The organism is Limnobaculum parvum (assembly GCF_003096015.2).
Lineage (GTDB): Bacteria > Pseudomonadota > Gammaproteobacteria > Enterobacterales > Enterobacteriaceae > Limnobaculum > Limnobaculum parvum.
Map to the genome: position 1 here is coordinate 1726712 of NZ_CP029185.2, position 115343 is coordinate 1842054.

Annotated in this window: 91 protein-coding genes, 4 pseudogenes and 1 riboswitch (1 of these 96 cut by a window edge); of the genes and pseudogenes, 50 read left to right on the forward strand and 45 right to left on the reverse strand. The window is 42.7% G+C overall.

The features are described from left to right. The first annotated feature begins 50 nt into the window (after nucleotides 1–50). Nucleotides 51–326 (forward strand): IS1-like element transposase, encoded by a 276-nt coding sequence (locus HYN51_RS16800; RefSeq protein WP_108899363.1) that lies wholly within the window; start codon nucleotides 51–53, stop codon nucleotides 324–326. 161 nt (nucleotides 327–487) lie between these two features. Here HYN51_RS16800 and nifJ read toward each other — a convergent pair whose 3' ends face one another. Further along, complete coding sequence (gene nifJ / locus HYN51_RS06995; protein WP_108899364.1) at nucleotides 488–4030, reverse strand: pyruvate:ferredoxin (flavodoxin) oxidoreductase; 3543 nt, start codon at nucleotides 4028–4030, stop codon at nucleotides 488–490. Between the two features lie 701 nt (nucleotides 4031–4731). Between nifJ and HYN51_RS16595 the strand changes: the two genes are divergently transcribed. Then, complete coding sequence (locus tag HYN51_RS16595) at nucleotides 4732–4881, forward strand: DUF333 domain-containing protein (protein WP_230514033.1); 150 nt, start codon at nucleotides 4732–4734, stop codon at nucleotides 4879–4881. A 119-nt stretch (nucleotides 4882–5000) separates the two neighbouring features. Here the strand turns inward: HYN51_RS16595 and hslJ are convergent, their stop codons facing one another. Beyond that, a complete protein-coding gene (hslJ, locus tag HYN51_RS07005) occupies nucleotides 5001–5432 on the reverse strand; it encodes a heat shock protein HslJ (protein WP_108899366.1) in 432 nt (143 codons plus the stop codon). Between the two features lie 478 nt (nucleotides 5433–5910). On the opposite strand from hslJ, the pseudogene HYN51_RS07010 reads away from it, so the two are divergent. From HYN51_RS07010 to HYN51_RS07020, 3 genes and pseudogenes are all read left to right on the forward strand, one after another. Beyond that, nucleotides 5911–8576 (forward strand): annotated as a pseudogene (locus tag HYN51_RS07010) (YdbH family protein). 26 nt (nucleotides 8577–8602) lie between these two features. After that, nucleotides 8603–8764: a YnbE family lipoprotein gene (locus HYN51_RS07015; RefSeq protein ID WP_108901986.1), complete on the forward strand. Its 162-nt coding sequence runs from the start codon at nucleotides 8603–8605 to the stop codon at nucleotides 8762–8764. A gap of 9 nt (nucleotides 8765–8773) precedes the next feature. Beyond that, complete coding sequence (locus HYN51_RS07020; RefSeq protein WP_108899367.1) at nucleotides 8774–9103, forward strand: YdbL family protein; 330 nt, start codon at nucleotides 8774–8776, stop codon at nucleotides 9101–9103. 72 nt (nucleotides 9104–9175) lie between these two features. On the opposite strand, the gene HYN51_RS07025 is transcribed toward HYN51_RS07020, so the two are convergent. After that, nucleotides 9176–9781, reverse strand: a complete 606-nt coding sequence (locus HYN51_RS07025) for an FMN-dependent NADH-azoreductase (protein WP_108899368.1) — start codon at nucleotides 9779–9781, stop codon at nucleotides 9176–9178. Between the two features lie 228 nt (nucleotides 9782–10009). Here HYN51_RS07025 and hrpA point away from each other — a divergent pair, with 228 nt between their 5' ends. After that, the gene (gene hrpA, locus HYN51_RS07030) at nucleotides 10010–13897 is read left to right on the forward strand and encodes an ATP-dependent RNA helicase HrpA (RefSeq protein WP_108899369.1); all 3888 of its coding nucleotides are present in this window, start codon (nucleotides 10010–10012) and stop codon (nucleotides 13895–13897) included. Between the two features lie 148 nt (nucleotides 13898–14045). Here the strand turns inward: hrpA and HYN51_RS07035 are convergent, their stop codons facing one another. Both HYN51_RS07035 and ydgH read right to left on the reverse strand, forming a co-directional pair. Further along, the gene (locus HYN51_RS07035; RefSeq protein ID WP_108899370.1) at nucleotides 14046–15452 is read right to left on the reverse strand and encodes an amino acid permease; all 1407 of its coding nucleotides are present in this window, start codon (nucleotides 15450–15452) and stop codon (nucleotides 14046–14048) included. Nucleotides 15453–15674: 222 nt separating this feature from the next. Continuing rightward, complete coding sequence (ydgH, locus tag HYN51_RS07040; protein WP_108899371.1) at nucleotides 15675–16628, reverse strand: DUF1471 family protein YdgH; 954 nt, start codon at nucleotides 16626–16628, stop codon at nucleotides 15675–15677. A 376-nt stretch (nucleotides 16629–17004) separates the two neighbouring features. On the opposite strand from ydgH, the gene pntA reads away from it, so the two are divergent. Further along, nucleotides 17005–18537: a Re/Si-specific NAD(P)(+) transhydrogenase subunit alpha gene (gene pntA, locus HYN51_RS07045; RefSeq protein ID WP_108899372.1), complete on the forward strand. Its 1533-nt coding sequence runs from the start codon at nucleotides 17005–17007 to the stop codon at nucleotides 18535–18537. Nucleotides 18538–18549: 12 nt separating this feature from the next. Then, nucleotides 18550–19962, forward strand: a complete 1413-nt coding sequence (gene pntB, locus HYN51_RS07050; RefSeq protein ID WP_108899373.1) for a Re/Si-specific NAD(P)(+) transhydrogenase subunit beta — start codon at nucleotides 18550–18552, stop codon at nucleotides 19960–19962. An 88-nt stretch (nucleotides 19963–20050) separates the two neighbouring features. Here the strand turns inward: pntB and uspE are convergent, their stop codons facing one another. The 4 genes from uspE to HYN51_RS07070 all read right to left on the reverse strand — a co-directional run bounded on the left by uspE (nucleotide 20051) and on the right by HYN51_RS07070 (nucleotide 23613). Then, nucleotides 20051–20995 (reverse strand): universal stress protein UspE, encoded by a 945-nt coding sequence (gene uspE, locus HYN51_RS07055; RefSeq protein ID WP_108899374.1) that lies wholly within the window; start codon nucleotides 20993–20995, stop codon nucleotides 20051–20053. A 117-nt stretch (nucleotides 20996–21112) separates the two neighbouring features. Further along, entirely contained in the window at nucleotides 21113–21862 is a 750-nt protein-coding gene (locus HYN51_RS07060; RefSeq protein WP_108899375.1) for an FNR family transcription factor, read from the reverse strand. Nucleotides 21863–22374: 512 nt separating this feature from the next. Then, the gene (yjbD, locus tag HYN51_RS07065; protein ID WP_108899376.1) at nucleotides 22375–22638 is read right to left on the reverse strand and encodes a DUF3811 domain-containing protein; all 264 of its coding nucleotides are present in this window, start codon (nucleotides 22636–22638) and stop codon (nucleotides 22375–22377) included. A gap of 75 nt (nucleotides 22639–22713) precedes the next feature. Continuing rightward, nucleotides 22714–23613: a manganese-dependent inorganic pyrophosphatase gene (locus tag HYN51_RS07070; RefSeq protein ID WP_108899377.1), complete on the reverse strand. Its 900-nt coding sequence runs from the start codon at nucleotides 23611–23613 to the stop codon at nucleotides 22714–22716. A gap of 165 nt (nucleotides 23614–23778) precedes the next feature. On the opposite strand from HYN51_RS07070, the gene HYN51_RS07075 reads away from it, so the two are divergent. Both HYN51_RS07075 and HYN51_RS07080 read left to right on the forward strand, forming a co-directional pair. Next, nucleotides 23779–24765, forward strand: a complete 987-nt coding sequence (locus tag HYN51_RS07075) for a helix-turn-helix domain-containing protein (RefSeq protein ID WP_108899378.1) — start codon at nucleotides 23779–23781, stop codon at nucleotides 24763–24765. Nucleotides 24766–25169: 404 nt separating this feature from the next. Further along, on the forward strand, nucleotides 25170–25832 hold the full coding sequence (locus HYN51_RS07080; protein ID WP_108899379.1) for a DUF3313 domain-containing protein: 663 nt from the start codon (nucleotides 25170–25172) through the stop codon (nucleotides 25830–25832). 1283 nt (nucleotides 25833–27115) lie between these two features. Here HYN51_RS07080 and HYN51_RS07085 read toward each other — a convergent pair. The 5 genes from HYN51_RS07085 to HYN51_RS07105 form a co-directional block, all read right to left on the reverse strand. Further along, entirely contained in the window at nucleotides 27116–27727 is a 612-nt protein-coding gene (locus HYN51_RS07085; protein WP_192878457.1) for a response regulator transcription factor, read from the reverse strand. 383 nt (nucleotides 27728–28110) lie between these two features. Continuing rightward, nucleotides 28111–29955, reverse strand: a complete 1845-nt coding sequence (locus tag HYN51_RS07090; protein ID WP_108899381.1) for a TolC family protein — start codon at nucleotides 29953–29955, stop codon at nucleotides 28111–28113. Further along, nucleotides 29956–31161, reverse strand: coding sequence for an HlyD family type I secretion periplasmic adaptor subunit (locus tag HYN51_RS07095; protein WP_108901987.1), 1206 nt, complete (start codon nucleotides 31159–31161; stop codon nucleotides 29956–29958). It lies immediately after the preceding gene. Between the two features lie 50 nt (nucleotides 31162–31211). Further along, complete coding sequence (locus HYN51_RS07100) at nucleotides 31212–33302, reverse strand: type I secretion system permease/ATPase (RefSeq protein WP_108899382.1); 2091 nt, start codon at nucleotides 33300–33302, stop codon at nucleotides 31212–31214. 111 nt (nucleotides 33303–33413) lie between these two features. Further along, the gene (locus HYN51_RS07105) at nucleotides 33414–37091 is read right to left on the reverse strand and encodes an Ig-like domain-containing protein (RefSeq protein ID WP_192878459.1); all 3678 of its coding nucleotides are present in this window, start codon (nucleotides 37089–37091) and stop codon (nucleotides 33414–33416) included. Nucleotides 37092–38271: 1180 nt separating this feature from the next. Between HYN51_RS07105 and HYN51_RS07110 the strand changes: the two genes are divergently transcribed. Both HYN51_RS07110 and HYN51_RS07115 read left to right on the forward strand, forming a co-directional pair. Further along, complete coding sequence (locus HYN51_RS07110) at nucleotides 38272–39294, forward strand: HlyD family secretion protein (RefSeq protein WP_157953003.1); 1023 nt, start codon at nucleotides 38272–38274, stop codon at nucleotides 39292–39294. A gap of 28 nt (nucleotides 39295–39322) precedes the next feature. Beyond that, a complete protein-coding gene (locus HYN51_RS07115) occupies nucleotides 39323–41494 on the forward strand; it encodes a peptidase domain-containing ABC transporter (protein ID WP_108899385.1) in 2172 nt (723 codons plus the stop codon). A gap of 30 nt (nucleotides 41495–41524) precedes the next feature. Here HYN51_RS07115 and HYN51_RS16460 read toward each other — a convergent pair whose 3' ends face one another. Then, entirely contained in the window at nucleotides 41525–41824 is a 300-nt protein-coding gene (locus HYN51_RS16460; protein ID WP_192878461.1) for a hypothetical protein, read from the reverse strand. On the opposite strand from HYN51_RS16460, the gene HYN51_RS07120 reads away from it, so the two are divergent. The 4 genes from HYN51_RS07120 to HYN51_RS07135 all read left to right on the forward strand — a co-directional run bounded on the left by HYN51_RS07120 (nucleotide 41823) and on the right by HYN51_RS07135 (nucleotide 48382). Beyond that, on the forward strand, nucleotides 41823–43331 hold the full coding sequence (locus HYN51_RS07120; RefSeq protein WP_192878463.1) for a TolC family protein: 1509 nt from the start codon (nucleotides 41823–41825) through the stop codon (nucleotides 43329–43331). The genes HYN51_RS16460 and HYN51_RS07120 overlap by 2 nt on opposite strands. Nucleotides 43332–43363: 32 nt before the next feature. Next, nucleotides 43364–43648, forward strand: a complete 285-nt coding sequence (locus HYN51_RS07125) for an IS1/IS1595 family N-terminal zinc-binding domain-containing protein (RefSeq protein WP_108899387.1) — start codon at nucleotides 43364–43366, stop codon at nucleotides 43646–43648. A 219-nt stretch (nucleotides 43649–43867) separates the two neighbouring features. Continuing rightward, a complete protein-coding gene (locus HYN51_RS07130; protein ID WP_108899388.1) occupies nucleotides 43868–45829 on the forward strand; it encodes a peptidase U32 family protein in 1962 nt (653 codons plus the stop codon). 51 nt (nucleotides 45830–45880) lie between these two features. After that, complete coding sequence (locus HYN51_RS07135) at nucleotides 45881–48382, forward strand: DUF3772 domain-containing protein (RefSeq protein WP_108899389.1); 2502 nt, start codon at nucleotides 45881–45883, stop codon at nucleotides 48380–48382. Between the two features lie 138 nt (nucleotides 48383–48520). On the opposite strand, the gene HYN51_RS07140 is transcribed toward HYN51_RS07135, so the two are convergent. Then, nucleotides 48521–49135, reverse strand: a complete 615-nt coding sequence (locus HYN51_RS07140) for a LysE family translocator (RefSeq protein ID WP_108899390.1) — start codon at nucleotides 49133–49135, stop codon at nucleotides 48521–48523. 218 nt (nucleotides 49136–49353) lie between these two features. Continuing rightward, entirely contained in the window at nucleotides 49354–49764 is a 411-nt protein-coding gene (locus HYN51_RS07145; protein WP_108899391.1) for a YgiW/YdeI family stress tolerance OB fold protein, read from the reverse strand. A gap of 177 nt (nucleotides 49765–49941) precedes the next feature. Here HYN51_RS07145 and qseB point away from each other — a divergent pair, with 177 nt between their 5' ends. The 4 genes from qseB to qseC (HYN51_RS07165) are packed head-to-tail and all read left to right on the forward strand — an operon-like array spanning nucleotide 49942 to nucleotide 54015. Further along, a complete protein-coding gene (gene qseB, locus HYN51_RS07150) occupies nucleotides 49942–50604 on the forward strand; it encodes a quorum sensing response regulator transcription factor QseB (protein ID WP_108899392.1) in 663 nt (220 codons plus the stop codon). Further along, the gene (gene qseC, locus HYN51_RS07155; protein WP_108899393.1) at nucleotides 50601–51953 is read left to right on the forward strand and encodes a quorum sensing histidine kinase QseC; all 1353 of its coding nucleotides are present in this window, start codon (nucleotides 50601–50603) and stop codon (nucleotides 51951–51953) included. Before qseB ends, qseC (HYN51_RS07155) begins: the two co-directional genes overlap by 4 nt. 56 nt (nucleotides 51954–52009) lie before the next feature. After that, nucleotides 52010–52672: a response regulator gene (locus HYN51_RS07160; RefSeq protein ID WP_108899394.1), complete on the forward strand. Its 663-nt coding sequence runs from the start codon at nucleotides 52010–52012 to the stop codon at nucleotides 52670–52672. After that, complete coding sequence (gene qseC, locus HYN51_RS07165; RefSeq protein ID WP_108899395.1) at nucleotides 52669–54015, forward strand: quorum sensing histidine kinase QseC; 1347 nt, start codon at nucleotides 52669–52671, stop codon at nucleotides 54013–54015. The genes HYN51_RS07160 and qseC (HYN51_RS07165) overlap by 4 nt, the downstream gene beginning before the upstream one ends. Nucleotides 54016–54177: 162 nt before the next feature. On the opposite strand, the gene HYN51_RS07170 is transcribed toward qseC (HYN51_RS07165), so the two are convergent. Both HYN51_RS07170 and eptA read right to left on the reverse strand, forming a co-directional pair. Beyond that, nucleotides 54178–54552 (reverse strand): diacylglycerol kinase, encoded by a 375-nt coding sequence (locus HYN51_RS07170; protein WP_108899396.1) that lies wholly within the window; start codon nucleotides 54550–54552, stop codon nucleotides 54178–54180. A 32-nt stretch (nucleotides 54553–54584) separates the two neighbouring features. Continuing rightward, nucleotides 54585–56222 carry a phosphoethanolamine transferase EptA gene (gene eptA, locus HYN51_RS07175; RefSeq protein WP_108899397.1) on the reverse strand — a complete coding sequence of 546 codons (1638 nt, stop codon included), beginning with the start codon at nucleotides 56220–56222 and terminating at the stop codon, nucleotides 54585–54587. Between the two features lie 248 nt (nucleotides 56223–56470). On the opposite strand from eptA, the gene HYN51_RS07180 reads away from it, so the two are divergent. Further along, a complete protein-coding gene (locus HYN51_RS07180; protein WP_108899398.1) occupies nucleotides 56471–57145 on the forward strand; it encodes a helix-turn-helix domain-containing protein in 675 nt (224 codons plus the stop codon). A 97-nt stretch (nucleotides 57146–57242) separates the two neighbouring features. Here HYN51_RS07180 and mntP read toward each other — a convergent pair whose 3' ends face one another. Continuing rightward, nucleotides 57243–57812: a manganese efflux pump MntP gene (mntP, locus tag HYN51_RS07185; RefSeq protein ID WP_108899399.1), complete on the reverse strand. Its 570-nt coding sequence runs from the start codon at nucleotides 57810–57812 to the stop codon at nucleotides 57243–57245. Between the two features lie 8 nt (nucleotides 57813–57820). Continuing rightward, a riboswitch (yybP-ykoY riboswitch) is annotated at nucleotides 57821–58007 on the reverse strand. A gap of 230 nt (nucleotides 58008–58237) precedes the next feature. Between mntP and HYN51_RS07190 the strand changes: the two genes are divergently transcribed. After that, a complete protein-coding gene (locus HYN51_RS07190) occupies nucleotides 58238–58981 on the forward strand; it encodes an SDR family oxidoreductase (protein WP_108899400.1) in 744 nt (247 codons plus the stop codon). Between the two features lie 84 nt (nucleotides 58982–59065). Here the strand turns inward: HYN51_RS07190 and HYN51_RS07195 are convergent, their stop codons facing one another. Together HYN51_RS07195 and dcuC are read right to left on the reverse strand one after the other, a co-directional pair. Then, the gene (locus HYN51_RS07195; protein WP_108899401.1) at nucleotides 59066–60244 is read right to left on the reverse strand and encodes a sugar efflux transporter; all 1179 of its coding nucleotides are present in this window, start codon (nucleotides 60242–60244) and stop codon (nucleotides 59066–59068) included. Nucleotides 60245–60503: 259 nt separating this feature from the next. Next, nucleotides 60504–61925, reverse strand: coding sequence for an anaerobic C4-dicarboxylate transporter DcuC (gene dcuC, locus HYN51_RS07200; RefSeq protein ID WP_108899402.1), 1422 nt, complete (start codon nucleotides 61923–61925; stop codon nucleotides 60504–60506). Nucleotides 61926–62570: 645 nt separating this feature from the next. On the opposite strand from dcuC, the gene HYN51_RS07205 reads away from it, so the two are divergent. After that, nucleotides 62571–63182: a response regulator transcription factor gene (locus HYN51_RS07205; protein WP_108899403.1), complete on the forward strand. Its 612-nt coding sequence runs from the start codon at nucleotides 62571–62573 to the stop codon at nucleotides 63180–63182. 76 nt (nucleotides 63183–63258) lie between these two features. On the opposite strand, the gene ilvN is transcribed toward HYN51_RS07205, so the two are convergent. From ilvN to ivbL, 3 genes are all read right to left on the reverse strand, one after another. Beyond that, nucleotides 63259–63552, reverse strand: coding sequence for an acetolactate synthase small subunit (ilvN, locus tag HYN51_RS07210; RefSeq protein ID WP_108899404.1), 294 nt, complete (start codon nucleotides 63550–63552; stop codon nucleotides 63259–63261). 2 nt (nucleotides 63553–63554) lie between these two features. Continuing rightward, a complete protein-coding gene (gene ilvB, locus HYN51_RS07215; RefSeq protein WP_108899405.1) occupies nucleotides 63555–65249 on the reverse strand; it encodes an acetolactate synthase large subunit in 1695 nt (564 codons plus the stop codon). Nucleotides 65250–65361: 112 nt separating this feature from the next. Continuing rightward, nucleotides 65362–65457: an ilvB operon leader peptide IvbL gene (gene ivbL, locus HYN51_RS07220; protein ID WP_108899406.1), complete on the reverse strand. Its 96-nt coding sequence runs from the start codon at nucleotides 65455–65457 to the stop codon at nucleotides 65362–65364. Nucleotides 65458–65801: 344 nt separating this feature from the next. Between ivbL and HYN51_RS07225 the strand changes: the two genes are divergently transcribed. From HYN51_RS07225 to HYN51_RS07250, 6 genes are all read left to right on the forward strand, one after another. Further along, entirely contained in the window at nucleotides 65802–66230 is a 429-nt protein-coding gene (locus HYN51_RS07225; protein WP_108899407.1) for a universal stress protein, read from the forward strand. Nucleotides 66231–66524: 294 nt separating this feature from the next. Further along, a complete protein-coding gene (locus tag HYN51_RS07230) occupies nucleotides 66525–67787 on the forward strand; it encodes a putative DNA modification/repair radical SAM protein (RefSeq protein WP_108899408.1) in 1263 nt (420 codons plus the stop codon). 5 nt (nucleotides 67788–67792) lie between these two features. Continuing rightward, on the forward strand, nucleotides 67793–68560 hold the full coding sequence (locus HYN51_RS07235) for a TIGR03915 family putative DNA repair protein (protein ID WP_230514035.1): 768 nt from the start codon (nucleotides 67793–67795) through the stop codon (nucleotides 68558–68560). Between the two features lie 198 nt (nucleotides 68561–68758). Continuing rightward, nucleotides 68759–69877 (forward strand): S-(hydroxymethyl)glutathione dehydrogenase/class III alcohol dehydrogenase, encoded by a 1119-nt coding sequence (locus tag HYN51_RS07240; protein WP_108899410.1) that lies wholly within the window; start codon nucleotides 68759–68761, stop codon nucleotides 69875–69877. 76 nt (nucleotides 69878–69953) lie between these two features. Continuing rightward, nucleotides 69954–70802: an S-formylglutathione hydrolase gene (gene fghA, locus HYN51_RS07245; RefSeq protein WP_108899411.1), complete on the forward strand. Its 849-nt coding sequence runs from the start codon at nucleotides 69954–69956 to the stop codon at nucleotides 70800–70802. Between the two features lie 223 nt (nucleotides 70803–71025). Further along, the gene (locus HYN51_RS07250) at nucleotides 71026–71943 is read left to right on the forward strand and encodes an NUDIX hydrolase N-terminal domain-containing protein (RefSeq protein ID WP_230514036.1); all 918 of its coding nucleotides are present in this window, start codon (nucleotides 71026–71028) and stop codon (nucleotides 71941–71943) included. Nucleotides 71944–71993: 50 nt separating this feature from the next. Here the strand turns inward: HYN51_RS07250 and yidA are convergent, their stop codons facing one another. Next, complete coding sequence (yidA, locus tag HYN51_RS07255; RefSeq protein ID WP_108899413.1) at nucleotides 71994–72803, reverse strand: sugar-phosphatase; 810 nt, start codon at nucleotides 72801–72803, stop codon at nucleotides 71994–71996. 63 nt (nucleotides 72804–72866) lie between these two features. Further along, the gene (arsC, locus tag HYN51_RS07260) at nucleotides 72867–73295 is read right to left on the reverse strand and encodes an arsenate reductase (glutaredoxin) (RefSeq protein ID WP_108899414.1); all 429 of its coding nucleotides are present in this window, start codon (nucleotides 73293–73295) and stop codon (nucleotides 72867–72869) included. Nucleotides 73296–73623: 328 nt separating this feature from the next. On the opposite strand from arsC, the gene HYN51_RS07265 reads away from it, so the two are divergent. The 6 genes from HYN51_RS07265 to HYN51_RS07290 all read left to right on the forward strand — a co-directional run bounded on the left by HYN51_RS07265 (nucleotide 73624) and on the right by HYN51_RS07290 (nucleotide 80233). After that, on the forward strand, nucleotides 73624–74298 hold the full coding sequence (locus HYN51_RS07265) for an FMN-dependent NADH-azoreductase (protein WP_108899415.1): 675 nt from the start codon (nucleotides 73624–73626) through the stop codon (nucleotides 74296–74298). A 71-nt stretch (nucleotides 74299–74369) separates the two neighbouring features. Then, complete coding sequence (locus HYN51_RS07270; protein WP_108899416.1) at nucleotides 74370–74891, forward strand: RrF2 family transcriptional regulator; 522 nt, start codon at nucleotides 74370–74372, stop codon at nucleotides 74889–74891. Between the two features lie 162 nt (nucleotides 74892–75053). Beyond that, nucleotides 75054–76514, forward strand: coding sequence for an AMP nucleosidase (locus tag HYN51_RS07275; protein ID WP_108899417.1), 1461 nt, complete (start codon nucleotides 75054–75056; stop codon nucleotides 76512–76514). Between the two features lie 84 nt (nucleotides 76515–76598). Then, the gene (locus HYN51_RS07280; protein WP_108899418.1) at nucleotides 76599–78035 is read left to right on the forward strand and encodes a 6-phospho-beta-glucosidase; all 1437 of its coding nucleotides are present in this window, start codon (nucleotides 76599–76601) and stop codon (nucleotides 78033–78035) included. Between the two features lie 201 nt (nucleotides 78036–78236). Further along, entirely contained in the window at nucleotides 78237–78509 is a 273-nt protein-coding gene (locus tag HYN51_RS07285) for a hypothetical protein (RefSeq protein ID WP_108899419.1), read from the forward strand. A 215-nt stretch (nucleotides 78510–78724) separates the two neighbouring features. Continuing rightward, nucleotides 78725–80233, forward strand: a complete 1509-nt coding sequence (locus tag HYN51_RS07290) for a recombinase family protein (protein WP_230514037.1) — start codon at nucleotides 78725–78727, stop codon at nucleotides 80231–80233. Nucleotides 80234–80308: 75 nt separating this feature from the next. Here the strand turns inward: HYN51_RS07290 and HYN51_RS07295 are convergent, their stop codons facing one another. The 3 genes from HYN51_RS07295 to HYN51_RS07305 are packed head-to-tail and all read right to left on the reverse strand — an operon-like array spanning nucleotide 80309 to nucleotide 83680. Then, a complete protein-coding gene (locus HYN51_RS07295; protein ID WP_108899421.1) occupies nucleotides 80309–82582 on the reverse strand; it encodes a UvrD-helicase domain-containing protein in 2274 nt (757 codons plus the stop codon). A 1-nt stretch (nucleotide 82583) separates the two neighbouring features. Continuing rightward, a complete protein-coding gene (locus HYN51_RS07300; RefSeq protein WP_108899422.1) occupies nucleotides 82584–83375 on the reverse strand; it encodes a hypothetical protein in 792 nt (263 codons plus the stop codon). Nucleotides 83376–83416: 41 nt separating this feature from the next. Next, complete coding sequence (locus tag HYN51_RS07305) at nucleotides 83417–83680, reverse strand: hypothetical protein (RefSeq protein WP_108899423.1); 264 nt, start codon at nucleotides 83678–83680, stop codon at nucleotides 83417–83419. A 225-nt stretch (nucleotides 83681–83905) separates the two neighbouring features. Here HYN51_RS07305 and HYN51_RS07310 point away from each other — a divergent pair, with 225 nt between their 5' ends. Further along, nucleotides 83906–84463, forward strand: coding sequence for a recombinase family protein (locus tag HYN51_RS07310; protein ID WP_108901988.1), 558 nt, complete (start codon nucleotides 83906–83908; stop codon nucleotides 84461–84463). Nucleotides 84464–84568: 105 nt separating this feature from the next. Then, nucleotides 84569–85135, forward strand: coding sequence for a tetratricopeptide repeat protein (locus HYN51_RS07315; protein WP_108899424.1), 567 nt, complete (start codon nucleotides 84569–84571; stop codon nucleotides 85133–85135). Nucleotides 85136–85151: 16 nt separating this feature from the next. Here HYN51_RS07315 and HYN51_RS07320 read toward each other — a convergent pair whose 3' ends face one another. Continuing rightward, entirely contained in the window at nucleotides 85152–85994 is an 843-nt protein-coding gene (locus tag HYN51_RS07320; RefSeq protein ID WP_230514038.1) for an IS3 family transposase, read from the reverse strand. A 93-nt stretch (nucleotides 85995–86087) separates the two neighbouring features. After that, nucleotides 86088–87199 (reverse strand): annotated as a pseudogene (locus HYN51_RS07325) (IS3 family transposase). A 346-nt stretch (nucleotides 87200–87545) separates the two neighbouring features. On the opposite strand from HYN51_RS07325, the gene HYN51_RS07330 reads away from it, so the two are divergent. Beyond that, on the forward strand, nucleotides 87546–87851 hold the full coding sequence (locus HYN51_RS07330; RefSeq protein WP_108899426.1) for a hypothetical protein: 306 nt from the start codon (nucleotides 87546–87548) through the stop codon (nucleotides 87849–87851). Between the two features lie 140 nt (nucleotides 87852–87991). Here HYN51_RS07330 and nemA read toward each other — a convergent pair whose 3' ends face one another. The 3 genes from nemA to HYN51_RS07345 are packed head-to-tail and all read right to left on the reverse strand — an operon-like array spanning nucleotide 87992 to nucleotide 90376. Continuing rightward, complete coding sequence (gene nemA / locus HYN51_RS07335) at nucleotides 87992–89089, reverse strand: alkene reductase (RefSeq protein WP_108899427.1); 1098 nt, start codon at nucleotides 89087–89089, stop codon at nucleotides 87992–87994. Nucleotides 89090–89143: 54 nt separating this feature from the next. Then, nucleotides 89144–89743: a TetR/AcrR family transcriptional regulator gene (locus HYN51_RS07340; protein WP_108899428.1), complete on the reverse strand. Its 600-nt coding sequence runs from the start codon at nucleotides 89741–89743 to the stop codon at nucleotides 89144–89146. A gap of 51 nt (nucleotides 89744–89794) precedes the next feature. Beyond that, complete coding sequence (locus HYN51_RS07345) at nucleotides 89795–90376, reverse strand: flavin reductase family protein (RefSeq protein WP_108899429.1); 582 nt, start codon at nucleotides 90374–90376, stop codon at nucleotides 89795–89797. Nucleotides 90377–90579: 203 nt separating this feature from the next. Here HYN51_RS07345 and HYN51_RS07350 point away from each other — a divergent pair, with 203 nt between their 5' ends. The 3 genes from HYN51_RS07350 to HYN51_RS07360 all read left to right on the forward strand — a co-directional run bounded on the left by HYN51_RS07350 (nucleotide 90580) and on the right by HYN51_RS07360 (nucleotide 94866). Beyond that, nucleotides 90580–91011, forward strand: a complete 432-nt coding sequence (locus HYN51_RS07350; protein ID WP_108899430.1) for a carboxymuconolactone decarboxylase family protein — start codon at nucleotides 90580–90582, stop codon at nucleotides 91009–91011. A 1021-nt stretch (nucleotides 91012–92032) separates the two neighbouring features. Then, the gene (locus tag HYN51_RS07355) at nucleotides 92033–92926 is read left to right on the forward strand and encodes an ATP-grasp fold amidoligase family protein (RefSeq protein ID WP_108899431.1); all 894 of its coding nucleotides are present in this window, start codon (nucleotides 92033–92035) and stop codon (nucleotides 92924–92926) included. A 503-nt stretch (nucleotides 92927–93429) separates the two neighbouring features. Further along, nucleotides 93430–94866 carry a DKNYY domain-containing protein gene (locus tag HYN51_RS07360; protein ID WP_108899432.1) on the forward strand — a complete coding sequence of 479 codons (1437 nt, stop codon included), beginning with the start codon at nucleotides 93430–93432 and terminating at the stop codon, nucleotides 94864–94866. A 355-nt stretch (nucleotides 94867–95221) separates the two neighbouring features. On the opposite strand, the gene HYN51_RS07370 is transcribed toward HYN51_RS07360, so the two are convergent. The 5 genes from HYN51_RS07370 to HYN51_RS07390 form a co-directional block, all read right to left on the reverse strand. Further along, complete coding sequence (locus tag HYN51_RS07370; protein WP_108899434.1) at nucleotides 95222–96034, reverse strand: MetQ/NlpA family ABC transporter substrate-binding protein; 813 nt, start codon at nucleotides 96032–96034, stop codon at nucleotides 95222–95224. Between the two features lie 27 nt (nucleotides 96035–96061). After that, nucleotides 96062–96904, reverse strand: a complete 843-nt coding sequence (locus tag HYN51_RS07375) for a DUF169 domain-containing protein (RefSeq protein WP_157953005.1) — start codon at nucleotides 96902–96904, stop codon at nucleotides 96062–96064. Nucleotides 96905–96928: 24 nt separating this feature from the next. Further along, nucleotides 96929–97585, reverse strand: coding sequence for a methionine ABC transporter permease (locus HYN51_RS07380; protein WP_108901989.1), 657 nt, complete (start codon nucleotides 97583–97585; stop codon nucleotides 96929–96931). 38 nt (nucleotides 97586–97623) lie between these two features. Next, nucleotides 97624–98568: a methionine ABC transporter ATP-binding protein gene (locus HYN51_RS07385; protein WP_230514039.1), complete on the reverse strand. Its 945-nt coding sequence runs from the start codon at nucleotides 98566–98568 to the stop codon at nucleotides 97624–97626. A gap of 185 nt (nucleotides 98569–98753) precedes the next feature. Beyond that, a complete protein-coding gene (locus HYN51_RS07390; RefSeq protein ID WP_108899437.1) occupies nucleotides 98754–99365 on the reverse strand; it encodes a class I SAM-dependent DNA methyltransferase in 612 nt (203 codons plus the stop codon). Between the two features lie 272 nt (nucleotides 99366–99637). On the opposite strand from HYN51_RS07390, the gene HYN51_RS07395 reads away from it, so the two are divergent. The 3 genes from HYN51_RS07395 (at nucleotide 99638) to HYN51_RS07405 (ending at nucleotide 102404) form a co-directional block, all read left to right on the forward strand. Further along, nucleotides 99638–101029: an L-cystine transporter gene (locus tag HYN51_RS07395; protein WP_108899438.1), complete on the forward strand. Its 1392-nt coding sequence runs from the start codon at nucleotides 99638–99640 to the stop codon at nucleotides 101027–101029. 176 nt (nucleotides 101030–101205) lie between these two features. Beyond that, a complete protein-coding gene (locus tag HYN51_RS07400; protein ID WP_108899439.1) occupies nucleotides 101206–101538 on the forward strand; it encodes a DUF1161 domain-containing protein in 333 nt (110 codons plus the stop codon). A gap of 356 nt (nucleotides 101539–101894) precedes the next feature. Next, nucleotides 101895–102404: a hypothetical protein gene (locus HYN51_RS07405; RefSeq protein ID WP_108899440.1), complete on the forward strand. Its 510-nt coding sequence runs from the start codon at nucleotides 101895–101897 to the stop codon at nucleotides 102402–102404. A 271-nt stretch (nucleotides 102405–102675) separates the two neighbouring features. Here HYN51_RS07405 and HYN51_RS07410 read toward each other — a convergent pair whose 3' ends face one another. The 3 genes from HYN51_RS07410 to mlc form a co-directional block, all read right to left on the reverse strand. After that, nucleotides 102676–103422 (reverse strand): SDR family oxidoreductase, encoded by a 747-nt coding sequence (locus HYN51_RS07410; protein WP_108899441.1) that lies wholly within the window; start codon nucleotides 103420–103422, stop codon nucleotides 102676–102678. A 127-nt stretch (nucleotides 103423–103549) separates the two neighbouring features. Beyond that, on the reverse strand, nucleotides 103550–104221 hold the full coding sequence (gene bioD, locus HYN51_RS07415) for a dethiobiotin synthase (protein ID WP_108899442.1): 672 nt from the start codon (nucleotides 104219–104221) through the stop codon (nucleotides 103550–103552). A gap of 260 nt (nucleotides 104222–104481) precedes the next feature. Continuing rightward, nucleotides 104482–105699, reverse strand: coding sequence for a sugar metabolism global transcriptional regulator Mlc (gene mlc, locus HYN51_RS07420; RefSeq protein ID WP_108899443.1), 1218 nt, complete (start codon nucleotides 105697–105699; stop codon nucleotides 104482–104484). Between the two features lie 456 nt (nucleotides 105700–106155). On the opposite strand from mlc, the gene HYN51_RS07425 reads away from it, so the two are divergent. Next, the gene (locus tag HYN51_RS07425; protein ID WP_230514055.1) at nucleotides 106156–107376 is read left to right on the forward strand and encodes an MFS transporter; all 1221 of its coding nucleotides are present in this window, start codon (nucleotides 106156–106158) and stop codon (nucleotides 107374–107376) included. A gap of 10 nt (nucleotides 107377–107386) precedes the next feature. After that, nucleotides 107387–107524: a DUF2770 family protein gene (locus HYN51_RS07430; protein WP_230514040.1), complete on the forward strand. Its 138-nt coding sequence runs from the start codon at nucleotides 107387–107389 to the stop codon at nucleotides 107522–107524. A gap of 127 nt (nucleotides 107525–107651) precedes the next feature. Here HYN51_RS07430 and fumC read toward each other — a convergent pair whose 3' ends face one another. Next, on the reverse strand, nucleotides 107652–109049 hold the full coding sequence (fumC, locus tag HYN51_RS07435; protein WP_108899444.1) for a class II fumarate hydratase: 1398 nt from the start codon (nucleotides 109047–109049) through the stop codon (nucleotides 107652–107654). A 259-nt stretch (nucleotides 109050–109308) separates the two neighbouring features. Between fumC and HYN51_RS07440 the strand changes: the two genes are divergently transcribed. The 3 genes and pseudogenes from HYN51_RS07440 to HYN51_RS07445 all read left to right on the forward strand — a co-directional run bounded on the left by HYN51_RS07440 (nucleotide 109309) and on the right by HYN51_RS07445 (nucleotide 113166). Next, nucleotides 109309–110850 (forward strand): YdgA family protein, encoded by a 1542-nt coding sequence (locus tag HYN51_RS07440; RefSeq protein ID WP_108899445.1) that lies wholly within the window; start codon nucleotides 109309–109311, stop codon nucleotides 110848–110850. Between the two features lie 382 nt (nucleotides 110851–111232). Further along, a pseudogene (locus HYN51_RS16600) lies at nucleotides 111233–111544 on the forward strand (4Fe-4S binding protein); the annotation flags it as partial. Nucleotides 111545–111724: 180 nt separating this feature from the next. Continuing rightward, nucleotides 111725–113166: pseudogene (locus HYN51_RS07445) on the forward strand (FAD-dependent oxidoreductase). A 73-nt stretch (nucleotides 113167–113239) separates the two neighbouring features. Here HYN51_RS07445 and HYN51_RS07450 read toward each other — a convergent pair. After that, on the reverse strand, nucleotides 113240–113848 hold the full coding sequence (locus tag HYN51_RS07450; RefSeq protein WP_108899446.1) for a riboflavin synthase subunit alpha: 609 nt from the start codon (nucleotides 113846–113848) through the stop codon (nucleotides 113240–113242). Nucleotides 113849–114104: 256 nt separating this feature from the next. On the opposite strand from HYN51_RS07450, the gene HYN51_RS07455 reads away from it, so the two are divergent. Next, nucleotides 114105–115343 carry the 5' portion of an MATE family efflux transporter gene (locus HYN51_RS07455; protein ID WP_108899447.1) on the forward strand. The gene runs 135 nt beyond the window's last position, so the window shows 1239 of its 1374 coding nt (coding positions 1–1239); it begins with the start codon at nucleotides 114105–114107; the stop codon falls past the right edge of the window.

Below are 115343 nucleotides of genomic sequence, written 5' to 3' on the forward strand. Positions count from 1 at the left end.
CATTGTCATGACTACTTACTTGATGTTTTGGGTCCAAAAGGAGATGGAAAATGGTCACTATTGAAGTCGCATGCCGCCATTGTAATGAGACACAACCAGTTAGAAAGCATGGTAAAGGGCGGGGTGGTTATCCGCGTTATTATTGTAATAGCTGTAGAAGAACATTTCAGTTGTCCTATTTGTATCGCGCTCATCAGCCAGGAATGAAAGAAAAAATTATTGAAATGGCTTCTCAAGGCGCGGGAATTCGACATACCAGCCGAACGCTGAAAGTAGGATTAAACACGGTAATGCGCTATTTGAAAACGGCTGAAGGAATAAGTTAGCGTTTATCATTATTATTAATAGGTGATGCATTTAGAATATTAAGACGGTGTTATCTTTTTCATTAAAAATAAGACGGCATTCTCAAATAAGCCTTTAGTTAATAAATAAAGCACCTTCATCAGGTGCTTTATTTTTTATATTATCGTCTATTACGCTTTATTTATGATGTCTCAGGTCCCACCTGTTCTCCGGTTTTTCCTGCCAACAGGCTAAGTAAGTTATAGCGGCTCTGAACATCTTTTTCAGCTTGAGCATGTAAGGCTGAGGCAACATCCGGCTCCAATGTATTCAGACGGCGGAAACGCTGCTCTTTTAATAACGCAGATGCCAGACCATCAGACGGTGGACGAGAATCGAGGGTTAAGCCCGGTTTGCCTTCTTCGATACGACGAGGATCGAAACGATATAACGGCCAGAAACCTGCCGTGGTTAACTGCTTCATTTGGTCGTGGCTAAATGCCAAATCGTAACCATGTTCCTCACACGGACTGTAGGCAATGATTAATGACGGGCCGGGGTAAGCCTCAGCTTCTTGAATGGCTTTGACCGTTTGGTTTAACTGTGCGCCTAAAGAGATTTGGGCTACATACACGTGACCATACATCATGATACTTACACCAAGGTCTTTACGACCTTTACGTTTGCCACGTTCAGCAAATTTGGTGACAGCACCGATAGGGGTCGCTTTGGATTGCTGACCGCCAGTATTGGAGTAACATTGAGTATCCAGTACCAGAATATTGACATTTTCCGTCAGGCTCATCACATGGTCGAGGCCGCCAAACCCAATATCATAGGCCCAACCATCGCCACCAATCAGCCAGATGGATTTATCCACTAGGTAATCTGCACTTTCGGCCAATTCTTTAGCTTCTGGTGAATCGATATCTGCCAGCAGCGTTCGTAACTGGACGATCTGTTCACGGCGCTGTTCTACGCTGATATCACTCGATTGCAGTTGGGCAATTAATTCGCCGGGTAACTGTGGTGTTAGTTGATTTATCAGGCGTAATGCGCGATCGCGATGTTGATCGACAGTCAGGCGGAAACCTAGACCAAACTCTGCGTTATCTTCAAACAGGGAGTTAGCCCATGCCGGGCCGCGACCGTCAGCATTGGTTGTATAAGGCGTACTTGGCAGATTACCGCCATAAATGGATGAACAGCCGGTAGCATTGGCAATCAGCAGTCGATCGCCGTATAGCTGAGTTAATAATTTGATATAGGGAGTTTCACCACATCCGGAACAGGCCCCGGAATATTCGAAGAGTGGAGTAATTAATTGAGAGGTTCGAATATCGATACGCTCAATCTTGCTCTTATCAATTTCCGGTAGTTGCAGGAAGAAATCGTAGTGGCGTTTTTCGACGTCAAGATTATCCAAGCGAGACTTCATATTAATCGCTTTAATCTCCGGATTTTGGCGATCTTTAGCCGGGCACACCTCTACACACAGGTTACAACCGGTGCAATCTTCCGGAGCAACTTGCAGCACATATTTCTGTCCGCGCATGTCTTTGGACTTAACGTCTAACGATTGCAGATCGTCCGGTGCATCGGCAAAAGCCTCTGGTGAAACCACTTTAGCCCGAATCGCCGAGTGGGGGCAGGCGGCCACACAGTGGTTGCATTGGGTGCACAGCGGCGCTTCCCAAATAGGGATCTCTTCTGCAATATTGCGTTTTTCCCAGCGGGTAGTGCCAGAAGGCCATGTTCCATCCGGGGGGAAGGCCGATACCGGTAGCGCATCTCCCAAACCGGCTAACATAGCCGCCGTTACCGTTTTCACAAAGTCGGGTGCGCTGTCGGAAACCACCGGTGGGCGCATGGGGCTCTGTGGGTTAATGGGTTGCAGAGGAACTTCCTCTAGTGCGCTAATGGTTGCGTCCAGAGCTTGCCAGTTATTCTCAACAATATCCTGACCTTTGGCGCGATAGCTTTTAGCAATAGCTTCTCGTAGTTGTTGCAGCGCAACATCGCCGGGAATAATTTGGGTCAGATGGAAAAAAGCCATCTGCATCACCGTATTGATTCGACTACCCAGATGGCATTCTCTGGCAATTTTTGCCGCATTGATAATAAACAAACGTGCGTTACGTTGATGCAGTAAGGCCTGAACATCCTGTGGCAAACGCGACCATATCTCATCTTTGCTATACGGTGTATTTAGCAGGAAGGTGCCGTTGGGTTTCAGTTTTTCTACCATTTGGTATTTATCGATAAACTGATTTTGATGGCAGCCAATAAAGTCAGCTTGAGAAATCAGGTAGGCAGAATGTATTGGGTAATCGCTAACTCTCAGGTGGGAAACGGTCAGACCCCCGGCTTTTTTGGAGTCATAGACAAAATAACCTTGGGCGTGAAGTGGCGTACCGTTACCAATAATTTTGATGTTGTTTTTGGTAGCAGATACGGAACCATCGCTGCCAAGCCCAAAAAATAGTGCTTCCAAGGAGGCTTTTTGTGGAATGGCGTCATCACTCAGTGGTAATGAGAGACCCGTAATGTCATCAAAAATACCAACGGTAAACCGCGGGCGCGGTTTCTCCAGCGTTAGCTCTTTGAAAATAGCCAGTACACATTCAGGTGCAAACTCTTTAGACGATAGACCATAGCGACCGCCAATAACCAGCGGTAGGGTATCTCGTTCGCTTCGGGAAAACGCTTCTGCCAGCGCCGTCATAACATCAAGATAGAGTGGTTCAGCCAGTGCACCAGGCTCTTTGGTTCGATCGAGAACGGCAATACGGGTTACGCTTTGAGGCAGTTGTTCGAGCAAGTGTTCAGCCGAAAACGGCCGATAAAGTCGAACTTTCAACATACCGACTTTTTCACCGCGGGTCAGTAAGGTATCAATCGTTTCTTCGGCAGTGCCACAGGCGGAGCCCATAAGGATAATCACGCGATCCGCCTGTGGATGACCATAATACTCAAACGGCTGATAGTGGCGACCGGTTTGTTGCTCAAAGGCTTGCATTGCATCGGCAACATGCTGGTACGTTTGGTTATACCAAGGGTTGGCGGCTTCGCGGCACTGGAAGTAAGTATCCGGATTGGCTGATGTCCCTCTTATCACCGGGTTATCCGGCGTTAATGCACGCTTACGATGGGCGCTCATCATCTCCATTGGCAACAACTGACGGATGGTGTCGTCGCTGAGAGGCACAATTTTATTAATTTCATGGGAGGTGCGGAATCCATCAAAGAAATGAATAAACGGAATCCGGCTATTTAGCGTCGCCATTTGTGAGATAAGAGCAAAATCTTGGGCTTCCTGTACCGAGCTGGCACACAACATCGCACAGCCGGTTTGGCGAACTGCCATTACATCTGAGTGATCGCCAAAAATAGACAGGGCATGGGTCGCGATGGTTCTGGCGGCGACATGCAATACAAAAGGGGTCAGCTCACCGGCCAGTTTATACAGGGTTGGGATCATGAGTAACAATCCCTGCGATGAGGTGAACGAAGTGGCTAATGCACCCGTTTGTAATGAACCGTGAACGGTAGCGATAGCTCCGGCTTCGGATTGCATTTCCATGACGCGGGGAACGTCACCCCAAACATTCTTAGTACCATATTCAGACCAGTCGTTAGCCTGTTCTGCCATGGTTGAGCTGGGTGTGATGGGATAAATAGCGATAACTTCGTTGGAACGATACGCCACGGAGGCAACCGCACTGTTACCATCGGTAGTAATCATAGACTCAATACCTTTATTGACATTCGCTCACCCAGACCAAGGGCCTGAGTAACAATAAATACATTGGATATGTTATTAAGGGGGTTTTTATCTTCCGAATTTGCAACTCATCATATCAGATAAGATAGTATCGGCTGCTGTTGTTTTGTGTGTTATTACATTCTGTGACAGAAAATAATGATAGTCATTACCACTAAGATATTGAGGAGAGCCGAATTCACTTTTTACTCTTGGGGTTAAACATCCAGAATATGGCCTCAGCACTGGACTATTGGCACTATATACGCTAAATATAATGACCAAAATGGTGCGTCAGTGCTATTGAACACGGAGTCTTTGTTATTTGATATACCTTGTTCAAAAAATAGATAAAAAAAACCAGCGCAAATGGCGCTGGTAAATGACTCAGTCAGATTAACTGAAAAGCAGTAGATCGCTAATAAATTAGCGTCATCATAATAGCTTGATTAACCGCGTAAGTTATTACAAAAAATGCGGAATAAAGTAATCAGAATATTAATTTCAGGTTAATTCTTGACCAAAATTAAGTAGACCATCGCAGAGGATGGTTTTTCTTAGCTCAAAATACAATAACAGAGGTAAACATGAAGGGAAAAATCTGCCTAGCTGCACTTGGTGTACTTTTATTAGCAGGGTGCAGTAGTCAGCCTGATCAAGTGAGGTTGTTACCACGTAAATCAATGATTACAGAAGAAGCCGCCAGAGCCGCACCAATGGATGAAATGGCATTATCTAATTGCAACAGTATGGGAGGAATGCCAACCACTTCCCATAATCTGGATGGTAGTGTAGTCAGTAAATGTCAGCTATCAAACGGTAAGCGCTATTAAGCAAATTAATGTGATGTAGTTGATCGGGATCGGGTCAACTCATGCGGTAAAAAACCGGAAAGGTGCGATAGGCTCTTTTCCGGTTTTTTATTCTTTAATGCAGGTAGCGATGGGTAATATTACCTAACCCAGTCACTTAATTTATAAGTCAACGTGTGCTGTGCAGCGCTTAAGGTTAATACGCCTTGGTCCAAGGTTACTCTGGCTCCGCTGTTTAACGTAGCGGCGATGACTTGATCCAACCGGTTAATCTGTTCATCTATGCAGGCCATCCGAGTCGAAGCCAGTTGCTTAGCGGTTAATACGCCATCCTTTAGTGTAGCCTGACCCATAAAGCGATTACACATAGCGCCGCTGACATGCATATTCTCTTCAAATTCAATATGTAATGGTTTTTTCTCTTTAGTGGTATCGGCCATACGATTGCCGTCAACACCGATTAAAATAAAATTATGATGCAGTAAATCACTCTCTTTTACGGCATTGCCATCTGTCAAAGTACAACCACTCAAAAGAATGGCTGAAATAATAAGAGGTAACGCTATTTTCATTATCATCCCTATAATCGCTGGAAAGTCTTTACGTAAAAATTGATTGGACAATCAATGCGTTGCTGTTTCATCAGTTTAAAATTTTAGGTGTTTTACCATATTGAACTGGGGATTGAAGAGCGATTTACAATGATTTACTGGTAGTTCACATAAAATGATGGCTACTGGTCATGAAATAGACTTTTATTCAAGTAAATTAGGGTAAGGTGGGCTATGTGCTTATTGCTGAATATTTTGAAGGGTGGTTTCAGGAAGGTGCCATAGTGCCTCTTCAGTGAAAAATGACTGATGGAGACTAAAACGTGTATTAGCCACGCAAGCTACTTTCGGCCGTATGATTTTGTGTTGTAAATAGCCAGTCTCATCACATATCGCCACCAGAATTATCAAATTAATTTATCAGCGATAGGGAGTTGGAATAATTTAGCGCTATGGTTGGCAACCGGCGCTAGAATCAGTTTTAGCCCATATTATTAATATGCTATATTTCCAGCCTAATTCGTGTTCTGGGAGTAGGTTAGACGTGGTAATAGGGCGCTGTGTGAAATACGTTCTGATTGTTGCAACCATAGTTATATTGTCATTAATGACATTATGGGCAACGATCTCAACGTGGTTACCTAACGTTGCCAGCCTCTGGTTACCCGCGGGAACGCAGCTGATATTGACCCAGCCTCCACAGTTAATTAAGCGCGGAATTGCTTTAAACGGTATTCAATTTCTGGCTCAGGACTGCTTTCTAGCCGATGCCGGTCCGCTGACGCTGATTTATCAGGGCGGGCTGTGGAAGCTGCATGGAAACTCTTTGGATATTGATACCCATTGTCTAGAGAAATTAACAACGCAAGACACCTCCACCGATGAAGATACGCCGTTGTCCGTTGCAGATATTCAACAACAATTGCCGGCTTTTTCGCTATCCCTCGACCGCTTGAGCATCACACCGTGGGAGTCATACTCAGGCGAAATTGATCTAACCAGTAATAAACAAGGCCAGCGTCTTCACGTTAAGGGAAATTTACTCTCTGGGGTGGCGATATTAAACGATCGGCAGATGCTGACGCTGGAGTCGTTAAGCCTGCATATTCCTGATAGCGATGATGTCATTCAGCTCAATGGTGAGATACAAGTTCCTGTTAGTCTAGATGCCATTCCGGAACAGGGTGATATCACCGGTGAATTTGTCACCACCTACGTGGATAAACCGCTGCTGTTAAAACTAAACTGGCAGCAGCAGGATGGTCACCTGACGGTAACGCCGCAGGGTGAGAACGAGAGCTTATTAGACGTTCCTTGGTCACTGGAGGGCAAGCGTCTGGTGGTGAGTCAGGGCCAGTGGCGTTGGCCCTATGCTTCTCAGCCATTTATCGGCGGTATTAGTATGACGCTCACGGACTGGAGCCGTGATTATAATGAGGCCAATATTGAAGCGCGGCTGAATGTAGTTACCCACGGCAGTGCAGGTAAAGGGAACGCAGTATTAACTTTCGCACCGGGTAAAATCAGCCTAAAAGAGAGTGACTTAAACTTTCAGCTCACCGGTAAAATGAATGGAGAACAGCTTTCTTTATATACGACCATTCCTGGTAAGCTCTCAGGAACGATTGCTAATCCTACCCTTAATTTATCGTCCGGCTCTTTATTACGCGTAACCGGAGCGGTAACGCCAGATATCTATTTGCATGAAGCTCGACTCCCTTTAGCCGGAATAACGGTTACGGATAAAGGCGTCAGCGGTCGTTTGCAAACCATTATCAACGCTAGCCACCGCTACTGGGGCAAATACAAACTGCATTTGGATGGGCGTTCTCAAGATTTCTGGATCGATCAGGGGCACTGGGAGTGGAACTTCTGGGGCAATGGTGAGATGCCACCAATGAAAGCCAAGTGGGATATGTCTGGTAAAGGGGAATGGAACGATAGTTTGATTAACCTTCAGACACTCTCAACCGGGTTTAATCATTTGGTTTATGGTCAAGTCAGGGTGGATAAGCCGAGGTTAATTCTGGTCGAGCCATTAAGCTGGAATCGCGCTGAAGGTCAGTATCATGCAGGATGGCAGTTACAGGCGCAAAAGGTTGGGTTCGACAACGGCGGTTATTTACCACCATCAACATTGAATATTCAGTTCTTCGGACAAGATCCGGCAAATTTCCAGTGGAAAGGCGATCTTAGCACTAAAAAAATTGGTCCCATAAAGTTGAGTGGTCGTTGGGATGGCGAACGTATCCGTGGGGAAGGCTGGTGGCCTAAACAATCACTGGACGTGTTCCAAACCTTACTGGCCCCCGATCTCGGTTTTAAAATTCGTAACGGTACGCTGTATGCACAGTCTGCATTCTCAATTTCAGAGACACAGGGAATTGAGGCGGGCGGTCATCTAGTGGTGAAAGATGGCGATATGTGGATGAAGGACGGTGAACTGAGCGGGCTGGATTTCGTGATGTCATATCGTCTTAAGGACGATGTCTGGCAGTTAGGGCCACAATCCCCGGTTAAGTTAAGAGTGAAAAAGCTCAATAATCTGTTTGATATGAGCGATATTACCGCCGATTTACAGGGGTATTATCCCTATACGGAACGTCAGCCTTTACGATTGACGAATGTCGGTGTGGATATGCTTCAGGGGCATATCGGTATGCAACAGTTGCGATTACCGCAAAAAGAGCCGGTTATCCTCACGGTCAAAGGGGTCGATCTCAGTGAATTATTTACCATTTTGAAACCGAAGCAGTTTACCATGTCCGGTAAGGTCGACGGTGAGTTACCGTTGTATTTGGACCACCCTGAGTGGCTGGTTAAAGGGGATGGGTGGAAAATAGTCAGGATCTCACCCTGCGTCTGGATAAGGATATGGTACAGGCAATCAGCGATGACAATATGGCAACCGGCGATATTATGGATTGGCTACGTTATATGGAGATCCGCCGCTCCCGAGCAGATGTTAACGTAAGCAACTTAGGGTTATTGACTATGGACGCGCAAATTGAAGGGTTTAACCCAACCAAGAATGCCGAGCGTTTAGTGAAACTCAATTATCATCATGAAGAAGATATTTTCCAGCTATGGCGCAGCTTGCGGTTTGGCGATAATTTGCAGGACAATCTGCAACAGATCTTCTCATTACCGAAGGAGCATGATTAGTGAATAAACTCAGATGGTTAGCGGTAATGATGGCCTTTTCGCTTGGTGGCTGCATTCCGAGAATTGAAATTGCACCATCAACAGAACCCATCGTGATTAATATGAATGTCAAAATTGAACATGAGATTCATATCAAAGTCGATAAAGACGTCGAAAAAATGCTGAAGACTCAATCCGACATTTTTTAAGGAATGGTCATGAAACAGAAACTGATCCATACCGCACTATTCGCGACAGCACTGCTGTTTAGCGTGACGGCTAGCGCATTAACCTTAAAAGAAGCAAAACAACAGGGGTTGGTTGGTGAAACGCTAAATGGCTATATTGCACCGGTTAAACCAACGGCGGAAGCTCAAGCATTAACGGATAAAATCAATCAGGCTCGAACAGAACAGTACAAGTCGGTAGCGGTTGAGAATAACGTGAGTGTGGATGCGGTGGCTACAATGACTGGGCAAAAATTAGTAAGTCGGGCAGAGGCCGGAGAATACGTGAAAGGTATTAATGGTCAGTGGCTTAAAAAGTAATTTTTACCACTAATTAAATAATAAAAGCCCCTGAAAACCAGGGGCTTTTGCATAATGAGGGAAGAACGATTATCAGGCAGAAACGTATTGCTGAATAAAGGACTTCGCGTCTTCTTGTGCTTTTTGAGCCACTTCAGGGCCGTAAGCAACGCCCTCCTGATAAACAAACTCAACATCGGTAATACCAATGAAGCCCAGGAAGAGTTTCAGATAAGGAGCAACCAGATCGGTTGGGGAATCTTTATGGATACCACCACGGCTGGTTAAGATATAAACTTTTTTACCGATGACCAAACCTTCAGGGCCTTTCTCGGTATAGCGGAACGTCACGCCAGCACGAGCAATTAGGTCAAAATAGTTTTTTAACTGGGTGGAGATATTGAAGTTATACATTGGTGCACCAATAACAATAACATCATTACCTTGCAGTTCTGCAATCAGTTCATCAGACAGCGCTAGCGCCTCTTGTTGACGAGCCGTCATGGGTTGTTCGGATGGACGCATAGCACCAACCAGCTCACCATCTAATACTGGGATAGGGTTAGCGGCGAGATCGCGTACGGTAACGATGTCAGACGGGTGTTCTTGTTTCCATTTTTCGACAAAGAAATCAGCTAAAATATTTGATTGAGAATAGCCAGAAAGAATGCTCGATTTGATGACTAAAACCTTACTCATGATAATTCCTTGTTTATGTTGACCAATAACAGGGTGCCCCCGTGATGTATTACATCATATTCGGCTCTTTATCAATTTGATAGCGTAATAATTAGACAAGGTCATTCTAATTTTTTGAATAAGATAGCAAGGTGACTTATCCGCTTATAAATCAGGTTTGTGGTAATATAATGAGTAACAGAACCATCAATGGTACACATCAGTTTATTTAGAACAGGATTCTAGACAGTGAAATCCCCACTAGCCGCATTATCCGGTCAAATTCGGCATTTAATGTTGCGCGATCAGAAACGGTTGCGTCGTCGTTTAGACGGTGCTCGTAAAATCACCGATAGTGAAAAATTATCATTAATTGCAGCGGAAATTAAGTCTGGCATTCAGAGCGGCTTGCAGCGTATTGCGAATAGAAAAGCCGCATGTCCGGCAATAAGTTATCCGGAAAACCTGCCGGTTAGCCAGAAGAAAGATCAACTGCTGGCGGCCATTCGTGACCACCAGGTGGTCATTATTGCGGGAGAGACCGGTTCGGGAAAAACCACTCAAATACCTAAACTCTGCCTTGAACTGGGTCGGGGAATTAAAGGTATTATCGGTCATACGCAGCCAAGACGATTGGCTGCCCGTTCTGTTGCGGGGCGTATTGCTGACGAATTGAGTGTAACGCTGGGTTCTGCCGTGGGTTATAAGGTTCGTTTTAACGATCGAATTAGTGACACGACACTCGTTAAGCTGATGACTGATGGTATTTTATTAGCAGAAATACAGCAGGATCGCTTACTCAGCCAATATGACACAATTATCATCGACGAGGCCCATGAACGTAGTCTGAATATCGATTTTATTCTGGGCTATTTACGCCAACTGTTGCCGAAACGTCCGGATCTTAAAGTGATCATCACTTCGGCGACTATCGATCCTCAACGCTTTTCCCGTCATTTTAATCATGCTCCGGTAATTGAGGTTTCTGGTCGTACTTATCCGGTAGAAGTCCGTTATCGGCCAATCGTAGAAGATGCAGACGATAGCGAACGGGATCAGACCCAAGCGATACTGGATGCCGTTGATGAACTGATGCATGAAGCACCGGGGGATATCCTGGTATTTATGAGCGGTGAGCGTGAAATTCGCGATACGGCAGATGCGCTTAATAAACAGGAGCTGGCGCATACGGAAGTCCTACCGCTGTATGCCCGTCTGTCTAATAACGATCAGAATAGGGTGTTTCAATCCCATACCGGCCGCCGTATTGTACTGGCCACTAACGTGGCAGAAACCTCGCTGACCGTCCCGGGAATTAAATATGTTATTGATCCGGGTACCGCCCGTATCAGTCGCTATAGCGCTAGAACCAAAGTGCAGCGCTTGCCAATAGAACCCATTTCTCAGGCCTCCGCCAATCAGCGTAAAGGGCGATGTGGCCGGGTATCGGATGGTATCTGTATTCGCCTGTATTCTGAACAGGATTTCCTCTCCCGTCCGGAGTTTACCGATCCAGAAATTCTTCGTACCAATCTGGCCTCCGTTATTTTGCAGATGACGGCCATTGGGCTGGGTGATATCGCCGCATTCCCGTTTGTAGAAGCACCAGATAAACGCAATATTCAGGATGGCGTAAGGCTGTTGGAAGAATTGGGGGCCATTGAGCACAACGAGCAGGGCAAAGGACATCTGACGCCGATAGGTCGCCAACTGGCCCAATTGCCTATTGATCCACGTTTAGCTCGAATGGTGATTGAAGGGCAGAATAATGGTTGCGTACGCGAAGTGATGATTATTACTTCTGCGTTATCGATTCAGGACCCACGTGAGCGTCCGCTGGAGAAACAGCAGGCGTCAGATGAAAAGCATCGTCGATTTATTGATAAAGACTCTGACTTTTTGGCTTTTGTTAACCTGTGGAACTATTTGGGTGAACAGCAGGAAGAATTATCGTCATCCCAGTTCCGTAAGTTATGTAAAGGGGATTTCCTCAACTATCTGCGGGTACGGGAATGGCAGGATGTTTACACTCAACTGCGGCAGGTGGTGAAAGAGTTAGGCTTTCCGGTTAATAGCACCCCGGCTGAATATCGTGAGGTGCATACTGCGCTGCTGTCAGGTTTGTTATCCCATATCGGTCAAAAAGATTTGGATAAGCATGAGTTTACCGGTGCCCGCAATGCCCGATTCTCTATTTTTCCCGGATCTGGTTTATTCAAAAAACCACCTAAGTGGGTGATGGTAGCCGAACTGGTGGAAACCACCCGCCTGTGGGGACGTATTGCTGCTCGACTGGAACCCGAATGGATTGAACCGTTGGCCCAGCACTTGATTAAACATGCTTATAGTGACCCGCATTGGGAGAAGGCTCAAGGTGCGGTCATCGCCAGCGAAAAGGTCACACTGTTTGGCTTACCGATTGTGAATGAACGCAAAATTCAGTATGGAGCTATTGATCCGGTTCTTAGCCGTGAGTTGTTTATTCGCCATGCTTTGGTCGAAGGTGAATGGCAAACGCGTCACCCATTCTTTAAAGCCAATTTGCGTTTGATGTCTGAAGTTGAAGATCTGGAAAATAAATCGCGACGTCGAGATATTTTGGTGGATGATGAGACGCTGTTTAATTTCTACGATCGCCGCATTGGCGAAGAGGTGGTCTCTAGCCGCCATTTTGATAGCTGGTGGAAAAAGATCGCCCGCCAACAGCCGGAACTGCTGAATTTCGAAAAATCGATGTTGATTAAAGAAGGCGCCAGCAAAATTAATGCGCAGGATTATCCTAATAGCTGGTACCAAGGAAATTTAAAGCTGCGGGTTACCTATCAGTTTGAACTCGGGGCTAATGCGGATGGGGTAACGCTTCATATTCCATTACCGATCCTTAATCAGGTGCAGGAAGAGGGCTTTGACTGGCAAATTCCGGGACTGCGTCGGGATTTGGTTATTGCGCTGATTAAGTCGTTACCAAAACCAATACGCCGTAATTTTGTGCCTGCGCCAAACTATGCTGAAGCTTTTCTGCAAAGAGCCAAACCGCTGGAAATGAGTCTGTTAGACGCACTAGAAAAAGAGCTTCGTTTAATGACTGGCGTTACGGTGTCACGTGAATCATGGCAGTTAGATCAGATTCCCGATCATCTTAAAATCACTTTCCGGGTGCTTGGTGATAAAAGCAAAATGTTGGCAGAAGGTAAAGATCTGGCACAGTTAAAGCGCCAGCTTAAAGGCGAAGTTCAACAGACTTTATCAGCGGTTGCCGATGACGGTATTGAACAAACCGGGCTTCACGTCTGGTCTTTTGGTTCATTGCCTAAACGTTTTGAGCAAAAACGTGGGGGTTACTCGGTTAAGGCCTATCCGGCGTTAACCGACGAAAAAGATAGCGTCGGGATTCAGCTATTTGAAACCGAACAGGAACAACAGCAGGTGATGTGGAAAGGAACACGTCGGTTGTTATTGTTGAATATTCCATCGCCGGTTAAGTATTTACATGAGAAGTTGCCGAATAAAGCCAAACTGGGCCTTTATTTTAATCCATTTGGTAAAGTGCTGGATTTAATTGATGACTGTATTGCCTGTGGCGTGGATAAGCTGGTCATTGAACACGGCGGCCCGGCTTGGGATGAAGCTTCTTTCGATTCACTGAAAGAGTTTATTCGTGCTGAATTGAATGAGAGCGTAGTGGCTATTGCCAAACAGGTCGAACAGATTCTGACTACCGCACATAACATTAATAAGCGTCTTAAAGGGCGGGTTGATATGTCGGTAGCGTTGGCGCTGTCAGATATTAAAGCTCAGATGGGGCGTCTGATTTATCGTGGATTTGTTTGTGAAAGCAGTTGGCATCGATTGCCGGATATCTTACGTTATCTACAGGCGATTGACCGTAGGATAGATAAACTGCCGGTTGATCCTCATCGTGACAGAGCCCAAATGCTAAAAGTTGAGCATACTCAAAAGACTTACCAGCTGTTATTGAATAAGCTTCCACCTCATAAGCCACTCAGTGATGAAGTGATAGAAATCCGCTGGATGATAGAAGAGTTAAGGGTGAGTTATTTTGCTCAGCAATTGGGTACGCCGTCTCCAATCTCGGATAAACGCATTCAGCAGGCCATCGATAAAGTTACAGTGTAACAAAACGCCAAACCTCGAGGTTTGGCGAAGCAGTGCCGGTGCGTAAACGCGGAATTGTTAAGGGGGCTTGCCAGCCCCCTTAACTCGGTCACTTGCACCGTAGTCTAATTGAACTCAATGCTATTAGTGGAGGAAATTGGTTGGATACTCAACTCAATCCCGACGATAACGTCATCCACAACGCCGGTGCTAACAAAGCAAACAACAAAACAATAATGGCTCGTTCAGTGGTGTTCAGTGGCTTCTTCTTATTAACTGCCGCATAGCGGGCATAAATAAATACCAGAATACCAGGTGCGTATAGCACTACCGACATAAATAGGTTTTCTAGGCCGGAAGCGTAGATTAACCACAGGCCATAAATACTGGCTCCTGCAGCGGTTAGCCCTAATTTTATACTCTTACGGCGAATGGCCTCTTTGAGCAGGAAAGCCCCCACCAGAAAATAGGGGATCAGAATCATCTCAGAAGCAATGATCAGCAGGGTATTGTAGTTACTGCCAGTCAACCAGATTAGCAGTAGGCTGAGCTGAATAATGCCATTGGTAAACCATAGTGATGAAGATGGTGCGCCTTTATGATTTTGGTGAATAAAAGCATGGGGGAAAGCACCGTGCTGAGCGGCCAAAAATGGGACTTCAGCGGCCATAATCGTCCAACTCAAATAGGCTGCACATACTGAAACAATTAAGCCAGCGGCAATCACAATTTCGCCAATTGGCCCCATTAACATGACCATTACGCCAGACATTGACGGATTACGCATACCGGCTAATTCAACACGCGGAACTACGCCCAGCGACAGCAGCGTGATTAGCAGATAAACGCACAGCGCCATTAGAACGGCCAAAACGGTTGCACGACCCACATCCGCTTTATGCTTTGCCCGGCTGGAAACCACTACCGCACCTTCAATCCCGATAAACACCCAAAGCGTGATCAGCATGGTGCTTTTTACCTGTTCCCAAACCGGTTGCCCCAGATTAATACCGGTAAAATCGAGTTTGAAAACATCAATATTGAAAGCCAGCGTTGCCAGAAGAATGAATAACCCAATCGGGATTAGTTTAGCCAGCGTAGCGATGAGGTTAATTAATGCAGCCGTTTGGACACCGCGTAATATTAATCCGTGAACGATCCATAGCAGTACTGAAGCCCCCAGCATAGCTTGCCAGGTATTACCTTCACCAAAAACGACATGGCCGGGAGAGTCGGTAAAGAAACTCAGGGCAGCAAAGACAATCACCAGATAAGAGAGGTTGGCAATGACGGCGCAAATCCAATACCCCCAAGCAGAACAGAAACCAATCAGCTCACCAAAGCCTTCTTTAGCGTAGGTAAATATACCTCCGTCAAGATCGGGGCGAATGCGTGTTAGTTGTAGTAGGGCAAAGGCCAGAAATAGAATACCGGTGCCAGTAATCGCCCAACCGATCAATAGTGCCGCAGGGCTTGCTACTTCAGCCATATTTTGTGGCAGGCTGAATATGCCAGCGCCGAGCATAGAACTTAATACCAGCGCGGTTAGCGTGGTAAGGCCGAGTTTTTTTTCCAACGTCAGATACCTGATAAAGAGCGGTCACATTAGCCTATCGGGCTACGACAACGGTGTCGCCGCTTCGCCGCAGATTGACTAAAAAATTCTGCTGATTCTACGTAGCGATGACCGACGTTGCAATGGATTAATGCACTGAAAAAGGACCAAACGCCGAGGGGGAAATCGCAGGCATAAAAAAGGGCGATAACTTATCGCCCTTTAGTATTCTAATAAGATGATTTATTTGAAAATATCAGCTGTTACAGTAGTGTTACCACTGCCTTTTTGCCATTCGCGGGTTACGTGGAAATATTTACCACCTTTATCCGCGGCGCGTTTAGCGATTTGCTCATACATCTCAACGGAGTTGCTGAAGTTATCGGTCAAGGTAACGCTATCAAAGGGTGTCATCTTCATTGCTGTAGCATTATTGAGCATCTGAATTTTGGTGCCATCTTTAAGCGTCACAGTATAGCGAGAACCTTCTGAACTGGTCTGAGTTTCAAAGAAACGACCTACATCAGCACTGAATGAACTGGAAGACGCCACGTTTGGAATCTCAACTTCAGCCGCCGCAGCACCACCGGCAGCCAACGCGGCTTTACCCGCATCTGAATCAGCAGGAATAGGATCAGCTTGAGTTTGAACTTTACGTACAGCGGCATCTTTCTTATATATAAACGCCGTCACGTATTGGTTAGAGCCACGGTTTGCGTCAATTTGTCTGACGATGAAGAAAGAATAAGCGCCTTTTTCACTGGCCAGTTTACCAATAGCGTTATTGATATCGTCCTGAATAGGGTAGTTACCGCGAAGAGAAACGGTATCAAAAGGTTCTAACTTGCTGGCCTCGTCGCGAGGTAATTCACGCACGCCGTTGTATACGCGGTATTTCACTTCATTACTGACTGGCTGAGCATCGGCACGATACAGGTCAACCGTAACGCGTGAATTGCTACCATTATTTACTTCGCTCATATCACGAACAAAGAACGCTGATGCACCATGCTTATCCGCTTGTTTTGATGCTGCTTGGTTGGCGTCATAAAGACTATCGTAACGACCAGAAAAAGTAATTCTATCAAAAGGGACTAATGAATCAGCCTTCTCAGGGGTGAGTTCTTCGGCAGCAAATACAGAAAAAGCCATTCCAGAAAGCAGGGCTGTGGTAATTAGCGTTGTCTTCAGCTTCATAAAAGGATCCTTTACGCCTTAATTATTAACATTTGTTAACGTATGCATAAGTCAGTACCGACAAGGGTAGGCAATTATGTCATGGAATTACAGGGGATGCTTTAGCATTTTTCATCATTTCAAGTTATAGCTAGGTAGCCATAAATCGGGCCTATTTACACCACTCTGATAACAATCAGATAAAAAACTTGCGGATAAAGAGAGAGAACGGTGGATCGCCGAGTATATTTTCAGTAGGTTATAGGCAGCTGAATTAACCAAGGTAATTATCTTTTTGTGGTTATTACGCAAATCCAGTGTTCTCGGCTCAATAATGTAATAAATAAGTAAGATTTAACAATACACTTATCATCCACGACAGATGAAAGGGAATATTATGCGAATTGGTGTACCAAGAGAGCGGTTGGCCAATGAAGCCCGGGTTGCTGCAACACCGAAAACGGTTGAGCAGTTAATCAAGTTAGGCTTCAGTGTGGTCATAGAACAAGGAGCGGGTAAACTTGCCAGCTTTGAGGACTCAGCTTATGAAGCTGCCGCGGCAACGATTGTCTCAACAGATGATGTCTGGCAGTCAGATATTATTTTGAAAGTTAATGCGCCAGAAGAGTTTGAAATCGAATTGCTTCGTGCAGGCACAACGCTGGTTAGTTTTATTTGGCCCGCGCAAAATCCCGAATTGATGCAAAAACTGGCTGACAAACAAGTTACCGTATTGGCAATGGATTCGGTGCCTCGTATTTCACGCGCCCAGTCAATGGATGCGCTAAGCTCAATGGCTAACATCGCCGGTTATCGGGCGATTGTTGAAGCTGCACACGAGTTTGGCCGTTTCTTTACGGGGCAAATTACTGCCGCAGGTAAAGTCCCTCCGGCAAAAGTAATGGTAATAGGGGCAGGGGTTGCCGGTTTAGCCGCTATCGGAGCCGCAGGCAGTCTGGGAGCGATTGTCCGTGCGTTTGATACCCGTCCTGAAGTAAAAGAACAGGTCCAGAGTATGGGCGCTGAATTCCTTGAATTAGATTTTGAGGAAGAGGCGGGTAGTGGTGATGGTTACGCGAAGGTGATGTCTGAAGCGTTTATTAAAGCCGAGATGGAGCTGTTTGCCGCTCAGGCTAAAGACGTGGACATTATTGTTACCACCGCATTGATCCCTGGCAAACCAGCACCAAAACTGATTACTACGGCTATGGTTGAATCCATGAAGCCTGGCAGTGTGATTGTTGACCTCGCGGCGCAAAACGGTGGTAACTGCGATTTGACCGTAGCGGATCAGATTACCGAAACACCGAACGGCGTGAAGATTATCGGTTATACCGATTTGCCAAGCCGTTTATCAACGCAGTCTTCTCAGCTTTATGGCACTAACTTGGTTAACTTGTTAAAACTGTTGTGCAAAGAGAAGAACGGCGAGCTGGATATTAACTTTGAAGATGATGTGATTCGCGGTGTTACGGTAGTAAAAACCGGTGAGATCACTTGGCCTGCGCCACCAATCAAAGTTTCAGCACAACCGCAGAAGCCAAAAGTTGCCGATGTGATGGCAGCCAAAGCGGCGGCGGAACCCTCTTCTCCGCTGAAAAAATACGCTATTCTGGCGTTAGCCATCATTCTGTTTGGCTGGTTAGCCAGCGTTGCTCCGGCATCTTTCCTTTCCCACTTTACCGTTTTCGCACTTTCATGTGTGGTCGGCTATTACGTGGTGTGGAACGTAAGTCATGCGTTACATACCCCTCTAATGTCCGTGACCAATGCGATATCGGGCATTATTGTCGTCGGGGCACTGTTGCAGATTGGTCACGGCGGATGGGTGACATTCTTCTCATTTATCGCGGTACTGATCGCCAGTATTAATATTTTTGGTGGATTCACCGTCACCCAGCGCATGCTGAAAATGTTCCGGAAGAACTAAGGAGTAACAAATATGTCTGGAGGATTAGTTACTGCCGCATATATTGTTGCCGCGGTTCTATTTATTTTCAGTCTTGCTGGTTTATCCAAGCATGAAACGTCAAAAATGGGTAATACCTTTGGTGTACTGGGGATGGCGATTGCCTTAATTGCGACGATTTTCGGGCCTTACTCAAGTAATGTGGGCTGGATTATCATGGCAATGATCATCGGTGGCGCTATCGGTATTTATCTCGCCAGAAAAGTAGAGATGACGGAGATGCCAGAGCTGGTTGCTGTTCTGCACAGCTTCGTCGGTCTGGCTGCGGTATTAGTGGGTTTTAACAGCTATATCGTTGGCCCTCATATGGAAGGTGTACCGGCACACGAACTGCAAGTGGTGTTAAATATTCACAACGTTGAAGTGTTCCTCGGGATTTTCATCGGCGCGGTCACCTTTACCGGTTCGATTGTCGCTTTTGGTAAACTGCGCGGTATTATTTCATCGAAACCAATGATGTTACCACATCGCCATAAGCTGAATCTGGCTGCGGTAGTGGTCTCCTTTGTGCTGATGGTTCTGTTTGTAAACAGTGATAGCACCGGATTCCATGTGTTTGCATTACTGGTAATGACGCTGATTGCGCTGGCATTCGGTTGGCATCTGGTGGCTTCCATCGGCGGTGCGGATATGCCGGTAGTGGTTTCAATGCTGAACTCCTACTCCGGTTGGGCGGCGGCGGCGGCGGGCTTTATGCTGAGCAACGACCTGTTGATCGTAACCGGTGCGCTGGTTGGTTCTTCTGGTGCGATTCTGTCTTACATCATGTGTAAGGCAATGAATCGCTCATTCGTTAGCGTTATCGCCGGTGGATTTGGTACCGATGGTTCCTCTACCGGTGAAGACGAAGAAGTCGGTGAGCACCGTGAAACCACGGCGGAAGACGTAGCAGATCTGCTGAAAAACTCCAGCTCTGTTATCATCACCCCGGGATATGGTATGGCTGTGGCACAGGCGCAATATCCGGTTGCGGATATCACCGCCAAGTTGCGTGAGCGCGGTATTAAGGTTCGTTTTGGTATTCACCCCGTTGCTGGGCGTTTACCAGGCCACATGAACGTATTACTGGCGGAAGCGAAAGTACCTTACGATATCGTACTGGAGATGGATGAAATCAATGAAGATTTCCCGGATACCGATACCGTACTAGTTATTGGCGCAAACGACACGGTTAACCCGGCAGCGATGGAAGATCCTCGTAGTCCTATCGCCGGTATGCCAGTGCTTGAAGTATGGAAAGCGCAGAACGTTATCGTATTCAAACGTTCGATGAACACCGGCTATGCTGGCGTTCAGAACCCGCTGTTCTTCAAAGAAAACACCCAAATGCTGTTTGGGGATGCTAAAGAGAGCGTAGATAAAATTTTGCGTGCTTTAGCGGTATAAGTTTTATTGAAGTAAGCAAAACCAAGGGCCGCAATTGCGGCCCTTTTAAATCAATTATTAATCAATCATTTCTATAAACTAAACCAGACTAATCTTCATCATCATGATCGTCGTGTTCTGAAGTATCATCGGGCTTCAAGGCCAGAAGGTCACATTTCAGATGTCCGATCACGCGTTCTGCCGTATTGCCAATAAAGGCAGCAGAGAGTCCGGTTCTGCCAACGGTACCCAACACCACAATACCCGCATGAATCTGTTCTGCTACGGCTGGGATGATGTCTTCCGGCATACCTTTCTCTACGTGGGTAAGTTCTTCTGGGATACTAAATTCTTGACGCAGTGCTTTCATCGCCACCAGAAACTGGCCGCGAATGGCATTGTTGTAAACGGTTGGATCAAACTCCGGCAGCTCAATAGCAATATTGATGGAGGTAGAAGGGTATGCGCTGACCAGATGAACTTCGGTGCTATCAGCAAAGGCTGCCAGCTCCAGCGATTCTTTCACCAGTTTACGGTTTAATTCATCATGGAAATCGTCTTCACTGGAAAGGTTGACCGAAACCAGCGCTTTACCCTGTTGTGGCCATGGCTGATCTTTTACCATCCAAACGGCACAAGGGGCTTTACGTAACAAATGCCAGTCCAGTGGGGTGAAAATCACCGATTCCAGCATATCGTGTTGATGGGCCGCTTTGAGCAACAGATCGTGGTTGTGCTCGATAATTTCTTCAACTACCGCTTCATGATAGCGCTTATGCCAAACGACTTTAATATCAATATTAACGCCAGATTCTAGATAGTAGTGGCTTAACTGACGTATCCAAGCGACGCGCTGATCGATAGCACTTTGTCGCATTGCCATGCGCTCATCCTGAGATAGCAGGCTGGTTACTTCATAAGAGAAATCAAAAATAGGCAGAAATGCTTTAATTCTCCCGCCGTTACGGCGAACAAGATAGACGGCGCGCCGTAGAGCGGCTTGATCCTCTTCATCCGGATCGATTGCGACAAGAAGATTTTGATAGTGTGCCATTAGCGCCTCCCGTTAAATATCTAAAGTATAACTAAAGATAAACCATATAACGGGAACAGAACAGGAGAGGAACGGGACTCGGATCAAGATTTGAGTAAAATCTTGATCCGACAATGATTATTCACTTTGATTTTGACCCGCCAGTTCAGCCAGCGTATCGATATCTTGAATGGTAATATATTTACCTTTAACGCTCAGGATCTCGCTTTTTTGGAAACGACCCAGTAAACGACTGATGGTTTCAACCGTCAGGCCCAGATAGTTGCCAATATCCCCACGGGTCATGGTCAGGCGAAACTCTCTTGGAGAGAAACCGCGCTCAGCAAAACGACGGGAAAGGTTATAGATAAACGCCGCTAGACGTTCCTCGGCATTTTTCTTTGATAGCAGCAGGATCATGTCCTGATCGCCTTTAATTTCGCCGCTCATCAAGCGCATAATTTGTTGGCGTAAGCTTGGCATTTTGCCAGACAGATCGTCTAACACTTCATAAGGAATTTCGCATACCATTGAGGTTTCCAGCGCCTGAGCAAAACTTGGGTGCATATGATTGCCGATAGCATCGAAACCCACCAAATCACCGGCTAAATGGAAACCAGTAATCTGCTCATCACCCTGTTCAGTGATGGTATAACTTTTTATGGTACCGGAGCGAATAGCATAGAGAGACTTCAGATCGTCGCCCGCTTTAAACAGCGCCTGACCTTTTTGAATCGGCTTTTTACGCTCAATAATATTGTCGAGCTGATTCAGTTCATGCTCATTCAGCGTAAAAGGAATGCATAACGGGCTGATACTGCAATCCTGACAGTGGATTGCACATCCGCCTGATTGTATGCGCCGAATTGTTCGCTTCTCCGGAATCATAAAATTTAACTCTACTTTATTTGATATGCGTCAATTTTAACAGTTTTTCGTCTAATAGGTAAGGCTTGAAAAAAAGTTGGTACACGCGTTCTGGGACTAACAATAAAAAGCAAATAATACCATGATTTTAATGATTATTAATTTAATGACCCGCCATGATAACAGCCGTTTTATTATTACAGATATATCAATTTGGTGATTTTTTAATCTCAAACCTAAAAGTTTGGTTAAAAAAAAGAAATATACGGTTTTTTGGCCTGATTAATGACGCCATCACGAAAATAAATACTAAATTACCGTGCTTGTTTCGATAAATATTGATGATTATTTAACATTATGGTCATTTTTCGGCTGTTTTTGAGATTGTCACTCTGACAACGACATGCCTAGTATAATTGACAGGTGCATTTTTAACCAATTTAGGCAACCACTGAAGTAAAGGCCAATCATCTTTCTTTGGACTCACTAAAATTGTAATCGCTCGGTTTATTATTTAACCTCGCGAAAAGGGGTTACCGGACACCCCGTGAGTGATTTTTTTTGCTCCAGCTAAAGGTTTCATCGCTGGGAACGAATTTGTCCTTTTTCTTTTCTGCCCGAGCTTTTTTCTCTTCTTTTTCCAGTTCTTTCATTATTTGAGCAATAACGTCCTCTTTTGCTTTATTGAGTTCACTATTGGTTAACGATCGGCCTAATTCTCTTTTTAATTGTGCCTGTTTCATTTTGATCTGCTGTAACTGGCTTTCAGTTAAGTCTTTCAAGGTTAACTTTTTCATTATTGCTCCTTCCCGATGGCAGATAGTATTTAGTGTAACGTGAAAATTAGATGGTGGGTATGCCACCATACTTAATTATTTGTCTGCGTTCAGTTTTTGAGTTAACCACGGCACTAACTGCTTTTTGCGGCTTAACATATTTTCAATGGTAATCGGCGACTGACTGATAGGGTTGTTTTGGGAAAAGTAGAGACAGCTTTGTGAACTAGATAAAGAGGTTACCATCAACACATAAAAATCTAGTCCTTCACTCTGTGCACGCATCTCCATTTCTTGCTTTAGTGCGGGCAATTGAGGTTCAATCGCGTGAAAATCGCTGACCTCTATTTGGCTAAGAATCAGCTTATAATCGCCAATCAGGTAATTCTTCTCATCTTTTTGTAGCAAACGTTCAATACTAAGCCCGCTGATATCTGTTTTGGCATCCAGCAGTTTAATACGGAAGGCGTTCAAATCGATTTTAGCGATCTGGCTTAGTTTATGGGCTGTTTGCCTGTCTTGTTCGGTGGTGGTTGGTGACTGGAAAGCAATCGTATCGCTGAGTATAGCCCCGAGCAGCAGTAATGCATGTGACTGGCTTAGCGGATAGCCCGGCGTGTGAGTAACAATATCAAAAACCAGCGTGGCACAGCAGCCGACTTTCCTTATCCACGCATCAAGTGGTTCCGTGGTGATTAACGAACCGAGGCGGTGATGATCAATCAAACCCATTACCTGACTTTTATTCAGATTCTCCGGGCCTTGTTCTAAATCGCTGAAATCAACCAACCAGACCGGTTGACCCGCAATATTGTGTTCAAGTAATGGTGGTGAAGGGCATTGTGCTTGCGACAAGATAAATCCAGTTTCTGGATTTAGTTCTCCCAGCCGATAAGCCGTTGCGGGTTGGTTGGTAAAGTTTAGCCAGTCGCTGACAACAATAGCACAGCATATTGAATCACTGTCCGGGTTTAGATGGCCGAATACCGAGATCATAAATCTACCTTATACTAAAGATGAAAAGCGTTGCATAACGGGGGAGTTACCCATAGCATACCTGTTGATACTACTATACCTTAAAACTGACATGGGTTGTGTAACTCTCTGCTTTTGATGTCTTTTATCATGGATTTATCAAATTAATTAGGTGGTTAAGTACTCATGACACTTTCGTCAAAGTATCAGGAAAAGACTATCCAAGGATTGGATATGGTCAATAAATTTGAGGCACTGGAGGGGAGTTACTTTGAACGCAGGATAATAAGTTTTGAACATAATAATGAAGTGCGCAATTTTCGACTCTCATTAGGTGACACTTTTCTGGAGTCTGGACATCACCTGTCTGCACTAATTGGTCGGGGGAAGGTATCGTCGGAATATGTCTTCTTAGGGATCACCATCAAAGGGGGAGAGTATACGCGATATAACGGGATATCCATCGGTGTCGGTAATTTGCGTATTTACCCTGAAGGTTCAGATATTCTTTATCAGTCGATGGGCGAGGCTGAATGGTTTACTTACTCTATTTCCAGAGAAAAACTACAAAAAGCGTTAGATGTATACAGCGATGGCAAAATTAAACTGATACCGCATCAGGTCATGACATTCCCACTGAAAGCCGCAAATTACGAACAGTTAAAAACGATGCTTCTGGATATCAGACAGATGGCCTACAGGCCTGGTGAGACTACATTAAGTGACGATGTATCGAAGATGTTGTCAACGGGACTGCTGGATGGCTTTATTAAGGCCATTTGTGCTTCTAATGGCGAACCTGACACAATAAAGCCCAACAGCTTAGCACTACTTCATGGGCAACTGATAATGGCTACTGAGTTGATGGTGTTGGAGGGGGAGGAAAATAATCTCAAACTGAGCGATCTTGCCAAAGCGACAGGTTATACCCTGAGAGCTTTAGAGTTTATTTTTAAAAACTCGGTAGGAATGTCGCCTAGAAACTGGTTTCTGAATATGCGGATGAACGGGGTGCTACGTGATTTAATGGAGGCTAAGCCGGACGTGACTGTATCGGATGTGGCCACTAAATGGGGATTTCAACACCTTGCTCGCTTCTCTGCACAATACCGGGAAATGTTTGGTGAATTACCGAGTAAAACGCTAAGCCGGGTACGAGAGCGTAATAAATGAATCTTCATATTAGAATGGATAGGGGGTAAAGAAATGCAGCCAGTTAATTACATAAAAGTAAAGTATTTCCCTTGCTCTTTAACCCAGAAATGAGTCGCTTTTGTGGATTATTTTTAGATTGAAATAATCAATTGAAATTATTTTAAATTTCATTATATATTGTGGTGTCAATTGTGCTTTTTTATTGATAAATCAAGAATAAATATTTTCACGGTAGCCTCACTAATAGCATCTATACTGAGTGTACCGACAGAGCAGGTATTTAGGACCATTGGTTAGAGTAATATGGCCTTATAAAAGAATAAGATAGCAATTTACTGATTCCTGCAATTTTCTCTTTTATGTCGGCATAGTGCTCTGCTTAACAAACAATCAATTTGACGATTACATATTAGGGGTCAAGTATGTTGGCGATGAAGCATATCTCCGCAGCAGTAGTTATCGGTAGCCTTTTATTAGGCGGTTGTACCTCAAAGGTAGCGGACACTAAAGATTACTCTGGTTTTTTACCAGACTATTCAAAACTGCATAAAGCTGAAAGCGCGTCAGGGCAGGAAGTATTACGCTGGGCTGACCCATCGTTTAAAGCTCAAAATTATCAGAACCTTTATTATGAACCAATAGTTTATTACCCAACTCCAAAGCCTAATGCACAAATCACGCAACAGACATTGGATCAGGTATTAAGTTATACCAACCAAAATGTTAAGTCTGCTTTTGGTCAACGACTGAATCTGGTTAATTCACCAAAAACACCAAATACACTTATTTTCCGTGGTGCAATTACTGGTGTAGCGGCCTCTACAGAAGGCCTACAGTTTTATGAAGTCATCCCTGTCGCTTTAGTGATTGCCGGTACAATGGCCGCAACCGGAGAGCGGGATCAAGATACAACATTACTATTTGAAGGCCAGTTAATCGATGCCAGCACGGGTAAAACGGTGTTTGAAGTGGTGCGTAAAGGCTTTGGTAAACAGCTGAGTAATGATTCTCAAAAAGTAACGGCAGAAGATCTGAAGAAGATCGTTACCGATATGTCATCGGATATTCAGCGTTACAGAGATTAAGTCGTTCTATGCTGTACCATACGCCGCAGTTACCTGCGGCGTTTTTTTTGCTCGTACATCAAAGATTAAGCCCTGAACCGCTAAGTTGAGCATAGGTAGTTAGAATTAACCTATTACACTGATAGGCTAAACCATTAATTACAGATATTTTAGTGATTAATATCGCAGTAATCATATCGTTCCGCCAAAGTGAATGAATATATTCATTTCCATGAAAATAATATGTTTTTATCCCACCTAATAATAAAACAAAAAATTAACAATTAAATTACATTTAAGTGACAAAGTTAAAACAAGGAACTAGTCTTTGTAGTAAGCCGTATCAAAAGGTTAAAAACTAAAGCTTTTGATACTAACCTATAAATCTGTATTCAATAGATCAGCGAGGAGTTTACTATGAAAGTATTATTAACCGTAACGGGTACCATTTTGCTGATATTCTATTCAACGCTTTTTGTCATTAACATGCCTTAATTTTTGTCGCATAGTTAAGCTAATCTCCACTTAGAGTCCTCTGGTGGAGATTGTTTTATTTTTTTACCTCCCTTATCTTTTTGCAACATATATAATTTCATTTTTTTTATAAATATATTAATAAAGTTGATAATTTATACCTTAAAATCAATCAAATAGAAAATTTGGGCATGGGCGTAGCTTCATCACATGCTTTTGTTGCTTTTCGCATTATGGATAACGCCGTTGCTAAATCGGAGTTAAATTATCATTCGTTAATTATCAAATATAAAAAAGCAACAGGTTAGTAATAATATGACCTTTGACATGTAACTCAGCAGCAGGTTACCAATGAGGAGCTATTGTTTATGATTGGTTTAATTCAGGATATTTTACAAAAAGTAGTGGAATGGTCATCAAACTTTATGATCATATTTTCTTTATGTGCATTTATTCTACTTTATATATTTTGTGCGATAGGTTTGTTTGCCATCTTAAAAGATGGCTCGGAAAGTGACAATTATGACGACCACGTTAACCGATAGTTAGCTAATAAATATTTTTAGTGGCTATTTTGTCTTAAATTTTTAGAAAAAATACATCTTATATATAGATATGGTTTTATATGATTATGTGGTTATATTAAATTAATTAACTGATTTTAGATTAATTATTGTTCGATAAATAAACATCATTTATCATCAAAAGAGTATGTGGTGATTAATTTTTAGAAAAGAAAGATATTAAAAATGTAATCCGATAGTAAAAAGGAAAGGCAGGGAATTGGTTTCATTCCCTCCTTCACGCCATCAAATTGCATTAATGGTAGATTAGATAGAAAAACTGCCTAGCTTAAATAGGTCAAGAGAGTTTTTTATCTCCAGTTTAAACATAATATTATAGCGATGAACGCTCACTGTTTTACTACTAATATTCAGTTTTTCTGCGATATCTTTATTTGATATTCCCTGGGTAATAAACTGTAATATTTCGCGTTCACGATTAGTTAACATGGCTGTTTTATTAACTTTATCATTACACAATTTATTTTTTGGAATGCACTGGAAGCCGTTCATTACCAACTTAGACACTAGGGTAAGGGAGTCAATGTCATTGGTTTTATCAATAATCCCATCGATTGATACATCTAATGAATTAATAATATTAGAGTTTGAATTTTCAGAGGTCAGACCAATAATCTTAGTTGATGAGTTTTCACCATGTATTTCTTTTACCAGTTTATCTTTATCATTATTGATCAGATCAATATTGATGAGTACTAACTGTATATCTTGATTTTTAATCATATCGACAACGCCAGTTGTTGAATGAATAGCACCTACGATATCCAGAAAGTCGGTGTTTTTTAAAATTTCACTGATTGCGAAACATACAAATTGATTATTATCGACAATTAATGTCTTTATTTTGCCTTTGTCCATTTTTAAGCGCCTATCGTTGTTTAATACTTGCATTCGTATTCAATGTAGTGAGTGCAATGTTCTCTATATTAGAAACGGATCACAGAAAATAGATTCATTAACCAGAGTTGTGAGCTATTAATAGAGATATTTGTATTAGTAAATGAATAAAATCATCAGGATTTTTCTAATCTGTACATAACACGGATAAAAACCCCTTTATATTGATATGATTACTTATGTTTCAATTGATATATTTTCCTACTTCACTAATCATATAGGCCCCTCATATATAAGGCTTCTTAGAAAGCCTGTTCATTTTTAACATACAATTCTGAAAATCGCTATTTATTAATATACATGGTTAATAATTTGATTTTTAAAAAGATAAATATAAATTTTTGTTATTTTTTTCTAATCCCGATTAAAAGCAGGGGATCATCTATTCCTTTAGGTAAGGAATGAGTATTTGAGTTAACAACTCGTTCTTTTGAGATGTTTTCTTTAGTTTTCTGTACGGGCTGTGATTCAGAGTATTTATATGGCTTAGAGATGTAATCATCATTGCTATTATTGTTGCTACTTAATGCGGGGGTGAAAGTCTGCGATCGACCAATAGCTTTGGTTTGAATATTCTGTGATGTTGTGTTTTCCGGTTTGTTAACCACCGTGGTTTGATTATTTGGCAATGTAGCCGTTTCGGGTCTGTTAATCACCGCTATTTGAGCATGTTGCGATGGTACGATGTCAGATTTGGTGAACGTCGTTGCTTGGGCGTTCTGTGCAGTGGCCGTTTCCGGTTTATTGGTCATCTCAGTTTGAACGGTTGGTGAAGAAATGGTTTCTGGTTTGTTACTCACCATAGGTTGGCTACTTGGAATCACTGATTGCTCAGGTAGCATCTCTTCTGTTATTGGAGATTCAGCCGTTTTCTGTGGTTGTTTATTGCTGCCAAACAGATTGGAAACCAAATTGCCGCCATCGTCTTCTTCAAATTTGACGTTGATATTGAAAGCTTTATTTATTTCACCCAGCTCAGAGAATACGCGTATAAGCAGAACCCTGAAGTTAAAATCAGCATTCACTTTATTACTCATGGTCTGAAAAAGTTCCTGCTCAGAGTTTAATAAGTCCAATACAGAACGACGGTTTACTTTGTATTGCTCATGGTAAAGCTCTTTAACTTCTTGTGAATGAAGAATGCGTTGAGCATAGATGTTGGACTGATTTTCTTGGCTCAGTGCTTCCTGATACATTTGAGAAACTTTAGTGGATAAGTCTTCAATGGATTTTTCAATATTCCAACGGGCACTTTCCACCCGTTGCGCTGCACCCCGGCTGCGATAAATAGCACCACCACCGTCAAAAATATTACTGTTTACATTGAGCATGACGACCGTGTCATTTGCTCCCGTGGTGCTTAACTTTCCTTGAGAAACAGAGACGCTGAGAGCAGGGAGCCAACTTTTACTGGTATAAGCATATTCCGATGCTGCGGCATCTTTGTTGGCCCTGATGGCCTCAACTCGTGGTGAAGCTGAGATGCGCTCTTTCATTTTTAAGGCAAGTTTAGCTTTCAACGCGCTGACATCTGGAATACTTAGCCCGGAAGGGCGTTTACCCACCAAAATAAAGTAATCTTCTTGTGCGGCTTTTAATTGTGCTTCATAGTTTGACAGTTCCGCATCCAATCCTTTGATGCGGACTTCTACTTGTTCAACATCACCTCGGCTATCTACACCACCGCTGGCTCTGGCTTCTGCCAGAGAAAGAATATTGTGGTGTTCAATATTATTCTTTTTATTGATATCAATTAGCTGTTCATATTTAAGAATATTTAAATAGGTTTCAGAAACTTTTGAGGACAAGACTTCAGCTTCATCATGGGCGGTATATACCTCTGAGGATTTATTATGTTCAGCATAATTAACCTGATCGCCAACCCGACCAAAATCGAACAGGGTTTGATCGACTTTAACCGAATAGGTATTGCTGCCATCGCTGTCCTGCTTATTGCTGCGCATAACTTCGTTTCCCGCATTAACGGAAACGTTAGGTAGCCAACCGCTTCTTGCTTCACCAATGGTGCTCTCTGCGGAAGCAATTTTTCCCGAATGGTATTTGATAGTGGGTGAACGATTGACGGCCATCTGCAACGTTTCATTTAATGTTTCGGCGCTCACTTTTGTCGACAGCGTAGAAAAATAGCTGACAGCCAGAGCAAGCATGAATTTATTGTATCGAATCACTTATCTTTCCCTCAGTGCTTCTTTGGCTTTATTCAATGGCTTAATCAGATAATCGAGCACTGATTTTTTTCCCGTTTTAATATCAACCGTAGCCAACATGCCCGGGACAATCTCATGTATCTTGCCGTCAGGTGTTTCTAGTGCAGAACGTTCAGTACGGACAAAAACCTTGTAGTAGTACTGTTCACGTCGTACCTGATCCTGAATGGTATCGGGGGAAATTCGTTCTACCGTTGCATCCATCGTTCCGTATATTGATGATTCATAGGCGCTAACCTTTACGATTGCCTTTTGATTTGGATGAATGAATGCAATGTCTCTCGGGTTTATTTTTACTTCTATAACCAGTTGATCTTCTGATGGAACCACTTCCATCAGTTTTCCTCCTGGTTCCAGTACGCCACCGACAGTAGTAACTTGTACATCTTTAACGATGCCTTTTACCGGTGAATTAATAACCGTACTGGTTAACTGGTCTTTTCTTTGCAATAGCTGGAAGTAGATAGAATCGAGTTCATTTTTCTTTTTAACCAGTTCCTCTTTAGCTTGCTCAAAGTAATGGTTACGGGCTTCAGTGATTTTATTTTTTAGCTCGTTTTCTTCTCTTCTTAAACGCAGCTCTTCGACTTGGCTTACGGCTCCCTTTACGACTAATGGACGAATAAGATTCAACTCATTAACTGTCAGTTTTAAACTGCGCTGTAGGCCCGATATGTTTTCATCCAAACCTCTGCGACGCGTGATAAGTAGGGACATTTCATGGTCAATGAGTACCTTGTTATCCGCTAATAGATCTTCGTCTGACATATCCTTATAGGCGATACCACCGCTGAACTCGCGTAGTAACAATAAGAAGTCTGGTTTACTGTTATCATCTTTTATTTCTGAGGTTAAACGAGCGATACTGACTGCCAGTCCTTTAACTTTTGCACCAATCTCGTCGTACCCCGCCTGAAAGCGCGTGGCATCCAGAACGGCTAATTGCTGACCCGCATTAACCAGATCGCCTTCCCGCACCATTAATTCACGAATAACACCCCCATCTCTGGCTTGAATCATTTGTGAACGGTTCCAAGTAATAACGGTTCCTTGACCACTGGTGACTTCATCTAGCTCGGCATAATTGGCCCATAAAAGAAGGGCGAAGCAGATTAATAGAATCATCCAGATGATATGGGTGTGCTTTTGCACCGGATCGCCATGCATGCTGATGGTTTTTTTCTTTTTACTAAACAAACTCATTTTCATCATCCTGACTAATTAGTGGCTTGCAGCTTTTGCAATACTTGATCTCTTGGACCATCAAGGATGATATTCCCCTGATTCATAACAATAACTCGGTCAACCAGCCTCAAAGGAGCCTGACGGTGAGTTACCACAACGAACGTTTTGTTTTTAATATGATCGTGTAGCGATGCAACCACATGTTTTTCCAGCTTTTCATCCATATTGGCGGTTGGTTCATCAAGGAATAGAACAGGGGAGTTGCGTAGCAGGGTTCTGGCTAGCAATAAGGTTTGCTTTTGGCCACCTGATAACCCTCGACCGCCTTCGGCAATGGATAAATCCAGTCCTTTCCCCGTTTTTAGTAGGCTTGCGGCACCGGCAATATTTAATACATCAACAATTTGTTCTATGGATGTCTGAGGTTTACCCATAATTAAATTGTCTCTGATGGTGCCGTGAAATAACTGAGCGCCCTGCGGTAAATAAGCAATATCGCGGCGAATATCATTATTAGAGATATCTTTCATTACCAGACCATCAAGCAGCAATTCACCTTCCGTTGTTTCAGCAATACCGGAAATCAGACGCAGCAGTGAGGATTTTCCTGCGCCGATAGAACCCAGAATCGCAATTTTTTCTCCAGGTTTAATCTCGAGTTTGTTGATATCCAACACCATCGGAGCATCAGCGCTAAAGCGATACTTCACGTTTTTCAAACTGAAGTTACCCTTAATTTTGTCGGTATGTAGCGTTTCACTAAAGGGTTTTTGGTCCAGCGGCTTTTTCAGGAACTCATCTAAACCGGTTTTAGCCATTTTGGCGTGCTGCCAACGGGTTAATACCGACGCCAATTGCCCTAACGGAGCAACAGTTCGGCTAGACAATATGGAGCAGGCAATTAGCGTACCGGTCGTAATATCGTTATTGATGACCAGATAAACGCCCAAAGCGATGACGCTGATATACACTAACTGTTGAATAAACTGACACCAGTTAGTAATCAGGCTTGACCAGTGTCTTTGTTCTAAAGAGATTTGTGCCGTAGTGGTGTTACATTCATTCCAAGTACGTAGAAAACGATCTTCAGCCTGCATGATCTTAATGTCTTCCAGACCTTCTACCGTTTCCACCAGCATGGCGTTACGAATTGCACTTTCACGAATACCTTTTTGGGAGAGACGGGACAATGGCCACTGAGCAATCAGGCCAGGAATAATCACCAGAGGAATGGCTAGCAGTGGAGCAAAGGCCAGAGAATTGCCAATAAATGCAATCACGGCAATAAAGATCAGGATAAATGGCATATCCACCATGGCGACGACGGTTGTTGACGTCAGTAATTCACGGATGTGCTCGATTTCTCTTAATTGAGCAACAAAGGCACCGGTGGAATTCGGTCGTGAATCATTTTTCATACGTAATGCCCGGGAGAAAAACATGCCTGACATAAACAGGTCAGTTTTCTTACCGATTGCATCGGCCAAATGGCTGCGGGCAAGGCGTAATCCCATATCCATCAGGAGGGCGAGCATGACACCGATAAACAGAACCCATAACGTTGAATAGGACTGGGCAGGAATAACGCGGTCATAAATTTGCATGGAAAATAGCGCGCTGGAGAGGGCAAGAATATTACCAAATAAAGCACCCAACGCAATTTGACTATAAAACTTAGCGTCTTTGGCTATTAATTGAAATAACCAATTTCCTTTATACGGTTTAAGGAATTCATCAACACGTTTATCTTCGGTTCTTTCTTTTAGATAAATCAACCAGAGGGAGCCATCTCTCATTGATTCCAGCTGTTCTAAATTAACCTGAGTTTTGACGTCTGGAGATATAGGAAATGATACAGTGGCATGTGTTTCATTAATATTGTATACCACAACGGCTTGATTATTATGTAGTGGCACGAGTACAGGAAAAAGCAGTGTAGGTATTTTTTCTAATTTTTCATTAACCTCTTTACATTGTAATCCAATGTAATTTATTAGGTTTACCATGACATCACTACGTTCACCACCATTCTGAACGATGTGTTTTAAATTATTTACACTGACATTAATGCCCAACTCTTTGGCAACAATGGTAACGCATTCGTTCCATGGAGAAAAATCCATAAACAATCCTTTGAATTAATATTCAGGCAACAGTTAACTTATTAATTAATTACTATTAATTAATAATAATTAATTAATAAGGGGCGAAAGAAATCGCCCCTTAGAGAGGGATTAAATTACAGCGATAGTATTTTGTACCCAGACCTGAGCGTCTTCATCTTTATCGTAGACATACAGGTTATATTGCACACCCGATTTGTTAGCGGTTGCGACATTAGTCCAACTGGTTAAATCTAGGTCAACTTTGTCTTCTGCAGTACCTGTAACAAACAAATGTTTGTCATCGTTCATCTTAATCAGATCGTCATATTTCACGTCTAATGTCAGTGCAGAAGTACTGTTCAGATCGATTTGCTCGATGTTGTGCAGTTTGTTTAGCGTTGCTGAATCAATGGTTGTCGCTGATTTATCTTCAAATACAACCGTGTCAAAACCTTTGCCACCATCGATGGATTGGAATCCATCAGACATGACGATGATGCGGTCATTGCCATCGTTAGCAACGACGTTGGTAACGCCATTCGTCCCATCAATGACATCATCACCGTTAGTGCCTACAGCAGATTCTGTTGTACCTTTGACGTAGTGACCTGAATTAGAAACATCAGCAGACTCACCGGTACCGCGGATCGAACCATCATCGTTGTAGGTACGACTGTACAGGTTGCCACCGGTATCTGAAACTTCAGACCAAGTCACTGCGAAGCCACCACCAGCCAGCGCAACGACAGACGGCAGAGAACAAACGCCGGGATCTTCAACGCCTTTATCGACAATAATTTCTTCGGTGATAGCTTGACCACTCATATCAAACACGCGAGAAATAACGTGAGATTCGCCCTGAGTTGTCGCTGATGCCCAGCTAACAACGTAGTTGCCATTTTCCAGAACGGTTATGTCGTTTGCACCGATTAGTGAACCAGCGATTACGCCCTGAGCACCATCGGTAGTGCTGTTAACGACGATGGGTTGTGCATCAAGAGCCAATAACTTTCCGTTCTGCAGTTGGAAACGCTGAACTAATACGTCACCCATATCGCTACCGGTTACGCGAACCCACGATACGGCGAAGGTACCATCAGGTAAGGTGATGATCTTAGGTGAAACATCAGCAGAACCTTTTGGTGCGCCGGTATTAAGCGTTGCGCCATCAAGTACGATCTTACCGGTACCGAAGTCCACAACGGAGATTTTTAGGTCAACCGGGTTTTTCAGCAATTGATCGAGAGACCAGTCTTTCCCCGCTTGTTGCCAGATCACGGCATATTGACCGCCGCCCAGATCGGCACCGACTAAACCTTCACTGTCGCTGGTTGGGTTCTTACCAAAGATCCAGTTAACGGCTTTATCGAAGGCACCATTGCTGGTCGTGATATAGCCGTTTTCAGTGAAGAAGCCACCCAGCGAGAAATCATGCGGCGATTCCGTGTTTTCACTGACTTTAACCAGATTGCCATTGGCATCCTTATCGTAGCGAACGCTGTATAAGTTTGCGCCGGCTTCGAAAGCATTCAGGTCGAACCATGTCAAAACGGAGTCAGCCAAACCTTCAATGGGTTTAACCAGTAGATTCAGAACGCCTTCGGTGATGAAGTCGATAACAGAACCAATAATTGGAATGCCTTTTAAGCCTAATGCATCAGTGAACTCTTTAATAAAGCCAGAAATATCAGCGTTATTAACCATGTTTTCCAGATCTAACGGTTCAGTAAAACGGGTGCCGGTAAATACAACGCTACCGTCTTCCATTTGAACAATCGATGAGCTCAACAGACCCTGACCAAACATCGCCGTGTAGATACGATTGGTCAGGCCGTTTACAAACAGGTCAACTAACGCTTTAAAGTCGGTGTCAGGCAGAATATTCAGGAAATCAATGGTTTTCAGAGCACTGGTCATGAAGTCTGCAATTGGGTTCACGATACCTGATAGGGTATTCGTGATCAGATTTGCTAAACCATCTGGCAGTAAACCCGTCAGCAGACCATTCATGCCACCAATATCACCGGAAGAGGCGACAATCTGTGGGCCTGCAGTGATTTCTGCACCATCAGCAGAGAAACGCTGATAAACAACGTCGTTACCGGTATAGCTTGAAGGATTTTCGTTTCTCGAATACAGAACGGTAATCGCACCATCAACAGGAGAGACCGCAACGTCAAAGTTACTTAAGTAAGCTTTAGCACTGTCCCTGCTGTAGCCATCGGCCACATTCTTATCACCCAGCGTTAGCTCAGAAACCATTTGACCACTAGCGTCAAAAATCTTGACCTTGACGTCATAGAATTTAGAACCAGCGGCTTCCGCTTGTGGGTAAGCGACCAGATATCCACCATTTGGTAGGGCTCGGGTAATTGAGATTGGGGCATCAATACTGTTATCAATTTCAACCTCACGGATATCAGCAACAATAACTGACATGTCATAAGGTTTTTGTTCAAAAGTGATATTAACCGCATTCTCTTTACTTGGGCCGGTTACTGGGGTGTTGATGATAGTTTCAACATCAAAAGAGTGCTTACCTACAGGTAAGTTAGTTGCTGTAATACTCCAGTTACTGTCAGTGCCAACAGTGGTAGTACCAATAACGGTATTGCCATCCATGACTTGAACTATGGCACCAGGTGTACCCAAACCATGTAAAGTAGGAGAGGTGATCTCTGTGGTGTTAGACAGGTCCATCACCTGTGTTCCATCGCTCATACCTAATACAGTCGCTTTGGTAGCAACGGGAATAGTAATGTGAGAAACATTGTCTAAATCATCGGCTAGGCTGATTACGCTGGTACCTGGAATGAGAGACGCACCATTCTCAAGGGTAAACTTGTAGTTACCGCTATCGTCTGCTTTGATCGTGTATTCAGCAACACCGTCACCATTCAGATCCAGTTTAACGACGGCTCCTGCTTCGGTTTTACCGGTAATAACCGCTAAATCCTGAGAAATAGTCATTGAGATAAAGTCAGGGGCCGTTGCATCGATAACAGTACTAACTTCAATTTTCCCGCCTTTGCTATCTAATACCCAAATGCTAACGGTTGAGCCATCAGGAATAGCGGTTGGAGAAGGGAAAGACCAGTTACCATTGGCATCAGTGGTTGTCGTATAGTCATGAGTACCATCGTTATTGATATCAATATAGACGGTAGTGTTATGAGCATCACTGGTACCTGATAGGCTTGAACCATTAGAACGGTTCAGCGTGACCAGTGTCGGGTCAGTCAAATTACTTGGCGTAGGATCCGGAGTAGGGTCTGGATCTGGCGTAGGGGTTACACTACTGGAGCTATGCCCATTATCATCATCGTTATTTGCAAGAGCAATCAAACCAGCAATAGTTGCAGCACCTAAGCCTAGCGCAACAAAAAGACCGGTATTATCATCACTACCCGCAGCGGCAGCTTCTTCGCCACGCATCTCATAATAATCCCAACCAGAGATAACATCTTTTAATTGCTCTGGTGTATAGGCAACAACCTCGCTGCCATCTGCGTAGAGTCTTTCATCACCAAGAACGATTTGCTTTTCTGGTAAACCGGATGCGGCGGTATTCTCAATGGTTAATGAACTCATACCTTGGTCGGCTGAACCGAAGAAGTTATCTACATTGATCACTTTACCATCAGTCGTGTTCACAACTAACTGTGAACCAGAACGTGACATATGAGTAATCGTGCCGTCATTGGCTTCCACGAAAAGGCGAGTCCCCGGTGTTGCACTGATTTGTGTTGAGCCAGTTAGTGAGACTTCTTCAACGGCTTGCCCTACTTTTTGTACGTATAGTTTCATATCCATAACCTATATTTGAGGTGTAAAAATTAGCGTTTAAAATTAAAAATAGTATCAGTTACAAATAAGCTAATTTTTTCCATTGAATTATAATTAGCTATAATTATTTAAGTGCTAAATATAAGAGGTCTTTCATTCAGAAAAAATCCTCCGCCCAATTTAGACTTGAGTGCCTGTTAGATGCCGGGTAAATTTATCAAAAAATCTTGCAATGCAAATTATAAGAAAAGATAAAATAGTGTTTTTACTATAAAATAAGTATTTATTTATAAAATAATGGTCATTACTTATTATGTTTCATTTTCAATTAAATAATTATTGAAAGTTTATTTATATTTTAATTTTATTTATATCAAAATATTGATTTGTTGATTTATGAATAATAAATTGCTTTATGGTCATGGTGTTATGGATTTGTTTTTGACTTAAGTAATCACCTAAAAATATGTTTTATCTTTAAATCATTTCAGTGATAATCACATCGATTGGTTACTGTTTCTCTAGTTGAAATATGAAGTCTTATATTATATGCAATTTTATTTATACAGTGAGTTAAGATATGGCTATCATTTGTTTTTAAATTTGACATATATTGCATTGGGTAGGGTTGTTGTTATATTCTTGCCTCAATAGGTACTAAAATTCATTGATGTTATAAAACTTGTGGGTGATGCCTAATAATATGGGCGGTATATTTATTTAATCTGAATGTTGGCTCGTTTATTTTATTGGCTTCTAAAGAGTTATTTAATATTTCTAAGTTAAGTGTTCAATATATATTGATAGCAAAATTTTATTAAATTATGGCGTGATTAAAACCCACACCACTTACTGGCGTGTAATTTAATGAAACGATAAGCGGATTCATTAATTTATCGACGCCACATAAATTAAGTATGCATCGTTAGTAAATCTATTTAACGTAATAATTATTAAGGATAAAATGGCTATGGGGCTATTTCGCCAGGAGGCGCTTCAGGCAGAAAAACAAAAATGGCTTGGCAGTGTTATGTTAAGTACTCCTTTGACATTGAGATTTTTTACTGCTTTTGTTTGCGCCATTACGGTATTTCTCGTGCTTTTTTGCATTTTGTTTTCTTATACACGAAAGCAGACCGTTACGGGACAGTTAGTACCCGATCGCGGAGTAATCAAGGTTTATAGTCCGCAATACGGCGTAGTGACAGACAAAAAAGTGAAAGAAGGCGAATTTGTCAAAAAGGGTGATGAGCTTTATGTCATTTCCAGCGAAAGAGAGTCGCAAAACAGTCATGGTACTCAGCAGGTGATTAGTGCTCAGATTCAGTCGAGATTGGCCTCGTTGAATGAGGATTTAACTAAGAACCAAACGCAATTTACCTCAGAGAAATCCTTACTACAAAGTTATATTCGACAGTTAAACGATCAGGTTAATACCTTAGATAAGCAAATTGTGAATCAACGTAAAATTTTACAGTTGGTTCAACGTCGCCAGCTGCAGTACCAAGAGATTTATAAGAAAGAATACATCTCTCTGGAGCAATTCGAACGGGTGAAAGAAGAGCTATTGCAACAGCAAAGCGCGCTGAGTAGCTATGAACGGGAGAAGATCAATGCACAAAAAGAGCTGTCGGGAAGGCAATCTGAGCTTGATGGACTACTGCTAAAGTTTGATAAACAGCAGGCACAAATCGATCGTAATATCTCCACAACCCGACAAGAGCTGGCTGAAAGTGAAGCCAAACGTGAAATCACTATCCAAGCACCGCAAACCGGTACGATAACCGCTGCCGTTGCTCAGGCAGGGCAGTTTGTGGACAGCAGCAAGCCAATAGTCAGTATTGTTCCTGAAAATTCACTATTGATGGTTCACCTTTATGCGCCAAGCAACGCCGTGGGCTTTATACAGGAAGGTGCAGAAGTTTGGCTACGTTATCAGGCATATCCGTATCAAAAGTTCGGTCAGTACCGTGGCAAAGTGGTGTCTATTTCTAAGGCTGCTTTACTGCAACATGAATTACAAAGCACCATGAATGTGGGTAATGAAGCCTCGCTCTACCAAATTGTAGTAAAGCCAGATAAGCAACGGATTAGCGTTTATGGGAAAGATAAAGCGCTACAACCGGGTATGGAGTTGGAAGCAGACATCACACTGGACAAAAGAAGGCTCTACGAATGGGTATTGGAACCCTTGTTGAGTATCACCAAGAAAGCGACTGACTAAGGCTTAAAGCAACAAGGGAATAATAGGGATGAGTTTCGTTAAAAAAATCAATTTTGGACTGACTAGCCAGCGCTTACCCGTACTGATCCAGACGGAGTCGGCCGAGTGTGGTCTTGCCTGTTTAGCCATGATCGCCGGTTATCATAATTACAACATCGATCTGGCTACATTACGCGGTAAATACAGTATTTCTCAGAAGGGTGCCAACCTGAGCCAACTGTTGAATATTTCAAAGCAGATGAACCTTAGCAGCCGATCTTTGCGGCTAGAAATGGAGGATTTACCCAAGCTTAAATTACCCTGCATATTGCACTGGGAGTTTTCGCACTTTGTGGTACTCAAAGCGATTAAAGGGAATAAGTGTATTATTCACGATCCTGCTGTTGGTATGCGTCAATTGGCGTTCACAGAGGTTTCTAAGTCGTTTACTGGTGTTGCCGTTGAGCTTTGGCCAGACGACGGGTTTAAGCCGCAGGAAGTTAGACGTCAGGTTCGTTTTCGCGATCTGATCGGTAAAATTACTGGCCTTAAAAGCAGTTTTCTTCAAGTGTTATTATTGGCTTTAGGCATAGAGCTGTTCAGTATTATTTCGCCGTTGTTTACCCAATGGACGATTGATTATGTCATCGTTTCTAACGATCGAAATCTGTTAGTCACGTTGATTGTTGGGTTTGGCGTCATGATGTTGGTTCAACAACTGACCTCCGCCGTGCGAGCCTGGGTGATGATGTATATCTCTACATCCATCAGCGTACAGTGGCGTGACAGTGTGTTTCACCACCTTTTACGATTACCTATTAGCTACTTTGAGAAACGCCATTTGGGGGATATCGTGTCTCGCTTTGGTGCCGTTGATGCCATTCAATCAACGCTCTCTTCATCATTCTTTGTTGCCATTCTTGATGGTTTGATGACGATCGTCACACTGGTCATGATGTATATCTATAGCCCTTATCTGGCGACGATCTGTCTAATCACGATGGTGTTATACATCATCGGTCGAATCTTCTGGTATCGCCCATTACGCATGGCGACAGAAGAGCAGATCATTCATGGCGCAAAGCAACAGAGCCACTTTTTAGAAACCATTCGTGGTGTAAGAACCATTAAATTATTTCAACGCCAGAATGAACGCATGTCTGACTGGATGGCATTATTGATCAGTCAGATCAACTCAGGCGTCAGAGTTCAGAAGCTGCAAATCTACTATCAGCAACTCAATGGTTTACTGTTTGGCATTGAAAATCTGGTGGTATTAGGCGTTGGCGCAACCATGGTGATGGATCAAACCTTCACGGTGGGCGTACTGATGGCATTTAGCTCTTATAAGGGGCAATTTAGTAGCCGTATTAGTAGTCTGGTGGATAAGTTTTTTGAATTAAAAATGTTGAGCATTCAGACAGAACGCTTGGCTGATATTGTGTTAACCGAGCCGGAAGATGATATAGAGCAGAAGCAGTATGTCCAACAAACTCAACCACCACGTATTGAATTTGATAACGTGAGTTTCCGCTATTCAGAACATGAACCTTATGTCATCAAAGACACCTCATTTGTTATTGAATCGGGTGAGTGCGTAGCGCTGGCTGGGGCTTCCGGCTGTGGTAAGACGACGCTAAGCCAACTGTTGTGTGGCAGCTTGGTGCCCGTTTCTGGAGATATCCTGATCGATGGCGTCAGCCTGAAGCAACTAACAGTCGCAAATTTGCGCCGCTTCAGCGCTACCGTATTGCAAGATGACGTACTGTTCGCTGGATCCATCATGGATAACATCACTTTCTTTGACCATAACATCAACCATGAGAAGGCCATTAAGTGCGCCATGATGGCAGCCATTCATCACGATATTGAACAAATGCCAATGCAATATAACACCTTGGTCGGTGATATGGGGGTCGCACTGTCGGGAGGGCAGAAACAGCGTATTCTGTTAGCGAGGGCATTGTATAAACAGCCGCAGTTACTGATTTTGGATGAAGCGACCAGCCATTTAGATGTGCAGCTAGAACAGTTAGTAAATACCGCCGTTAGTCAATTGGCGATTACACGACTGGTGATCGCGCATCGCCCTCAAACATTGGCTATGGTTGATCGCATTATCGTTATTGAAAACGGCACAGTAGGTCATGATTTGACACCGGCACAGCTTTTTTCATCGGCAGCACCGTCACAGGGATCGGCTGCGGAACAAGGAAGCTAAAATGAAGAAGATTATTCTCGCCAGCCTGATTTATTCGGCAATATATTCACCGGCTCCGTTTGCCGCAAGTCGCGATGAGGTTATGAGTTTGATTGATGAACTCAGTACTTCAGGACAGCAAAAAAATAGTTCACCGTCTGTGAAAACGGCACCATTGACCAGTACGAAAGGGCCATTACCGGTTAAATTACTATCAACAACGTCAACAGCAACAACCCCCGTAGCTGTTTCAAGTTCAACACCGCTAATACCGGTGAAAACAACAAACGTTTCCCGAACGGTAGGATACGCGCCAACAAAAGCGATGCCGGTAAACGGTGTAGTAAACATGGATAAGCCTGCGACAGGCTCCAAACTGGCAACATTACCCGGTATTGATGAGTATCTGAAAGGCGGCGCTTCACCGTTATCATCGCAACCAATAACAGTCGCAGAGACACCGGATGTGATAGAACCAGTCACTAAGGCCATTACTCAGCCTGAACCACCAAAGATCGCGCCTCAGCCGATTGATACTCCGGTCGTCGCAGATATATCAAGTAAGAAGACCTTAAATGATAACGATTGTCTGGGGGTTGGGCAGGGTAAGGGTAATTTAAGTTTTTATGACGTCGTGGTGATGGCGATGTGTAATGACCCTAAAGCTAAAGCGACATGGTTAAATTTACAGCAATATCAGATTGCCAAAGACAGCAGCTATGCAGGCTATATGCCCACCGTGGATTTGAATACTAACTTCGGTCATCGAGAATTAACCCAAACCGTGGATAAAAAAGACTACAAAACGAAAACCGAATCTTGGTCGAACACGTTGGAACTGAGCTGGTTGCTGTTCGATTTTGGTCAACGTGAAGCCAGTGTTGATAAGGCGAAAAGTGAGCTAATTGCGGTTGAATTTTTGTCACTATCTGATTTGCAAGAGGTGGTGCTGGATGCGGCACAACGATACTTTGCGGTTATCGCTTCAGAGGCTTATTTGGAGGCCGCGAGGGATATTGAAGTGATTGCCTATAAAAGTTTGCAGGTAACTCAGGGTAAAAGAGAGGCTGGTGTTGGTGAGTTAGCGGATGAGCTTCAGGCCAAAAACGCCGCCTTATCGGCCACTAACTATCGAATTAAAGCCGAAGGTGAAGTCCGTAATAGTATGGGGGCTCTGGCTTCCATACTGGGTAAGGATATCACTAAGGATATTAGCTTTCAGAAAGGATTGTCGGTTCCTTCTCAAAATGCCCTGAATAATATTAATCAGTTAATCGAAAAGGCCCTAAACCAACATCCGCAATTACTGGCGGCTAAAGAGCAAATTACCGTCTCGGAAAAAGCGCTAAGCGTAGCGAAAAGAGGTTTTTTACCCTCAGTTTATTTTACTTCTCGCTGGGGTAACGACCGTCCTAAATATGGCCCTGGTTACGATAGTGATGAGTTGTACATGGGGATTAATGTTAAAGTGCCTCTGTTTAGTGGTTTTAGCCAATACAACGCCGTCCGTTCCGCACAAAACCGCTTGGAGCAGACGCAAAATCAGTTTGTTCAAACTAAACAAAGTATTGCCTTGCAGGTATGGCAAACCTATCAGCGGTTATCGACGGCTGAAAGCAATCTGAAGAATATGCACGATTTGGTGGCGTCTTCCAGCCGTGCCTATGAGATTGCTCGTGGTCGTTATCAATCTGGCGTCGGCAGTATTTTGGAACTATTAAATACCCAAAATGATTTATCAGAAGCCCAAATCAATAATGTTAACACCATGGTAGATTGGCATTTAGCCAGACTTTCGCTGGCTTCCAGTTTAGGGCAGTTAAACGTATCAACCATAAAAAGCAGCGCGTTGAATTGATGCAGAAGTTTTGGATATAGGAAGGTGCCGAAATGAAAATTGCAGCCATCATGTGTCATCACTGCGGTAGAAAGAACTGTGTGCGACGGCATGGTAGAGCTCGCTCAGGATTACAACGTTACTACTGTTCCGGATGTGGTCGGACATTTCAAATTAACTATATTTATCAGGGTAATGAAGGAAATATTTTACGGCAGATTGAAGCGTTAAGCGAAAAAGGAAAAACCCAGATGGAGATTTGCCGAAGTTTAGGTATCACCGCGATGGAGCTCGATCGCTACTTATATTTAATCTCAATAGAAAATAAGACTCATTAAGTACTCTCCGTCCGTTTCTTCCTGTCTCGGATTATCCCGCCTGATAGCGGGATAATCATCTAAACTTAATATCAGATAAACTCTCTGCCATGACTAAGATCCCCATGCGCGGAAATTCAAATCTAATGTACAATGCCGCACGCTGTGGCGGGCTGCCGTCAATACTGTCAGGTTCGCTACCTGTTCTATACGATTAACCACTTTATAATTTAGTGATATATGATACTTTCAGACAACCAAATAGAACTACTCAGTCCGGCAAGAGATGTAGAAATTGCCCGTGAAGCCATTTTGCATGGTGCCGATGCCATCTATATTGGCGGCCCCAGCTTTGGCGCTCGTCATAATGCAGGGAACAGTCTGAAAGATATTGCTGAGTTGGTTACTTTTGCTCACCGTTATTATGCCAAAGTGTATGTTACCCTAAATACCATCTTACATGATGATGAGCTAGAACCGGCAAGACAGCTTATTTATCAATTGTATGATGCCGGTGTTGACGCGCTGATCGTTCAGGATATGGGCATTTTACAGTTAGATATTCCTCCTATCGATCTGCATGCCAGCACCCAAACGGACATCAGAACCCTTGAGAAAGCGAAATTCTTATCTGAAGTGGGTTTCTCTCAGTTGGTTCTGGCAAGAGAGCTGAATTTGGAGCAGATTCGACAAATTAAACATAACGTTAGTGCGGCGATTGAATTTTTTATTCACGGCGCATTATGCGTCGCGTTTTCCGGTCAGTGCTACATTTCTCACGCCCAAACTGGTCGTAGCGCCAACCGGGGCGATTGTTCACAAGCTTGCCGTCTACCCTATACCTTAAAGGATGACAAAGGCGGTATTGTGGCTTATGACAAGCATTTGCTCTCAATGAAAGATAACAACCAGGCAGCAAACTTGTCTGCGTTGATTGATGCTGGCGTGCGCTCTTTTAAAATAGAGGGGCGTTATAAAGATATGGGGTATGTGAAAAATATCACTTCCTATTATCGTCAACAAATTGACCAGATTTTACACCAACGCTCTGACCTGTCCGCCGCTTCCAGTGGTAGAACACAACACCACTTTACGCCTAATCCGGAGAAGACATTCCATCGGGGAAGCACCGACTACTTTGTTAATCAACGGCAGATGGATATTGGCGCATTTGATTCCCCTAAATATATTGGTTTACCGGTCGGTGAAGTGCTTAAGGTCGGGGGGAACTTTCTGGATGTTAGCGTGACTGAACCATTAACTAATGGAGACGGCTTAAACGTATTAATTAAGCGAGAAATTGTCGGTTTTCGCGCCAGTAAGGTAGAGAAAACGGCCGAGCTTCGTTACCGGGTTTATCCTAATGAAATGCTGCCTGAATTTAGTAAGATACGACCCAATCATCCGCTAAACCGTAATCTGGATCACCTATGGCAGCAGTCATTGCTGAAGTCATCCAGCGAACGTAAGGTGAATGTTGCCCTCCACTTAACTCAGTCAGGATCCGAGTTATTGCTGACGGCAAGCAGTGAAGAGGGCATTAGCGTGACAGCGTCACTTGTTGGTGATTTTGACATAGCGAATCAGGCCGAGAAATCGTTACAAAGTTTGAAAGATGGTTTATCCAAGTTGGGACAAACTATCTATCGTACCATTTCTGTGACTGTCGACTTACCGGTGGTGTACTTTATACCCAGTGCTCAACTCAACCAGTTACGGCGGGATGTGATTGATTCACTTACGGAAGCCCGGCTTCAAAATTATCAGCGTGCGGAGCGCTTACCGGTCTCTGAGCCTGCCCCCGTCTATCCTGAAACTCACTTAAGCTTCCTTGCCAATGTTTATAACCATAAGGCGAGGGAGTTTTATCAACGATTTGGTGTCAAACTGATTGATGCCGCTTATGAAGCCCATCAGGAAAAGTCAGATGTGCCGGTAATGATTACCAAGCACTGCCTACGTTTTGCCTTCAATTTATGTCCTAAACAGGCCAAAGGCGTTCAGGGTGTAAAGGGGCGGGCAACGCCAATGCAACTGGTACACAATGATGAGGTTCTGACGTTGACCTTTGACTGTAAGCCATGCGAAATGCTGGTATGGGGTAAGATCAAACCACATGTACTGAAAGCACCACTGGCGGGGAGCGTAGTGGCTTCTATTTCTGTTGATGAGTTGAAAAAGACTATCAAACCTAAGCTGTAACACTGACTATTATCTCAAGCTGACATGTAGTGACGTTTGGAGTATTGCTGTATGTATCGATTTTCAAAAATATTATTTCTAATTTTTTCATTGGTTGTTATTGGTGCAACTGTCCCTTCAATATATGCAGCGCCTGCCAGCAGTAATACCAAACCGTCGGCAATTAAACCGCAAGACCCATCTCCGGTGAATAAACCGCAAGATCAGGAACAAGAAGAAAAGAAAGACGTCAGCACCGCGGAGCTTGAAGGCTTACAACAACGGCTTAGTGATATTAAGCAACAGGTTTCCTTGGTAACCAAAGACAAGGAGTTTAGCGCCCTGAATGCGCAGGCGCTGGAAGTTTCGCATAAGGCAGAAGAGTACATCAGCATTCTGACGCCGGTGTTAACGCAAATACAGGCACAACTGGATGTTATTGGGCCAGCTCCTGCGCCAGGGGCTTTGGATGAAACGCCGGAAGTGACCAAACAGCGCAATGCATTAAACGCGGATAAGGCGTTAACCGAGAAAAAGTTAGAGCACTCTCAAACGTTAAAAACCAATGCCAGCAATCTTTCCAAGCAGATTATAGAACTACGGCGAAACGCGCTGAAAACGCAGTTAGCATTAAACTCAGGAAGTATTTTAGGGCCGCGTTTTTGGGCACCTATGTTTAGCCCACAAACAGATGATTGGTCTAAAATTGCGAGTTTTAGTCAACAGTTGTCTGACAGTGTTGTGCAAGCCTGGCAGCCGGATCGTTTGTTTGGATCAATCATCTTGTTGGCTCTGTCCATTGCCGTTTGGATCTATGCCCGTAAATATTTGGAAAAAGCGCTGGTCTGGTTGAGTATCTGGGGTTTTCCGGATGGCCGCTTACGCCGTACTTTTTTAGCTTTTGCCACGGTTATTGTGACAGTTATTACTGTGTATGGTGGTGCCAATCTGTTCTATCAGATTTTTGCCCGTAACAATACGCTACCACCAATGATAGATAATTTTGCCAATGGCCTGTTAGGGTTAACCATCTTCTCCGGGCTGATTGCCGGGTTGGGCCGGGCACTGCTTTCTAACCAGCGGCCATCATGGCGGTTAATAGCGATGCCGGATATGATTGCCAGCGCACTGAAGCTTTATCCCACCGCAATTGCTATTTTGTTGATGTCTTTTGGCACCCTAGAGCAGCTTAATAACGTTATTGGAAGTAGCGTATCAACGGCGATCTTCAGTAATGGTATTGCATCGCTGTTACTTGCGTTATTGGTATGGAAAGCAACACGTCAAACTAACCGCATTCGTCGGGAGATGGCTGCGTTAGGTGACCCCTTAGAAGCCAGAGCTTCGCTGGGTAGCCTCATTCATTTAGTCGTTAGCGCCGTTTCGATTGGTATCGTATTAGCCTTATTGATTGGTTACATTCCACTGGCACGTTTTTTAACCTACGAGCTGGTGTGGGTTGGGATTGTTTTATCCTGCCTCTATTTAACCACCAAGTTGCTGGGCGATCTGTGCGAAAGCCTGTTCTCAGTTAGTCACGCCAGCGGAAAATGGATTAAGCAGGCGCTAAATTTGGATAATCGCTATCTAGAGCAGGCAACCCTTCTGTTTTCTGCCATAGGAAATACCATTTTGGTTCTGTTGGCGGCCATTGCGCTGTTTAACGGTACCTATGGCGCATCCACGCCAATGACCATTGTTGATAAAGCTATCGATATTTTGGGGAGCGATAGTTTCGGTAAAATCAATATCGTTCCGGCAAACGTAATGAGCGCCCTGATTAGCCTAGTGGTTGGATTGTACATGCTACGCACTGTTCGTCGCTGGCTGGGACAGAAGTTCCTGCCTAAAACCGCGATGGACACTGGGATGCGCATGTCGTTAGTCACGCTGTTCAGCAACATTGGTTATGTCTTACTGATTCTGATTACCTTATCGTTACTGGGTATTGAATGGAATAAACTGGCCTGGATCGTTAGTGCGTTATCGGTGGGGATCGGTTTTGGTCTACAAGAGATTGTTAAGAACTTTATCTCAGGTCTGATTCTTCTGACAGAGCGTCCGGTAAAAGTAGGGGATCTGGTTAGTATTAGCGGTGTTGAAGGGGATATTCGACGTATCAACGTCAGGGCCACTGAAATTCAGCTTAGTGATAAATCAACGGTGATTGTGCCCAACTCTCAGTTAATTTCTCAAAACGTGCGTAACGTGACCATGGGTAATGCTCAGGGTGTGGCAACCATTCCATTAATTTTCCCGCTGGATATCGATCCTGAACAGGTTCGGGGTATTTTGCTGCAGGCTTATATCGCACATGAAGCTATTCAAGATACACCCGCACCTTCTGTCTCGTTTAGCCAGTTAACGCCGGATGGTATTACGCTAAGCGTCACCGGCTATGTCAGTAGTCCTCGGGTCGTCAGCCGAACCAAAAGCGATCTACTATTTGATATTCTCAAGCGGTTACGGGCCGAAAACGTTAAACTTTCTAGCCCACAGAGTCTAATCGTGCAGAATTTGCCTCCAGAGATTGTTGCAGCCTATACGGATAACAGCAAAAAGGATATCGAGTAATTAGCTAAAAGCTCCCCCGTTAATCCTCTTTAATGTGGATTAACGGGAAGGGCGATCCCCTGCTTTTGTATTGTGTTTTTCTCGCCGTGATGACTACCGTTTTAACGATATTTCTTGGGAGCAGAGTGAAGGATTGCTTTAGCCTAAAGCGACTTTAATACCTAAACCAATCAAGACTACGCCAAGTACTTTGTCCACCATGCTTTGCACTTTTGCTAACCCCCGCCGAACTGGAGCGCTTTGGATTAAAACGATCAATAGTGGCCACCAAATAGCGGCAAGGATCCAGATAATAAAGGCATACCACAATTTCTCACCGGTGCTGGAGTTAATACTCAATACTTGGGTAAAAACCGACAGGAAGAACAGCGTAGCTTTAGGATTCAGTAAATTACATAAGTAACCCTGAATAAAGGCATTTTTATAGCTGGTTTTTTGATGGCTAAGGTTAGTGACGTCCATTTTACTGCCACCGCGAGATAACAAAGCCTGAATGCCAATCCAGATCAGATAGAGTGCGCCCGCATACTTTAAAAGGTTAAACAGCCACGGTGTTGCAGTAATCACAACCGCTAAACCAGCGACACAATATGACATATGGGTCGCAACGCCCAAAATGACCCCTAATGCAGTCATCATCGCTACTGAACGACGATAACGGGCGGCATTTTTAATCACTAGAAAAAAATCAGGTCCCGGTGACAGCATGCCTAGGGTGGCGATAGTGGCAATAAAAAGAGAGGTTTCCAGCATGCAAACTCCAACGTATATCCGTGGTTGTAGGCTTCATGCTTTGATCATGTCAGAGCTTAATTAAAATACAAAGCGGTTAATGAAGCGCTGTATAGGAAAACTGGGAACGTTGCACTTTTGTTAAAACAAAAAAACCTGACAGGGTAATCAGGTTCTAAAGGCATTCTAGGTAAGGATATCAAGAAATGGCAGGCGTCGATCGTTTTACCCGTTAGCCGTTATTTAATCTTGCTCATTTGTTTTACATCCAGTTCAATGGAATTCCAGTCTTTATTGATTTCACCCTGAAGCTCTACGGAATTGGTCGGGGAGATAGTCAGACCATTCCAGCGCTTATGGTCAATATCGACATTAATGGTGCCGGTTTTATCACGAAAAACATACCGTTCTTTGCCGATTTGCTGTTCGATATTTCCTTGTAGGGTAACCCAAGTATCATCATCCATGGTCAAGGCTTTCTCAACCGTCATGGTGCCAGCATTAGGCCCTGAGAATCCGACTTCTTTTTGCGTTGGCTCGCTGGTCGTTGTTTCTGGGCCGTTAAATCCACCCTCGGCAGTGCTATTTTGGGCAAAGACAGACGCACTGGCTAATGTGGCTAGTAAAGCTAATATCGTTAATTTTTTCATGTTTTATTCTCTCGATGGTTGATGATCAATTCTTTTCTTCAGCCATTAAACCATTCAGTTCTTAACGGGATCTTAATCGAGTGAAAATAAAAAATATTTTTGCTTAACCGGCCTGCGACGATAGCCACATCGAGATTTATCCTGTAAAAATAGGCCGTTAATCAACGGGGGGACATTATGCGCATCTTGCTTATTGAAGATGATCGGCTGATTGGTGACGGAATCAAATCAGGACTCACTAAGCTAGGGTTCTGCGTGGACTGGTTTTCCGAAGGGAAATGCGGTCAACAGGCAATCGATACTGCGCCTTATGATGCTGTTGTTCTCGATCTTTCTTTGCCGGGCATTGACGGCATAGACATTCTGCGCGACTGGCGTAAAAGTGGATATGATGTGCCGATATTGATTTTGACGGCTCGTGATGCGCTAGAACAGCGGATTGATGGACTACAGCAAGGTGCGGATGACTATCTGTGTAAGCCTTTTGCCCTGACAGAAGTAGCAGCTCGATTACAGGCGTTGATTCGTCGGCGTCATGGTCAGATCTCGCCGACGCTCTCCTATGGGCATGTCGTGTATGAACCGGCGAGCATGAACGTGACCAGCCACGGAGAACCCGTGATTCTTAAACCCCGAGAATTGGCTATTCTGGAACTGTTTTTACATAACGCAGGTCGAGTTTTAACTCGACCGCTGATTGAAGAAAAACTGTATAACTGGAATGAAGAGGTTTCCAGCAATGCGGTTGAAGTTCATATACACCATTTGCGGCGAAAACTGGGGAATGACTTTATCCGCACAGTATATGGAGTGGGATATACGCTGGGAGATAATAAGTGAAAACACTGAGTTTGAGGCTGCGCCTGATCCTTCTGTTTATTCTGCTGGTAACGGTAACTTGGTCGATATCCAGCTTTCTGGCGTGGCGGCAAACCAGCAAAAACATTGATGAAATGTTTGATACTCAGCAAATGATATTTGCTAAACGGCTTACGGTGTTGCAACCAGCAATGGCCGGTAATCTTTCTCAGCAGTTACCTAAAACTAAGAAGTTATTACGCCATAACCGAGGCTCTCAGGACGACGACGCTCTCGCTTTTGCCATTTTTACGCCTGATGGTGAAATGGTGTTACATGATGGGGATAATGGTAGCAACTTCATCTTCAACTATCATCAGGATGGCTTTGCAAACAGCGTAATCAAAAACGATGACGACCTTTGGCGCATTGTCTGGCTAAAAACGGTCGATAATCGTTATATTGTTGCCGTTGGTCAGGAATTGGACTACCGTGCTGACATGCTAGGAGACCTGCTAATTTCACAGATCCAGCCCTGGTTGATTGCACTACCATTGATGGCGGCGTTGATGGTTTGGTTAATTACACGAGAATTACAACCGCTACGACATATTACTAACCAGCTTAATCGACGTCAGCCTGATGACGAATCGCCGTTAAACGCAACCCATCTTGCCAGTGAAATTCAGCCGATTGTTAATGCGTTAAATAAATTATTTACCCGTATTGGTACCATGCTAGTGCGAGAGCGACGCTTTACTTCTGATGCTGCCCACGAGTTACGAACTCCTTTAGCCGCGCTTCGAGTACAGACAGAAGTGGTGCAAATATCGGGTGATGATGAAGCGATGCGTCAGCATGCATTAGCCAATCTTACTGATGGTATTGATCGTTCAACCCGGGTTGTCGACCAGTTATTGATGCTTTCGCGGCTGGATTCATTCTCTCAATTGGATGATGTGCAGCAAATTGAATGGCAGACACTGTTACAACATGCCATTGCTGATATTTATCCGAAAGCTCAGGCAGAAAATGTCGATATTCGTTTAGATATCAGGCAAGCACCTATGCCAATTAAAGGGCAACAATTACTATTATCAGTTATGCTGCGCAATCTACTGGATAATGCGATTCGCTATGGTCGACAGGGTAACATCATCATGGTGACTTTAGATAAGTATCGCTTTAGTGTAGAGGATGAAGGGCCCGGTGTAAGTAACGAATACCTGCAACGTATTGGTGAACGCTTTTTTCGTCCGCCGGGTCAGGAAAAAACCGGTAGCGGGTTGGGATTATCCATTGTACAGCGTATTGCACATTTGCATGGGTTGGATGCTAAATTCAGTAATCGTGAACAGGGTGGTTTTGAGGTCGTCATTAGCTGGCATTAACCAGTTAATTTAGATTATTTTATTGGCGTAAAACTAATTGAAACAGGAGCTCCTGTATGAGGATACTGCTGGTTGAAGATGATGAGTTAATTGGTGATGGGATTCAGGTCGGTTTGACTGAGTTTGGTTTCACGATTGACTGGTTTAATGATGGTTTACAGGGGCAGAATGCTATCTATTCCGCACCTTATGATGCGGTTATCCTCGATTTAAGCCTGCCTCATATCGACGGATTAGATATTCTTAAACATTGGCGGCAAAACAAAATAGATACACCGGTACTCATTTTAACCGCTCGTGATGCGATAAAAGAGCGGGTTAGCGGATTACAATTTGGCGCAGACGACTATTTGTGTAAGCCGTTTGCACTGGAAGAGGTGGCAGCCCGCCTTCAGGCTTTAGTTCGTCGTCGCCACGGGCAGTTAAGTTCAATCATCCAATATAAAGATATTGCATTAGATACTGCCAACTATGTGGTGACCAAAAGTAGTGAGCCGGTGGTACTCACATCTAGAGAGTTAAAACTGTTGGAGCTGTTTTTACTTAGCCAGAACAGAGTATTAAGTAAGGCGCTGATACAGGAAAAGTTATACTCATGGAGTGATGACGTAAGCAGTAATACGGTAGAGGTACATATTCACAATTTACGTCATAAATTAGGTAAAGATCTCATCCGTACTATTTACGGAATGGGTTATGCCTTAGGCGACGAGAAATGAAAAGATTAAGCTTGCGTACTCGCCTTATCTTGATTTTTACTATTCTTATTCTGCTTTCTTGGGTTATTTCGTCAGCCATTGGTTACGTTAAAGTTCGCCACCGTATTCGGCTGGCGTATGATGCAGAACAGATTATGTTTGCTAAACGACTGGAGCGTTCTGGACTGGACGATCTGCTGGCGATACAGGCTAAAAACAACAATACTTCATTTCGATCTGACCGATTTAATCAAGCTCGTGATGCATTCTCATTTGCTATTTTCAGTATCGATGGCAAAAAGCTGATTACCGATCGGGATGATGTGCCCGATTTCATTTATTCTCCAACAGAAACCAAACTGGGAGAGTCGCCGGAGTTCAGGGAAAGTAAACTATGGCGAGTGCTGTGGCTTAAGTCTCAAGACCAGCGCTTTATTATCGCGGTCGGGCAAAAAAATGTCTATCGGACGCGGTTTGCTCGGTCGATTCTACTGGATCATCAGGTAACCCCTTGGGGGATCATGATCCCGATTATGCTACTCATTATCACGCTGATGATTAATCGTGAGTTAGTTCCACTTAAGCGGGTGACTTCAGAGCTTAAACTGCGAAAACCGGATGATGAAACGCCGATTGAAGGGAAACGTTTACCGTTAGAAGTTCAACCCTTTGTTGATGCACTCAACATGCTATTTGCCCGCATTGGCGATATGTTAAAGCGCGAGCGACGCTTTGTTTCGGATGCTGCTCATGAGTTACGTAGCCCGTTAACTGCGCTTCGGGTTCAGGCTGAAGTGGCACAGATAACGGTAAATAAACCGGAAGCACAGAGGAAAGCGCTAAACAACCTGACTATTGGTATCGATCGCGCTTCCCGACTGGTAGACCAGTTATTGACATTATCGCGGTTGGATGCTCAATCCGGTATTCCAGAGCAAGAAACGATTAACTGGCAGTCGTTAATACAGGATATGCAGCCGACTTTTTTTGCCAGCGCAAAAGAGAAGCAGATCAATCTGCAAATTAACTATCAAGGTATGCCGGCTGATAGGCATGGTAATGCGGTTCTGCTGTCACTCTTAATTCGTAATTTGGTGGATAACGCATTGCACTATACACCGGCTGAGGGTTCGGTCAGCGTCACCTTAACGGATCAACAGCTCGTCATTGAAGACAGCGGCCCGGGTGTCACTCAGGAACATTTGCAACGGCTGGGAGAACGTTTTTACCGACCTCCGGGGCAAACAAAAACCGGCAGTGGTTTGGGTATCTCCATCGTTAAGCAAATTGCCGAACTGCATGGCCTGACACTTAGCTTCACCAACCGTGAAGAGGGTGGATTCAGGGTTAGGGTTGGTTTCTAAGCATGGCTGAATGTTCAAGGGCTTTGCCCTTGAACATTTAAATCGTCGGGTAAGGATTCTCGGTTGGCAGGACGCTATCGGGAAATGCTTCCTGCCAGTACGATGGTGGGATGTGCGAAATGTTCACAGCACTCATAGGTCGATGGAAAGGGGGATGAAAAATTATCTGATCCCATACGGTAATAAAATCCCACCCCACACTAATGCCGCCAACAGTAAGGTTATCAGCACGGCTGCCGAACCCATATCTTTAGCTCGGCCAGACAACTCATGGTGTTCTGCACCAATTCTATCCACTACGGCTTCAACCGCACTGTTAAGTAGTTCAACCACCACCACTAATACCACCGAGCCAATCAGTAAGATTCGTTCAACAGAGGTGACATTCAGCCAGCAGGCAATAGCCACTGCGGCCAGACATAGTATCGCTTCCTGACGGAAGGCGGCTTCATTTCTCCAGGCGGCAATGAGCCCCGCGCGGGAATATCCTGCGGCATTAACAATTCGGGTAATGCCTGTCGCTTGAACTTTATTCATCATTTCTCCTGTCCGATCATCGGAATAGTGAATTAACTGGTTTTACGGCAGGATTGGAACATATCCAGTGCCGGTTGATATTCCGTAGTCTGAATATTGAAAATACCCAGCAGAGAGTGGAACAAATTGTCTTGGCTGAATTCGCTTTGTTTTGCCTCTTTGGCTAAACAACCTTCATCCAATTTTTGTACTTGGCGATATTCAGCGGATGTCCACAGCAGCATTGGTACGTGGGTTTGCTGACTTGGTGCGATGGCATAAGGCGTACCGTGCAAATACAGGCCACTTTCTCCCAGCGATTCACCGTGGTCAGACAGATAAATCATCGCCGTAGCGAATTTATCTTCATGCTTTTGCAGCAAACTGATGGTGTTGTCCAACATCGCATCGGTATAGAGGATAGTATTGTCATAAGTATTACGCAGGCTGGCTACGTCACAATCCTGAATATCATTGGTATCACAGGTTGGCGTAAACTGGCGGTACTCTTTTGGATAACGTTGGTAATAGCTGGGACCATGACTGCCCATCTGATGCAGAACGATAATGCCGTCATTATCGAGAGTATCGATGTAATCATCCAGCTTATGCAGCAGAATATCATCTAGGCAGGCACCATCCTTACAGAATTCCGGCAGATTTAATTTCGTCATATCTACATTAGGGACACGGTTACATACCCCTTTACATCCGCTGTCATTGTCGCGCCACAGTACATTAACTTTGGCTCGAGCTAAAATGTCCATGACGTTTTCGGTATGTTTAGCGGTTGATTCGCTGTACTGCTTTCTGGTCATATTTGAGAACATACAAGGTACAGAAACTGCAGTGGCTGTGCCGCATGAGCTAACATTATCGAAATATGTGACGTCATTTCGTTTTGATAATTGAGGATTAGTATCACGTGAATAGCCCCCCAGAGAGAAATTCTCTGCTCTGGCGGTTTCTCCCAGCACTAAAACCAGCAAGGTTTTTTTAGGCTGCTGTGAGATTAATGGGCTTTTATGGGCATCAAGACCAATTTGTTCAAATGGTTTGCGGGAGTCAATATAGTTAGACAGATTATTAGCCAAGCTGCCAACCACGTTAGAAGGGGTCAGTAATTTGACCATCTCTTTGTTATTACGGAAAAATGGGGCGTAATCTTTGTAGAAAAACAGTGAAATCAACACAATTACCAGTAGTGAAACAATGATATTTGTGGCTCTTACCCACATAAAACGCCAGCAGCTACGAGAAGGCGTAATTTTTGTCCATGCCACAATCAGGGCGGGAATAATCCCAAGTAAAGCAAACCACAGCACCATCTTAAGGGAGAGCAGGTCTAGCGTTTCATGGAGATCGGTTTCCAGAGCGTTCTGAGTCATATTCCTGTCAATGACTGTATTAAAGCTATACATAAAGTAATTAACGGCAGCACCAATCAAAATGAAGATAATGGCGACAGGTTTACGAAGGTAGGGAAGCAGCAGCAGGCTAAAGATGATATTCAGACAGCAAAACAGTAATACCGGCATAGACGCAGTGAAAAGAATATTGCGTAGGGAGTCCAGATCGATGACTTGCCATGCTTGGTGAAAGAAGCGGGTATTCTGAACCACGGTGATAAACAACGTAACAGCTATAACAAATAGAATATCATTACACTTTAGCCGGGCTACTTTTCTCATAAATGACGATCTCTGACAATTAAAAATAGGTAGATGCTTGGCATTTAATCAGATAATTCTTAATCAATTATTAAGTCATGAAGGATAAGAATCCAGCTAGGAAAGCATTACCGTTGAAGACCTTGTCAGGAAAAATTTACTCTTTGAAATTACTAGGGTTATTTAATTCCATTAAGTTATCTTTATTATCGAAATATTTTGATACTATATTTAGAACATGATTTTTTAATGCAACACAGAGGCAATAAATGGAATCTGGTATTGAAGAACGTGAATTGACCAATTTGAAAAGAAGAAAATATAATCTTCTGATTAAACAGGCAATGAAATTATTTGAAAAAGGCGCTTTTCCAACCGTAACGGAATTAGCCATAGAGGCTCAGGTATCTCGGGCAACGGCTTACCGTTATTTTCCAACTCAAAGTGATTTGATTTCTGCCGTAGTAGATGAAAGCCTTAAGCCGATTATTTTATGGAAACCAGAACAAGTCAGAGTTGAAGAACGGGTTAATGAGTTACTGACTTTTGCTTATCCACAAATGTTTAAACATGAAGGTGCGCTGCGAGCCGCATTACTGCTGTCTTTACAACAATGGGCAGAAGAACGCGCATCACTGTTTAAAGCAGAAACTGATATTGGTAAAGTGACAACCAAACGGGAAAAGTTGGTGAGAGGGCACCGTAAACAGATCCTTAGGCAGGTTACAGCTCCACTTCATGATGAACTGCCAGCGGCGCTGGTAGAAAAAGTAAATCATGCGCTGTCGGTTATTTATGGGTCGGAAGTGTTTATGGTATTGAAAGATATCTGGCAGTTAGAAAATGATGATGTTCAGTCGATAACACAATGGATAGCAAAAGCCATATTGAATCAAGCTAGGACCGATGCAGCACAGGTAGAGTCATTCATAAAAGATAAATAACGGCATATTATTAATAAAGGATTAACCGGCAGGAATAGCCAATAGCCGTTAATATCGCCCATGTGTGGATGGGCGATATTAGCTGTAAGGATGAGCGCTAAGCAGCCCACCCCAAATGTTCAAACAAGATATTAATACCGATACCAATCAGGACAATTCCGCCAATAATTTCGGCGCGTTTACCAAGAATGGGGCCAATAAAACGACCCAGCATCATTCCAAGTGTAGCCATCACCATGGTTGCCAGACCGATCGCCATTGCGGTATGAATTATATCAACCTGCAGCAAGGCAAGACCCACACCAACGGCCATCGCATCCAGACTAGTAGCAATGGCCGTCGTGACAAGGAGCCAGAAAGAATGGCGGTGTAACTTTGGCGCGTCAGCTTCAGGTCGCTTAAAACCTTCAACAATCATGCGGCAGCCTAAAATAAACAGTAGGGTAAACGCCACCCAGTGATCCCATTCGGTAACATATTGACCAGCGACCAGCCCGATACCCCAGCCAATTAATGGCGTAATCGCCTCAATACAGCCGAAGATAAGTCCTGTACGGAATGCTTCCCTAAAACGGGGTTTATGTAGAATTGCGCCTTTACCTACGGAAGCCGCGAAGGCATCCATAGACATCCCAAACGCAAGGATAAGTGTTGCAGAAAGGTTCATTGTTAGTTTCTCCGGCCGGGGCTCCTCATATACATACTGAACACCTCCCAACCTACATTGTGTTCAATATGTCTATGGTCTCGCCTACCTGACGGTTGCCTGCACCACGCTGAACTTAGGTAGTTCATGCGAGTATGTTGATACAGGCGCTTTTGTTGTGTTAACAAAAACCGGCTACTCCCCAATGACGGCACGCAGTTTAACACTCGTTTTCAGGATAGCCAAGAATAAATAACTCAATGATATCAATGATTAATTTTAAATGATTCTTATTATCATCTTTGGTTTTATGTCTATATCTGCTATTTGTATAAAATAGAAACAGTTAATTTTCTACACATTAATATCGTGCTGGCGATAGACTAAAATAAATCATAGTCATAATGCTAAACAAACCAATCAGACCAATCAGGTGGAATAAATTTATGAAGCAACAGGCTGTAAAAAAAGTCGCTTTAATTACTGGTGCATCCCGGGGAATTGGTGCGGCCATCGCAGAACGTCTGGCGTCTGATGGTTTTTCTGTTGTCATCAACTATGCCGGTAATCAAGTTATGGCGGATGAATTGGTTCATCAGCTACAACTAGCGGGGGCACAAGCAATAGCAATTCAGGCAGATATCAGTGATGCCAATGCGGTTAAGCGCCTATTCGATGAAGTGGAAACGGCGTTTGGGGGCATTGATATACTGGTTAATAATGCAGGCATTATGGCATTGGCAACCGTTGAAGAGATGAGTGACGCTGATGTAGACAGGCTGCTGGATATCAATCTGAAAGGAACCTTTTACACCTCCCGGGAAGCGGCAAAACGGCTAAAACAGGGGGGACGTATTATTAATTTTTCCTCATCGGTGGTCGGTTTGTTACAGCCCGGCTATGGTATGTATGCGGCAACAAAGGCTGGAGTAGAAGCCTTAACCAGCGTAATGGCCAAAGAGATGCGTGGTCGTCATATTACGGTGAATAGTATTGCGCCGGGGCCAACGGCGACCGAATTATTCCTTACCGGTAAATCCCCAGAGCTGGTTGATAAGCTGGCTCATCTAGCACCATTGGAACGTTTGGGACAGCCTGAAGATATTGCCTCAGCGGTATCATTTTTAGCCGGGCCTGACGGCGCTTGGATTAATGGGCAGACGCTGCGGGTAAATGGCGGGATTATTTAATGATCAAATGAATTTCACCAGTATCTTTCTAGGATACTGGTGAATTTGGCGATGGAATTGTCAGGCGATCCAGATATATCGCGATTACGCGATTTTAATCCTTAACAAACACATCGTTGCTACTAGACACATTACCGCGGCAATATAAAACACAGAGTGGAAGCTCCAGAGTTCAGCGACGGTACCTGCCAATGAGCCTGCAACAATCCAGCCTACCCGCACGGTATTGGTAAACAGCGTAGTAGCTGCGCCAGCCTGACCTGGCATCAGATCCTGAAAATAGAGCATACCAATACCGGCTAATATGCCGATAAAGATGGCATTCAGTAGCTGCAGAACCAGTAACACCCAAGGGGAAGTGAAAAAGAATAAACCAATATAGAACAGTAACCCAGCAATAATGGCGTAATGCATGAGTTTACGTTTTCCTAATCGCTGGGCGTAATAACCCGCGATCAGCATTACCGGAATTTCTAAACCGGCTGCGGTTCCCATCATTACGCCGGCGAGTTTTTCAGGCAAATGTAATTCGCTAATCAGATAGAGCGGCATATTAATGATATACATGCCGTTGCAAGTCCACATGAGCGAGCTGACGATAAACAGTAAGAGTACCGCCTGCCGATTTTGGCGAGGGGCCTGAACAACCTCACTATTTTGCTGCTTCACTTTTGGCATGGATGGTAAGGTATACCAAACCACTACCGAGCACAGGACAAATGCAATGGCTGCTGATAAGTACATGGTTTTAAAACCAAACCCCAGCGCCAGTGCAAAAGATAATGGTGGGCCAATCACCCACGCCAGTGATATCTGAGCCCGCAAGATAGAGCTAAACATCACAGCCTCTCGCCCAGTTTTATCCGCATGCTCTCTGGCCAGAGCAAACATCTGCGGCGTTGCCGTTGAGCCAAATGTAGATAACAGCACGCCAACAGTGAGCAGTAGAAAATAGTTGCGGTTAAACGCATACAAAATGCAACCTAATGCGCCAAATAGACAACAGCGGATAATCAGCATTTTTCGATCGCCGGATTTATCCGAATAGCTGGCGATCATTTGGCTGATAACAATGCCGATGATTGCACTACCGGTATAGAACAGGCCGACCAGAACTGGACGAGTTTGTACTTCGGTGGTTAAAAACAGACTTAGGGTGGGCGTCTGTAGTGCGCCAGCAATCCCGGTCAAAAAGGCGATAAACAGAAAAGCCAGCGACGTGATATCCGTCATTTGTTTTAAAGAGGCAGGGAGTGGTCGCATAAATAGAATCGTTTCAAATAATGAACTGAGCGGATAATACGCCGTTTAAATATAAATAAAAAGGTGTTTTGATTCTATAACTTAATGATAACAAAAAATATTAGTCATTATCAGCGATCAATTAATTGGTTAATCAATAACCTGAGGTCATTATTTTATTAAGGTTATTCTTTGACCAAATGTGCGATATTAATCAAATGTGAACAGAGGAAAGCAAATCCGCTATCGCCGAATTATATCGGCGATAGCGGTAAAGTGACTACAGGTTAAGCGGCACTTTAAAGTGAGAGGCAATAATGACCACAATCATACCGACAATCATCGGTACTGAAGTCCGCTTTACCACTTCAAACGGTGATATTTTTGCCATCCCGGAGGTGGCAACGACGACACCGGATACCGGGGACATGGTGCGTCCAATATTGGATGCCTGCAGCATGGGAATAACCAGATAGGCTGGGTTGATTCCCATTTGGTCAGCCAGTTTAGGAATAAATTCCACGAAGGCATAAAACGGCGCATTACCGGAACCTGTCGCCATTGCCGCCAACATCGTGATCACAACCAGAACCAGCATCATGATCATCGCACCACCGCCAGAGGATTCAGCCAAATGAATTAGGCCAGTAATAAACCCAATAGAACTTAACCCTTGCGCAAAAATACCCGCAGCGACTAACAGCATAACGACGGTAACAAATGCATCACCCATAGCTTTATAGGCGCAATCTAAACCAGCAAACATCTTCTTGGCACTGAAAGTGCGTAAAAACTCAATAGTTGCCGTTAACACCATACAGATAATAATGATGGTAATAATATTCAGATTAGGAATAACGTGAGCTACGCCTTGTTCGTTGGTGAAGGGGAGGTTAATTTTCCCAGAGAAGATTAATACACCAATAATCGGCAGAAATGGCAAAATGGCATAAGCCACAGGCGCATGGGTTTTAATTTGTGACACATCCAGCTTTTCACTGACGACATTCTCTTTTTTATCTAAATAGCGCTGCCAAAAGAAATGAGCAATAGCGATAGCGATAATTGCAATGATTGAAATAGGTAGCGTGGTATGGAAAGCAAATTCAATCAGCTTATCACCACCCATTTTAGAAGCCTCGGCAGCAACAATCACATCACCCGAGGTCGGAGATAAAATAATGGCAGCAGGGGAAGCACAAATGGCGGTAGCTGCACCGCGGCTTATGCCTACATTTACCATCAACGGAAATAGGGTGGCCATCAACAACACCCCCAGCCCGGTAGCGGACGATACGGCTAGTGACATCAGACAAGCGACAAAATAGGCGGCGATCATCAATACATAAGGGGAGTTAATATATTTGAGAGGGTGGGAAGCCAACTTGACCACCATGTCGTTTGCGCCAATATGCGTCATATAGGCAGCAAATCCACACAGAATCATAATCATCATGCCCAGATCAGCAGCCCGATTACTCAACAGCGTTTTCATAAACTCAAAAACGTCCGTTAGTAAAAATCCAGTGGACGCCTTTTCTGCCAGAATAGGACGCCCAAAAGCGATGCTAATCAATAGCAACAACAGACCGCCAATCAGCAACACGCCTGTAGCTGAATACCCCTTGATAATGTAGTAACCCACAGCAATGGCAACAATAGCACCGATGAGTAGATTGACCGTATATGGAACATCCGTCATATTTTTCTCCAACATGAGACACATAAAATAGCAGCACAATAAACGTATTGTGTGCAAAAAAATGATGTGTACTATACATATTTAACAAATATGACGCATCGATCGGATGAATAATATGATCAATGCTTTGAATTTTATGGTGATTAATCAAGTTAAGGCGTGTTAATAGTATCATCTACTGGTTTTTTGATTATGCAGCTATTCATTGCTAACCATCTATTATATGAACGGAATTTGGCATTATTTTAAATAAATCAATTTGTTGTGAGTAAAGAGCCCAATGCCGAGTAATTGACTTGTTATCCCCACAGTTTATATGGATTATTGCTCAGAAACAGTATTTTAGATAATGTCCAAAATAGGATGGTGAAATCGTAGTCAGCGGATGTTATAAATAGTTATTGTTCTAACAACACATTTAATGTGATATTTCAAGTGTCAAATATCGGACCGTTGGGTTTTAGTTATTGTTTTTTAACGTCATTGTCAATGTGATGTACCTGATGTTTTTCAGGAAAAATTTTTGTTGTATTTTAACAGGGTGTAAAATTTTATTTCATATTGTGTAAATCGAGAATGTTTCATTATAAATAGATAATAAAATTTGAGTGAAATAATAAGGGTATTTAAACTAGGATATTATAAATGATAAAGCAAATTATTCGTACATTACTCGTTGATAGTAATCAGTTTGTTTGTTTTGCTATTAGTGAATTACTCAAAGATGCAGATTGTCTTGAGGTAATAACCGTAACCAACACCACGGATAATATTGCTGAACAAGTCAGTAGTTTAAACATTGATCTGGTCTTGATTAGTATCGAATTGATAAATACAGGCAAAGAAAAGCTGGTAGAGGGAATACGTAGTGCCAACCCGAATACGAAAGTTATTGCTTTAGTATCAGAAACTTCCGGTATGAATATTCTTAATGCCATGAAGTATTCTATTGATGGAATTATTGATAAAACGCATGATATAAATTCATTAATATTAGTATCTCAATTGGTGTGTGATGGATTTCAATGTATCCCTAGAAACAATATTTATGATAATGAAGTCAAAAGAATTGATTCATTATCCAAGCGAGAATATGAAATATTTCAATACATATCCCAAGGGATGAGTAACAAAGATATTGGTGATAAAATTAATATCAGCGTGAAAACCGTCAGTGTTCATCGATATAATATTATGTATAAATTGAATATTAAGAACCCAATAGATTTGTATAAACTATGTGGTTTATCGGGATAATTATTATCAAACCGCAATGGGGATTAAGATTCCTGTGGAGGCAACAACGTTACCCCCACAGAAAAAAATAGTCATATTACTGTATGAAATTTCTTAGCTGATCAAATACGCGTAGGTCCTCACTGTACTTGACCTGTTGTACATCTTCTAACTTCTCTACTTGGCTGACCATCTGAGACAAGCGTTGATCTTTTTGGACTAATAGCCAGATACGGCTTTGTGCATCGCCTTTTAATGGCATACAAAGAATACCTTCTACGTTAAATGCTCGGCGAGCAAACAGGCCACAAATATGTGACATGACACCCGGGTGGTTGCGAACAATGAGCTCTAAAGCGATTTGATGTTGTTGAGACTGTTCTGTAGACATAATTAAGCTCCAACCATTTCGATGTTAGCGGCACCCGGTGGTACCATCGGGAAAACCTTCTGGTTAATATCAATCAGCGCGTGAATTAGGCAAGGGCCAGGGCGGCGAATTGCTTCTGTCAATGCAGTTTCTGGATCTTGCTCGGCGTTTAGATCACAGGTATCCATGCCAAAACCAGAGGCAATTTTAATAAAATCAGTCCGGTAAGGATAAGCCGCAGCAAAAATACGCTCCTGATAAAACAGGGTTTGCTGTTGGTGAACCAACCCCAAGGCCTGATTGTTCATCAGAATAATTTTCACATCCAAATTATGCTCAACTGCCGTTGCCATTTCCTGAATATTCATCATCAGGCTGCCATCGCCAGAAAAACATAAAACCTTACGATGACGATCCGCCAGCGCAGCACCAATGGCTGCCGGTAGGCCAAAGCCCATCGTGCCTAAACCACCCGATGTTAACCATTGGCGATGGCGACACAGAGGATAAGCCTGAGCAACCCACATTTGATGCTGACCCACATCGGTGGTGATAACCGCCTCAGAATCTACAGCCCGAGCGGCTGCTAGCACCAGTCCATAATGGCTTAACGGATTATCCATATCCGGCATTTGAACCGGGTACTGTTGACGGAACTGATTAACCGTTTCAATCCATTCGGTACGAGGCGTCGCAGTAATTTGTGGTAATAACTGCTGTAAAACTTGGCCCACATCCGCATGAATAGCAATTTGCGGTTGGCGAATTTTACTCAATTCAGCACGATCAATATCCACATGAATGATTTTGGCATTTGGGCAGAACAGTTCTGCCTTACCAATAGCACGATCGTCAAAACGAGCGCCCATAACAATCAGCAGATCGGACTCTTGTAAAATCAGGTTAGTACTACGATTGGCATGCATCCCCAACATACCCAAAGATAATGGATGCTCCGCGGGCAGCGTTCCTAGCGCCATTAACGTCATGGTGGTTGGCAAGTTGGCGCGTTCAGCCAGCTCGACCGCTACTTTGTGGGCATCTGCACAAATGATTCCACCACCCAGATACAGCACGGGGCGTTTAGCCTGATTAATCATTTTTGCGGCTTGAGTTACCAGCTCGGCATCAAACATTGGTGGTTGATCGGGTACAGGAATTGGCGGCAGTTCACTCAGCTCAATCGTGGCTGTTTGAATGTCTTTGGGAATATCAATCCATACCGGCCCCGGGCGACCTGATTCAGCAATACGAAACGCATCGCATATAATCTTAGGTAGTTCACTAATATCCCGAACCAGATAGTTATGTTTAGTAATAGGAATCGAAATACCGTAGGTATCAACTTCCTGAAAGGCATCTGTGCCAATCATACTGGAGGCTACTTGGCCGGTTATACAGACTAACGGAACTGAATCCAATTTGGCATCCGCAATAGCAGTCACCAGATTAGTGGCACCGGGGCCGCTGGATGAAATACAAACCGCCGCTTTACCAGTAGAGCGAGCCATCCCCTGAGCAATAAATCCAGCGCCTTGTTCATGACGTGCCAGCACGTGATGAATAATCGTACTTTGCCCCAGAGCATCATACAGTGGTAATGCTGCTCCTCCTGGGATGCCAGCGACTGTCGTGATCCCTTGACGCTCCAGTAAATAAACAATTAACTCAGCACCCGTAAAACGGGTTCGTTGATGTGGCATACCCGAATTGGCCATAATTTTTTCCTTTACGTTAGGCCGGTCATTCAGGGCAGGGAGTCTATAAAGCAGAAACCCCGCCCGGTTTGCGCCGGCGGGGTTTCGAAATCGTTACGTTGATTAGGACCCGTTACGGCGCGCTGCCGACGACCACCACCACACGCACGACGACCACCGCGGCAGGTTGCGCGGTAAGGAGGAGAGTCGAAGTGAATTGAGATGGCATCACAGGGTTTACCTTATCAATATATAAAATGTCAGTACTACTAATAAAAGCACAGTGATGGAGTATGCACAACCCGGTTTGGTTAATTTTTTTATTTAGTCATAAAAAGTGGGAGCTTTATCACTGTATGGTAATCAATGCCTGTCGAGCCCTTTTGGTTCGGCGTTGGTCATCGTTAGGCTCAAATAATCGTCATCTTAGGTCATTTTTTGCTATGGCTATTTTTATATGAATTAATGTTATGTATCGCTAGCTCAATAAATTAATCGGGTAACAACCGATTATTTATTTATCAGATATAATTAAAGTGATAATCAAAAATTACAAAAATAGGAGCGTGCAACATGTACAAATCTATTTTAGTACCCGTGGATATCATGGAGGACGAATTAACCCATAAAGCATTGGAATATGCGGTGCATTTGGCGAAACAGTCAGGAGGTAAAATCCGACTGCTTCATGTGTTTCCCATGTCAACATCTATCATCAATTCTTATGAGTTAGGCTACATGGAACTGCAAGATAAAGCAGCGGTTAAAGCCAAGCAAAAATTGGAAGAAATTGCCGCAACGATCGACCTGCCCAAAGATCGCGTCTCCTATTCAATGAGTTTTGGTTCCGTCAGAGATGAGATCGTAGAGGTTACCGGACAGATCGGTGCTGACGTAATTGTTATCGGCTCCAAACGGCCTAATATAAAAACACACCTATTAGGCTCTAATGCCTCCAGCATTGTTCGCTATGCTACCACATCGGTGCTTATCGTAAGGTAGGGCTGTTCACCATTCTGTGATGGGCTGTCGGCTGATGGCTCATCACCTATATTTATTCTGATTGCAGATAAAGCGAACAAATTCTCTATCGGGAATTTTCTCGAGGTAATACGATATTCCACATATCACCATTGTGCTTGACTGGGAGACCCTGAACTAGGTTTTTTATCAGTTTGATTCAATTCATATTGTTACTTTCCTCGCTTATTTCTGTTGTTCAAGTGATTATCAAATATTGATAACTGTATATACATACAGTATATTAGTGATGAGTGATAACGCCCGGAGAGCAACATGAAAGAGAGCCTACTTCACAAGCTGACCATTTTGGCGGAGTCAGCAAAATACGACGTTTCCTGTTCGTCCAGTGGGACGACGCGAAGTAACAAGGCCGGAGCTATTGGTAACACCAGCGGTTGGGGAATCTGTCATAGCTTTACTGAAGATGGCCGTTGTGTATCTCTGCTTAAAATATTACTGACAAATTTTTGCCTGTTTGACTGTGCTTATTGTGTTAACCGCCGCAGTAATGATATTGAGCGGGTGGCTTTTACGCCAAGAGAACTGGCGGAACTCACCATCGAATTCTATCGACGTAACTATATCGAAGGGCTGTTTCTTAGCTCTGGCGTAATCAAAAGCCCCGATCACACTATGGAGAAAATGCTACGGGTGGTGAAAGATCTGCGTACTCTTTACCATTTTAATGGATATATCCATATGAAGACTATCCCTGGTGCCAGTCAGGAATTGGTCCATCAGGCAGGGCTATATGCCGATCGCCTGAGTGTGAATCTTGAAATTCCGCTGGAACAGGATCTGAAATTGCTGGCGCCGGAAAAAGATCATCAGAGCGTGTATAAGCCTATGCACTACATCCAGCAAGGCATGGTGCAAAACTTGGAGGATCGGCGTAAGTTCCGTTCGGCTCCCCGTTTTGCGCCAGCGGGGCAAAGTACTCAAATTATTGTTGGTGCAGCAAAAGATAATGATAAAGATATTCTGCACCTTTCCTCTGCGCTGTATCAGCGTCAAAGTATGAAACGCGTTTATTATTCCGGATATATCCCGGTGAATACCTATGATAAACGCTTACCCGTAGTGAAAGATCCTTGTCTGAAACGAGAGAATCGACTGTATCAGGCGGATTGGCTAATGCGTTTCTATCAGTTTAATGCCAATGAGATTCTGGACGATAAAAACCCTTATCTCGATTTGGATATGGACCCTAAACTGGCTTGGGCAATTCGCCATCCGGAACGTTTCCCCGTTGACGTGAATACTGCGGATTACGCCACTATCTTACGCATCCCCGGAGTGGGTGTGAAGTCCGCCAAAATGATCATAATGGCCCGAAAACATGGGCGATTGAACTTGGATGGATTAAAGAAAATCGGGGTTGTGCTAAAGCGAGCGCAGTATTTTATTACCAACAATGAACTGTCACATTACACCATCCATGAAGCGACGCCGGAATATGTCAAAAGCGTTTTGCGAGATACCCCATTGCTGCCATCACCCGCGCAACAACAGCTCTCATTCGGCTTTACCGAGTAGGGGAAATGATGTCTATTTTCTATTATGACAAAACCTTCGATGGTCTATTAAGCGTGGTATTTGACGCCTATAAAATTAAGTATTTTCCACAAGCGCTGCTAGGAGAAGGTGACGTTGAACCGATGTTTATGGAGAGGGGGCATACTACCGTCACTGACCCGAATAAATCGGATCGGGTATGGGCTGCACTGTGCAAAAAATTATCGAAACAGGCGCTGAATCATATTCACCACGTATGGCAATCAGAACGGCCAGAAGCGGACTATCTGATATTTCGCTATATCCGTAAAGTTATCGATTCCCCTCATTCAATAGAAACCGATTTTACCGATGAAGATGTAATGTCCATGCTCCAGCTAGCCAAAAAGGTGAGCAAAGACACCATGCATCTGATTGAGTTTGTGCGTTTTCAAAAAACCAAAGAGAACATCTTTTTTTCTCCAGTAGCGCCAGACTATAACGCTTTACCACTAGCGCTTCATCACTTTATTGACCGTTTTGCCGATCAGCAATGGGCCCTATATGATATTCGGCGTGGATACGGTTTTTATTATAATCTGCAACGGGTTGAAGAAATAACTTTACCGGATGAAAACACCCTGATTAATGGGAATATTAATCCAATGCTATTAGCGGAAGATGAGCAAAAATTCCAAAAGCTATGGCGGAATTATTTCAAAGCAATAACCATTGTGGAAAGAATAAATAAGCGACAGCAACGCCAACATATGCCCGCACGTTTTTGGCATTTACTACCAGAAATGCAAAATTAACGTTATGGTATAGCGCGGTAAACAGAGAAATTGTCAGACGAAGCGATTTTGAATATAGGGATATACTCTCTTCAGGCGGCCTCAATCAGCTAAAGTTGATAAACTTGCCAGTCTCATTCATTCCTATCTGAAGTAACTATTTCTACCTGACTAGTCTGATTCGGCTAGTTGCAAATAAATATTGATGGAGAAACCCTAATGAAATCTCGTGCTGCCGTGGCTTTTGAAGCCGGAAAACCATTACAGATCGTTGAAATTGATGTTGCTCCACCAAAGAAAGGCGAAGTATTAGTGCGTATCACCCATACTGGCGTGTGCCATACGGATGCCTTTACGTTATCCGGTGACGATCCGGAAGGGGTTTTCCCTGCGGTATTAGGCCATGAAGGCGGTGGTATTGTGGTTGAAATTGGTGACGGTGTCACGTCATTAAAGCCCGGGGATCATGTGATTCCGTTATATACCGCCGAATGCGGTGAGTGTAAGTTCTGTAAGTCAGGAAAAACTAACCTGTGTCAGGCGGTACGCGCCACTCAGGGCAAAGGGCTAATGCCCGATGGCACAACCCGATTCTCCTATAACGGTCAGCCAATTTACCACTATATGGGCACCAGTACATTCAGTGAATACACGGTAGTTGCGGAAATCTCGCTGGCAAAAATAAATCCTGAAGCACCGCTGGAGAAAGTTTGCTTATTGGGTTGTGGTGTAACGACCGGCATTGGTGCCGTTCACAATACCGCGAAAGTTAAAGCGGGAGATACGGTGGCTATCTTTGGTTTAGGCGGCATTGGTTTAGCGGCTATTCAAGGCGCAGTACAGGCTAAAGCGGGGCGGATTATTGCCATTGATATCAATCAGGACAAATTTAAACTGGCGAAAGAGATGGGTGCGACAGACTGCATCAATCCTAAAGATTACGATAAGCCTATTCAGGATGTGATTGTAGAAATGACCGATGGCGGGGTGGATTATAGCTTCGAATGTATCGGTAATGTGGATGTGATGCGCTCGGCGCTGGAGTGTTGCCATAAAGGTTGGGGGGAAAGTGTGATTATCGGCGTAGCCGGTGCAGGTCAAGAGATCCGCACACGTCCATTCCAATTGGTTACTGGACGCGTATGGCGCGGTTCTGCCTTTGGCGGAGTAAAAGGGCGTAGTCAGTTACCGGGTATGGTTGAGCAGGCTATGAGAGGGGATATTCAACTCGATCCATTCATTACCCATACGTTACCGCTGGAAGAGATTAATCAGGCGTTTGACTTGATGCATGAAGGTAAATCTATTCGTACCGTTATCCACTTTGGCGATAAATAGTGATTATCCGATGGAGCGTGGGCTTATCGCCGCGCTCTGTTTCAGTATCGCTAAATTTATCAAAGGAGCCTTTTAGATGCAGAATGAATTAGAGCTTATTGAGCAACACAAGGTGTTTGATGGCAACCAGCGACGCTATCGCCACTATTCATCCACTCTGGGTTGTGTCATGACGTTCAGCCTGTTTGTTCCAGACCTCTCTCGCTGGTCATCGCCACCGTTGTTATGGTGGCTGTCAGGGCTAACCTGTAATGATGAGAACTTCACTACCAAAGCGGGAGCACAGCGTATTGCAGCCCAATTAGGTATGGCGATAGTGATGCCGGATACCAGTCCCAGAGGGGACGCGGTAGCGGATGTTAGCCAATGGGATTTAGGCCAAGGAGCTGGATTTTATCTTAATGCTAGCCAACCCCCTTGGGCCGCACACTACCGGATGTATGACTACTTGAGCGATGAACTTCCTCATTTGTTGAGCAATAAACTTGGTTTTAACGGCCCACAATCAATCTCAGGACATTCGATGGGTGGACATGGCGCATTGGTTATGGCGTTACGTGATCCAGAACGGTTCTGCTCGGTATCCGCGTTTTCACCCATCGTTAACCCGACGGAGGTTCCTTGGGGGCAAAATGCATTCCAAACCTATCTGGGTGAGGATCGCCAGAACTGGCGGCAGTGGGATGCCTGTGAGTTACTAAAAGACTATCAGGGAAAAGCCATTCCTATGTTGGTGGATCAAGGGGATAGCGACAGTTTTCTTGGTGAGCAGCTTCAACCAGAACGGTTAGCGCAGGTTGCTGCCGACATTAACTATCCGTTAACCCTACGAATACAGCAAGGCTATGATCACAGTTACTATTTTATCGCCAGCTTTATTGGGCAACACCTTGAGTTTCATATGAAACATCTACAACGGGCATAATGGTGACGCTGTAACTTAAGTTCTGTCCGGCGGCCTGAATTGCGCCGGATATCCCCCGTATCCTTCTGTAAAATAATTTCTCATACTGCTACGATAATGCTACTTCGCTTCCAGATTATTTCATCAGGTCACTATGCGTTATAGCCATATTTTGTTCGATTATGAATGCTTACCCGATAATGCCGGTTTACTCTTGCAGCAGTTAAGACAACAAGACTGTAGAGTGAAAATACGCTGTCTTAAACATGTTCAACTTGATCGGTCTTTATCTCAGTACGCTGACATTATACATGTTGACTTAACGGCAGAGGGTTTAACGGATTATTTACCGCAAACTGATAAAGATAAAGTGGCAACATTATGGATTGGTGCCTCTGGTGAAAGTGCGCGGTTGGCATCAGAATCAGGGGTGGATTTTGGTTTAGCCTTGTGGTGCTGTCGTTCAGTAAAGCATATTTATGCTACTCACTATTTCAATTCTCCTCGTGATATTTTTATGATTTTGAAAGAAAAAATAACAGAATCTGATGAGATGCGCTGGCTAAAATGGGCGATTGAGCTGCAGTTTATCGGCCAAACGGGGTGTCACTACACCCAAGACGTTTACGATCGGGAACGTTTTGAACGGATCCGTGAACTGTCCGCAGAGATTGTAAGCCAATATAGCGGATTACCGATGGCCCAGGTCAGTAATGTGTTCTGTAGTGAAACGGGTTTTCAAACGCCTAAATTGGACTGTCGGGCGGCGATATTTGACGAGGGTAAAATATTACTAGTCAAAGAGAATAGCGGGGAATGGTCTTTACCGGGAGGATGGGTAGATGTGAATCAGTCTATCCGGGCTAATACGGTAAAAGAGGTGAAAGAAGAGGCGGGATTAGATGTCATCGCTACTCGATTAATTGCGCTACAGGACCGTAATCTCCATAACACGCCGGTTTATGCCTATGGTATTTGTAAAGTATTTGTTCAGTGCGAAGTGATTGGCGGCCATTTTATTCCTAACAGTGAAACCTTAGAAAGCGGCTGGTTTAGCCTAGAGCAACTCCCTAAACTATCAGAAGATAAAACTACGGCACCGCAAATTGCACTGTGCTTTGAGGCGTATCACACTGACAATTGGCAGCCTGTATTTGACTAATTAACGTAGGGAAATCACGGATGATTTCCCCTGAACAATATTTCTGACCGCTATGCTAAAAATTTCTGAATGGCAAACGCGACGCCATCTTGCTGGTTGGTGTGGGTAATAAACTGGGCATGTTGCTTAATTTCATCGGAGGCATTCCCCATAGCAACCCCAATACCGGCATATTGAATCATCGGCAAATCATTATGATGATCGCCGATGCACATCACTTCTGATTGTTGGATACCTAACCGTTGGGATAAAAACTTAACCGCAGCCCCTTTGTCGACATCCTTGTGCAACACTTCCAGAAAGAAAGGCGAACTCTTTACCAGCGTGTAGTCTGCATGGTAGCTGGCCGGGATATTGGTTATTGCGGCATCAAGAATCGTTGGCTCATCAATAAACATCATTTTGGGGAATGTCAGGTCGGGTTTCATTTCGTCAATTGGGCAGTAGATTAGCGGAATGTGGCTGAGAAACGCTTCCCGTACGGTATAGGTGCTGATATCCCGATTTGGCGTATAGAGGGCATCGTAAGTTAAGGCATGAAAATGAATCTTAAGCAGCAAGGACAGGGCGCTAACACGGTGATAATCTTCAATAGTTAACAATGTTTGCTTAATGATTTCACCACTGCCTGCATGTTGTATTAATCCACCGTTATAAGAAATACAGTAACAGCCTGATTTATCCAACCCTAACTCCTTTAGATATCCCTGCATACCGCTATAAGGGCGTCCTGAAGCTAAAACAACATGAACGCCCTGTGATTGAGCCTGACTCACGGCCAATTTTACAGTAGGAGAGATAGTCTTATCATCCTGAAGCAGCGTGTCATCCAGATCGATGGCGATTAATTTTACGGTCATGATGTTCCCTTAGCACAGTGAGTAGAAGTATTAGCGAAAGAGACAAATTGCTAATGAGTATTGTTAGTTAATAATCCGATTACCGTATTCATCAATGATCTGTTCGCCATCTTCCTTGGTGAATGCACCTGATTGACGATCGGGCAATATCTCCAGCACCACTTCAGAAGGGCGACAAAGCTTGGTTCCCAGTTCAGTTATCACGATAGGACGGTTGATTAGGATAGGGTATTGCAGCATAAAATCAATGAGTTGGCTATCGCTCCAGTGCGCTTGCGCCAGATTTAATGTTTCATAAGGTTCGACGTTTTTACGCAACAGAGCGCGAGGCGTGATTTGCAAAGCTTCAATGATGTTAAGCAACTTGATACGGTCAGGAGGATTCTCCAGATAGAGAATAATCGTTGGTTCAACACCGCTATTACGGATTAATGACAACGTATTGCGCGAGGTTCCACAAGCAGGATTATGATAAATCGTAATTTTTCGCATGGGCTTATACCAAAAATGAGAGGTGAATTACTCATGCTATCAACGTTATCAAAGAATGGGAAATATCATAATAATACCAACCCAGAAATAATAACGCTGGGTAGTAGTGAGATTTTTTTGTGCCAAAAACAGCTAGCCAGAGTCGCTACGGTGGTACCGAGAACAAGGATATCGCATGTCATTGTGGGGATGCAATTTGGTGCTTCTTTGAATGTGAATCGGAAAAATTCCGCTTGCTGGAAAGCATAAAAAGGGATATTTTAACTACGATAATTTTAGTCGTAGTTGATCTTCAGCATTCATTTTCAATTAAGCATATGGAACACAAATGAAAATATTACATATTGATTCAAGCTCAAAAATCCACAATAAATCTAACTCACGTGCCTTGGGCCGTTATTTTCTTCAGCAGTTAGAGCGTTATGGCGTTGAGTTCGAAATTGATTATCTGGATGTCACCGAGGACGTTCAGCCTCACGTTTCCGCAGAGTTTGTACAGGCAACTTATACGCCAGAAGCAGAGCGGACAGAGAGAATGCGTGAAGTATTAGCCCCGTCTGATGCCATGTGCCAGCGGGTAATGGATGCTGATGTGCTGGTATGCGCGATGCCAATGTATAACTGGACCATCCCATCAACGTTTAAGACCTTCATTGACGCGATTACCCGTACTAACGTGACGTATGATTTACTGCCGGATGGTACTACGGTAGGTAAACTGGGTGATAAAAAAGTGCTATTCATTACCACCCGCGGTGCCGATTTACGTCAGGGTTCACCTTATAGCCATATGGATGCGATGACTCCGGTACTTAAGGCCGCATTTGCCTTTATTGGGGTAGAAGCGCCGGAGTTCGTGGATGCTCAACCGCTGCAATTCACCGCTGCTGAGGCTCGTGAAGCCGCATTGGTTCGTGCCCATAATGACCTAGACCAACTGGCCTCTCAATGGGCGACTAATCTACAAAAGACAGCGTGTAGCCAGTCAGAAATGGCAGTATAAGCAGGACACCCAAAGCGTTCTACGGTAGAATTTAATGCAGCAATAGCACTTTTAATTATTCAGGGGGAGTCATGGCGTTTGTCAGTTCGGGGGTTGAGTATGCACTGCATTGTTTGTTGTATATCAGCCAGCGTGACGGAATTAAAGAAGCAAACGTACGTGATTTAGCTGAGTTACAAGGGGTTCCCGTCGATTTTTTGGCCAAGATTTTTACTAAGCTAAAGAAATCCGGCATTGTGAACTCAACTGAAGGGGCCAGAGGTGGTTTTCATCTGGCCCGCTCGCCTGAATCTATCTCGGTTAAGGACGTGGTTGAAGCCGTTGATGGCAATAAAGGGCTGTTTGAATGTAAAGAGATACGTGAGCGTTGTGCGGTGTTTGATCAACAGGCACCTCAGTGGGCAACTGAAGGGGTATGCTCGATTCATCGCATTATGTTAGAAGCGGAGCAGGCTATGCGGCAGGTTCTCTCTCAACACACGCTGGCAAGTATCTCTGCCACTACCAACAAGAAAGCACCGGCTGAATTTAATCAGCAAATCTTACAGTGGTTTGAATCTCGTCCCTCAAACCATCGCGTTTCATCTGAATAATGCCAATCCCTCTCTGATTTTGAACGTTTAAAATCGCCGCGCTGTGAAATATTTGTTACGGCGCTTATTTATCAAAAACTTCCACAGCTGAATAAGCTATTCTATTATTACCACAACCCACTAATTTAGTGACTGCCTCCATTTGCCCTTAAAGGAGCTCTCTTGAATCAGCAACCATTTAATACCCGTCTTACCGCCTCTGAAGCCATTGATAAGCTCGAACAACAATATGAATCCGCCCTGAGTGCGCTGCGTAGTGCTATCGGTGCCTTTATTCAGCAGGGAACCTTACCGGATGCGAAAGCCAGAGAAAAGGGGCTATTTTCCTATCCCCAATTGCGGGTTTGTTGGGATGGTAAATTTCAGGAACATTTACGCACTCGTGCCTATGGGCGTTTTGCACATCCTGGGCAGTATGCCACCACCATTACTCGCCCGGACTTGTTCCGTCACTACCTGACTGAACAGTTAGGATTGTTAGAACATGATTATGGCGCTATTTTTGAAGTGACACCGTCACAACAAGAGATACCTTATCCGTTTGTGATAGATGGTTCCGCTCTGATGCTGGATCGCACCATGACGGCAGGAATTGTGCAGCATTTTCCAACCACGGATCTGGCTAAAATTGGTGATGATATTACCGATGGTTTGGCTAACGCAGGGGATATTTTCCCGTTATCTCATTTTGATGCCCTGCGTACCGACTTCTCTTTAGCGCGGCTTAAACACTATACCGGAACGCCCGTTGAACATGTTCAACCTTACGTTCTGTTTACCAACTATAGCCGCTATGTGGATGAATTCATCAGTTGGGCCTGTAAACAGATCCGAGATCCCTCCAGCCCTTATCAGGCGCTGTCGTGCGCCGGTGGCAGCTATATCACGGTAGAGAATGCCGATCCGGAGAGAACGGCGTCCGACTTGGCATGGAAAAAGCATCAAATGCCGGCTTACCATCTTATTTCCTCCACCGGGCAGGGAATTACACTGGTAAATATTGGCGTCGGGCCTTCGAATGCCAAGACAATTTGTGACCATTTGGCCGTGCTACGACCTCATGCATGGCTGATGATTGGTCACTGCGGCGGGTTGCGTGAAAGCCAGAGAATTGGCGATTATGTATTGGCCCATGCCTATTTACGTGATGACCATGTTCTGGATGCGGTTTTGCCACCGGATATTCCCATTCCTAGCATTGCAGAAGTACAACGTGCCTTATATGACGCCACCAAAGCCGTTAGCGGAATGCCGGGGGAAGAGGTAAAACTACGGTTGAGAACCGGTACTGTTGTTACCACGGATGACCGAAACTGGGAGCTACGTTTCTCGGTGTCAGCTCGACGCTTTAACCTCAGTCGTGCGGTCGCGGTAGATATGGAAAGCGCCACGATTGCAGCTCAGGGCTATCGTTTCCGGGTTCCTTATGGCACGTTGTTGTGTGTTTCTGATAAGCCACTGCATGGAGAAATTAAACTACCGGGACAGGCTAACCACTTCTATGAAGGGGCAATATCAGAACACCTGCAAATTGGTATTCGCGCAATAGATCTACTGCGAGCGGAAGGCGATAAGCTTCATTCTCGTAAGCTACGCACATTTAACGAGCCGCCATTTCGCTAAAACGGCGGTAAAACCGTTTGTCTGTTACACAAAACGTCATGATACGGTTTTCCTGTATGTGACAGAAAACGAGGAGAAGAACAAATGGCACAAAATGGATTTCCAAACGATTTCTTATGGGGTGGAGCCGTCGCTGCTCATCAGGTTGAAGGTGGATGGGATCGTGGCGGCAAAGGCGTAAGTATCGCGGATGTACTATCTAAAGGCTCTCATGGCGTAGACCGTGTGATGACTGACGGTGTACTGCCCGAATACATTTATCCCAATCATCTGGGCGTCGATTTTTATTCACACTATAAAGACGATATCGCGCTGTTTGCCGAGATGGGATTTAAATGTTTTCGAACTTCAATCGCCTGGACCAGAATATTTCCCAATGGTGATGAACAAACGCCTAACGAGGCCGGATTGCAGTTTTATGACGATTTGTTTGATGAATTGCTGAAACATCACATTGAACCAGTTATTACCCTTTCTCATTTTGAAATGCCTTACCATCTGGTGAAAGAGTATGGCGGCTGGTATAACCGAAAAGTAGTCGATTTCTTTGTTCGCTTTAGTGAAGTGGTGATGGAACGCTATAAAAACAAAGTGAAATACTGGATCACCTTTAATGAAATTAACAATCAACGTAACTGGAAATATCCGCTGTTTGGCTACTGTAATTCCGGGGTGATCTTTACCGATCACGATAATCCAGAGCAGGTGATGTATCAGGTATTTCACCATCAATTCATTGCCAGCGCTCAGGTGGTTAATCGTGGGCATCAAATTAACCCGAACTTCAAGATTGGTTGCATGATCCACATGATGCCGCTGTATCCGGCGACCTGTCGTCCGGAAGATCTGGTTTTTGCTCAGGAAGCCATGAGGCAGAAGTACTTGTTCAGCGATGTTCAAATGCGCGGAACTTATCCTGCTTATATAGTGAAAGAATGGGCTCGTCATAATATTACTATCACGATTCAGCCCGAAGATGATGAGATTCTGCGTAATGGTTGTGCTGATTACTTGGCTATCAGTTATTACATGTCCAACATCGTCTCGCCGGATTACACCAAATCTGAAAGCGCATTAACTTTTTTTGAAGGTAGTAAACTGAATCCTTATCTGCAAGCTTCCGAATGGGGATGGCAAATTGACCCCGTTGGCCTGCGTTATAGCCTTTCAGAACTGTATGAACGCTATCAGAAACCTCTATTTATTGTGGAGAATGGTTTTGGCGCCATTGATGTACGTGAAGCGGATGGCCGGATTAATGATGATTATCGTATTGAATATTTGAAAGCCCATATCGTTGAAATGGAGAAAGCAGTCGCTATTGATGGGGTAGATTTACTTGGTTACACCCCTTGGGGCTGTATTGACTGCGTTTCATTTACCACCGGCGAATATGCCAAACGCTATGGATTTATCTATGTTGATATGAATGATGACGGTAGTGGCACGCTGGCCCGTTCTAAAAAGAAAAGTTTTGACTGGTATAAGAAAGTGATTGCCTCTAACGGCACTGAACGTTAATTCATTTCTGCACTCAACGATTAGCTATATGGGTAATCGTTGAGACGCTTGTTATCTCTCGATAGTGAACAAATTCAAGGTCTTTTTTCTTTCAGCTTTACGCAATCTTTTCATTTAATTTACCTTAAGTGACATTGAGGATATTGGTGATTATTCGTACCTTTAAACAACCCAATGAGAGGCTGTTAAAGGAGATAAAAAATGAAAAAAGGGCTGCGAAATTCAATGATTGGTGCCGTTTGTTTATCGATGGTAGGGTGTGCAAATATGGATTCTGAAGATTTCGCCTCCTCAGCAGGTATGTTGGTTGCACTAATTGGTATTACTGCCGTAGTGTTATTAAGCGATAACGATAATGATAGTGACAGCGATGATAATAGATATCACTATTCGGATAAGTCGCGAGACAATAAGAACGCCCATCACGGCTATCATAAATGCCGTGATGGGCGTTCTTGCTATCGGCCAAAATAGAAGAGTTTGGTCTCTCGACAACCTTGGTAAGAAGTGGCTGCCCATTAAATTCACCCAAAACCATCGCGAATTCTATTGAGTAGCAAACAACCCTTTAAATCTGTTTCTTTTATAGAAAAATAATGTAATTATTATGTTGATTGTAAAAGGATAATTAAATTATGACATTGGCATTCTCATATGTTCGGTTCTCAAAAAGTAGTCAGGCTCGTGGTGTGTCAGTTGAACGCCAGTTAGAGGCGGGTAGAAAATATTGTGAAGAAAATAGTTTAACGCTTTCTAACGAGAATTTTTGCGATCTTGGTATTAGCGCTTACAAAAATAAAAAGCGTGATGGCTTTGATGACATGATAGAAGCGATAAATTCAGGAAGAATCCCTGAAGGTTCATATATTTTGATTGAAGCTATTGATCGTCTTAGTCGTAAGGGGATTCAAGAAACTCAAAAGATACTTAGTCAAATATTAGAGAAAGGTATCAACATTGCATTTGTTGGAGATGATGCAAAAACGCTATCGGGTGTTGTTTTAACTGAAGATAGTCTGAATCGTTTGGATAGTATCATTACCATTGCTCTTGCTGCTGAGCTTGCATATAAAGAATCACTTCGGAAAGCCAAGCTTATAAAGGATGCAAAGGCAAGAGCTCGGGAAAAGGCTAAGCAAGGAACTGCATTACCTAAAAATCTGCCTTTTTGGTTGAAATATGATAATGAACATAAAAAGTATGATTTCAAAAGTGATGATGATAAAAACTTAATAAAAGAGATAATTGAATTACGGCAGCAGGGTATGGGTGCTCGATTAATTGCTAAAATATTAAATGACCGAAAAATATCATCTCCTAAAGGAAAAGGGTGGAGCCATACAACAATTAGAAAAGTGCTATCTAATCCAGCTTTATGTGGTGACTATAAGATGTATCAGTACATCGATGACAAATTTGTCCCTGTCGATTTAATATCTAATTATTTTCCAAAGGTAGTCAATAAGGAAGAATGGTTATTATTACAATCGGATCTAAGCATATCTAATAAAGGTAAGCCTGCAAAAGAAAATCCATTTACTGGTGTATTAAGGTGCTATCATTGTGGTTCAGGAATGACATATAACCGTAAAGAGAGCATTGCTAAAAATGGAGGCTTGTTAGTTTATGAATATCATTTTTGTACTAATAGTACTATGGGGTTGTGTGATAAAAAAAGAAAAATTAGAGATTTAATTCCTGCTCTAAAAAAGATTATGGATCAGTTAAAGATAGAGAAGGTGAAGCATAATATAAATAGAAAGTCTTCTACTATTCGTTCCAAGATAATAGAGAAGACAAATTATTTGGATGAGTTAATTAAAATATTATCAGACTCACCAACACCTTCACCTCGTATCATTAATCTTATATCAGAAAAAGAGAGTGAACTTAATGAGCTAAAAGAAGCATTGGTTAAAGAGGATAATGACAATATTAGTTTAAAAGCAAGTGATATAAAGTTACTTGCAACGATTACGGATGCTAAAGAATATAATATGCATATTCGCCGGCTTGTTAAAGTTATTAGCATTCGGAATATAGCCAAGAAAAACTATGCTGTTTTAGTCAAAAAACGTGATGGGGGAACTCAATCATTTATCGTTTCAAACGGTGAAATAAAATTATTTTCTGATACTGATTTTATTAAAGAATTAGTAGATGAATATAAAAAGATAAAAAAGAATTTATGGATTTAATTAGCAATTACTATGATTAAATATAACTTATTAATTAATGAGGCCATTCACTGACCTCATTAATCATAATAATTATTATATGTCTTTGGATAAGTCCTCATCATATATAACCAGACCTTCTGAAAGAGCACTATCCAGTAATTCACTTATTCTCTGTGTTTTTTCATGGATAAAAGCCACCTCGTACTTAGCTCTTGTGATTGCCACATAAAGTAGGTTAAATGCTGAATAATTTAAATAGTGAGATGATTCACCTGTGTTGGCTGACTTTCTTGGAAATTTATCATCATCAATACCTAATATAATTATTGCAGGAAATTCAAGGCCACCAATATATTCCATTCCTCCAATAATATAGCTATTAGAAGAAGCTGCACTTTCTAATACGATAATATCGCCACGCTGCTCTATGGATTTGAGAGAAATGTTACTCTCAGAAGCATAAGTTTTTGTAGCCTCCAGCATATCATCAGAACAAGGAATAATTAAAACATCAGATCTCTTTAAACCCTGCTTATTAGCTATATTATCAACCAATAAAAAAGTTGATTTTATCATTTCATTCTTATTTTGTTTTGAAACTATATATGGAATAGGTGATTTTTCATCAATTACAGCGGTATGTCCAGACATTGCACCAAATAATGGATTCTCTAAATTATTAAATAATAATGCACCTGATGCAAGAACACAACTGGCTAAATTTACAATATGCTCAGATGAACGGAAAACAGCATTTAAACCATGCTCTTCAGTAATTTTTGCATTAATTTTTAGAGAAACATCATGTTTAGTTATTGTTGTATCACCAATTGCTTGGCTGCGATCCATTGTGAATATAATATTATTGCTATTTGGTTTTAATAAATTATGAAATAGACTTAACTCATTAATATTGAATAAATGTGTTTCATCAATATATATGACATCAAATCCAGATGCTATTCGCCTTCTTTTCCATATAGGAGTAGAAGTTTCTTGAAGAGCCGATAATATGATATCATCACTATCAAATTGGTTTAGTGCAATTAATTTATCATAATATTTATTAAAAATTGAGAAAATAGTTTTATAATCATCTTCATTTTTTAGTGGTATTGAATACTCTGATCTTACAAGTGTTTTGTATATATCAAAGTTTTCAGCAGCTCTACCTTTTATATATACTGAGATTTCGTCTTGTAAGATTATCGATATATGCCACCAATCATTTTTGGAGAAAAAATCTTTTAGTTCTTCAGATATAAATGATAAAGCACCTGCATAGTCATTTATCATGAAGTCTTCAACGGCTTCGTTTATATATAATAACTGTGTTTGTTTAGATTCAAATGCATCACTATCAAGGTACTCAGTAGCCTCAATTCGATTGCCTAAATTTTCTATACACCATTCTTGTAGAGTTGTAACTACTACACTTTGGTTTTTATCACTATTGATAAATCTCTCACCTCCATTTGAAGCTAATATAGTTTCAATGTTATATTTTGTTGCTTTACTGTGTGTTAATAAAACTGATTTGTAAGGTAAATCATTTTCCTCTGCATTAATTAATTGAATTATACATCTTAAAATAAGGCTAAGAGTCTTTCCTGTTCCTGCAGCACCAGTTAATATATCAGGGCCAAAACTTGAACTAAATACAAATCTTGATTGAGTTTCAGTAAGATTTTTCTTCCAGTAATCCATTCCCATATAAGGGTCTATGGAGAAAGTCTTCTCACCATCAATATTATTAACATTAATGTAATTATTACTTTCTATTTCTGAATCTTTATCTTTATTAAAGATCAATGCTGTATCAATAGATGCGTAATTATCCCGTGCTTTTCTAAATATTGATAATTTAGGTTCTTTAGATATAACTTCAAAGCCATCTTGAAATATTAATAGACTGCTTTCATTTCTTTTTTCTTGTCGTTCTTTATCTGGGGATTTATCTAAAATTACTTTATATGACTTTCCTGTTGAAAAAGAGAAGGGTAGAAGAGCGATAAAAGATGAGTTGCTTATTATTTTTTCACAAGGGCTGTGTCCAATGCCATCCCAGATCTTAATTGCAAGACGACAAGACTTTTGTATTATAGTGATTATTTCATTATTAGGTCTTTCAAAGCCCTTAAATGCTGTGGTATCAAAAACCAATAATACTGATTTATTTTTCTTTATAGTTAATAAGTATAAGCCACCATTTGTTACATGAGCTTTTATATTGTTGCTGAAGTCATGCTCTTTAGATTCTTTAATACATTCAGCAAGGAGCTTTCCTTTATCATAGTCTGCAGACTGAAGATTTTTTGTAGAAACAATTTCCTTTGCAGCAAAGTAATCAATTACAACAAAACTCATCCTAACTTACCTCACATATTTTGTTAATTATTAGTGAATTATGGTTATCAATACCTATTCGTGTAAAATTATTTGCAAACCTTTGTAGTAATAATTCTATATAAGGAGACTTTAGTTGACCAATAATACTGCAGAAATCATTTTCTAATTTATTATTTAGACCTAAGTATGGACGTCCTCTTTTTAATGTCAATCCATCTTTAATCATCTTTGCTGTTTCAATATCTATCTCATAAATTTCTCTTAAATTAGCTATAGAAGCACCATACCCAGCTATTTCATCTATGAAAAAATAATCTGATACTTTATTTTCAATAACTGATTTTATTATTTCTTCAATATCTCTCTTAAATATAGAGTATTTTTTTTCATAATTTCCGACTTCATTAATAATATGCAGTTTTTCTAATTGTATTAGTAAGTTACTTAGGTCTGTAGTTTTTAATTTATTATCTTTTTTTATTATTTCTAAGATTTTCTCTTCTCCATAGGTATTCAAATTACTCATGGTGAAGCCACTTTTTTCTATTAACTGTTTCAGCTGATTAGTTATACTTTTAATCACTCTATCTTTTAATAAAATAGACAGTTCGAATTCTTTCCAAAGATTAAATGGTATTACTGGTATAAAATTATATGTACGAACTTTATTTTCATTAGCTATATCACATCTTGCTGTGATAATTAAACCGAATATCTCATCGTTTTTATATCTTGGGCAAAATGCACAATTGAATATAGTGCCTTGTGTTAAGCTTTTATCATCTGAAGTATTAATCATTTCTCTTATCATTTGGGTAACCTATCTCCCTGAAGGTTATAAATGTAATATATCTAACTTTTTAGCCAACAATTACAATGCAATAATGTATATTTTAAATGGCTATTTGAATCAATATTAAAATGTATAATTTTATTTCGGTAACAGTTTATATAACTAAAAAAGATATCAACAAGATAAGTATAAGTTTGTATTATTTCTTTTAATGCTTGTTGCTTTTCTTTTTCATAAGCAAAATCTTGATCCCATCTGAGTCTTTCAGAGGTTTCGCTTGATATTTTTTTTACAACATCCTTAATTGGTTTATATTCTACCATCTCATTTCTCTATTGCATATTAGAGCGGTTTTTCACTAACTATATAGGATATATCATTAAATATTTTTATATACTGTCAAATATGACAGTTTTTGATAGTTTAAACCTTGGTTTTTGACTCCGCTCACATGACACCACTGATTATGGATTCAAAAAGGAGGGTTTTAATATTTTGATACCAATGATATTATGAACCCACGTTTTTTGACCTTTGGGGGATTCATTATGAGAATTTTTGGATATGGTCGGGTTAGTACCCTTGAGCAAGATACAGAAAACCAAAGATTGGCGTTAGTTAACATGGGACAATCTATCGAAGATAAAAGATGGTTTTCTGAAACAGTTAGCGGTGGTAGTCCTGCTTTACAACGTAAAGAATTTTCCCGTTTAATTGAGCGTATGGAGGATGGAGACCGTTTAGTTGTTTTAAAGCTGGATAGATTAGGAAGAGATGTTTTAGACGTTCTAAAAACGATTCAGGCGCTTTCTGATAAAGGGATTCAGGTTGTTTGCATGGATCTTGGTGGTGTTGATCTGACATCTTCAGCAGGAAAGTTACAGTTAACTGTTTTAGCCGCTGTCGCTGAATTTGAAAGACAAAGGTTACGTGAACGTACAATGGAAGGATTAGCTAAAGCCGCCAGTGAGGGACGTAAAGGTGGTCGGCCTATGGTTGCTAACAGAAATACAATTCAAAGATTAAAAGCTGAAGATTTAAGTCAAAGTAAGGTAGCTAATAAATTAGGTATATCTTTGAGTACAGTTAAACGGCATTGGAATTAGATTGTTATCTTAATATAATATCTGCATAAGATTTCCTCATAACAGAACATACGCTCGATATCTGTCATAACCGAAAGATAAAGTTATTAATTCAAAGGATGGAAGATGCCTTATTTAAAAACATCATTGATTACACTTAGTTTGGTTTTTTTATTAAGTGGTTGTAGTGCTGCAACTGTAAGTAACGATAATTCATCAAATGAACATAACATGTCGCCTGAGCTAATGAACAGGATAGGCATAATGCATGCAAAAGGTTTAGGTGTTGAAAAAAATCACGTTAAAGCATTTGAATGGTATATGAAATCAGCCATGAAAGGATATGCTCATGGTCAAAATAATGTAGGTTTTTCTTACAGTTCTGGACAAGGTATTCCCAGAGATTATGAAAAAGCCTTAGAATGGTATTTAAAAGCCGCTGAACAAAATGATGGTGAAGCTCAGAATAATGTAGGTGTAATGTTTGAATTAGGTAGAGGGATAGAACAGAATTATACAAAAGCTATGGAGTGGTATTTGAAAGCGTCAAATAATGGTAGTGGTAATGCAAGAAAAAATATAGGTAATATGTATTATTATGGACGAGGTGTACCTAAAGACTATGAAAAAGCAATGGAATGGTATAATAAGATAAAAGATAGTACTTTTAATTATAGTGTGATCTGTCCTTGAATTTATTCCCACCTAATTACGCTGCCGACTCATAATCAACCGGGGACAAATAGCCCAACGTTGAATGTTTGCGACGGCGGTTGTAGAACACTTCGATATAATCGAATATTGCATTTATCGCTTCTGCTCGAGTGATAAATACCTTTCCCCTCATCAGTTCTGTTTTTAACGTGTGGTAAAAGCTTTCCATCACCGCATTGTCATAACAACAGCCTTTGCCGCTCATTGAGCAGATTAAGCCATGTTTACCTAACTCAGTTTGATAGCTATGACTGGCATATTGACTGCCTCTGTCCGAATGGATTATCACTTTTTTACCCGCCTGACGTTGTTTTACTGCCATGTTCAGGGCATCGATAATTAGGGGCGTTTTCAAACGTGCGCTTAAACTCCATCCAATAATTTTTCGACTGTACAGATCAAGTACCGTGGCTAGATACAGCCAGCCTTCCAAGGTTTTAATGTATGTAATGTCGGATACCCAGGCAATATTTATCGAGAAAGGATTGAAGTCACGTGCCAATAAATTAGGCGCAATGGGATAATCATGTCGACTATTTGTCGTCATTTTATAACGAGGTTGATTAGTGGCCTTCAGACCAGCCAGCTTCATCAGTCGACTAAGACGTGTCTTGCCATGAAAACGCAGTTCATCTTTCAAATCACTTTGTAAGCGCTTAATACCATAGGTTCCTCGACTGTCTTGGTGCAACGTTATCATTCTGGTTATCAGCAAATCATCCTGTTGCTTACGGGCACAAGGTGCTCGCCCACGCCACGCCCAGTAACCACGGGTGCTAATGTTCAACAGACTACAAAGGCGATTAACGGAATGGAAAGCCGATAATTGAGTGACCATGGCATATTTCACCGGCTTTCTCGCGCAAAAAATGCCGCCGCTTTTTTTAGGATAGTTTTATCCTCTTCCAGTTCAGCTGTAAGTACCCCCGTTTTAGTACCACATACTTTTTGAGATTTCTGGGTTTTCAGCCATCAGCCGGTATTCTTCCGGTGTCAGGTTATTCAGGGATTCATGAGGTCGCTCACTGTTGTATTCATTCAGCCAGCGATCTGTTATCTCCCGTACTTCATTCAGCGTTTTGAACAGGTAAAAATCCAGTATTTCTGTCCGATACGTCCGATTAAACCGTTCGATATACGCATTCTGCGTCGGCTTGCCCGGCTTGATAAATTCTAGCTTCACACCATGATCTTCAGCCCATTGTGCCAGCGTCAGTGATATCAGTTCCGGCCCATTATCCATTCGCATCTTCAGCGGATATCCCCGGTTTTCCACTATCCTCTCCAGTACTCAAACGACGCGCTGTGCCGGGATATTCAGATCAATTTCTATGGCCAGAGCCTCACGATTAAAATCATCCACAACGTTGAAGGTCCGAAAACGTCGGCCACAGACCAATGCGTCGTGCATAAAATCGATGGACCAGCTCTGGTTAAGTGCGTCCGGCGTTGCCAGCGGAGCCGGATTGCGCACCGGCAGGCGTTGCTTACCTTTACGACGAAAATTCAGTTTTAGCAGGCAGTAAATCCGATGCACACGTTTGTGGTTCCAGACATGCCCCTGCCTGCGAAGCACCTGAAAAAGTTTCTTAAATCCGTAGCGTGGATAACGCTCAGCCGCTTCAGTCAGCGCCTGGATCACCGGTTCATCACGTCCCGTATCCGGTTGGTAGCGAAACACTGTCCTGCTCAGCGATAACGTCCTGCATGCCTGGCGTATGCTCATCGTAAACTGTGTAGTCAGATAGCCGACGAGTTCACGCTTTATCGCTGGTTTTAAAGCTTTTTTTCGATGACATCCTTCAGCGCTCGGCATTCCAAACTCAGATCGGCAAACATCTGTTTCAGGCGACGATTCTCGTCCTCAAGATCTTTGATTTTTTTGATATCAGCAGCTTCCATACCGCCATACTTCGCCTTCCAGTTGTAATAGCTGGCTTCAGAAATAGCGGCCTCACGGCAGACATCTTTCACCGTTCGTCCTGCTTCAACGGATTTAAGAACGGCGATTATCTGGTGCTCTGTGAATCGGATTTTACGCATGGTGATCTCCTCTGGGGATATAATCAGTATGTCAGAAGATCTCTAAAAGTGAATGGCTCGTTTTGATGGGGTACTTACAGTTACTCTTCCGATGATGTATTGGTGAGCAGGATAGCCATAAGTAAAAAATTTTCAGGTCTATTCCTCACAATACTTATTATTGTAGTGAGGTGCGTAAATAAGCCTGACTATCCATTTTGAGATTAATGATAAATGAATTTTAACATACAGAAAAATATAATATTTTTTAGATTGAATTTAATTTCAAGTAAGGCGTAGCTCTGACCTAAAATAAATTCTATAATCGCGTTGTTTTACTACTGCATAAATGGATTTAGAGGAATTGATGAAAATATATTGGTCTGCTGATAATGTCCCAGAATTAAGAGGGTTAGATAAACAAGAGCAAAAACGTTTATTTAAAGAGTGTAATAAAGAAGGTCGTAAGCGTATTGGGTCTGCATTTTGGATTCGCCTTGTGATTCTCATTGTTGTATCGGCAATTATTTTTGCCCTCCTGCCTTTACGCGGAGCTATTGGCGGTGCAATCATCGGGGTATTTGTTGGTTTTCTGTTTGTTGCCTTTATACAAAGTCCAGCAATTGAAGCAGGACGTATTTGGTTGCAAGAAGAAGGTTATCCAAAAGTATAGAAGTACTGTATTTAGATATGAGAGCCAGTGGGGAAACCACTGGCTTTTTTGTATAGATAAATAACTAGAGTTACGTTGTCACTATTAACTTCGGTGACAACAGCAGGTCTTGGATTGCCAGACCCACCTTTCATCCGGAATTACAGAGTAGGGTAATCCGTATAACCTTCTGCATTGCCACCATAAAATGATTCAGGACGCGGTTCGTTGAGAGCGACATTACGATGTAAACGCTCGACCAGATCCGGATTAGCAATATATGAGCGACCAAAGGCAACTGCATCAATATATCCTTTTGCAATCAGCGCTTCGGCTTTTTCCGGCGTATAAGCACCAGAACCGATAATCACGCCACTGAAACGTTCACGTACTTTTTGGCGGAATTCATCGCTGTAAGGCTGACCACCGGCCCAGTCAGGTTCAGACAGATGCAAATAGGCCATTCCGCGTTTACCTAATTGTTCGATCAGATAAAGCGCATCGGCTTCTTCATTATCACCATTACCCAACCCCTGAAAGCTACCAAGCGGAGAGACGCGAATCCCAATGCGATCGGCACTCCATTCTTTGCTGGCTGCATCCACCACGTCTAATACCAACCGAACACGATTCTCCAAGCTACCACCATATTGATCGGTACGATGATTAGAATCCGGAGAAAGAAACTGATGCAACAAATAGCCGTGTGCCGAGTGCAATTCTATCAGATCAAACCCAGCATCCCGTGCATTGGCAACCACCTGACGGAAGTCATTAACGATGCCTGGAATCTCGTTGGTTTCCAGCGCGCGTGGAACAGAAGTATCCATCCGTACAGGATGACCTTGCTCATCACGCAGAGAAGTGCGGGTTTCGGCACGAATAGCCGATGGAGCGACGGGTGCCTGTTGGCCCGGCTGTAAACTATTGTGAGAAATGCGTCCGGTATGCCATACCTGTACTGCCATACGACCATTTTCTGCATGTACACCGTCGGTAATTTTTTTCCAAGCGGCGATCTGTTCAGCACTGTGTAACCCTGGAGCACCCGCATAGCCTTTAGCTTGTGCAGAGATCTGGGTTGCTTCACTGATAATCAGTCCAGAACTTGTGCGCTGGCGATAATATTCCCCCATTAATGGAGTAGGGATATCACCGGGTTCAATGCTGCGTAAACGCGTTAGCGGTGCCATGAAAATACGGTTTGGTACCGTGATGGCGCCCATTTTTAACGGGGTAAACAATTTATCTGTTGACATGATACATCCTCAAGTAGACTGGTCGTCTATAAATAAGATAAATAAAAGAACCGGTCAGGAGACCGGCTCCACTAAAAGCTGTGTTACATGAGCCATAGCGCATTCCAGCGGTATTGAACTCCGTGAAATTTTTGCCTGAAGGCTGGCGCCAAGCCAAAGGGCATACATTACTTGTGCCTGCATTTGGGCCTTACCGGGAAAATCGAAGCATCGTTCCGACCGTCCTTTTTCAAGCGCGTTAGCAAGGTGAGCGATAACCTGAACGCTTCCGCTATCCAACGCGTTACGCATGTCCTCTGACAGGTCACACACTTCAGCTGAAAGTTTAACCACCAGACAATTGGGTGAATTGCCATGTTGATTGAAATAGTCCAGGCTCTGTTGATACCAGTTGATGATGAGTTCATACCAATTGGCATTTTTCTGACTAAAATGCTGTTGTAATCGCTGATTATATAACGCGTAATGGCGATCGAGCATGGCAACGCCAAATGCCTCTTTTGAGCGAAAATAGTGGTAAAAAGAGCCTTTAGGGACTTCGGCTTTTGTCAGCATCTCGCTTAATCCCATGCCGGTAAAGCCACGGCTCAGACAAAGCTGTGCCCCGGTAGCAAGGAGATGTTCACGCGTATCATGTTCTGGGTGTCGATTCATAAAATTCACTATAATAGACCAGTCGGTCTAGCGCAACCCTCATTTACTTTTTTAAACAAATTGGGCCTTAATCGGGTGACTATTGGTTAGGAAATTTCCACCGCCTAAATGGTGTAGGGTATGTAAATCAGCATTGTTTTCATTAAAATTCCAGTGCCCCTCAATAAAAACCCGCGGGTCAGCGGCAGCAGAAACCACTTCACCAAAAAAAGTATCATATTTTTCTTGAGCGCTGGATTCTGTTAAAAGGCGGCATTCCATCCACGCGGCACAGCCGGACTCAAGCACAGGAAGTCCGAGAGAAGGGCCTTGATTGGCAGCAATTGAGAATCGGTTAAATTTGTCCTCATCGCGCCCCGATACGCTACCCACAGCATAAGTCAGATTGGTAATCGAGACGGTCGGAATACAGATACCAAAAGATCCCGTTTTCTCAATCAACTCACGAGTCCAAGTGCTTTTATCCACCACAATCGCTACTCTCGGAGGTTCAAATTCCACCGGCATGGACCAAGCTGCAGCCATCACATTACGTTGGTTATTTTCTGGATTGTGGCTGGTTATTAAGATGGTTGGCCCGTGGTTAAGTAAGCGGCTAGTATGTTTTAGTTCTATTGGCAGGAAGTGGCTCATCAAGGGATCCTTTATGACAAAAAAGTACTATTTGACGGAGGTTGAAAATGTAGACTCATCAATTTTCTATCCAGTATATCCCATGGTAAATTACGTACAGAAACCTTTGTTAATATGCTAGCCTATAAAAAGTTAATTTATGGCTCTTTATTGTAGGGCTATATATACAAAACTAGCCATCAAATATCACTATGGAAAATATTATGTCTCAGTTACGTCTTTCTTATCCTAATCTTTCCCCTCAGGCTTATCAGGGGCTAATTGCCTGTAAGCAAGCGCTGGATAGTAGTTCTGTCGGTACAGCGTTAATTGCTTTGCTTTACTTACGGATTTCCCAAATTAACGGCTGTGCTTTTTGTTTAAAAATGCATACCGATGAATTGCGTAAACTGAATGTCTCCAATGATAAAATTGATACTCTGGCAGGGTGGCAAATATCATCAGCCTTTAGCGAAAAAGAGAAGGTAGCACTTCAGTGGGCGGAAGGTTTGACCCATATTTCGGTTGAGAATAGTTCCGACGATCTTTACCAGCGATTACAACAACATTTCAATGATAACGAAATATCCGATTTGACCTTAGCGATTGGTTTAATGAATGCGTTTAACCGTATTGCTATTAGCTTACGGCAGTAATGTTAATTGATGTGAAGTGATTTTTGGCAGCCACTTAATTTTTCTGGTATTTAGGCAATTAAGTGGCTTGTATGAAAAGAAATCTACGCCCAGTCATTAACCCTCGGCGAAATTGGTTAGCCAAAGCTATCGTTCACTTTTTCAAGATCTCGCCAGCCTCCACTATATTATCAGGAAGCGCATCGACTATAGCGCTGGTAGTCAGTAGATTAGGTTTATTGCCTTCTGGTTTTCAGATAAAGCATCATAGACAAACGATAATCCGATAGGGATTATCGATACCTCAATTCGCATTAAATGCGAGATAGACCTCACTAATCTCAAGATTGAATACCTGATCATACTTACGTTTTAATAAATCATCATGGGTTTATAAAATAAATAGTTACAAATATTAATTTATTTACTTTATCGGGGTCATGGCCGACTAAAACTTAATTCGCATAATTAAATTTGTATAATTATATGAATTATATAATATAATTTAAATTTTTTAATCTTATTTAAAATAAATCCTCATGCGTTTATAAGATAAATAATTATAAATATTCATCAAGATTGGTTTGAATTTAGTATTAATCATACTGTCATATAATACATAGACAGAAATCCTTATTAACATTATTATGAAAAAGAAGGTTGTAGTTATGAAAACTGTAAACTGATAACTTTAATTTCAATTAGATGAAATTTATTTTGAACTAATATATTAGCACTTTTTTTATCGACTGCTTTTATCAAGAGCATGGGCTGGATTAGGCCTTTTTCGATGAATTTAAAACACCATTCATATAGGTAACCGTTATTGAATTAAGGCTGACGTTGAGATAACACATTAATATAAAAGGATTTTAAGTGAATAAAATATAATAAATTGGCTATAACTCTTTAGGTAATAGGTCATTCTTTCCTAATTACTATATTAATTTTGAAAACCATTATTTAAATGTTATTAAATACCTTACGTTATTCCCATGGTGTTTAATGTGCATTTTCATTTAATTACTTGTGGGTGAAATATATGTATAAATATAAGCTGAAGTTATTAGAGTATTGGGTGAAAAAGATAAGATTCTATTTTTTAAACGATAAACGATATCGTCAAAGACGTTTTTTTGAAGACTTTAAACGGTTTCCAGACTTAACATCGCCAAAAACATTCAATGAAAAAATCATGTATCGCATGCTTTACATTAAAAACTCTCTGTTTACACAGTTAGCCGATAAAGTGAAAGCGCGTGAATATGTTAAGAAGATTGCTGGAGAACGTTATCTTGTACCATTTTTGGACGTTTATGAGCACATTGATCAGCTTAATTTTTCTGAATTACCTGATAAATTTGTACTTAAGTGTAGCCATGATTGCGGCAGTGTGATTATTTGCTTATCCAAAAGCCAATTCGATTTTAATAAAGCAAAGCAAAAGATTACATTTTGCATGAAGCGTAATATGTATTACTCTTCGCGAGAATGGCAATATCGAGATATCACGCCTCGGATTATGTGTGAAAAGTATATTGACTTGTTTTCCGGGAAAGATAAGGAGACAACGCCTGAAGTTTATCAAGTTCACTGTTTTGATGGAGTTCCACAATATATAGAGGTTGATTTTAAGGATATTCACGAAAAGACACATATCAACATATATAACGTCCAGTGGGAATTACAACCGGTAACGGTAAGGCATCCTAATACTGAAGCTGAAATTATTAAGCCGCCACTTTTCGATGAATTATTAAGACTCGCCACGTTACTGACACAAAACATCGACTATTGTCGCATTGATTTTTTAATGACGGACAGTGAGATTTATTTCAGTGAGTTTACATTTTCGCCCTGTAACGGCCGAATGAAGTTTTCTTCTGATGATTGGGACTATAAATTTGGGCGTTTATGGAATCTACAATCTCATTGAAAATAAAAATACAGTTATATTTTCATCGTGTTATGCATAATAGACGGGGTAATGACGGAGACTAAGCGATAAGAACGATATGCTACGGGTCACTCCTCGTTATACGCCTCTAAAAAGGTAAATAACCCGGTTAAAATTAACCATTTAATATATTGTGACATGTCACAAGTGTCGTTTTAATGCGCCAATTAAGGAATGATCGGCGCATTAGGTTTTTAAGAGTGAGAGGGGAGTTAAACGGCTTCTCACTGGTTAATTGATGTTGTTTCACTTAGTTTTTGAAGCTCAGTATTCAATTCTATCAGTTGTAACGTATCGCAGATGTGGCTGTAAATAATTCTGACAACCCGAAGTTAATGTCATCAGTACGTTCAGGACTGGACTCAATGGCTCAGGCTGAAAACAAATGTGTTACTATTGGTTTTGTATCAAACATTCCAACCCGTGTATTATAGAGCAGTGTAAGAGCAGGACGTTGTTGGAATCAGGTAAAGGAAAACCTTATGATCATTGATACGCCAAAAGATAAGAAATTCCCCCGGACGTTTTGGATAAGACTCTTTACTATCTTTTTTATTTTGCTGGGATTGTCGTTCTCGGTATTTATCTTTACTAACCTTTGGCGAGACTCAAATTCCAGCGATTTTGGTAGTAATAGTAAATCACTGGGTGGGTATTATTACGGCTATCAGCAAAAAGTTTATGTCAATATTCCAGGTCAGGGATACTACTTGCTACCTGGCGTAGATAGCAGCAATTTTCAGGTCTATTCCTCCCAATACCTGACTCCATTAGCCAAAAATAAGCAGTCAGTACTCTGTGGTACCCACATTATTCAAGGATTACAGCCTGAGCAAATAACTTATGCTTCTCAGGGGTATATCAGTGATGGTCATCGTACCTATTTTTGTAGTACAGCACGTAAGAACCCTGACTATTATTGGTGGCACGAAATTGTGCGTGATAATGATTACGATAATCCTGACCGGGCAAGACGTCGGGATTTTATGCTAAGCCGTGTAGAACATGTTACCTATGGGAATCTGAAAACCTGGGGGCAAAATTATCTCTCGGATGGTCAACATCTGTTTTATGCAGGCGTAATGATCCCTGAGGCAGATGGTAGCAGCGTTCAATCTGTATATTATGGGCAGGGATATCTAAAGGGCAGAATACACGACCGTTATTTAGCTAATAGTATTCATGTTTATTATCAGGGACGGACTTTACCCGATGCGAATCCTGTCACTTTTAGTGCATTCTCACCAGACGGCGATCAGTGGCAGACTGATTATGGTTGGGATACCAAAATCAACCGTTATTATTTTGAGGCGGCGCCTTTCCCGAATGTTATCGATGGTAAAAAAACTCAGGGATTAAAATTATTCGTTGCCAATCGCGATCGGGCAAATCATGAGTTATTTATTAACAATAATGGCGTTTTTTATTGGGATTATCAGGGTAAAAAATTTGAATATGCGGGGCCAAATCCTTTTGGTACTGACAAATCCCAACCACTTTCAGAACAACAGGCTCCCGGAGTATGGGCTACCGCCAAAAATACCGTTGTTTTAATCTCTTATAAAGTTTGGGGTAAAAGAAGCAGGGGCTTGGTAAGTCAGAATACTGTACTTTCTGTTATACCTGATGTGTCATTATCTGACTGGCAACTGGCCGATACTTTTGAGAGCGACGGCTGGGTTATTGGCACAGCATGGAGGGCTAAAGGTAACTATTACTTTTCTTCAACCAGCGGCCAAAATATTAATATGGACGAGTCACTCTATTTAATTGCTGATTATCCGGCATTCAAACAACAATTAAAGCAAGAGAAGCGGATTACTAACGAGTTGAAAGAACACTACTTACATAGTGTTCGTGATATGCAAGGCGTTAATAATGTCGTTCATGCCAAGTCCTCTTATTCATTCTGGAATTAAATATAAAAATGATGCCCGCCATTTGGAACGCAGCGGGCGACCAGCCAAACTGCAGATATTCACGCAACATTTTGTCGGAGTAGTTATCACTGGGCGGTTTATAAACATTATTGCCAACAAATATCAATTTAACATAATATACATTATACGCACCAATATACATTTGGGCGGAATCTGGCTCTCATTCAAAGGAAACCATCACATGAATATGACTGTTGATTATGACGATGACGACTATTCAGAGTTAACTGTGTATACACTGAGTATCATTGGTGACCATGAATAAGTGAGCTAACCTGACAGATACCTATACAAATAATCGGTAACTATCAGATTAGGTTTGGGCTACTACAATTTAATTGCTTGGCGAATCTAAATACTCAAATACACCATCAAAATTTTTGGTAATGCCTTTTCTTACGCTGTCCGATCTTAATGCTTCAGCCAGTGTGTTAGCCCATGGTTGGTTGGCATTATCTTGCAGAACAACTAATCCCATTGGGAACTCGTTGGCATTTTTGTCGCGGATAAGATAAGCGCGAAAATCTTTATTGGCATTACGCATATGAGTAAAGAACACGATGGCTGCGTCAACGTCTTGCAGTGAACGCACGGTTTGTGTTTGATCCATATCGATAAATTCAAAATTCTTCGGGTTCTTCTTAATATCTAACAGGCTGTAGTTAGTATTTTTACTGTTATCCAGTTCAATTAACCCTGCGCTTTGCATCATACGCAAGCCACGATCCATATTCATGGCATCATTCATAATCGCAATTTTAGCGTGGTCTGGCAGCGCATCTAATGACTTATAACGATCAGAATAAAGGCCAATACCGGTCGTAAATGGATAAGGTTTTACCATGGCTAATTTGCCATTATTTTTCTGATTAAAGCTTTCCATAAATTTACTGTGAACACCCAGACCTGCATTCACACTACCATCGTTAACCGCTTTGATAATATTGACATTATTATCCATCATTACCAATTCAACATTTAATCCATGCTCTTTAATCCAGCCCAGACCCGGTTCAAGAATGGCGCAAGAAACTTCATTACAGGCGATTTTCAATTTAGCCGCCTCAGATGATTTATCGGGATTATCACATGCGGTTAAACCCAACATAATCAGAAAACAAGACAGACCTGCCAATAGCTTTTTCATGTTACTACCTTAATTGTGGAGAAAATTTTATGTATTTGACTGCGCTTTTTTGCGTTTATGGTAATCAATGGTGCCATAACCACCGGTATAGTAATTACTGCTCATTTCAACGCCAGCCTGCTCTTCAACATCCATCGCCTTGGCCTTCTCTAAAATACCTTTTTTTGTTTTATTACTGTCCATCGGATTGGACGTTTTGCGAATACCGTCAACAATCTTATCCAACTGATTAAATGGAATACCAATGCCCATCTCATCCCCTTCCCATTTAGCCACTTGACGAGTGCCCGAGCAAAGTAAGGAAATATTGACTTGGTTCATCTCAAAGGGATAAGAGGTACATTCTTGGCAAATGGCTTGATTGCCAGCAACCTTCACATTTTTTAGTTGGCCAAAGTGATACGAGTATCCTTGAATAATACGCATGGCATTAGTTGCATCGGCCATAATAATCACTAAATCAGGGTTATAGTCGGTATATAAAGCCAGATCGGCAATTTCAATTCCATAGACTTGATGTGTGCAATAAACCATATCTTTTGCAATCTGTCGGCTAATGGAATAATCGGCATACAGCCCCATTTTATGGTGTCGTCTACCCGAAATAATTTCATTTGGGTCAACAATATCATCCTCTGGTTTTAACAGCCCCAACGCCCGTGCGCCGGAGAGGCAGGCGGTATTTTTAAGATTTAATTTACAGGGTGTCCCTGTTGAGGCGTTTTTGACCGCTGCACAATAAGGCAAAGGTGCCGTTATTTCAGGTGTAGAACAGGCGTTATAATCCTGTTCATTAAATAAAAATCGGATACCGACAGGAGAACGTTTTAAGTCCAGCATAACGTTCAACCATACATTATCATCTCTCAATTTATTGCCTCTTCTACTTGTCTATTACTTAAGAATTCGATAAATGGCTCGGCCTAAAAACTGTAAGGAAAGAACCATTACGGACAGGATAACGACAATGGCGTACATCATGGCATCGTCGAATCGTTGGTAACCATAGGTTAACGCAACGGCCCCTAACCCCCCTGCACCGACCGCTCCAGCAAGGGTTGTATTAGCTAACAACTGGATAGATGCGAAAGTCATATTGGATACAATTGAAGGGGTTGCTTCAACAAACATAACCTTAAAAATAATTTGCTGGTTACTCGCGCCGAATGACTTTGCCGCTAAAATAACGCTTTTATCAACTTCTAACAATGAATGCTCAATTAGGCGAGCAATCGCTGGGAATGCTGCAATGCTTAATGGAACAACGGCGGCGATCCAACCCACCGATGTCCCTATAATAAATCGGGTTAATGGGGTAAGAGCAACAATCAGAATAATGGCTGGAAACGAGCGAATGGCATCAACCATGCCATTTAGAAACCGATAGATAAGCCTATTCGGTGATAAGCCCGATGGATTGGTTAATACCAAACTAATCGCAATCACAAAGCCGACCAACGTACCAATAATCAGCGATGCGGATAGCATTTTTAACGTTGCGACTATCGCCGGCCAAATAATTCTAGGCAGATATTCAAACAGACGTGTCATAGTCAAATCAAAAAACATACGTACCCTTTGATAACGTGTTAGTTATTTGTCGTTGCGATGATTGGTGAAGTTAATTCCTGAAAGGTTACCGTATTATTGGTTAAGTAGGCTATAACCTGCGTACGGTATTGACTCTCAGTCGTCATGTAGTAATGAACGATAGTGGTGGTTTTACAATAGTCGGTTTGCGTAAAAAAGAGCGTAAATGCCTGATTAACGACCTCGGATAACCCCAGCAAGAACGATGTACTTTGCTCAATAGCCGGTAAGGTGATTTTAAAGCCAATCTGCCCGGGCATAAAATGCGTAGCAACATTACCGGTGATTCGTTGTAACGCTGGCGGGTTTTCAATAAAAATCTGGTCAACGCTATTGGTTGCAACCAGCTCTCCGTTTTCAATAATCGAAAGCCTATCGCAGACGGATTTAACCACGGTCATCTGATGTGTCACCATCACAATGGTGATATTTAACCGTTGGTTAATTTCTTTTAATAGATCCAGTATTGATTTTGTTGTTAGTGGATCGAGTGCCGAGGTTGCTTCATCACACAGAAGAATTTGAGGTTCTAGCGCCAGCGCTCTGGCAATGGCGACCCGCTGCTTTTGTCCACCTGATAACTGCTGAGGGCGAAAATTGGCTTTATCTTCAATGCCAACCAGTTGTAATAAGGCCTTAGCGCGTTGGGGAATATCCCGCATGTCTTGCTTCCAACATTGCATGGGAAGCATAACGTTCTCAGCGACGGTTTTTCTTTGCAGTAGCGCAAAGTCCTGAAAAATCATGCCGATCTTTTTCCTGAACGGGCGTAACTGTTGAACCGGTAAGCCATTGATGTCCACACCATCAACGATTAAACTGCCGTGCTCATCAAATGACTCAAGGCCGTTGATGCAGCGCAGCAACGTTGACTTCCCTGCTCCACTAATGCCTAAAAGCCCGTGAATTTCACCACGCGCAATATCCAGATTAATATCGTTCAAGATTTGTCGGTGTGCGTAATGTTTACTTAAATGACGAATTTTAATCAAGGATGGTTTGCCGTTAGAAAAATGAGTCTGCGGAAGTTGCCTATTTTAGCGGATGCCCGGATCTTGTAAATCATTCAGTGCCATTGCGATTGCCATTAAATAAGCACGATGGCTAACTCAATGGCAGTCCGACCAATTTATCGATGCCTGGCTAGCCAAATCGTATGATGACCACATTCGGGATCTTCAACAACATGGTCAACAACATCAAATCCATTTTGATTGAGTCGCTGTGTGTACTCATCTTCAGATAAACTTGAATGATAGAGTTGCTCTCCGCAAAATCTGCCAATTGCTTCACCATGCTCAGGCCCACTGGTAAACATTAATACGCCGCCAGATCTCGTATGTGCACTAAATACCTGAAACATTTTTCGTTGGTCTTCGTGGTTAAGATGAAAAAAACTATCCCAAGCGATCAAACCATCAAATTGTTGATTCAACGACAGTGTTCGCATATCAGCAATTCGCCATTGGTTATCCGGGAACCTTTTTTGACAGGTCGCTATCATTGATGGCGAGCTATCAATGCCTGTTAATACTATTTGCTGCTCAATCAGGTATTGGGCAATGGGCTCCCCTGAACCACAGCCGATATCTAATACTGTGGCAGCGTTTAAACTCGGCAATATGGCTATAAATTTATCCAGCCATGCCTTTTCATTCAGCGACTTTCCGCGTAATGAATCCCAATCTTTTGCATGAGTCTGGTAAAGGTCAATAATCTTGTCGGCTGCGGGATGTGTCATGAAATTACCCTTGATAACGTGACAGTGTCACTATTATAGTGTTCGTTACTCGCGTCCAATCGATCATTCATCATAACTATTGTTCTTAATGGTCACAGCTATCATAACCAACCGATTGATTAATCATAAAGATAGCTTTTTATATACAATTAAACAGCATAAACAATACTATTTTGCTATAAGTAGTAATATTGCTTAACTGTTACAATACTTCCACGCAATATTTATTGCTTACTATTTGAACAGAATAATAATTTTGACTGAGGTCGGGAATGAACATACCGTTAATTATTAATGTGCTGGTTTTTATAGCGTTGCTATTTCTTCTGGCGCAAACGCGTCATACCAGTTGGAGTCTGGCGAAAAAGGTGCTGCTTGGCCTGATTGTCGGCGTTGTTTTTGGTTTGGGATTACAACTGGTCTATGGTGCGAATAGTCCTATTCTGAAAGAATCCATCTCCTGGTTTAATATTGTCGGTAATGGCTACGTTCAGTTATTACAAATGATTGTTATGCCATTAGTTTTCGTCTCTATCCTGAGTGCGGTAGCGAAACTGCATAATGCTTCTTCACTAGGTAAAATCAGTTTCCTGACCATTGGTATCCTGCTTTTTACCACCATGATAGCCGCTTTTATCGGTATTATGATTACCCTGCTGTTTGGTCTCTCAGCTGAAGGTTTGGTTCAGGGAGCTCAAGAAACAGCGCGTCTGGGCGCAATTGAATCAAACTATATGGGGAAAGTTGCCGATCTGACAACGCCTCAATTGATTCTTTCTTTCATTCCTAAAAACCCATTTGCCGATCTGACTGGCGCTAGCCCAACATCAATTATCAGCGTTGTTATCTTCGCGGCTTTCTTAGGTGTTGCATCATTACAGTTGTTAAAAGATGATGAAGTAAAAGGTCAACGCGTTCTGACTGCGATTGATACTCTTCAATCATGGGTAATGAAGCTGGTTCGTTTAGTGATTAAGCTGACTCCTTATGGTGTTCTAGCGTTGATGACCAAAGTGGTTGCTGGTTCTAACATTCAGGATCTGATTAAACTGGGTAGCTTTATCGTAGCCTCCTACATCGCGCTGGCGCTGATGTTTGTGGTACACGCTATCCTTCTGGCCTTCAACGGTATTAATCCGGTTAAATACTTCAAAAAAGTATTGCCGGTGTTAACCTTCGCATTTACCAGTCGCTCAAGTGCGGCCAGTATCCCGATGAATGTTGAAGCTCAGACCCGTCGTTTAGGTGTGCCTGAAACTATTGCCAGTTTTTCCGCATCATTTGGTGCCACTATTGGTCAAAATGGTTGTGCCGGTATCTACCCGGCAATGTTAGCCGTTATGGTTGCACCAACCGTCGGTATTAATCCATTCGATCCAATGTGGATCGCTACCCTAGTGGCTATTGTTACCGTTAGCTCAGCTGGCGTTGCCGGTGTAGGTGGCGGCGCGACCTTCGCTGCACTGATTGTGCTACCCACTATGGGTTTGCCGGTTACTCTGGTTGCCCTGCTGATTTCGGTTGAACCGCTGATCGATATGGGACGGACTGCACTGAACGTAAATGGGGCAATGACTGCCGGTACCATCACCAGCCAAATTCTGAAAGAGACGGATAAAAGCGTTTTTGAATCAGAAGAAGATGGTGAATTAGCTCATCGTTAATCTTACGTTTATCTGAGCAAAATAATGCAGCCTATTGGCTGCATTATTATTTCAACAACCTTACAAAACCTGAACCAGCTAGAAATTTTAAAAGATAATCTCTGCTAGAATGATTAAGTTATCACCACCTATCTATCGAATAACCCATGAGTTATGTGCAACCAGAGGAATGCTCGATGAAAAAATCTTTACTGTTACTGACGGCCGCTATGCTGCTGACGCCATTAGCTACGTTTGCTGCAACCTGTGATGAGATTAAAGCTGAGATAGCTCAGAAAATTATTCATAAAGGTGTCCCTGAATCTGGATTTCAGCTGAACGTAGTCCCTGCCGAGCAAGCCAGTGGAACTGTGGTCGGTAATTGCGAACAAGGCAAACAGAAGATTGTCTATGCTAAACATCAAGCCACTGACGCCGCCCCGGCAGCATCTGACAGTGGTATTTCCGAGAAAACACCCGTGGTAGAAGATACTGAACATCCAAACCTTCAACCGCAAACCCAGCCATAATCTAATTATTGAAGCCCTCGACATTGAGGGCTTTTTACGCAATTTATTATTCTATTGAATGTGTAGTTACCATTAGTTATGGTCAATTGATGGTGACTATATTTGTCAACACATTTTTTGATAATATATTGAAAAAAACATTTCAATTAATGATATTTTTTTACTAAATTTCCCACAAATTAAAAATAAATTAAATAATTATCAATGTATTAATTAAATTTGAATAAAACGAATTTGACATAAAATATATTTTAATTATATTACGCGCTCACCTTAAATTGATTTAAGGCACATTTATTTAAAAAATATTTTTATTGATTGATTTATAAGGACTTAATTTCAATGTTAAAAAAATTATGTTTACCGCTTTAATTTCTACAGCGCTTTTATTAACGGGTTGTTCTGAAGAATCAAAAGTAAAAGGTAATATATTGAATGGCAAAGCTTCCATTACATTACCCGATAACTTTGTTCGGATGACAGATAGCCAACTACAGAAGAAATACCCTTCAAGTAACCGCCCTAATGAAGCTTATCAAGTGGAAAATGGTAAAGTCTCTTTTGCTTTTACATTAACTGATAATAGTATTTCAGAAGACCAATTATCTCAGGCGGCTGATGCAATGACCGCACAACTGGAAGATTTTTCACCAGAAGTCAAAGAGATGCAAGTTAATAAGCATAAAGCTATCTTAATTGAAATGACAACGCCAAATGAAGATGACGCTGAACATGAAATAAAGAACGCTATGCTGATTTCTAGTCTAGATGGCAAGTTATTAATCAGTACATTCAATACCACGTCTGATTTAGAAGAGAAATACCTGAGTATTGGTAAAAAAGCGCTAGAAACACTTTCTTATTAATTCCCCTGATTTAGGGACACGGATTAATTTATCAAAAATCTGGAAAAGTAATTTTCCAGATTTTTTTATGCTTATTCTATTTCAGTTTCAAATGATAGTTTTTAATTTGTTACGGTGTCACTTAATCTTCGTAAAAAAGTTAAATTTCTTCTAATACAGTGATAGCAAGGGCCGCCTAGGGGCACTTCGCTGGCTTAAGCTTAGTTGACCGCCAACGGCACCCTCTCCCTCTAATTGACTCTTTAGAAGACTAAACCATCAGACTTTGTCATTAATCTTTAGTCACTTTCAACGGCGAGAAGCTTTGCGCTACCGGCATTAACTCAATGAGATTAACGTTAACATGGGCCGGCTGAGTGGCAATCCAGAATACCGTTTCGGCGATATCGGTGGCGGTCAGTGGCTGAACATTTTCATACAGGCTGGCGGCTTTAGCGTCATCCCCTTTAAAACGCACATTGGAAAACTCTGTGGTGCCACATAACCCCGGTTCGACATCCGTAACACGGATAGCGGTACCCGCCAGATCGGCTCTCAGGTTAAGGCTGAACTGCTTCACAAATGCTTTCGTTGCGCCGTATACGTTTCCACCGGGATATGGGTATGTTCCGGCAATTGAGCCAATGTTAATAACGTGGCCGTGGTTCTGTTCCACCATTTGCGGTAAAATGGCATGCGTTACCGATGCCAGTGCGGTCACGTTAGTGCTAATCATCGTGGTCCAGTCACTGAAATCAGCTTTATTAGCCGGTTCCAAACCTAATGCCAAACCCGCATTGTTTACCAGTAGATCGATATTTTTAAACGCCGCCGGCAACGTTTTTAACGTAGCCAGTAATTTTTCGCGATCGCAAACATCCAGCTCTACGGGAAGAAATTTATCACCCAATTCATTTTTAAGCTGTTGAAGACGCTCTGCCCGGCGTGCCACGCCAATTACATAGTGACCCTGAGTAACAAATTTTCTGACGATCGCCTGACCAAACCCTGCGGATGCCCCAGTAACAAAAACAACCATTACATTTCCCCTTGCCTGTTTATACATAAGAATACTTTCTGGCGGGGTAGCCCACCAGAAAGAGAGGACGCTATTTCTATATCACATTTCCATCATCGTTGATTAATTAGATGACAGCAATGCTATATCAGCTGTTTTTTATGCGGCTAAGATCGATAAAGCCGGTTAAGTCCCGCTCTTCTGGTCGAGAGATGTATGGTAATTCGCCAATCAGCGGCGCAGGAATATTCTGTTTGAGCGCTTCAATGGTTTCTGAGTAATAGGCCAAACCGGGATTTATTCGGTTTGCGACCCACCCGGCAATATTGAGTCCATCATTTGCAATGGCTTCAGCAGTCAGAATTGCGTGGTTAATGCAGCCAAGCTGGATGCCAACCACTAAAATCACCGGAAGCTTTTCTTCAATCACCCAGTCAGATATAGGCCGCATACCGTTAAGCAGAAAACGCCAGCCACCCGTACCTTCGACAATCACGGCGTCCGCCTGAGATTGAAGATGGCTTAATCCACGGGAGATACGGGCATAGTCCATTGGGCTGTCGCTATAAGTTAACGCCACATGATCTTCAACGATCACCGGGTTAACCTCATCATAAGAAACACGAATAGATGAAGAAGACTGAAGGATCATCGCGTCATGATTTCTTGCCCCTTCATCCGTCGTGTGAGAAGCAATCGCGATAGGTTTATACCCTACTGCACGCTTTCCTTGTTTAATGAACGATTGTAACAGGGCGCGTGAAATAACGGTTTTGCCCACTTCAGTACAAGTACCGGTTACAAAAAATCGATTCGGCATAAAAGTTATTGCTCCGAAATCTTCTAAATAAATGGTTGATTCGTATCAGATGCCGGTCGCTAAAACGGTATAAGCAACAAATATATAATTGAATGTATAAGCAGTGATATTCATCTCAGGATCAAAAGTCTAGGCTAAGGCCTGATTGAATAGATTGCGTTAGCTCAAGATTTGCTAAAACAGCTAATATCTTTTTTTATAAAACAAAACGTTATACTTATTTAGAGGTAAATAATGAAAATTAAGGTATTTTAAGCAGATTATCCCTGAAGAAGTTTAACCAGCAGAGAGCCATTGTATAACGCCATCTTTACCAAAGCTGCGCCAGGCATGGTTCCGGCATTAACAAAGTGAGTTGGCGCAATACGGATATCCGTACGATATTGCGGCAAAGATTGTTGGTGAATACAGCGCTCGATAGCCGGATAGAGTGTCCCAGAAGAAGCATTCAGGGGTGAACCAATGATAATCTTTTCTGGATTGAAGATGTTAACCATCACCGCAGCGATATGTCCGATACTTTCCCCAATATAGCAGATGATCTCTCTGGCTAACTTATCGCCCTTGTTGGCGGCATCACACAGATTCTCGATGTTGATAGGCAAAGAATTAAGCATAGAATCAGGGTTAGAAGGCAGTAACTGGCGTGTTCTCTCCAGAATATTACCCATGCTGGCAATGGTTTCTAGACAGCCATGATTGCCGCAATAACAAGCTTTCCCCTTTTGTTCAACTTGAGTATGGCCTATCTCAATTTGACGGCTGGAATCCGCATGGAGAATTCGTCCATCGGTAATAACAGAAGCCCCGATGACATCATCAATAACTATCTGAATCACATTCTGACAGCCAAACGCGGCACCATACAGCGCTTCACTGATAGCCCAGGCGGAGACGTCCTGCTGAACATACACCGGTAAACCGGTTCTTTGGCTTAGCATTGCTCCTAAAGGGATATTCTCTTCATTGTAGAATGGTGTTTTGTGCACAACACCCGCAGTAGCATCAATGATGCCTGGCATGGTGATAGCAATAGCAGTCAAACGCTCAAGCCGTTTCTGATGGCGGGTAAAAAAGGATTCTATTTGCTGAATGAAGCGTTCTAACCAAGATTGGTTTTTATCAACAGGGAAATCAATCTGTTCTTCAATAATCAACTGATTACTTAAGTCTCTTAAGGCCAGCGTCAGGTAACCATAATGAATACGACCACTTAAATAGTGCCATGCCTGAGTATCCAGTTCGATTCCTATTGCCGGACGTCCACGACTGCCGACCTCACTAAATTCAGTCTCTTTAACCAGATGGGCGTCATACAGTTCTCGAACGATTTTGGTGATACTGGCTGGCGCCAGGTGGGAGAGCTTAGACAGGTCTATACGTGAAATCGGACCATACTGGTCGATAAGTCGGTATACCGCGCCCGTGTTGGTCTGCTTGATGTGGTCAATATGGCCCGGTTGCCCTTCTCTATTCACGTTATTGCCTCTGAATACAACTGATTAAATCTTTTGGAATATATTACCCAGTTATCGGAATTTATATGTGTTGCAATATATAATAAAATCAATACGATTTGACCGATGATGTCTGGCAGATTAACAGGATCCTTTTTTATTTCTATCATTTAAGCCATGGTTTGGTACTAACTGGTCCTTATTTATTCAACCAGCGATGACAACAACAATAAAATTGGTTTTTTTCCGCTAAGATCGTAGATAGTCGTAGATGAGTTTTGATTATCGTTTACCTAACAATATTTGTCACCAATGTATAGTTGTAGTTTCCTGATTATTGCCAGTTATGGCTGAGGAATTATCGTGGCACAGCATAAGCCCGAACGGGTGAACCTGCCAGAACCTTCTGCTGATGAGTCAGATCCCGAATCTGGCTTGAACACCTTCCCGGTTTCCAAACCGGTCACAAAAGTTACAGTGTCACGCTCCCGTTCTCCTTTTATCGTTAGGGGAACGGTCGATTTTATGAAGGTGACTGCGGCGATGTTTTCAGCCGGTCTGGCTACCTTTGCGCTGCTTTATTGCGTTCAGCCCATCTTACCGATACTTTCCCACGATTTTGGTATTTCACCCGCCAGCAGCAGTTTGTCCTTGTCTGTTTCAACAGCCATGTTGGCGGTGGGTTTGCTGTTTACCGGGCCCATTTCTGATGCAGTTGGTCGTAAACCGGTCATGGTGGTTGCATTAATGCTGGCGGCCACATTAACGATCGCCAGCTCATTGACCACCAGTTGGCATGGTATTTTGATCATGCGGGCCTTAGTGGGCCTAGCGTTAAGCGGTGTAGCCGCAGTTGCTATGACCTATATCAGCGAAGAAATCGATCCCATGTTTGTTGCCTTCGCAATGGGTTTATATATCAGCGGTAACTCACTTGGTGGTATGAGTGGACGGCTTATCAGCGGTGTGATGACCGATCTGTTTTCATGGCGTATAACACTGGGTAGCATTGGCTGTATTGCCTTGATCGCCGCGCTGGTTTTTTGGCGGATTTTACCCCCTTCAGGCCATTTCCGAGCGTCCTCCCTGCGTCCCCGGACCTTATTAATTAATTTTCGATTACATTGGCACGATCGTGGCTTACCGTTGCTGTTTGCTGAAGGTTTCTTATTAATGGGGTCGTTTGTTACGCTATTTAACTACATCGGCTATCGCTTGATGGAGCCACCTTACTATATTAGCCAAGCGTTTATCGGCGTACTGTCTCTGGTTTATCTGACGGGTACTCTAAGCTCTCCTAAAGCAGGTTCGTTGAGCGTGAAATATGGTCGCGGCCCGGTATTTATCTGTTCTGTCGCGTTGATGATATTGGGGCTATGCATGAGTCTGTTTTCATCAATTTGGCTTATATTGATTGGTATGTTGATCTTCACACCTGGTTTTTTTGCCGCACACTCAATCGCCAGCAGTTGGATTGGTTATCGGGCAAAGCGGGCTAAAGGTCAGGCATCAGCACTGTATCTGTTTTTCTATTACGTAGGTTCCAGTATTGCTGGTACTTTAGGTGGATTTTTCTGGCATAACTATGGGTGGACTGGGTTAGTTATATTTATCGCCGGAATGCTACTTTGCGCCCTGTTTATTGGGCGTTATCTTATTCGCTTACCGGAAGCATCAGCAGAACCGAAAAACCACTAAAGAGGTTAAGGTGAAAGAAAAACAAGATCTGATGTCGCGCATTATTGAATCAGTAATGAATAATATCAGGGAGCACATGATGATTTATATCGCCATTTGGATCATTGTTCTGTTGCTGGATATTTATTATGTCTGGTTTTATGAGTAATGGTTTTTTGCTTAGGTGTCTGGCGGGATTAACAATCAAAATCCGTCATCACTCGAGTATATGATGACGGATTTTAAAATCGCTTCTGGAAAGGTCAACGCGTCAACCTTTCATTTTTAATGCTGGGCTATTTCTTCATACTACCAACCATGTTTTCAGGTTTGACCCATTCATCAAATTGGGCCTCCGTCAGATAACCTAACTTTAGAGCAGATGCTTTCAAAGTGAGGTCTTCTTTATGGGCTTTTTTCGCAATTTCAGCCGCTTTGTCATAGCCAATATGGGTATTAAGAGCCGTTACCAGCATCAGAGATTCATTCAATAATTGAGAGATGCGTTTTCTATTTGGTTCAATACCAATGACACAATGCTTATTGAAACTGTTCATGCCATCCGCCAGCAAGCGAACAGACCGTAGGAAGTTATCAATAATCATCGGGCGATAAACATTTAGTTCGAAATTACCGGATGCTCCGCCAATATTAATTGCCACATCATTGCCCATCACCTGAGCGCATAGCATGGTAAGTGCTTCACACTGGGTTGGGTTGACTTTTCCCGGCATAATCGAACTACCGGGTTCATTTTCTGGAATGTCAATTTCACCAATACCACAACGAGGGCCAGAAGCGAGCCAACGCACATCGTTAGCAATTTTCATTAGCGATGCAGCCAGCCCTTTTAACGCACCATGAGAATGAACTAAGGCATCACAGGTCGCCAGTGCCTCAAATTTATTGGGTGAGGTTACAAACGGCTGTCCGGTTAACGAAGCCAGCTCTTTCGCCACCCGTACGGCATATTCCGGATGGGTATTCAATCCCGTACCGACGGCAGTTCCGCCTAAAGCCAGTTCACTGAGATGTGGCACCGAATTTTCAATGTGTTTGATGTTATATGACAGCATGGCTGCCCAACCTGAGATCTCCTGCCCTAGCGTTAACGGCGTTGCATCTTGTAAATGAGTTCGACCTATTTTGACGATGTCGTGAAAGGCTTCGGACTTATCGGCTAAAACTTGATGTAATGTTTTCAGCTCCGGTAATAAATGGCTACGTACCGCAACCACTGCTGCAACGTGCATTCCAGTGGGAAATACATCATTAGAGCTCTGGCTTTTATTCACATCATCGTTCGGATGAACTAAACGATCGTTGCCCCGCTTACCACCTAATATTTCACTGGCGCGATTGGCGAGCACTTCGTTCATATTCATGTTGGTTTGAGTTCCTGAACCGGTTTGCCAAATAGAAAGCGGGAACTCATTATTGTGTTTGTCGGCCAGCACCTCATCAGCAGCACTCATAATGGCTTGGCCTTTTTTTTTGTCCAGTAACCCTAACTGCATATTCACTGTCGATGCCGCTCGCTTCACCTGAGCGAGTGCATGAATTAGTGCCTTAGGCATTTTCTCTTGAGATATGCGGAAATGCTCCAGTGAACGCTGAGTCTGTGCGCCCCACAGGCTATTTTCAGGTACTTCAATTGGGCCCATTGAATCTTTTTCTGTACGCATAGCAGCCATGAGTTTCTCCTGATTCTGGTTAATAAACGGCAATAATTTTCAATCGTCTCATAATGCTATCAGTGAATGTGTGACATCCCACTGCTTAATGAAGATGAGAATCATTAATGTTATTTAACTATCAATAAAATCTTTTTAACTAGTGTTGCTTATGGACCATCTTTCAGCGGACAATCAACATTACGTCTGGTTAGTCATGAGTATAGTTACGCACTGATATTATAAGTCGTTAACGACAAAGGAATAGGATGAACAAACGATGAAAAAATCGATAGTTGCAGTTGGTGTATTGGTCGTACTGGGTGGAGTTTGGGTTGGTGGTGCATGGTATACCGGGAAAATGATCCAGGGTCAGGTGAATAAATCCATTGTTGATGCCCAAACCTACTTTAATAAAAATGTTCCTGAATATCAGGCAACGATTTCTGTTGCTGATTATCAACGTGGTGTTTTCTCTTCTACGATTAATTATCAGTTGGAAATGATCGATCAAACCAATGCTGAAGGCCCACAGAAAGACAGCGTAACGATCCATCAGGAAGTCAGTCATGGTCCCTTCCCGCTGGCAAAACTCAGCTTGATTCCTAAACTGGCGTACTCAAAAACTGAACTGGTGAAGCAAGGTTCTCTGGATAAATTATTTGAAATGGCGGGCGGAAAATCCCCAGTATCCATTGATATTTTGACTTCTTATAGCGGTAACTCTGACCTCAAAGTGGTATTAGAGCCGTTAACAGAAAAAGATTCTAATGCATTTAAGTTCAGTGGATTAACCATTGATGGCGTCGCTAACATACTTAAGGGTAAAGAAGCGGTTACCCTGACCAGTTCTCCCTTTGAACTGTCTGATGAAGGTCGCGTAGTGTCATACGACACGGCTAAAATTGATGTCAGCCAAAATAAAGCTCAGGAATATCAGGCAACAGCCAGCATCGGTAAGTTCACCGTAGCAGAGGCGGATACAGACCAGTTGGTTATGAATGGTCTGACCATAAAAAGCAACGGTAAAATCGGTAAGTTCGATCTTGGTGTCGGTGTCAGCGACATTGAACTGAAAAATGTTACCTATACCGTTAAACAACAGCCAAAGCTGGTTATCGATAATCTTTTAATCTCTAGCAATGCACAGGAAACCGATAAGTTTATTAATCAAGTGGTTGATACCACTATTGGCCAAATGAGTATTGATGGGAAAACGATTGGCTCCGGTAGCCTGAAACTCAAACTGGATCAGTTTGATGGTAAAGCACTGCAATACTTGAATCAAAATTCAAACCAACTGGCCTATCTGTTCCTTGGTGTACCCGCAGAAGAGTCTGCCGAGCAGGCGGGTAACATGATGATGAATAACCTGATGGCTTTCCTCGATGCTAATCCGGTAATCAGCATTACGCCTCTTATCTGGAAAAATGATAAAGGTGAAAGCCAAGTTGATATGTCTCTGACCATGATGAAACCAGATTCGCAAAATATGGCGATGGAAGATATGTCTCAGTTACTGATGAGCTCAATCAAGTCATTCAGCAGCAATAGCAAACTCTCCATCCCGATGCTGAACGAGCAAGTCAAAATTAGTCATGAAATATCAGACGGTATTTCTGCTGAAGAAGCACAAGCTCAGGCAACAAAGGCTGTTCAACAAATAGTTGGTCTTGGATTAGCGCAAAAGATGATCAACAAACAGGACGATAACACCATTACCAGCAGCTTTAACTATGCTGATGGTGTGATTGACCTGAATGGACAAAAAATGCCGGCAGAACAGTTCATCAATTTATTTATCATGTCTGGTATGAATTAGTTCATATAATAACCTAACGGTAATAAATAAACGTTTCCGCCTGAAATAATTCGTTTCTAGCGGAAACGTATCAGCAAATGAATCTTTAATCAGTTTTTGAAAAAATATATTTTGATAATCAAATCATTAAATGAAATTCCATTTCAGTTTCATTTAACTCCTGCCGGTATTTCACAAACTTTCTTCAACACTTTCACTATTGTTAAGCCCGCTTTCCTGTGATAAACACCATAACCATAATAAAAGTAATGGTAATCCCTATATAGCTAATTATAAGCACTCCGACTAAATCGGATTTTTACAGGAAGTATTTATGAACCGCTTTGTTATAGCCGATGCAAAAGCTTGTATTGGATGTCGTGTCTGTGAAGTTGCCTGTGTCATGACTCACAATCAGGGCAAACATCCTGATGTTCCTGAGCTCTATTTTCCTCGCATTAAAGTCATCAAAACCGCCAGCATTAAAACCGCTGTGACCTGTCGACACTGTGAAGATGCGCCCTGCGTTCAGGTTTGCCCCAGTGCGGCATTGACCCATGGCGATCACTGTATTCAATTGAATAAAGAAAAATGCATCGGTTGCAAAACTTGCGTTCTGGCCTGTCCGTTTGGCGCGATTGGCATGGTTGAAGAGAGCATTACCTTTGCTGATGGTGCACCAAACCGCACGACTGCCCACAAGTGCGACCTGTGTGCCGATGATGCAGAAAGCCCGGCTTGTGTAGCCAATTGCCCCACTCAAGCATTAAAAGTATTCAGTCAGGAATATTTACTTGAACAACAGCAGCAAAAACTTCGCCATGCGGCGCTGCGCGAAGATCCGATGGGAGCAACTCGAGGTGTTCAATCGGCAGAAAATAACACGGTAAATAAACTGGCTGGAAAAGTGATTATCCCCCGTAGTGATGCAATTAAGATCGATTTACCATTACGTAAAACCGAGTTTGTCGAGATCTACAAGCGCTTTACACCTGAGCAAGTTGGCACTCAAGGCGATCGTTGTATTACCTGTGGCGATCACGCATTTTGTGAGTGGACTTGCCCACTGCATAACCGTATACCTCACTGGATCTCTCTGGCACAGCAAGGCCGTATCATCGAGGCTGCCGAACTTTCACATCAAACCAGTAGCCTGCCAGAAATCTGCGGTCGCGTTTGCCCACAGGATCGCCTGTGCGAAGGCAGTTGTACTCTTCAGAGTTTAGGGGGGTCACTATCGGTAATATTGAACGCTACATTACGGATACAGCGTTTGAGATGGGCTGGAAACCTGACCTGTCTCAGGTTAAATCATTAGGTAAGAAAGTTGCTATCGTTGGTGCTGGTCCTGCCGGACTGGCCTGCGCTGATATTCTGGCTCGTAATGGCATTGATGCTGTGGTATTCGATCGCCACCCTGAAATTGGCGGAATGCTGACCTTTGGGATCCCCTCCTTTAAGCTAGATAAAGATGTGATGGTTCATCGCCGTGAAATTTTTACCAGCATGGGCATTGAATTTCATTTGAATACTGAAATTGGTAAAGATATCGCTTTTGATTCGCTACTTAACGATTATGATGCGGTGTTTGTCGGCGTAGGTACCTATCAATCCATGCGTGCAGGATTGGATAATGAAGATGCACCAGGCGTTTATGACGCCCTACCGTTCCTGATTGCTAACACCAAAAAAGTGATGCATCTGCCGGAACTGAAAGAAGAGCCCTATATCAACTTATCTGGGAAGCGTGTTGTCGTTCTAGGGGGTGGGGATACCGCAATGGACTGTTTACGCACTTCTATTCGTCAAGGCGCCACGGAAGTGACTTGCGCTTACCGTCGTGATGAAGCCAACATGCCGGGTTCCAAGAAAGAAGTGAAAAATGCCCGTGAAGAAGGCGTTGAATTTATGTTTAACGTACAGCCTGTATCACTAGAGCTAGATGAAGATGGTCATGTTAGCGGGGTGAAGTTGGTCAGAACCGAGATGGGAGAACCGGATGCCGAAGGCCGCCGCCGTCCTAAAGTGATTCAAGGTTCTGAGTTTATACAACCTGCTGACGCCGTCATCAAAGCCTTTGGTTTCCGCCCTCACGCCATGCCATGGCTAGTAAACATGGGTGTAGAACTCGATAGCTACGGCGTTATTGTCGCGCCACATTTGAATCACTTTGCCTGTCAAACCAGTAACCCAAAAGTGTTTGCCGGTGGCGATGTGGTCAGAGGCGCCGATTTAGTGGTAACCGCCATTGCTGATGGGCGTAAAGCGGCGAAAAGTATTGTTAGTTTCTTAACCGAAAGTGACCAGTCTGAGTTACTGCTAAATAAAGTATCCTGAGCCATAAGCAACAATCCCCGCGGGTAAGGCGGGGATTGTTGGTCTTTCAATATCATAACCCATAAATGTGCGGTTAGTTTTTACTGGCAAGTACGCGTTCAACTGTATCTACAACAGCCTGAGTTTGCGGATCGATTTCGATATTCACCGAATCGCCCAAACGTTTAGTGCCGAGCGTCGTACGTTCCAGCGTTTCTGGAATCAAATACACGCAGAAACGGCTCTTTACTACTTCACCGATGGTCAGACTGATGCCATCAATACCGATAAATCCTTTGTTTAGCACATATTTCATCAGATCTTCAGGCATCTTGAACCAGATTTGACGATTATTTTCTGAAATCAAAATTTTCATGATTTCTGCTTGGCACATGATGTGACCAGACATCAAATGCCCACCAATTTCATCACCAAACTTAGCGGCCCGTTCCAGATTTACCTTAGAACCGACAGAAAGTGCGCCCAAATTAGTCACCCGTAATGTTTCTTTCATTAGATCGAAACTGACGATATCGCCATCCACGTCCGTTACCGTTAAGCAACAGCCGTTATGCGAAACAGATGCTCCTGTCTCTAGCCCCGGCAATAGCCCCGCAGGAAACTTCATTTTATGGACGCGAAAATTGGCTTTTTCTTCGATTTCAACAACAGGAGCAGTTCCCTGAACAATTCCGGTAAACATTCAATAGGCCTCAATAATCAGTAGTAACATTTAATCATGCACAAAATTAGCTGGTCAGAAGTTTGACGCAATTTGGTATAAAAACCAAATCCAGTTTCCGATTTTATTCTTATTTCCAAGTTTTAATCACGAGTGTTTCATTTGCTTACTGACGTTTAATAGGTAGAATCGTGCCCCTTACATTTCGTTTATCACTGTAATTTTGGTATTTCAGTGACATATTTTATCTTAATCTCAATAAATTAAAGGTAAGTACGTGCAGAACTATATCCGCGAAGCGCGTAATCTACTGGTTTTAGCCGTTCCAGTTATTGCAGCCCAATTTTCTCAAACTGCCATGGGTGTGGTTGATACCATCATGGCAGGAGACGTCAGCGCTACCGATATGGCCGCCGTGGCTGTCGGTACGTCTATCTGGTTGCCAGCCATTTTGTTTGGACAAGGGTTGCTAATGGCGCTGACACCGGTGGTGGCACAATTGAACGGTGCTGGCCGCAGAAAAGACATTGCGCATCAGGTAACTCAATCGGTATGGATGGCCCTCTTCATTTCGCTGTTTTTAATCGTGGTGCTGTATAACAGCCATTATGTTATACAGCATATGCAAAATATCGATGAGAAGTTGGCGGATATCACCATTCGTTATCTGCGTGCCATTATGTGGGGCGCTCCAGCCTATCTGTTATTTCAGGTTTACCGTAGTCAGTGCGATGGCTTATCGAAAACCAAGCCCAGTATGGTAATTGGGTTTATTGGTTTGCTGGTCAATATTCCGGTTAACTATGTGATGATTCATGGCAAGCTAGGCTTTCCCGCCATGGGAGGCGTGGGCTGTGGTATTGCTACGGCATCGGTATATTGGGTGATGTTTATTGGTATCAAGCTATACGTTCGTTCTGCCTGTTCCCAAAAAGATATTGTTCAATACAGTACCTATGAAAAGCCGTATATGCCTACCCTTAAACGATTGTTCAACCTCGGCCTACCGGTAGCCCTTGCGTTATTTTTTGAGGTGACCCTGTTTGCCGTCGTGGCATTGCTGGTTTCACCGTTGGGTGTTGTTTCCGTCGCCGGACACCAGATTGCACTCAATTTTAGCAGTCTAGTATTCGTTATTCCGCTGGCGCTAGGGGTAGCAACCTCCATTCGGGTTGGCTTTAAACTGGGGCAGAAAAAAGTTGATGAGGCTAAAGTAGCGTCTTATACCGGATTGATATTGGGCCTGAGTCTGGCGGCTATCACGGCTCTGTTTACTGTGATTTTTCGCCATCAGATTGCATTGTTATATAACGATACCCCGGAAGTCGTGATGATGGCGACGCATTTGATGTTATTAGCCGCAGTGTATCAATGTTCTGACTCCATTCAGGTTATTGGTAGTGGGATCCTCCGTGGTTATAAAGATACCCGATCCATCTTCTATATTACCTTTATTGCTTACTGGATTGTGGGACTGCCGGTTGGTTATTGTCTGGGGTTGACCGACTTATTGGTT

Coding starts and splice junctions, on each gene's coding strand:
- HYN51_RS07025 (WP_108899368.1), bottom strand. CDS start 9,781: ATGAGTAAGGTTTTAGTCATCAAATCGAGCATTCTTTCTGGCTATTCT.
- ivbL (WP_108899406.1), bottom strand. CDS start 65,457: ATGCCATCTCAATTCACTTCGACTCTCCTCCTTACCGCGCAACCTGCC.
- yidA (WP_108899413.1), bottom strand. CDS start 72,803: ATGACCGTAAAATTAATCGCCATCGATCTGGATGACACGCTGCTTCAG.
- ydgH (WP_108899371.1), bottom strand. CDS start 16,628: ATGAAGCTGAAGACAACGCTAATTACCACAGCCCTGCTTTCTGGAATG.
- HYN51_RS07230 (WP_108899408.1), top strand. CDS start 66,525: ATGAAAGAGAGCCTACTTCACAAGCTGACCATTTTGGCGGAGTCAGCA.
- HYN51_RS16460 (WP_192878461.1), bottom strand. CDS start 41,824: ATGTTTACTACACCGTTTACCGGCATCGCTTTTGTTGGCGCGTATCCT.
- HYN51_RS07135 (WP_108899389.1), top strand. CDS start 45,881: ATGTATCGATTTTCAAAAATATTATTTCTAATTTTTTCATTGGTTGTT.
- HYN51_RS07345 (WP_108899429.1), bottom strand. CDS start 90,376: ATGAGCCACTTCCTGCCAATAGAACTAAAACATACTAGCCGCTTACTT.
- HYN51_RS07265 (WP_108899415.1), top strand. CDS start 73,624: ATGAAAATATTACATATTGATTCAAGCTCAAAAATCCACAATAAATCT.
- HYN51_RS07295 (WP_108899421.1), bottom strand. CDS start 82,582: ATGAGTTTTGTTGTAATTGATTACTTTGCTGCAAAGGAAATTGTTTCT.
- ilvN (WP_108899404.1), bottom strand. CDS start 63,552: ATGTCTACAGAACAGTCTCAACAACATCAAATCGCTTTAGAGCTCATT.
- pntA (WP_108899372.1), top strand. CDS start 17,005: ATGCGAATTGGTGTACCAAGAGAGCGGTTGGCCAATGAAGCCCGGGTT.
- HYN51_RS07310 (WP_108901988.1), top strand. CDS start 83,906: ATGAGAATTTTTGGATATGGTCGGGTTAGTACCCTTGAGCAAGATACA.
- HYN51_RS07400 (WP_108899439.1), top strand. CDS start 101,206: ATGAAAAAATCTTTACTGTTACTGACGGCCGCTATGCTGCTGACGCCA.
- HYN51_RS07130 (WP_108899388.1), top strand. CDS start 43,868: ATGATACTTTCAGACAACCAAATAGAACTACTCAGTCCGGCAAGAGAT.
- fghA (WP_108899411.1), top strand. CDS start 69,954: ATGCAGAATGAATTAGAGCTTATTGAGCAACACAAGGTGTTTGATGGC.
- HYN51_RS07120 (WP_192878463.1), top strand. CDS start 41,823: ATGGATAAGCCTGCGACAGGCTCCAAACTGGCAACATTACCCGGTATT.
- eptA (WP_108899397.1), bottom strand. CDS start 56,222: ATGAGAAAAGTAGCCCGGCTAAAGTGTAATGATATTCTATTTGTTATA.
- HYN51_RS07315 (WP_108899424.1), top strand. CDS start 84,569: ATGCCTTATTTAAAAACATCATTGATTACACTTAGTTTGGTTTTTTTA.
- HYN51_RS07195 (WP_108899401.1), bottom strand. CDS start 60,244: ATGCGACCACTCCCTGCCTCTTTAAAACAAATGACGGATATCACGTCG.
- HYN51_RS07085 (WP_192878457.1), bottom strand. CDS start 27,727: ATGGACAAAGGCAAAATAAAGACATTAATTGTCGATAATAATCAATTT.
- HYN51_RS07060 (WP_108899375.1), bottom strand. CDS start 21,862: ATGATTCCGGAGAAGCGAACAATTCGGCGCATACAATCAGGCGGATGT.
- HYN51_RS07100 (WP_108899382.1), bottom strand. CDS start 33,302: ATGGATTTTTCTCCATGGAACGAATGCGTTACCATTGTTGCCAAAGAG.
- nifJ (WP_108899364.1), bottom strand. CDS start 4,030: ATGATTACTACCGATGGTAACAGTGCGGTTGCCTCCGTGGCGTATCGT.
- HYN51_RS07280 (WP_108899418.1), top strand. CDS start 76,599: ATGGCACAAAATGGATTTCCAAACGATTTCTTATGGGGTGGAGCCGTC.
- HYN51_RS07145 (WP_108899391.1), bottom strand. CDS start 49,764: ATGAAAAAATTAACGATATTAGCTTTACTAGCCACATTAGCCAGTGCG.
- HYN51_RS07105 (WP_192878459.1), bottom strand. CDS start 37,091: ATGAAACTATACGTACAAAAAGTAGGGCAAGCCGTTGAAGAAGTCTCA.
- dcuC (WP_108899402.1), bottom strand. CDS start 61,925: ATGACGGATGTTCCATATACGGTCAATCTACTCATCGGTGCTATTGTT.
- HYN51_RS07020 (WP_108899367.1), top strand. CDS start 8,774: ATGAAACAGAAACTGATCCATACCGCACTATTCGCGACAGCACTGCTG.
- HYN51_RS07355 (WP_108899431.1), top strand. CDS start 92,033: ATGTATAAATATAAGCTGAAGTTATTAGAGTATTGGGTGAAAAAGATA.
- HYN51_RS07270 (WP_108899416.1), top strand. CDS start 74,370: ATGGCGTTTGTCAGTTCGGGGGTTGAGTATGCACTGCATTGTTTGTTG.
- HYN51_RS07330 (WP_108899426.1), top strand. CDS start 87,546: ATGAAAATATATTGGTCTGCTGATAATGTCCCAGAATTAAGAGGGTTA.
- HYN51_RS07125 (WP_108899387.1), top strand. CDS start 43,364: ATGAAAATTGCAGCCATCATGTGTCATCACTGCGGTAGAAAGAACTGT.
- uspE (WP_108899374.1), bottom strand. CDS start 20,995: ATGGCACACTATCAAAATCTTCTTGTCGCAATCGATCCGGATGAAGAG.
- HYN51_RS07450 (WP_108899446.1), bottom strand. CDS start 113,848: ATGTTTACCGGAATTGTTCAGGGAACTGCTCCTGTTGTTGAAATCGAA.
- HYN51_RS07340 (WP_108899428.1), bottom strand. CDS start 89,743: ATGAATCGACACCCAGAACATGATACGCGTGAACATCTCCTTGCTACC.
- qseB (WP_108899392.1), top strand. CDS start 49,942: ATGCGCATCTTGCTTATTGAAGATGATCGGCTGATTGGTGACGGAATC.
- HYN51_RS07205 (WP_108899403.1), top strand. CDS start 62,571: ATGATAAAGCAAATTATTCGTACATTACTCGTTGATAGTAATCAGTTT.
- HYN51_RS07235 (WP_230514035.1), top strand. CDS start 67,793: ATGATGTCTATTTTCTATTATGACAAAACCTTCGATGGTCTATTAAGC.
- HYN51_RS07320 (WP_230514038.1), bottom strand. CDS start 85,994: ATGGTCACTCAATTATCGGCTTTCCATTCCGTTAATCGCCTTTGTAGT.
- HYN51_RS07225 (WP_108899407.1), top strand. CDS start 65,802: ATGTACAAATCTATTTTAGTACCCGTGGATATCATGGAGGACGAATTA.
- HYN51_RS07380 (WP_108901989.1), bottom strand. CDS start 97,585: ATGACACGTCTGTTTGAATATCTGCCTAGAATTATTTGGCCGGCGATA.
- HYN51_RS07410 (WP_108899441.1), bottom strand. CDS start 103,422: ATGGTTGTTTTTGTTACTGGGGCATCCGCAGGGTTTGGTCAGGCGATC.
- ilvB (WP_108899405.1), bottom strand. CDS start 65,249: ATGGCCAATTCGGGTATGCCACATCAACGAACCCGTTTTACGGGTGCT.
- HYN51_RS07285 (WP_108899419.1), top strand. CDS start 78,237: ATGAAAAAAGGGCTGCGAAATTCAATGATTGGTGCCGTTTGTTTATCG.
- HYN51_RS07390 (WP_108899437.1), bottom strand. CDS start 99,365: ATGACACATCCCGCAGCCGACAAGATTATTGACCTTTACCAGACTCAT.
- HYN51_RS07240 (WP_108899410.1), top strand. CDS start 68,759: ATGAAATCTCGTGCTGCCGTGGCTTTTGAAGCCGGAAAACCATTACAG.
- HYN51_RS07350 (WP_108899430.1), top strand. CDS start 90,580: ATGTCTCAGTTACGTCTTTCTTATCCTAATCTTTCCCCTCAGGCTTAT.
- HYN51_RS07160 (WP_108899394.1), top strand. CDS start 52,010: ATGAGGATACTGCTGGTTGAAGATGATGAGTTAATTGGTGATGGGATT.
- HYN51_RS07070 (WP_108899377.1), bottom strand. CDS start 23,613: ATGATCTCGGTATTCGGCCATCTAAACCCGGACAGTGATTCAATATGC.
- HYN51_RS07140 (WP_108899390.1), bottom strand. CDS start 49,135: ATGCTGGAAACCTCTCTTTTTATTGCCACTATCGCCACCCTAGGCATG.
- HYN51_RS16595 (WP_230514033.1), top strand. CDS start 4,732: ATGATTACAGAAGAAGCCGCCAGAGCCGCACCAATGGATGAAATGGCA.
- HYN51_RS07370 (WP_108899434.1), bottom strand. CDS start 96,034: ATGAAAAAGCTATTGGCAGGTCTGTCTTGTTTTCTGATTATGTTGGGT.
- mntP (WP_108899399.1), bottom strand. CDS start 57,812: ATGAACCTTTCTGCAACACTTATCCTTGCGTTTGGGATGTCTATGGAT.
- fumC (WP_108899444.1), bottom strand. CDS start 109,049: ATGGCTGCTATGCGTACAGAAAAAGATTCAATGGGCCCAATTGAAGTA.
- HYN51_RS07395 (WP_108899438.1), top strand. CDS start 99,638: ATGAACATACCGTTAATTATTAATGTGCTGGTTTTTATAGCGTTGCTA.
- HYN51_RS07115 (WP_108899385.1), top strand. CDS start 39,323: ATGAGTTTCGTTAAAAAAATCAATTTTGGACTGACTAGCCAGCGCTTA.
- HYN51_RS07190 (WP_108899400.1), top strand. CDS start 58,238: ATGAAGCAACAGGCTGTAAAAAAAGTCGCTTTAATTACTGGTGCATCC.
- HYN51_RS07075 (WP_108899378.1), top strand. CDS start 23,779: ATGACACTTTCGTCAAAGTATCAGGAAAAGACTATCCAAGGATTGGAT.
- nemA (WP_108899427.1), bottom strand. CDS start 89,089: ATGTCAACAGATAAATTGTTTACCCCGTTAAAAATGGGCGCCATCACG.
- pntB (WP_108899373.1), top strand. CDS start 18,550: ATGTCTGGAGGATTAGTTACTGCCGCATATATTGTTGCCGCGGTTCTA.
- HYN51_RS07300 (WP_108899422.1), bottom strand. CDS start 83,375: ATGATAAGAGAAATGATTAATACTTCAGATGATAAAAGCTTAACACAA.
- hslJ (WP_108899366.1), bottom strand. CDS start 5,432: ATGAAAATAGCGTTACCTCTTATTATTTCAGCCATTCTTTTGAGTGGT.
- HYN51_RS07305 (WP_108899423.1), bottom strand. CDS start 83,680: ATGGTAGAATATAAACCAATTAAGGATGTTGTAAAAAAAATATCAAGC.
- HYN51_RS07095 (WP_108901987.1), bottom strand. CDS start 31,161: ATGCATGGCGATCCGGTGCAAAAGCACACCCATATCATCTGGATGATT.
- bioD (WP_108899442.1), bottom strand. CDS start 104,221: ATGCCGAATCGATTTTTTGTAACCGGTACTTGTACTGAAGTGGGCAAA.
- yjbD (WP_108899376.1), bottom strand. CDS start 22,638: ATGAAAAAGTTAACCTTGAAAGACTTAACTGAAAGCCAGTTACAGCAG.
- HYN51_RS07440 (WP_108899445.1), top strand. CDS start 109,309: ATGAAAAAATCGATAGTTGCAGTTGGTGTATTGGTCGTACTGGGTGGA.
- HYN51_RS07080 (WP_108899379.1), top strand. CDS start 25,170: ATGTTGGCGATGAAGCATATCTCCGCAGCAGTAGTTATCGGTAGCCTT.
- HYN51_RS07360 (WP_108899432.1), top strand. CDS start 93,430: ATGATCATTGATACGCCAAAAGATAAGAAATTCCCCCGGACGTTTTGG.
- HYN51_RS07170 (WP_108899396.1), bottom strand. CDS start 54,552: ATGAATAAAGTTCAAGCGACAGGCATTACCCGAATTGTTAATGCCGCA.
- HYN51_RS07180 (WP_108899398.1), top strand. CDS start 56,471: ATGGAATCTGGTATTGAAGAACGTGAATTGACCAATTTGAAAAGAAGA.
- HYN51_RS07405 (WP_108899440.1), top strand. CDS start 101,895: ATGTTTACCGCTTTAATTTCTACAGCGCTTTTATTAACGGGTTGTTCT.
- HYN51_RS16800 (WP_108899363.1), top strand. CDS start 51: ATGGTCACTATTGAAGTCGCATGCCGCCATTGTAATGAGACACAACCA.
- arsC (WP_108899414.1), bottom strand. CDS start 73,295: ATGCGAAAAATTACGATTTATCATAATCCTGCTTGTGGAACCTCGCGC.
- qseC (WP_108899395.1), top strand. CDS start 52,669: ATGAAAAGATTAAGCTTGCGTACTCGCCTTATCTTGATTTTTACTATT.
- HYN51_RS07015 (WP_108901986.1), top strand. CDS start 8,603: ATGATGGCCTTTTCGCTTGGTGGCTGCATTCCGAGAATTGAAATTGCA.